Annotated in this window: 109 protein-coding genes, 2 tRNA genes and 1 pseudogene (2 of these 112 only partly in view); 56 read left to right on the top strand and 56 right to left on the bottom strand. The window is 57.2% G+C overall.

From position 1 onward, the window contains the following. The 3 genes in view from AADJ11_RS15645 to cysG are tightly spaced (each overlapping or abutting the next) and all read left to right on the top strand, a layout consistent with a single transcriptional unit that may run on beyond the window. Positions 1–1,375, top strand: partial view of a molybdopterin-dependent oxidoreductase gene (locus AADJ11_RS15645; RefSeq protein ID WP_341235443.1) — the 3' portion only. It extends 1,202 nt beyond the left edge of the window; 1,375 of the gene's 2,577 nt are visible here — the last part of the coding sequence; its start codon lies beyond the left edge, outside the window; the stop codon is at positions 1,373–1,375. After that, positions 1,372–2,307 (top strand): glycosyl transferase family protein, encoded by a 936-nt coding sequence (locus AADJ11_RS15640; protein ID WP_341235442.1) that lies wholly within the window; start codon positions 1,372–1,374, stop codon positions 2,305–2,307. The genes AADJ11_RS15645 and AADJ11_RS15640 overlap by 4 nt, the downstream gene beginning before the upstream one ends. Next, the gene (gene cysG, locus AADJ11_RS15635; RefSeq protein WP_341235441.1) at positions 2,304–3,728 is read left to right on the top strand and encodes a siroheme synthase CysG; all 1,425 of its coding nucleotides are present in this window, start codon (positions 2,304–2,306) and stop codon (positions 3,726–3,728) included. Before AADJ11_RS15640 ends, cysG begins: the two co-directional genes overlap by 4 nt. On the opposite strand, the gene AADJ11_RS15630 is transcribed toward cysG, so the two are convergent. The 4 genes from AADJ11_RS15630 to AADJ11_RS15615 are packed head-to-tail and all read right to left on the bottom strand — an operon-like array spanning position 3,725 to position 7,250. Beyond that, positions 3,725–4,477: an ATP-binding cassette domain-containing protein gene (locus AADJ11_RS15630; RefSeq protein WP_341235440.1), complete on the bottom strand. Its 753-nt coding sequence runs from the start codon at positions 4,475–4,477 to the stop codon at positions 3,725–3,727. The genes cysG and AADJ11_RS15630 overlap by 4 nt on opposite strands. Continuing rightward, on the bottom strand, positions 4,474–5,433 hold the full coding sequence (locus AADJ11_RS15625; protein WP_341235439.1) for an iron chelate uptake ABC transporter family permease subunit: 960 nt from the start codon (positions 5,431–5,433) through the stop codon (positions 4,474–4,476). Before AADJ11_RS15625 ends, AADJ11_RS15630 begins: the two co-directional genes overlap by 4 nt. Further along, on the bottom strand, positions 5,408–6,355 hold the full coding sequence (locus AADJ11_RS15620; RefSeq protein WP_341235530.1) for an iron chelate uptake ABC transporter family permease subunit: 948 nt from the start codon (positions 6,353–6,355) through the stop codon (positions 5,408–5,410). Before AADJ11_RS15620 ends, AADJ11_RS15625 begins: the two co-directional genes overlap by 26 nt. A gap of 4 nt (positions 6,356–6,359) precedes the next feature. Next, positions 6,360–7,250: a siderophore ABC transporter substrate-binding protein gene (locus AADJ11_RS15615; RefSeq protein ID WP_341235438.1), complete on the bottom strand. Its 891-nt coding sequence runs from the start codon at positions 7,248–7,250 to the stop codon at positions 6,360–6,362. 92 nt (positions 7,251–7,342) lie between these two features. Between AADJ11_RS15615 and AADJ11_RS15610 the strand changes: the two genes are divergently transcribed. Further along, positions 7,343–7,630: a DUF2218 domain-containing protein gene (locus AADJ11_RS15610; protein WP_341235437.1), complete on the top strand. Its 288-nt coding sequence runs from the start codon at positions 7,343–7,345 to the stop codon at positions 7,628–7,630. Positions 7,631–7,721: 91 nt separating this feature from the next. Here AADJ11_RS15610 and AADJ11_RS15605 read toward each other — a convergent pair whose 3' ends face one another. The 9 genes from AADJ11_RS15605 to AADJ11_RS15565 all read right to left on the bottom strand — a co-directional run bounded on the left by AADJ11_RS15605 (position 7,722) and on the right by AADJ11_RS15565 (position 18,503). Continuing rightward, the gene (locus AADJ11_RS15605) at positions 7,722–9,704 is read right to left on the bottom strand and encodes a TonB-dependent receptor (protein WP_341235436.1); all 1,983 of its coding nucleotides are present in this window, start codon (positions 9,702–9,704) and stop codon (positions 7,722–7,724) included. 266 nt (positions 9,705–9,970) lie between these two features. Then, positions 9,971–11,701: a thiamine pyrophosphate-requiring protein gene (locus AADJ11_RS15600; RefSeq protein ID WP_341235435.1), complete on the bottom strand. Its 1,731-nt coding sequence runs from the start codon at positions 11,699–11,701 to the stop codon at positions 9,971–9,973. A gap of 30 nt (positions 11,702–11,731) precedes the next feature. After that, entirely contained in the window at positions 11,732–12,499 is a 768-nt protein-coding gene (locus tag AADJ11_RS15595; protein WP_341235434.1) for an SDR family oxidoreductase, read from the bottom strand. Positions 12,500–12,510: 11 nt separating this feature from the next. Next, positions 12,511–13,962 carry an aldehyde dehydrogenase gene (locus AADJ11_RS15590; protein ID WP_341235433.1) on the bottom strand — a complete coding sequence of 484 codons (1,452 nt, stop codon included), beginning with the start codon at positions 13,960–13,962 and terminating at the stop codon, positions 12,511–12,513. 11 nt (positions 13,963–13,973) lie between these two features. After that, positions 13,974–14,684: an ABC transporter ATP-binding protein gene (locus AADJ11_RS15585; protein ID WP_341235432.1), complete on the bottom strand. Its 711-nt coding sequence runs from the start codon at positions 14,682–14,684 to the stop codon at positions 13,974–13,976. Then, on the bottom strand, positions 14,677–15,405 hold the full coding sequence (locus tag AADJ11_RS15580) for an ABC transporter ATP-binding protein (RefSeq protein WP_341235431.1): 729 nt from the start codon (positions 15,403–15,405) through the stop codon (positions 14,677–14,679). Before AADJ11_RS15580 ends, AADJ11_RS15585 begins: the two co-directional genes overlap by 8 nt. Beyond that, a complete protein-coding gene (locus tag AADJ11_RS15575; protein WP_341235430.1) occupies positions 15,402–16,316 on the bottom strand; it encodes a branched-chain amino acid ABC transporter permease in 915 nt (304 codons plus the stop codon). The genes AADJ11_RS15580 and AADJ11_RS15575 overlap by 4 nt, the downstream gene beginning before the upstream one ends. Before the next feature lie 2 nt (positions 16,317–16,318). After that, positions 16,319–17,182 (bottom strand): branched-chain amino acid ABC transporter permease, encoded by an 864-nt coding sequence (locus AADJ11_RS15570; protein WP_341235429.1) that lies wholly within the window; start codon positions 17,180–17,182, stop codon positions 16,319–16,321. An 82-nt stretch (positions 17,183–17,264) separates the two neighbouring features. After that, positions 17,265–18,503 (bottom strand): amino acid ABC transporter substrate-binding protein, encoded by a 1,239-nt coding sequence (locus AADJ11_RS15565; protein WP_341235428.1) that lies wholly within the window; start codon positions 18,501–18,503, stop codon positions 17,265–17,267. Positions 18,504–18,693: 190 nt separating this feature from the next. On the opposite strand from AADJ11_RS15565, the gene AADJ11_RS15560 reads away from it, so the two are divergent. Together AADJ11_RS15560 and AADJ11_RS15555 are read left to right on the top strand one after the other, a co-directional pair. After that, positions 18,694–19,551, top strand: coding sequence for a helix-turn-helix domain-containing protein (locus tag AADJ11_RS15560; RefSeq protein WP_341235427.1), 858 nt, complete (start codon positions 18,694–18,696; stop codon positions 19,549–19,551). 410 nt (positions 19,552–19,961) lie between these two features. Further along, complete coding sequence (locus AADJ11_RS15555) at positions 19,962–21,725, top strand: histidine kinase N-terminal 7TM domain-containing protein (RefSeq protein WP_341235426.1); 1,764 nt, start codon at positions 19,962–19,964, stop codon at positions 21,723–21,725. Positions 21,726–21,780: 55 nt separating this feature from the next. Here the strand turns inward: AADJ11_RS15555 and AADJ11_RS15550 are convergent, their stop codons facing one another. Next, the gene (locus tag AADJ11_RS15550) at positions 21,781–22,677 is read right to left on the bottom strand and encodes a LysR family transcriptional regulator (protein ID WP_341235425.1); all 897 of its coding nucleotides are present in this window, start codon (positions 22,675–22,677) and stop codon (positions 21,781–21,783) included. 126 nt (positions 22,678–22,803) lie between these two features. On the opposite strand from AADJ11_RS15550, the gene AADJ11_RS15545 reads away from it, so the two are divergent. Both AADJ11_RS15545 and AADJ11_RS15540 read left to right on the top strand, forming a co-directional pair. Beyond that, a complete protein-coding gene (locus AADJ11_RS15545) occupies positions 22,804–23,232 on the top strand; it encodes a DoxX family protein (RefSeq protein ID WP_341235424.1) in 429 nt (142 codons plus the stop codon). A 78-nt stretch (positions 23,233–23,310) separates the two neighbouring features. Further along, entirely contained in the window at positions 23,311–24,195 is an 885-nt protein-coding gene (locus AADJ11_RS15540) for a VOC family protein (protein WP_341235423.1), read from the top strand. A gap of 347 nt (positions 24,196–24,542) precedes the next feature. On the opposite strand, the pseudogene AADJ11_RS15535 reads toward AADJ11_RS15540, so the two are convergent. The 14 genes and pseudogenes from AADJ11_RS15535 to AADJ11_RS15470 form a co-directional block, all read right to left on the bottom strand. Further along, a pseudogene (locus tag AADJ11_RS15535) lies at positions 24,543–25,710 on the bottom strand (IS3 family transposase). A gap of 372 nt (positions 25,711–26,082) precedes the next feature. Next, a complete protein-coding gene (locus AADJ11_RS15530; protein WP_341235422.1) occupies positions 26,083–26,643 on the bottom strand; it encodes a GrpB family protein in 561 nt (186 codons plus the stop codon). 127 nt (positions 26,644–26,770) lie between these two features. Further along, on the bottom strand, positions 26,771–28,129 hold the full coding sequence (locus tag AADJ11_RS15525) for a HAMP domain-containing sensor histidine kinase (protein WP_341235421.1): 1,359 nt from the start codon (positions 28,127–28,129) through the stop codon (positions 26,771–26,773). Continuing rightward, positions 28,126–28,782 carry a response regulator transcription factor gene (locus tag AADJ11_RS15520; protein ID WP_341235420.1) on the bottom strand — a complete coding sequence of 219 codons (657 nt, stop codon included), beginning with the start codon at positions 28,780–28,782 and terminating at the stop codon, positions 28,126–28,128. Before AADJ11_RS15520 ends, AADJ11_RS15525 begins: the two co-directional genes overlap by 4 nt. Positions 28,783–28,895: 113 nt before the next feature. Then, positions 28,896–29,297, bottom strand: coding sequence for a diacylglycerol kinase (locus tag AADJ11_RS15515; RefSeq protein ID WP_341235419.1), 402 nt, complete (start codon positions 29,295–29,297; stop codon positions 28,896–28,898). After that, positions 29,294–30,958, bottom strand: a complete 1,665-nt coding sequence (locus AADJ11_RS15510; RefSeq protein ID WP_341235418.1) for a phosphoethanolamine--lipid A transferase — start codon at positions 30,956–30,958, stop codon at positions 29,294–29,296. Before AADJ11_RS15510 ends, AADJ11_RS15515 begins: the two co-directional genes overlap by 4 nt. 47 nt (positions 30,959–31,005) lie before the next feature. Continuing rightward, the gene (locus tag AADJ11_RS15505; RefSeq protein WP_341235417.1) at positions 31,006–31,242 is read right to left on the bottom strand and encodes a hypothetical protein; all 237 of its coding nucleotides are present in this window, start codon (positions 31,240–31,242) and stop codon (positions 31,006–31,008) included. Positions 31,243–31,469: 227 nt separating this feature from the next. Then, a complete protein-coding gene (locus AADJ11_RS15500; RefSeq protein ID WP_341235416.1) occupies positions 31,470–32,861 on the bottom strand; it encodes an FAD-linked oxidase C-terminal domain-containing protein in 1,392 nt (463 codons plus the stop codon). A gap of 71 nt (positions 32,862–32,932) precedes the next feature. Then, on the bottom strand, positions 32,933–33,460 hold the full coding sequence (locus AADJ11_RS15495; RefSeq protein ID WP_341235415.1) for a TRAP transporter small permease subunit: 528 nt from the start codon (positions 33,458–33,460) through the stop codon (positions 32,933–32,935). Between the two features lie 60 nt (positions 33,461–33,520). Then, positions 33,521–34,495 carry a TRAP transporter substrate-binding protein gene (locus AADJ11_RS15490; protein WP_341235414.1) on the bottom strand — a complete coding sequence of 325 codons (975 nt, stop codon included), beginning with the start codon at positions 34,493–34,495 and terminating at the stop codon, positions 33,521–33,523. A gap of 23 nt (positions 34,496–34,518) precedes the next feature. Next, positions 34,519–35,802, bottom strand: coding sequence for a TRAP transporter large permease (locus AADJ11_RS15485; protein WP_341235413.1), 1,284 nt, complete (start codon positions 35,800–35,802; stop codon positions 34,519–34,521). Positions 35,803–35,806: 4 nt separating this feature from the next. Continuing rightward, positions 35,807–37,336, bottom strand: a complete 1,530-nt coding sequence (locus tag AADJ11_RS15480) for an amidase (RefSeq protein WP_341235412.1) — start codon at positions 37,334–37,336, stop codon at positions 35,807–35,809. Positions 37,337–37,457: 121 nt separating this feature from the next. Further along, entirely contained in the window at positions 37,458–38,405 is a 948-nt protein-coding gene (locus tag AADJ11_RS15475; RefSeq protein ID WP_341235529.1) for a LysR substrate-binding domain-containing protein, read from the bottom strand. A 153-nt stretch (positions 38,406–38,558) separates the two neighbouring features. Further along, positions 38,559–39,467 (bottom strand): LysR family transcriptional regulator, encoded by a 909-nt coding sequence (locus tag AADJ11_RS15470; RefSeq protein ID WP_341235411.1) that lies wholly within the window; start codon positions 39,465–39,467, stop codon positions 38,559–38,561. 96 nt (positions 39,468–39,563) lie between these two features. On the opposite strand from AADJ11_RS15470, the gene AADJ11_RS15465 reads away from it, so the two are divergent. Both AADJ11_RS15465 and AADJ11_RS15460 read left to right on the top strand, forming a co-directional pair. Beyond that, entirely contained in the window at positions 39,564–40,205 is a 642-nt protein-coding gene (locus AADJ11_RS15465; protein ID WP_341235410.1) for a DsbA family protein, read from the top strand. A 26-nt stretch (positions 40,206–40,231) separates the two neighbouring features. After that, the gene (locus AADJ11_RS15460; protein ID WP_341235409.1) at positions 40,232–41,125 is read left to right on the top strand and encodes an MBL fold metallo-hydrolase; all 894 of its coding nucleotides are present in this window, start codon (positions 40,232–40,234) and stop codon (positions 41,123–41,125) included. 1,142 nt (positions 41,126–42,267) lie between these two features. Here the strand turns inward: AADJ11_RS15460 and AADJ11_RS15455 are convergent. Both AADJ11_RS15455 and AADJ11_RS15450 read right to left on the bottom strand, forming a co-directional pair. Further along, a tRNA-Asn gene (locus AADJ11_RS15455) sits at positions 42,268–42,342 on the bottom strand. Positions 42,343–42,423: 81 nt separating this feature from the next. Continuing rightward, positions 42,424–43,335: an MBL fold metallo-hydrolase gene (locus tag AADJ11_RS15450; protein ID WP_341235408.1), complete on the bottom strand. Its 912-nt coding sequence runs from the start codon at positions 43,333–43,335 to the stop codon at positions 42,424–42,426. Positions 43,336–43,380: 45 nt separating this feature from the next. Here AADJ11_RS15450 and AADJ11_RS15445 point away from each other — a divergent pair, with 45 nt between their 5' ends. After that, positions 43,381–44,703, top strand: coding sequence for an ATP-binding protein (locus AADJ11_RS15445; RefSeq protein ID WP_341235407.1), 1,323 nt, complete (start codon positions 43,381–43,383; stop codon positions 44,701–44,703). A gap of 504 nt (positions 44,704–45,207) precedes the next feature. After that, complete coding sequence (locus tag AADJ11_RS15440) at positions 45,208–47,253, top strand: ATP-binding protein (RefSeq protein WP_341235406.1); 2,046 nt, start codon at positions 45,208–45,210, stop codon at positions 47,251–47,253. Positions 47,254–47,299: 46 nt separating this feature from the next. Here AADJ11_RS15440 and AADJ11_RS15435 read toward each other — a convergent pair whose 3' ends face one another. Genes AADJ11_RS15435 through AADJ11_RS15410 form a run of 6 tightly spaced genes read right to left on the bottom strand, consistent with a single transcriptional unit; the run spans position 47,300 to position 51,326 of the window. Then, positions 47,300–47,812, bottom strand: coding sequence for a DUF3299 domain-containing protein (locus tag AADJ11_RS15435; RefSeq protein ID WP_341235405.1), 513 nt, complete (start codon positions 47,810–47,812; stop codon positions 47,300–47,302). Further along, positions 47,806–48,306, bottom strand: a complete 501-nt coding sequence (locus AADJ11_RS15430; protein ID WP_341235404.1) for a DUF3299 domain-containing protein — start codon at positions 48,304–48,306, stop codon at positions 47,806–47,808. The genes AADJ11_RS15435 and AADJ11_RS15430 overlap by 7 nt, the downstream gene beginning before the upstream one ends. Positions 48,307–48,328: 22 nt before the next feature. After that, positions 48,329–49,579, bottom strand: a complete 1,251-nt coding sequence (locus tag AADJ11_RS15425) for an ABC transporter permease (RefSeq protein WP_341235403.1) — start codon at positions 49,577–49,579, stop codon at positions 48,329–48,331. After that, the gene (locus tag AADJ11_RS15420; protein ID WP_341235402.1) at positions 49,576–50,271 is read right to left on the bottom strand and encodes an ABC transporter ATP-binding protein; all 696 of its coding nucleotides are present in this window, start codon (positions 50,269–50,271) and stop codon (positions 49,576–49,578) included. Before AADJ11_RS15420 ends, AADJ11_RS15425 begins: the two co-directional genes overlap by 4 nt. A 5-nt stretch (positions 50,272–50,276) precedes the next feature. Then, positions 50,277–50,912, bottom strand: coding sequence for a DUF2796 domain-containing protein (locus AADJ11_RS15415; protein ID WP_341235401.1), 636 nt, complete (start codon positions 50,910–50,912; stop codon positions 50,277–50,279). A gap of 27 nt (positions 50,913–50,939) precedes the next feature. Further along, positions 50,940–51,326, bottom strand: coding sequence for a Fur family transcriptional regulator (locus AADJ11_RS15410; RefSeq protein WP_341235400.1), 387 nt, complete (start codon positions 51,324–51,326; stop codon positions 50,940–50,942). A gap of 149 nt (positions 51,327–51,475) precedes the next feature. Between AADJ11_RS15410 and AADJ11_RS15405 the strand changes: the two genes are divergently transcribed. Further along, entirely contained in the window at positions 51,476–52,141 is a 666-nt protein-coding gene (locus AADJ11_RS15405; protein WP_341235399.1) for an HAD family phosphatase, read from the top strand. Between the two features lie 89 nt (positions 52,142–52,230). On the opposite strand, the gene AADJ11_RS15400 is transcribed toward AADJ11_RS15405, so the two are convergent. The 4 genes from AADJ11_RS15400 to AADJ11_RS15385 all read right to left on the bottom strand — a co-directional run bounded on the left by AADJ11_RS15400 (position 52,231) and on the right by AADJ11_RS15385 (position 56,302). Then, positions 52,231–52,944: a DNA helicase gene (locus AADJ11_RS15400; protein ID WP_341235398.1), complete on the bottom strand. Its 714-nt coding sequence runs from the start codon at positions 52,942–52,944 to the stop codon at positions 52,231–52,233. Between the two features lie 181 nt (positions 52,945–53,125). Then, on the bottom strand, positions 53,126–54,334 hold the full coding sequence (locus tag AADJ11_RS15395; RefSeq protein WP_341235397.1) for an ABC transporter permease: 1,209 nt from the start codon (positions 54,332–54,334) through the stop codon (positions 53,126–53,128). Further along, positions 54,331–55,047 carry an ABC transporter ATP-binding protein gene (locus AADJ11_RS15390; RefSeq protein WP_341235396.1) on the bottom strand — a complete coding sequence of 239 codons (717 nt, stop codon included), beginning with the start codon at positions 55,045–55,047 and terminating at the stop codon, positions 54,331–54,333. The genes AADJ11_RS15395 and AADJ11_RS15390 overlap by 4 nt, the downstream gene beginning before the upstream one ends. A gap of 1 nt (position 55,048) precedes the next feature. After that, complete coding sequence (locus tag AADJ11_RS15385; RefSeq protein ID WP_341235395.1) at positions 55,049–56,302, bottom strand: efflux RND transporter periplasmic adaptor subunit; 1,254 nt, start codon at positions 56,300–56,302, stop codon at positions 55,049–55,051. Between the two features lie 308 nt (positions 56,303–56,610). On the opposite strand from AADJ11_RS15385, the gene AADJ11_RS15380 reads away from it, so the two are divergent. From AADJ11_RS15380 to AADJ11_RS15260, 25 genes are all read left to right on the top strand, one after another. Beyond that, the gene (locus AADJ11_RS15380) at positions 56,611–57,825 is read left to right on the top strand and encodes a Hint domain-containing protein (RefSeq protein WP_341235394.1); all 1,215 of its coding nucleotides are present in this window, start codon (positions 56,611–56,613) and stop codon (positions 57,823–57,825) included. Positions 57,826–58,012: 187 nt separating this feature from the next. Beyond that, on the top strand, positions 58,013–58,591 hold the full coding sequence (locus AADJ11_RS15375; RefSeq protein WP_341235393.1) for a hypothetical protein: 579 nt from the start codon (positions 58,013–58,015) through the stop codon (positions 58,589–58,591). 26 nt (positions 58,592–58,617) lie between these two features. After that, positions 58,618–61,152, top strand: a complete 2,535-nt coding sequence (locus AADJ11_RS15370) for a methyl-accepting chemotaxis protein (RefSeq protein WP_341235392.1) — start codon at positions 58,618–58,620, stop codon at positions 61,150–61,152. Positions 61,153–61,198: 46 nt separating this feature from the next. Then, a complete protein-coding gene (locus tag AADJ11_RS15365) occupies positions 61,199–61,756 on the top strand; it encodes a chemotaxis protein CheD (RefSeq protein WP_341235391.1) in 558 nt (185 codons plus the stop codon). Positions 61,757–61,760: 4 nt separating this feature from the next. Next, on the top strand, positions 61,761–62,036 hold the full coding sequence (locus tag AADJ11_RS15360) for a hypothetical protein (protein ID WP_341235390.1): 276 nt from the start codon (positions 61,761–61,763) through the stop codon (positions 62,034–62,036). After that, positions 62,033–62,401: a response regulator gene (locus AADJ11_RS15355; protein ID WP_341235389.1), complete on the top strand. Its 369-nt coding sequence runs from the start codon at positions 62,033–62,035 to the stop codon at positions 62,399–62,401. Before AADJ11_RS15360 ends, AADJ11_RS15355 begins: the two co-directional genes overlap by 4 nt. 2 nt (positions 62,402–62,403) lie before the next feature. Next, the gene (locus AADJ11_RS15350; RefSeq protein ID WP_341235388.1) at positions 62,404–64,509 is read left to right on the top strand and encodes a chemotaxis protein CheA; all 2,106 of its coding nucleotides are present in this window, start codon (positions 62,404–62,406) and stop codon (positions 64,507–64,509) included. Positions 64,510–64,532: 23 nt separating this feature from the next. After that, a complete protein-coding gene (locus AADJ11_RS15345; protein WP_341235387.1) occupies positions 64,533–64,979 on the top strand; it encodes a chemotaxis protein CheW in 447 nt (148 codons plus the stop codon). After that, positions 64,976–65,887 (top strand): protein-glutamate O-methyltransferase, encoded by a 912-nt coding sequence (locus AADJ11_RS15340; protein WP_341235386.1) that lies wholly within the window; start codon positions 64,976–64,978, stop codon positions 65,885–65,887. The genes AADJ11_RS15345 and AADJ11_RS15340 overlap by 4 nt, the downstream gene beginning before the upstream one ends. Then, the gene (locus AADJ11_RS15335; protein ID WP_341235385.1) at positions 65,874–66,260 is read left to right on the top strand and encodes a response regulator; all 387 of its coding nucleotides are present in this window, start codon (positions 65,874–65,876) and stop codon (positions 66,258–66,260) included. Before AADJ11_RS15340 ends, AADJ11_RS15335 begins: the two co-directional genes overlap by 14 nt. 8 nt (positions 66,261–66,268) lie before the next feature. Next, positions 66,269–66,607, top strand: coding sequence for a hypothetical protein (locus tag AADJ11_RS15330; RefSeq protein WP_341235384.1), 339 nt, complete (start codon positions 66,269–66,271; stop codon positions 66,605–66,607). Between the two features lie 169 nt (positions 66,608–66,776). Beyond that, a complete protein-coding gene (locus tag AADJ11_RS15325; protein WP_341235383.1) occupies positions 66,777–67,169 on the top strand; it encodes a hypothetical protein in 393 nt (130 codons plus the stop codon). A gap of 35 nt (positions 67,170–67,204) precedes the next feature. Further along, positions 67,205–68,860 carry a methyl-accepting chemotaxis protein gene (locus AADJ11_RS15320; protein WP_341235382.1) on the top strand — a complete coding sequence of 552 codons (1,656 nt, stop codon included), beginning with the start codon at positions 67,205–67,207 and terminating at the stop codon, positions 68,858–68,860. A gap of 482 nt (positions 68,861–69,342) precedes the next feature. Next, the gene (locus AADJ11_RS15315) at positions 69,343–70,380 is read left to right on the top strand and encodes a LacI family DNA-binding transcriptional regulator (RefSeq protein WP_341235381.1); all 1,038 of its coding nucleotides are present in this window, start codon (positions 69,343–69,345) and stop codon (positions 70,378–70,380) included. 112 nt (positions 70,381–70,492) lie between these two features. After that, entirely contained in the window at positions 70,493–71,812 is a 1,320-nt protein-coding gene (locus AADJ11_RS15310) for a sugar ABC transporter substrate-binding protein (RefSeq protein ID WP_341235380.1), read from the top strand. A gap of 152 nt (positions 71,813–71,964) precedes the next feature. Next, the gene (locus AADJ11_RS15305; RefSeq protein ID WP_341235379.1) at positions 71,965–72,831 is read left to right on the top strand and encodes a sugar ABC transporter permease; all 867 of its coding nucleotides are present in this window, start codon (positions 71,965–71,967) and stop codon (positions 72,829–72,831) included. A gap of 16 nt (positions 72,832–72,847) precedes the next feature. After that, positions 72,848–73,678, top strand: a complete 831-nt coding sequence (locus tag AADJ11_RS15300; protein WP_341235378.1) for a carbohydrate ABC transporter permease — start codon at positions 72,848–72,850, stop codon at positions 73,676–73,678. 88 nt (positions 73,679–73,766) lie between these two features. Beyond that, a complete protein-coding gene (locus AADJ11_RS15295) occupies positions 73,767–74,771 on the top strand; it encodes an ABC transporter ATP-binding protein (protein ID WP_341235377.1) in 1,005 nt (334 codons plus the stop codon). Further along, positions 74,768–75,541 carry an L-iditol 2-dehydrogenase gene (locus tag AADJ11_RS15290; protein WP_341235376.1) on the top strand — a complete coding sequence of 258 codons (774 nt, stop codon included), beginning with the start codon at positions 74,768–74,770 and terminating at the stop codon, positions 75,539–75,541. Before AADJ11_RS15295 ends, AADJ11_RS15290 begins: the two co-directional genes overlap by 4 nt. Positions 75,542–75,577: 36 nt before the next feature. Then, the gene (locus AADJ11_RS15285) at positions 75,578–77,047 is read left to right on the top strand and encodes a mannitol dehydrogenase family protein (RefSeq protein ID WP_341235375.1); all 1,470 of its coding nucleotides are present in this window, start codon (positions 75,578–75,580) and stop codon (positions 77,045–77,047) included. A gap of 203 nt (positions 77,048–77,250) precedes the next feature. Further along, positions 77,251–78,267: a BMP family protein gene (locus AADJ11_RS15280; protein ID WP_341235374.1), complete on the top strand. Its 1,017-nt coding sequence runs from the start codon at positions 77,251–77,253 to the stop codon at positions 78,265–78,267. A gap of 4 nt (positions 78,268–78,271) precedes the next feature. Beyond that, complete coding sequence (locus AADJ11_RS15275) at positions 78,272–79,813, top strand: ABC transporter ATP-binding protein (RefSeq protein ID WP_341235373.1); 1,542 nt, start codon at positions 78,272–78,274, stop codon at positions 79,811–79,813. Continuing rightward, positions 79,803–80,852: an ABC transporter permease gene (locus AADJ11_RS15270; protein WP_341235372.1), complete on the top strand. Its 1,050-nt coding sequence runs from the start codon at positions 79,803–79,805 to the stop codon at positions 80,850–80,852. The genes AADJ11_RS15275 and AADJ11_RS15270 overlap by 11 nt, the downstream gene beginning before the upstream one ends. Then, a complete protein-coding gene (locus AADJ11_RS15265; protein ID WP_341235371.1) occupies positions 80,852–81,796 on the top strand; it encodes an ABC transporter permease in 945 nt (314 codons plus the stop codon). Before AADJ11_RS15270 ends, AADJ11_RS15265 begins: the two co-directional genes overlap by 1 nt. Further along, a complete protein-coding gene (locus AADJ11_RS15260; RefSeq protein WP_341235370.1) occupies positions 81,796–83,076 on the top strand; it encodes an amidohydrolase family protein in 1,281 nt (426 codons plus the stop codon). Before AADJ11_RS15265 ends, AADJ11_RS15260 begins: the two co-directional genes overlap by 1 nt. A gap of 21 nt (positions 83,077–83,097) precedes the next feature. Here the strand turns inward: AADJ11_RS15260 and AADJ11_RS15255 are convergent, their stop codons facing one another. From AADJ11_RS15255 to AADJ11_RS15245, 3 genes are all read right to left on the bottom strand, one after another. Then, complete coding sequence (locus AADJ11_RS15255) at positions 83,098–83,799, bottom strand: endonuclease/exonuclease/phosphatase family protein (protein ID WP_341235369.1); 702 nt, start codon at positions 83,797–83,799, stop codon at positions 83,098–83,100. Then, entirely contained in the window at positions 83,796–85,157 is a 1,362-nt protein-coding gene (locus tag AADJ11_RS15250; RefSeq protein ID WP_341235368.1) for a phospholipase D-like domain-containing protein, read from the bottom strand. The genes AADJ11_RS15255 and AADJ11_RS15250 overlap by 4 nt, the downstream gene beginning before the upstream one ends. A 100-nt stretch (positions 85,158–85,257) precedes the next feature. Continuing rightward, entirely contained in the window at positions 85,258–86,796 is a 1,539-nt protein-coding gene (locus AADJ11_RS15245) for a trimethylamine methyltransferase family protein (RefSeq protein WP_341235367.1), read from the bottom strand. A gap of 396 nt (positions 86,797–87,192) precedes the next feature. On the opposite strand from AADJ11_RS15245, the gene AADJ11_RS15240 reads away from it, so the two are divergent. Continuing rightward, positions 87,193–87,786 (top strand): outer membrane beta-barrel protein, encoded by a 594-nt coding sequence (locus AADJ11_RS15240; protein WP_341235366.1) that lies wholly within the window; start codon positions 87,193–87,195, stop codon positions 87,784–87,786. Positions 87,787–87,924: 138 nt separating this feature from the next. Here AADJ11_RS15240 and AADJ11_RS15235 read toward each other — a convergent pair whose 3' ends face one another. Then, positions 87,925–89,097 carry a pyridoxal phosphate-dependent aminotransferase gene (locus AADJ11_RS15235; RefSeq protein ID WP_341235365.1) on the bottom strand — a complete coding sequence of 391 codons (1,173 nt, stop codon included), beginning with the start codon at positions 89,095–89,097 and terminating at the stop codon, positions 87,925–87,927. 228 nt (positions 89,098–89,325) lie between these two features. Between AADJ11_RS15235 and cysS the strand changes: the two genes are divergently transcribed. The 4 genes from cysS (at position 89,326) to AADJ11_RS15215 (ending at position 94,298) form a co-directional block, all read left to right on the top strand. Continuing rightward, positions 89,326–90,804 carry a cysteine--tRNA ligase gene (cysS, locus tag AADJ11_RS15230; protein ID WP_341235364.1) on the top strand — a complete coding sequence of 493 codons (1,479 nt, stop codon included), beginning with the start codon at positions 89,326–89,328 and terminating at the stop codon, positions 90,802–90,804. A 124-nt stretch (positions 90,805–90,928) separates the two neighbouring features. Then, complete coding sequence (gene cimA, locus AADJ11_RS15225) at positions 90,929–92,545, top strand: citramalate synthase (RefSeq protein WP_341235363.1); 1,617 nt, start codon at positions 90,929–90,931, stop codon at positions 92,543–92,545. Positions 92,546–92,557: 12 nt separating this feature from the next. Next, complete coding sequence (locus AADJ11_RS15220; RefSeq protein ID WP_341235362.1) at positions 92,558–93,541, top strand: alpha/beta fold hydrolase; 984 nt, start codon at positions 92,558–92,560, stop codon at positions 93,539–93,541. Then, positions 93,531–94,298, top strand: coding sequence for a squalene/phytoene synthase family protein (locus AADJ11_RS15215; protein ID WP_341235361.1), 768 nt, complete (start codon positions 93,531–93,533; stop codon positions 94,296–94,298). The genes AADJ11_RS15220 and AADJ11_RS15215 overlap by 11 nt, the downstream gene beginning before the upstream one ends. A 1-nt stretch (position 94,299) precedes the next feature. On the opposite strand, the gene AADJ11_RS15210 is transcribed toward AADJ11_RS15215, so the two are convergent. After that, positions 94,300–95,523 carry an MFS transporter gene (locus AADJ11_RS15210; RefSeq protein ID WP_341235360.1) on the bottom strand — a complete coding sequence of 408 codons (1,224 nt, stop codon included), beginning with the start codon at positions 95,521–95,523 and terminating at the stop codon, positions 94,300–94,302. 42 nt (positions 95,524–95,565) lie between these two features. Here AADJ11_RS15210 and AADJ11_RS15205 point away from each other — a divergent pair, with 42 nt between their 5' ends. Genes AADJ11_RS15205 through AADJ11_RS15195 form a run of 3 tightly spaced genes read left to right on the top strand, consistent with a single transcriptional unit; the run spans position 95,566 to position 97,639 of the window. After that, a complete protein-coding gene (locus AADJ11_RS15205) occupies positions 95,566–96,336 on the top strand; it encodes a precorrin-6A/cobalt-precorrin-6A reductase (RefSeq protein WP_341235359.1) in 771 nt (256 codons plus the stop codon). An 8-nt stretch (positions 96,337–96,344) separates the two neighbouring features. Then, the gene (locus AADJ11_RS15200) at positions 96,345–96,977 is read left to right on the top strand and encodes a DNA-3-methyladenine glycosylase 2 family protein (RefSeq protein WP_341235528.1); all 633 of its coding nucleotides are present in this window, start codon (positions 96,345–96,347) and stop codon (positions 96,975–96,977) included. Then, positions 96,974–97,639 (top strand): alpha/beta fold hydrolase, encoded by a 666-nt coding sequence (locus AADJ11_RS15195; protein ID WP_341235358.1) that lies wholly within the window; start codon positions 96,974–96,976, stop codon positions 97,637–97,639. The genes AADJ11_RS15200 and AADJ11_RS15195 overlap by 4 nt, the downstream gene beginning before the upstream one ends. Here AADJ11_RS15195 and AADJ11_RS15190 read toward each other — a convergent pair. Beyond that, positions 97,636–97,848, bottom strand: coding sequence for a DUF6434 domain-containing protein (locus tag AADJ11_RS15190; protein WP_341235357.1), 213 nt, complete (start codon positions 97,846–97,848; stop codon positions 97,636–97,638). The genes AADJ11_RS15195 and AADJ11_RS15190 overlap by 4 nt on opposite strands. A gap of 210 nt (positions 97,849–98,058) precedes the next feature. Here AADJ11_RS15190 and AADJ11_RS15185 point away from each other — a divergent pair, with 210 nt between their 5' ends. Further along, positions 98,059–98,643, top strand: coding sequence for an HNH endonuclease (locus tag AADJ11_RS15185; RefSeq protein WP_093915216.1), 585 nt, complete (start codon positions 98,059–98,061; stop codon positions 98,641–98,643). 90 nt (positions 98,644–98,733) lie between these two features. Here AADJ11_RS15185 and xth read toward each other — a convergent pair whose 3' ends face one another. After that, positions 98,734–99,543, bottom strand: coding sequence for an exodeoxyribonuclease III (gene xth / locus AADJ11_RS15180; protein ID WP_341235356.1), 810 nt, complete (start codon positions 99,541–99,543; stop codon positions 98,734–98,736). A gap of 364 nt (positions 99,544–99,907) precedes the next feature. Here xth and AADJ11_RS15175 point away from each other — a divergent pair, with 364 nt between their 5' ends. Then, positions 99,908–100,195 carry a hypothetical protein gene (locus AADJ11_RS15175; protein ID WP_341235355.1) on the top strand — a complete coding sequence of 96 codons (288 nt, stop codon included), beginning with the start codon at positions 99,908–99,910 and terminating at the stop codon, positions 100,193–100,195. Positions 100,196–100,256: 61 nt separating this feature from the next. Continuing rightward, on the top strand, positions 100,257–101,330 hold the full coding sequence (locus AADJ11_RS15170) for a hypothetical protein (RefSeq protein ID WP_341235354.1): 1,074 nt from the start codon (positions 100,257–100,259) through the stop codon (positions 101,328–101,330). A 52-nt stretch (positions 101,331–101,382) separates the two neighbouring features. Here AADJ11_RS15170 and AADJ11_RS15165 read toward each other — a convergent pair whose 3' ends face one another. After that, entirely contained in the window at positions 101,383–101,706 is a 324-nt protein-coding gene (locus AADJ11_RS15165) for an iron-sulfur cluster assembly accessory protein (protein ID WP_341235353.1), read from the bottom strand. An 84-nt stretch (positions 101,707–101,790) separates the two neighbouring features. On the opposite strand from AADJ11_RS15165, the gene AADJ11_RS15160 reads away from it, so the two are divergent. The 7 genes from AADJ11_RS15160 to AADJ11_RS15130 all read left to right on the top strand — a co-directional run bounded on the left by AADJ11_RS15160 (position 101,791) and on the right by AADJ11_RS15130 (position 108,556). Next, positions 101,791–102,930: a deoxyguanosinetriphosphate triphosphohydrolase gene (locus AADJ11_RS15160; protein ID WP_341235352.1), complete on the top strand. Its 1,140-nt coding sequence runs from the start codon at positions 101,791–101,793 to the stop codon at positions 102,928–102,930. A 62-nt stretch (positions 102,931–102,992) separates the two neighbouring features. Further along, entirely contained in the window at positions 102,993–104,735 is a 1,743-nt protein-coding gene (gene argS, locus AADJ11_RS15155) for an arginine--tRNA ligase (protein ID WP_341235351.1), read from the top strand. A 75-nt stretch (positions 104,736–104,810) separates the two neighbouring features. Then, positions 104,811–105,797: an SPOR domain-containing protein gene (locus AADJ11_RS15150; RefSeq protein WP_341235350.1), complete on the top strand. Its 987-nt coding sequence runs from the start codon at positions 104,811–104,813 to the stop codon at positions 105,795–105,797. Then, complete coding sequence (nagZ, locus tag AADJ11_RS15145) at positions 105,797–106,801, top strand: beta-N-acetylhexosaminidase (RefSeq protein ID WP_341235349.1); 1,005 nt, start codon at positions 105,797–105,799, stop codon at positions 106,799–106,801. Before AADJ11_RS15150 ends, nagZ begins: the two co-directional genes overlap by 1 nt. Continuing rightward, entirely contained in the window at positions 106,794–107,588 is a 795-nt protein-coding gene (locus AADJ11_RS15140; protein ID WP_341235348.1) for a ScpA family protein, read from the top strand. The genes nagZ and AADJ11_RS15140 overlap by 8 nt, the downstream gene beginning before the upstream one ends. Further along, positions 107,581–108,240, top strand: coding sequence for an SMC-Scp complex subunit ScpB (scpB, locus tag AADJ11_RS15135; protein ID WP_341235527.1), 660 nt, complete (start codon positions 107,581–107,583; stop codon positions 108,238–108,240). Before AADJ11_RS15140 ends, scpB begins: the two co-directional genes overlap by 8 nt. A gap of 85 nt (positions 108,241–108,325) precedes the next feature. After that, complete coding sequence (locus tag AADJ11_RS15130; RefSeq protein ID WP_341235347.1) at positions 108,326–108,556, top strand: hypothetical protein; 231 nt, start codon at positions 108,326–108,328, stop codon at positions 108,554–108,556. Positions 108,557–108,638: 82 nt separating this feature from the next. Here the strand turns inward: AADJ11_RS15130 and AADJ11_RS15125 are convergent, their stop codons facing one another. The 8 genes from AADJ11_RS15125 to AADJ11_RS15090 all read right to left on the bottom strand — a co-directional run. Then, on the bottom strand, positions 108,639–109,718 hold the full coding sequence (locus tag AADJ11_RS15125; protein WP_341235346.1) for a 2'-deoxycytidine 5'-triphosphate deaminase: 1,080 nt from the start codon (positions 109,716–109,718) through the stop codon (positions 108,639–108,641). Between the two features lie 64 nt (positions 109,719–109,782). After that, positions 109,783–109,859 (bottom strand) — tRNA-Pro (locus tag AADJ11_RS15120). A 68-nt stretch (positions 109,860–109,927) separates the two neighbouring features. Further along, positions 109,928–110,776, bottom strand: a complete 849-nt coding sequence (locus AADJ11_RS15115) for a MerR family transcriptional regulator (protein ID WP_341235345.1) — start codon at positions 110,774–110,776, stop codon at positions 109,928–109,930. A gap of 4 nt (positions 110,777–110,780) precedes the next feature. After that, positions 110,781–111,083 carry an integration host factor subunit alpha gene (gene ihfA, locus AADJ11_RS15110; protein WP_005853794.1) on the bottom strand — a complete coding sequence of 101 codons (303 nt, stop codon included), beginning with the start codon at positions 111,081–111,083 and terminating at the stop codon, positions 110,781–110,783. 97 nt (positions 111,084–111,180) lie between these two features. Continuing rightward, positions 111,181–112,152 carry a beta-ketoacyl-ACP synthase III gene (locus AADJ11_RS15105; protein ID WP_341235344.1) on the bottom strand — a complete coding sequence of 324 codons (972 nt, stop codon included), beginning with the start codon at positions 112,150–112,152 and terminating at the stop codon, positions 111,181–111,183. After that, the gene (gene plsX, locus AADJ11_RS15100; RefSeq protein WP_341235343.1) at positions 112,149–113,225 is read right to left on the bottom strand and encodes a phosphate acyltransferase PlsX; all 1,077 of its coding nucleotides are present in this window, start codon (positions 113,223–113,225) and stop codon (positions 112,149–112,151) included. Before plsX ends, AADJ11_RS15105 begins: the two co-directional genes overlap by 4 nt. Positions 113,226–113,267: 42 nt before the next feature. Beyond that, the gene (rpmF, locus tag AADJ11_RS15095) at positions 113,268–113,474 is read right to left on the bottom strand and encodes a 50S ribosomal protein L32 (RefSeq protein ID WP_341235342.1); all 207 of its coding nucleotides are present in this window, start codon (positions 113,472–113,474) and stop codon (positions 113,268–113,270) included. Positions 113,475–113,672: 198 nt separating this feature from the next. Further along, on the bottom strand, positions 113,673–114,204 hold the 3' portion of the coding sequence (locus AADJ11_RS15090; RefSeq protein ID WP_341235341.1) for a DUF177 domain-containing protein. 20 nt of this gene lie beyond the right edge of the window; the window shows 532 of its 552 coding nt (coding positions 21–552); the start codon falls outside the window, past its right edge; the stop codon is at positions 113,673–113,675.

The raw sequence follows: 114,204 nt of genomic DNA, 5'->3' as shown, positions 1-114,204 counted from the left end.
GGCGATCAAGAACGTGCCCTTTGTAGCCGTCTCGGACATTATGGCGCGGACGGACACCGGCGATTTGGCCGATGTGCTGCTGCCTGCATCGGGATGGGGTGAAAAGGACGGTACGGTCACCAACTCGGAGCGGCGTATCTCGCGTCAACGCGCCTTTCTGCCTGCACCCGCCGAAGCGCGCCCCGATTGGCGCATCATCAGCGATGTGGCCGCACGCATGGGTTTTGCCGACGCCTTTGCCTACGACACCCCCGCAGATATCTTTGCCGAATACATCGCGCTGGACGCCACCACGCGTCCGTTCGCTCGCGATCTGGATCTGAGCATTTTTGCCGATGCCGATTATGCGAAACTGATCCCGACCCAATGGCCACGCAACGATACACGGTTCTTTGCCGACGGGCAGTTTTACCACGCGGATGGCAAGGCGCGGATGTTGCCGGTTCAAGCACCGGTGGCGCAGCAGACAGGCCTGACCCTGAACACGGGCCGTAACCGCGACCAGTGGCACACGATGACGCGCACCGGAAAATCACCGAAACTGGGCGCGCATTTGGCAGAGCCGTATCTTGAAATACATCCCCTTGATGCTGCAGAGATCGGCACCGCCCATGGTGATCTGATTGAGGTGCACAACGCGCAAGGCCGCAACATCCTGCGGGCGCTGGTCACCGACCGTGTTGCAAAGGGACAGCTTTTTGCACCGATGCACTGGACCCGTCAGACGGCCCGCGGCGCGACGGTCAATGCCCTTGTGGCACCCGTGACCGACCCGTTTTCCGGCCAGCCTGCGCTGAAGCGGGGCGATGTTTCTGTTCAACCGTTTAAGGCAAAATGGTACGGGTTTCTGGCGTGTTTGCACCAGCCCGAGGCCCAGACACCCTATGCCGCGATTGCGCGGACGGCGACCGGTTGGCAGGTCGAGATGGCAGGCACTGACGCCCCAGACAGCTGGACCAAGATGCTGGGCGGCATGATCCATTCACCCAACGCGGAAACATCTGTTTTTGAAGACCGCGCGGATGGCACCATCCGTGTCGCGTTGCACCGCGAGGGCGTGATACAGGCCGTGTTTTTTGCTGCACGGACACCGGTGATCCTGTCACGCTCTGCCGCGATTTCGCATGTGGGGACAGTCACGCCGCCGCTCGAGGCGCTGGCCGGACGGATGCGCCAAGATCAACCCGATCCGGGCGTCGTGGTTTGTGCGTGTTTCAACGTGGGGCGGAACACGTTGCAGGCGGCGATTGATGCCGGCGCATTTTCCGTTCAAGCACTGGGCGAGGTCACATGCGCCGGCACCAACTGCGGTTCCTGCAAACCTGAACTGGCCGATCTTATTGCTCAAAACACAGTTCCGGTGGCCGCAGAATGACCCTCGCACCCTTTGTCAGGATCGTCGCACAGGGCAAGGGCCGCGCCCGCGCCCTGACGCTGGATGAGGCACAAGAAGCGATGAGCGTGATCCTTGAAGGGCGTGCCGCGCCCGAGGCCGTCGGGGGGCTCCTTATGGTGCTGCGCTTGCGGGGCGAGGAACCACAAGAGATTGCAGGTTTTACGGCGGCTTTACGCGCGCATGTCTCGGGCGCGTTGCCTGTCGCTGATCTGGATTGGCCCAGCTATGCTGCCGGTCGCAGCCGTGGCGCGCCGCTGTACCTGCTTGCGGCACGTCTGGTGGCACAAAGCGGTGTGCGGGTCTCCATGCACGGGCATAACGCCTATCAGAATAGTACGATGACCCCGCAAGACATACGCGCGCTGGCAGGGCCGCAGGTTCGCTATGATCCGTTGGCTGATCTATGTCCCGAAGCATTTGCCTTGCTGGGTTTGCGGGCTGATCTGGGGCTTCGGTCCTGTATCAACACGGTGCTGCGGATGTGGAACCCGTCCCGCGCAAAAGCCACCGTTCAGGGGGTTTTCCATCCCTCATACCGCAGCCTGCAGGCGCAGGCGGCTGAGATGTTGGGGCAGCAAACCCTGAGCATCATTAAGGGCGGCGGTGGCGAATTCGAGCGGCATCCCTCCAAGGATATCGTCTGTTTCGGGCTGCGTTCGGGTCAGCATATCCAGCACAATGCGCCCGCGCTGCTGTCGGAAACCCGTCGTTTGCACGAAGAGAATGCAACGGTTGATCCCATGGCGCTTTGGCGGGGCGAAACGCGTGATCCTTTCGCCGAAGCGACGGTAACGGGTACTGCGGCACTTGCCCTGTGGACGCTCGACCCCGACGCAACATTGGCGCAGGCCCAAGCCACGGCGGATGCGCTGTGGTCGAACCGCGCCGCATATGAAGGATGCCTCGCATGAAAACCTTTCCCATGTTTATCAAGATGGCGGGCCGTCGGGTCGTGATTGTCGGCGGCGGCGAACAGGCCGCGCAAAAGACGCGCCTGATGCTCAAGACCGACGCGCAGATCGTTGTGCTGAGCGACATGCTTGACGACGAGTTGGCAGCATTGGCCGCCTCTGGCCGGATCACGCAACAGCGCGGGGCCATCAGCGCCAGCGATTTTGAACAGACAGCATTGGTTTTCATCGCGACCGGATGCCCGGGGGCGGACAGCGCATTGCACGGCGTGGCCAAGGCGGCGGGGGCGACCGTGAACGTCGTTGACCAGCCCGCCTTATGCGATGCGATCACCCCGTCCATCGTGGACCGTGACCCCGTTGTGGTCGCCATCGGAACAGAGGGCACGGCCCCGGTTTTGGCCCGTCAGATCAAGACGCAGGTCGAACAGATGTTGGAGCCTAATCTGGGTGATCTTGCTGCCCTTGCCGGACGGCTGCGCGCCAGTGCTGCGCAGCATCTTGCGCCGCGCTTGCGTCGTGACCTGTGGCGTTGGGTCTTTGGCGATGCGCCGCGCCGCAAATACACAAGCGGCGGCGTGCGTGAGGCCGCGCAGATGATCAAGCAGGCCATCGCCACCGGTGATTTTGAACATGACACCGGCGGAAGCGTCGCGTTGGTTGGCGCTGGCCCCGGTGCCAAAGACCTGATTACCCTGCGCGGGGTCCAACGCCTGCAAGAGGCCGACGTGATCTATTACGACCGCTTGGTTGATCCCGAGATCCTTGAGCTGGCCCGAAGAGATGCGCAACGCGTCTACGTCGGAAAGCGGCCCGGATGCCACAGCTGGCCGCAAGAGAAAATTACCCAAACGATGTTGGCCGCCGCCAAAAGCGGGGCGCGCGTGGTTCGGTTGAAATGCGGCGATCCGGGGGTTTTTGCCCGCAGCTTGGAAGAGATCGACGCCTTGCGTGACGCCGATATCCCGTTTGAAATCGTCCCCGGTGTGACCGCGGCTTGCGGTGCCGCAGCGGCCGTGGGCCAAACGTTGACGGAGAGAGAGGCGATTGACACGCTGATCCTGACAACGGGGCATTTTACAGACGGGTCGGCGATACCCAACGCGGTGAAAAACCTTAGCCCCGGCAGTTGTGTCGCACTTTACATGGCAGTCGCCGCCGCGCCGCAGATCAGCACATATCTGTCGGCACGGCACGCAGCAGACCAGATCAGCGTTACCATCGTCGCAAATGCACAAACCGATGCGCAGATCGTCGCCACATGCGATATCGCGTCACTGCCTGCGACGCTTGCGCAGCACGGCATAAAAAACACGGCGACGCTGCTGCTGAAACTGCGCAAAAATACGGTGCCGGTAAAATCTGCTGTGGTGCCTCATACGGCTAAGGCCGCGGCGTTCAGCGTGGTTGGTCGCGCTTAAACTTCGACGAGCACCTTGCCGCCGATGCGATGCACCACGGGATCGGTGTCAAAGACCTCCTTCAGCAGCTCCGCGTTCAGGATATCGCCGGGTGTACCGGTGGCCGCGATGCGCCCTTCCTTCATCGCGACGATTTGATCGGCATATGCGGCGGCATAGTTGATGTCGTGCAGCACGATGACGATGGTGCGCCCGTGTTGCGCGGCGAGGTCCCGTAGCACGGCCATCAGCGCACGGGACGCCGCGATGTCGAGGTTGTTCAACGGCTCATCCAGCAGGATATAATCGGTGTCTTGGGCAAAGGTCATGGCGACTTGCGCGCGCTGGCGCTGCCCGCCAGACAGCGTATCAAGCCGCCGCTCGGCGAGGTCTTGCAATCCAAAAGCCTCAATCGCAGCGCTGACCTTTTCGCGGTCTTGGGCCGTAGGGCGGCCCTTGTGGTAGGGGTAGCGGCCAAAGCTGACCAGCTCGCGCACCGTCAGCAGGGGCGCGGCGTCGCTTGATTGGGGCAGGATGGCAAGCTTGCGCGCCAATACGTCATTCGCACAGGCACCGATGCGCAGGTCGTCCACCGTGATCTGTCCCTGCTGGATCGGGATCAGCCGCGAAATAAGCGCCAGCAGGGTCGATTTTCCGGCCCCGTTCGGCCCGATCAGCGCGGTCACGCCACCAGCGTTCAGGGTCAGGTTGATGTCACGCAGGGTAGGGGTGCCGTCCCTGTCATGGTTCAAACCGGTAATGGTGATCATCGCGGTTTCCTCCGCAAAAGAAGGGTCAGAAAAACAAGGCCGCCAAGGACATCGACGACCACGATCAGGGGCGTGCTAAGCTGCAAGAGATGCTCCAACAGCAATTGCCCGCCGACCAGAGTAATGGCCGAGACAAGAGCCGCCGAGGGCAGCAGCACCGCATGGGACACCGTCGGCGTGATCTGGCGCGCCACGCTGACGACCAGCAACCCCAGAAAGGCCAGTGGCCCGACCAAAGCGGTGGAGACCGAAACCAGAACCGATACGATGACCAGAATGGTGAACATGCCCCGGCGCGGGTCTTCGCCAAGGTTGGTGGCAGCCTCGGGGCCAAGGGACAGCACGTCGAGCTTGTGGCGCATACGCCAAGCCGTAATAAGGGCCACCACGGTCAGCGCCGCCGCCAAGGTCAGCAACCCGATGTCGATCCGCGAAAACCGCGCAAAGGACGCAGATTGCACCACGACATAGTCATTGGGATCGATCAGCCGTTGCAGAAAACTGGTGATCGACCGGAAAAGGCCGGCAAATATGATCCCGGTCAGGATCATCCGGAACAGGTCGCTTCCACCACGGCTGAGCAGCGTGCCGAAAAGCGCCAGCGCCGCCGCCATCGTCAGCACGGTGTTGAGGACGAATTGCCCAAGCTCTGGCAGGCGCACGAAATCCTGCGCGCCCAGCATAAACACCAGCACCGTGAGGATCAGCAGATACAGCGCATCAAAGCCCATAACGGCAGGTGTCAGGATGTGGTTGCGTGTGATCGTCTGGAACAGCACCGTGGCCGTTGACACCGACAGGGCGACCAACAGCAGCGCGGCAAGCTTGTTGGCGCGGAACGCCAGCACAAAGCCCCAGTTGCCCCGTGACCCCAGCAACAGATACCCCGCCACACAAAGGGCCAGCACCGTTGCAAGTAGGAAGAGCCGCTTATGAAACATGGCGTTTCGGGGCATAAAGCAGCCAAAGGAACAGGCAGGCACCGATCACACCAAAGATGGTGCCGACCGGAATTTCGTAAGGATAACGCAGGATGCGCCCAAGGATGTCACTGGCCAGCACCAGCACCGCGCCTGTCATCGCCGTAAGCGGTAGCGTCCGGCGCAGGTTATCACCCGACAACTGCGCGACGATGTTGGGCACGACCAAGCCGACAAAGGGGATCATGCCAACGGTTACCACCGTCAGTGCCGTCACGATGGACACGGCCAGCAGGCCCAGCAACATGGTCTGGCCGTGGTTCAGCCCGAGATTGATACTGGCCGTGCGGCCCATGCCAATAATCGCGAATTGATCCGCCGCGAAATAGGTCAGCGCCGCGACAAGGGCCACGAGCCAGAGCAGTTCATAACGCCCCTGTAGCACGCCTGAAAATTCGCCGTTCATCCAGATGTCGACATATTGCAGCAGGTCGGCCTGATAGGCGACGAAGGTGACGCAGGCCCCGATGATCCCGCCATAGATCAGGCCGACAAGGGCCACGAGCAATGGTTGCGTCGGCGGCAGACGGTGCACGATGGCCAGAAAACCCGCGCCGGCAATCAGCGCAGTGAGCGAGGCCAGCGTCATCTGCACCAAGATCGACGCGCCCGGCGCGAAAAGTGTCACCAGCAGAATGCCAAGCGCCGCGCCCTGTCCGGTGCCAGCGGTCATCGGTTCAACAAAACGGTTGCGCACCAGCATCTGCATAATCGCCCCGCTCACGGCCAAGGCCCCGCCCGAAATCACCACCGCAATGGTCCGTGGCGCGCGGCTGATGGCAATCAGCTCTAACGCACCGGGGTCAGACCACAGCGCGGCAAAGGAGATGTCGATCACCCCGACAAAAAGCGAGGTGATCGACAGCAGCACAAGCGCCAGACCAAGTGCGATTGCCATCATTCTACTGGTCTGCCAACGCGGCGAGGATTTCGTCGAGGGTCAGGGTCATCGACTGTATGCCACCCCCGGCGATATAGATCGGTGCCGCGCTGAGATGGACCACCTGGCCGGTTTTCCACGCGGTCGTTTCATGCACCAATGCGTTGTCCAGCGTGGCTTGGGCACCTTCGCTTTCCTGTCCGATTGCCGCCATGCGGTCGATCACGAAAAGAATGTCGGGGTCGGCCTGCCGGATGAATTCAAAGCTGATCGCCTCGCCGTGGGTGGTGGTTTCCACGCGTTCCACCGCTTCGGGCAGGTCCAGCGCCGCGTGCAGCCAGCCAAACCGACCGCCGGCACCATAGGCGCTGATCTTGGGGCCATTGGTCATCACGATCAACGCGCGGCCCTTGGTTGAAAGGGCGGATTTCGTCTGGGCAAGCTTGGCGCGAAAGGCCTGCGTTAGCGCGTCGGCTTCGGCCTCTTTTTCAAAGATCGTGCCATAGGCGGCCAATCGGGCCAGCCCGTCCTCGACGGTATCAGCCCAGATGGTCATATCCAGCGTCGGTGCGATCCGCGCCAGATCCGCCAGATGTTCCGAACTGCGCCCACCGGCGATGATCAGATCGGGTGCCATGGCGAACAGGGCTTCGAAATCCGGCTCAAACAGCGATCCGACCGGTTCGGTGGGGGCGGCAGCGTCTTCGAGATATGAGAGATAAACCGGACGTACCAACCCCTGCGGGCGCACACCCAACGCATCAAGGCTGTCAAAAGCTGCCAGATCGAACACAGCGATTTTTTGTGGCGATACGGGCACCTCGGCGGGGCCTGAAAAGCTTTGCACCGTGACGGTTTGCGCGTTGGCGGGAAGGGCAAAGAGAAGGGCCAGTAGGCTGATTATCCTAAGCATACAGGGTGTCCTTGTGTGACAGATGAGGCGGGTTTACGAACGGAGCAGGCGCGGTTAGGCATTGGGGGCAATTTACAACTGGAGTGCGCAAGATGCCAACAACCACAGGACATTACCGGACTGAAAACGGGTCGAAATATCTGCAACAGCTGTGCAAACATTTCGGGCACAAGGTCGAGACCTCGTTCGATGCGGAAAAGGGCTGGGTCGCGTTCGTGATGGGCACCGCGCATATGACCGCCGACACCGACGGGCTGACGGTCACCTGCACCGTGAAAGACCCCGAGGAAGTCGCCATTGTTCATAATGTGATTGACCGGCATCTGGAAAAATTCGCCTTTCGCGAAACAGACAAAAACATGACGTGGACGACCGAATAAAGGACCGTCCCCAAGAACAGTAGAACCCGGCGCATCTTGCGACGCGCCGGGTTCGAGCCGGAGTTGCCTCCGGCCCTTTTTTACTGAGTGATCAGAAAACCAACTCGGCGCTTAGGCGGATGGAACGACCCGGCTCGTACAGTGACTCGACGGTGCCGAATTCCTGCCCGTAGGTGGCGCGGCTCACATATGCCTCGTTAAAGATATTGTTCACCTCTGCCCGCAGGGTCAGGTTTTCCCGTTGTTTGGGGGAATATTCCATAAAGGCATTGGCAACTGCATAGCCGTCAATCTCGGGCCCTTGGGTGCCGGTATCGGAATCGTAGGTGTTGTCGTAATCAAACGCCACCTGTACGTCGCCGCCCAACAGCAGACCGTTGTTCAGACGGTGTGCAACTTGGAAGGTCAGGAAATCACCCAAAGGCATGGTCAGGTAGTTGCCCGTGTAGGAATCCGACGGGCGTCCGTTGATTTCTGTATCGACCCGCGCAAATCCGGCGCGAAAGAAACCATCCTCCCATGCGGTGCCGAGACCCAGTTCAAAACCACGCGACTGCACGTCCACCGACAACGCAGGCCCGTTACGCCATTGGGCCGCGCGGGCATCGTCGATATCGGTGGCAAAGATCTTGCCGTCGATGATCCAAGAACCGATCGTGTAGTTGGCAGCAATGTAGGTGCTGTCGGCGGTGGTTGGTGTGATCCCTTCGGCAGGATAGGTCCAGTTGGCGTTGAGAATGTAATTCTCGGCCAGTTCCAAACCACCCCAGACGTGGGAATAGCCCGCGCTGACTGTGAATTGATCCGTGACGTCAAATTCACCGGAAATGTTGCCCGACAGGCCGGATTCCGATTGCTTGGAGCCGTTTGTGCCTTCGAAGTCTTGGAAATCAGCACGACCCCCAAAGGAAAGGCGCGACCGGTCGCTCGGTTCCATCCGGGCTTGGGCAAAGAGACCGATGTTGCGCAGCTTTTCCACCGTAGGGGTGACAGGTGCTGTGCTTGCCAGTACGCGGTATTCAAGATCGCCTTCGTCGTCATAGAAGTCGAGACCGGCGTTAAGCTCGCCCCAACCCAGTTTAAAGCGGTTTGAAATCTCGCCGTTCAGGCTTTTCGTTTGGCCGCGCGTGGTCGTGTTTGTCGAAAGATTGCTTTCGTCATTGAACAATTCCGTAGCGCTATAGGCGATCCGGATCGTCGGGTCCCACATGGCTGTGGGTGTCGTGTCGCTATAGCTAAGCACCACGTTTGTACGGTCCAGCTCATAGGGGCGTTCTGCCGGAAGGGGCCGCCCTGCGGTGATGAGCCCGATATTGGCGCGGTAGGGGCGGGTTTCATCGTCGATGACGCGCTCATAAGAAAACTCGACCCGCTCGCCGGCTTCCGTCTCATAGGCGACCTTGCCAAGCCCACTGACAAGGCCCGTGCCGGACCCGCGGATATCTGTGCCATTGCCGTCTTCGCGCAGGCCACCATCGGCAGCCTTGAGGAAACCAAGATATTCGAAATTGCCGTTGCGCCCGAACATCGTGATGTTGTTCGAGAAGATGTCGCCGTTGCTGTCATATTCGAACTTGTACATCCCACCGGATGTCTGACCCGGCTCAAGAAGATCGGAAGCATCCTTCGTCTCATAGGCCAAAGCACCACCAAGAGCGCCCGGTCCGGCATCCGCAGGTGCCACGCCGGGGTCGATGCGGATCGCCTTGAGCAGGGCGGGGTCGATCAACGTGGTTGTGTTGTGGTGGAAAACTTTGTTGTTCTGACGCGCGCCGTCGATGGAAATCGCAAGGTTGTTTTCTTCGATCCCGTTTACATAGACTTTTTGGGACATGGGGATTGAGCTGCCGACGGCGATGGTCGGTTCGGCGACGAAAAGCTCGGACAGGTCGGCAGGGTTGCTAAGCGCAATGCCTTCGCTGGTGACCGAGATCGCATCCTCTTCAAGTCCGGGCACTGTCGGCATCGACAAAACGATTGTCCCCAAAAATGCCCCGTCTTCGTTACTCTGAGCAAGGCCGGCTGCGGGCACCAGACCCATAGCCAGACAAGCAAACGCATGTGTTTTGTTCATCCCAATTCCCCTAGGAAAGTCTTTCGTTAACAAGCCACGGGGGATCGTCCCATCGCCGCTTGGCAGATTCCTTATAGATTTAGTAAGGAATATCAAGAGGTGGGTAATACATTTGTTTGAATTGGTAATTCATCTAATAAAATATGGGGTTATAGTGCAAAGTTGATGCAGTAAGACTTGCAACCTAAAGGGTATTTGGGCGAATTTATACTCGGCTTTTAGAGCGCCCTAGCGTTGGGCCAACGAGGCCTGCGAATCCTTTAGGTTTAATGCGGTGCCGTGCGCGCAATGGCGATGTTCAGCAGCACTTGCCGACGCTCGTTTATGGCCACCGAAACCGCACGATCAAGGGCGGCAGGCAGGTCTGCGCCATCGGTCACAGTCTCGGTATAGGCGCGGCTGGCACTGGCCGTTTGGGTGAAATCCGGGCTGGGGCGCAGCGACGTCAGCGGCACCTCATTGGCGGCGCGCGCGGCACCGTCGGGATAAAGCCCCTCGACCGAATGGCGCACGGCCCCCCATTCCTCGTTATTGAGCACCAGAATGATGACAGGCAGCTCATGGGCCTCGGCCACCAGATGGCAGGCCGTGGGGTTGGCAAACATATAGCTGCCATCCCCCATGGTGGCGAAAATCAGACGGTCCGGGTCGGCCATCTGCGCGCCAATCGCGGCAGGCAAACCCCAGCCAAGGCCGCCGGAATGCGGCTCTTGAAAATAGCTGTCTGGCTGTTCCAGATCAAGCGGCGACAGCGGGCAGCCCAGTTCGTGAAAAACGGTGGCGCGGCGTCCGTTTGCGGTTTGCGACTTGATCACCTGCCCAAGGCAATGGCTGACCCAGTCTTTGCTCATCGGCGCGGCACAGCCTGCTTTTGCGTGGTCCACCACCTGCGTCCGTGTCTTGTCGGACGCTGCTGTGATGCGATCACGGCGCGCGCTTATCTTGGCGTCGTCAGGTGTTAGAACGGCCATCTTATGCGCCAGCCCTTTGATCACCGTCTTGACCGGTCCGGCCAAGGTCAGCGCCGCAGGGAAATTGCGCACCGGCGTGCGCGAAAACAGCGGGTCTGGCCCGGCTTGGATCATGGTCACATCATCGCGCAGGGTGACCTTGTCCGGGAACCACGGGGCAAGGGCATCCAGCACCAAAACAACGTCGGCTTGCTCTAACCACGGGGTAGGGTCCGCGCCGACCTGCATCGGGTGCGACAGCGGGATCGCCAATTGGTTTGACCAGTAATGCGACAGGGGCAGGGCGTATTGATAGCAAAGCGCCTGAAGGGCCGCGAAACCAGCCGCGCCCCCTGCGCCACGCTGCGCGATGATCAGCGGGTTTTCGGCCTTCATCAGCGCACAGGCCGCCCGCGCCAAACTGTCGGGATCGGGGGCCGTAATTACAGGTGCCATGCGTGATGGCGCGTCCAGCCCCGCATTGGGGCAGGGGTCGCACAGAACCTCGCGTGGGAGGCTGAGGTAAACGGGGCCTTTCGGTGTCGAATTGGCGATGGCCCAGGCGCGGTCCATCAGCTCTGAAATCTGGTCGGCAAAGCGCAGTTCGTAATTCCATTTGGTCGTTTCGCGGATCAGCGATTCCTGATCGAACATTTCCTGTCCCCAGCCAATGGGCACCGTGCGCGCGCCAAAGCGGGAATGTTCGGTCACGGGCGTGCGGCCCGACATGAGGATCATCGGCACCTGATCGCACCACGCGTTGATCGAGGCCGTGGCCCCGTTCGCCAGACCCACATTGGTGTGGAGCAAAACCGCCTGTGGCCGGCCTGTGATTTGCCAATAGCCATGCGCCATCGACACCGCCGCATGTTCATGGGGGACCGTCACGGGTACCGGCAGGTCGATGCCTGCGCGGCGCGCTTCGACCAGCCCTTCGATGATGGGCGGGAAATCCGTGCCGGAATTGGTGAAAACATAGTCGACGCCAAGCGCCTTGAGCTTGCCAAAGATCGCGCCGCCCGCCGTGATGGAGCCAAGTTCGCTCATCTGTTTATCCCTTCATCCATCCGTACATAATCACACCGACATGCCGCCATCCGCCATCAACAAATGACCCGTAGTAAATCCCGACTGCGCCGAGGCGAGATAGAGCACGGAGGCCGCGATTTCCTGCGCCGTGCCGTGACGCCCCATGGGGATCATTTCATTAAAGAACTCGGTCCCGTCGCGGCCGATCTCTGCACCCAGCCCGTCTTCGACCCGCTGCTGAAAATCGTTTCCAATCGGGCCGGGGGCAATCGCATTCACCCGGATACCGCGCGGGGCGAGGTCTTTTGACAGAACCCGCATCAACCCCGTTAACGCATGTTTCGCGGTGATATAGGCATAGACGCCCGGATCACCGCGTGTGGCAGCGACGCTAGACGTGAACACGATGCTGCTGCCTTTGGCCATATGCGGCACTGCGTATTTCGACATCAAAAACGCGCCCCGCACATGCACGGCAAGCACGCTGTCAAAAACCTCGGTCGGGTAGTCGTCAATCGGTGCCACCGTGCCAAAGTTGCCCGCGTTGGAGAACAGCACGTCAATGCCGCCGAAATGTTCGACCGTGCGCGCGATTGCCGCGCGCACTTGGGTTTCGTCCGACACATCTGCGGCAAGGCACAACACCTCAGCAGGGACAGCGCCAAAGGCGGCCTGCGCCACGGTTTCCAACGCTGGCAGATCAAGGTCGATCAACGCCAGACGCGCGCCTTGTTCGTGCAACAGCCGGGCCGCGGCCATCCCCAAAGATCCTGCGCCACCTGTGATGACGCAGACCTTCCCCTCAAGATTGAACATCGGATGTAGCATCAGATCGGGTAATGCGGTTGGCCGTCTTGGATCGTGATCCAGCGCAGCGTGGTGAATTCTTCGATCGCGGCAACCCCGCCAAAGCGGCCGTAACCGGAATCTTTTACCCCGCCAAAGGGCATCTGTGCCTCGTCATGCACGGTCGGCCCGTTGATGTGGCAAATGCCGCTTTCGATCCGCCTGGCCACATTCATCGCGCGCACGGTATCGCGGCCAAAGATGCTTGCCGACAGGCCGTATTCGGTGTCGTTGGCCACGCGCACGGCCTCGTCAATGCTGCTGACCCGGACGACGGACGCGGTGGGGCCAAAGCTTTCTTCGGTGTAAATCCGCATCGATGGCGTGACACCGTCGATCAACGTTGCCTCCATCAGCACGCCCTCGGCATGGCCGCCAGCGACGATTTTCGCGCCTTTTTCTTCGGCGTCCCGTACCAATGACATCACCCGGTTCACGGCACCAATATCGACCACACAGCCCAATGCGGTATTGCCTTCACGCGGGTCGCCGACGGTCAAGCTGCGCACCTTCGCGGCGAGCTTCTCAACAAAGGCGTCGGCGATGGCTTCGTGCACCACCAGCCGTTCAGTGGACATGCAAATCTGCCCTTGGTTCATATAGGCACCAAAGGCGGCGGCGGCGACGGCGGCATCCAGATCGGCGTCATCCAAGACGATCATCGGGGCCTTGCCGCCCAGCTCTAGCAGGGCGGGTTTCAGGTTCTCGGCGGCGAGCTTGGCAATGATCCGGCCAACGCGGGTGGAGCCGGTGAAATTCACGCGGCGCACGGCGGAATGGGCGATCAACGCTTCGACAATCTGGCTGGCATCTTCTGGCGCGTTGGACAACACATTCAGCACACCCTTGGGAAAGCCTGCTTCCTGTATCGCCTCGACGATCAGCGCATGGGTGCGCGGCGACAGTTCGGACGATTTCATCACGACGGTATTGCCACAGGCCAGCGGCATCGCGATGGACCGTACGCCAAGGATCACAGGCGCATTCCATGGTGCCATCGACAGAACCACACCGGCGGGCTGGCGGATTGCCATGGCCAGCGAACCGGGTCGGTTCGACGGGATGACCTCGCCTTTGATCATGGTGGTCATCGACGCGGCCTCGCGCAGCATGCCTGCCGACAGCATCACGTTGAAACCGGCCCAAGCCGCTGTGGCACCCAATTCGTCCGCCATCGCCTTGGCAATGTCGCCCCCCCGCGCTTCGAGGTTATCTGCGGCGGCCAGCAGCAGGCGACGCCGCTCTGCGGGGCCGGTGTTGGACCATTCGGGAAAGGCACGTGCGGCGGCATCGGCGGCGCGGTTGGCATCCTCGACGGTGGCGGCTGCGGCCTCGGTTGCCACCTCGCCGGTTAAGGGGTTGTTACGGGTAAAGGTGCGGCCACCTGTGGCTTTTACTTTTTCACCCTCGATCAAAAGGTCCAAAACGCTCATGTTGTTCTCCATTATATATCGCCGCCCAAAAAGGCGTGTCTGACAGCCGCGTCGTTCATTAGTTCATCCGAAGTGCCAGAGCCGGTGATGCGCCCCGCCTCTAGCAGATAGCCGCGATCCGCGTGACGCAGGCTGATTTTCACATTTTGCTCGACGATCAAAAGACCGACGCCGGTTTCGCGCACCCGTGCGAGGGCCTTGAACATATCCCCCACAATGATCGGGGCGAGGCCGAGGCTCGGTTCGTCCAGCAATAGAAAGTCCGGTTTCGACATCATCGCGCGGCCGATGGCAACCATCTGCTGTTCGCCACCCGACATGGTGTGAACGAATTGCCCGCGCCGTTCTTTCAACCGTGGAAAGATGTCAAAGACCTGCGCAATCGTGTCTTCCTCAAAGGCGCGTGCACGGGGCGGCGTCGCGCCAAGGCGCAGGTTTTCTTCGACCGTCATACGGCCCACCACGCCGCGCCCTTCGGGGACCAGCGCGATGCCTTTGTTCGTCACCTGATGGGCGGGCACACCGGTCAGCGTCTCGCCGTCAAGCGTGACTGATCCAGACGCGACGGGCACCATGCCTGCCACCGCTTTCAGCATTGTCGATTTACCGGCACCATTGGCCCCAAGCACAACGACGACCTCGCCTTTGGAGACGGAAAAGCTGACGTTATCGACGGCCAGATGTTTGCCGTAGCGGACGGTCATATTCTTAAGCTCAAGCATGGTCGTCCCCCAGATAGGCTTTGATCACGGCGGGGTCTTGCAGCACTTGCGCACTTGGCCCTTCGGCAATCACCTCGCCCGCGCTCATCACGATGCAGCGCGAACAAAGCGCGCGCACCGCTTCCATAATATGTTCAACCAGCAAGATGGTCATGCCTTGGCCTTGCAAATGCTGCACCAGATCGATGCCGATGCGCAGCTCGGACGGGTTTAACCCCGCAAGCCATTCATCGAGCAACAGCAGATCAGGTTCAGAGGCGAGCGCGCGCGCCATCTCCATCCGTTTTTGGTCAATGTAGGTTAGGTTGCTGACCTTTTCGTCGCCACGTCCGGCCAGCCCGACAAAGGCCAGCTTTTCTTCGACAAGGTCGCGCGCCTCGCGGCCCCAGTGACGCTTTTTGCCATAAGCCAGCGACAGCAGCACATTTTCAGCCACGTTCAGGGTGGGCAGGGGACGCACAAGCTGGAATGTCCGCGCGACGCCTTGTTTGGCCACCTTATGTGGTTTCATCTTGGTGATGTCGGTGCCGTTTATGCGCACGGTTCCACCGTCGCAGGGCAACGCGCCCGAGATCATGTTCATCACCGTGGTCTTGCCGGACCCGTTCGGCCCCAAAAGGCCAACCACCTCGCCGGGGCTTAGATCAAATGACACGTTATTGACCGCAACCAGCCCGCCAAAGCGTTTGTGCAGGTTCTTGATTTCAAGCTGCGCGCTCATGTCCGGTTTCCTTTCCGCAAATCATCGATTTTGGCCAAAACGCCGTTCGGCATGACAAAAACGATGAGAATGAACAACAGCCCAAGGATGATCGAGAAGTGATCGGGAAAGCGGCCAGAAAGCCATTCAAAGAGCAGAAACAAAGGCACAGCGCCCACCAGTGGCCCCCAAAGCCGCATCGCGCCCCCTAACAATGCCATGATCAGCGTCATGAAGCTGACCGTTGGGTTAAAGACAATTGACGGCTCGATATAGGTCCAGCGGGGTGCCTGAATGGCACCAACAAGGGTGATGATGGTTGAGGAGATCACGAAGAGGAACAGCTTGATCCGCGTGACGTCGACACCCGCATGGGCGGCCACAGTTTCGTCATCGCCAAGCGCCTTGAGCGCTAGCCCGATGCGCGAACGTCCGATGCCCCACGAGATCAGGAACGTCACCGCCGCCAAGGCAAGCAGCTGCCAATAGATATGGCGGCCCTCGAACGGCAAGAACACGTAACGGCCCATAGTGTAGGTGATGTTGACCTCCCACCAGCTGACGGTTTGGCGCACCAGTTCGGCAAGGCCAAAGGTGAAGATCACGAAATAGACGCCCGCAAGGCGCAAGGTCGACAGACCCACGACCAAGGCCATGATCATGCCGATGCCTGCCGCGCATACCAGCACCAGCGGGTAGGGCATGACCTCGTTCAGGACGGCAACCGTATAGGCACCGACCCCGAAAAAGGCGACCGTGGCCAGCGACACATAGCGCGTAGGGCCCGAGAACAGCGCCCAAGCGGTGGCCAGCGTCACGTAGCCGGTCATGCCAAGCAACACGCCCGTCCAGTAGTCAGGCAGGAAAAACGGCGCTGAGGCAAGCACGGCAAGCACAGCAGCCGCCAAGATAAATGCAGAAGAAGTTTTCATCTTTATGCCTTTCCAAACAGGCCATTGGGCCGCACCAAAAGGAGCAAAAGAAACACGGTATAGACCGCTGCCAAGGTCAGACCGGGATCGACATAGGCGGCGACAAAGGTCTCAACCAGACCCAAGAGCAGCCCTGCAGCGATTGCGCCGGGAATGCTGCCCTTGCCGCCCAGAATGACGACGATCAGTGCTTTCATGGTGAAAACCACACCTGCCGTTGCGGTGAAGGTCTGGAACATTGATACGACAACGCCCCCCGTGGCCGCCATCGTGCCGCCGATTGCAAAGGCGGTGCGTGCGGCGCGGTCGGTGTCGATGCCAAACAGTGGTGCGCTTTTGGGGGCCAGTGCCACGGCGCGCAGGATCATGCCCCAGCGGGTGCGGTACAAGACCACGACCAGCGCGGCACCGATCAAAAGGCTTAGGACGAGGGCTAGCAATCTGTTGCCTGCCACCACCGTGCCCAGCACGTTAACCGGTGTGTTCAGAAAGCTGTAGCTGAAGTAGCCGCCTCCAAAGATCATCAAAAGAATACCTTGGATCACGAACAACAGACCAAAGGTCAAAAGGATGCTGTCCACCTCGAGGGCCCCTTCGTCAGGGGCGCGGGCGACCAGCGGTTTCATCATCACGCGGTAGATGCCAAGGCTCAGCGCATAGCTGGCTGGCAAGACGATCAAGAGCGCCGCGATGGGGTTGATCCCGAAGGTCGAGAATAGAACGTAGGTAGCGAAACAGGCAGCAATGATCGTATCCCCGAAGCTGAGGTTCATGATCCTTGCGATCCCGTACTGCATGGTCAGCCCCATCGCGACAAGCGCATAGGTGCCACCGAGCACGAGCCCGTTGATGACGTGTTCAAGCATGAGTTGTCCAGTTTTGTTTGAAAGCCAGGCGGCGAGACATCCCGCCGCCTTCAGCTTAGTTTTTGTCAGCTAAGACCGGGGTTTATTCCCAGTCGGGCTTGGGCAGTTTGACCGCAGCCGTGCCGTTGCCGCCGTCTTTGGACACTGCAACGAACTGGCCGTCCTGCCATTGACCAACCCAGTTGATCGCACGCAGTTGGTTGTTCTCAAGGCGCGTTTGCGCACCCAGCACGGTCGAGAAGGTTCCTGTCGAAATCTCTTCGGCCACGGCGGCTTTGTCCAAGCCTACACGTTCAATCGCCTGTTCCAAAATCTGAAGCGATGCGTAGATCAGCACGGAACCCCAGTAATCAGGTGCGCGGCCAACGACTTCTTGGTGTTTGTTGCGATACTCCGCGTTCAGCTTGTTGTTCGGGTCGATACCGCCAAGGCTCATGGTGCCTTCGACAGATCCACCGGCGATCTTTGGATAGATCGGGAAACCTGCGCCCACACCCAGATAGAACACAGGCGGGTTAAAGCTGGCCACTTTGGCCTGCTTTGTCAGGGCAAAGGTGTGCGGCGGATAGGTAAAGGCCACAAAGGTGTCCGCCTCGGAATTGGATGCTTCGCCGACGATTGTGGCGAAATCCGATGTCTGAGGGGGGAAGGTTTTGTCATAAGCGATGTCAAAACCCGCCGCTTCAAAGCTGGGGCGCGCGGCCTTGACCAGATCGATGCCGAAACCATCAGCGACAGAGATCATGGCGATCTTGTCATTGATGCGCCCGGCCTCGCGTTCGGCCACTAGGATGTCGGTAAAGGCCGATACGTAATCGGCGCTGCCGCCCATGAACCAAAAGCTGGTATCCCAACGTTTGACAAAATCAGACGCTTTGTCGGTCACGGCTGCACCGGCAAGATGCGGATAGCCGAATTTGGCCATCAAAGGTGCGACGGCAAGGTTAAAGCCTGTGCCCCAAGGCGGCAGAATGAAATCCACCTTGTCTTGTGTCGCCAAACGCTCAACCGCGCGCACGACTTCTTCGGCGGATGACCGGTCGTCATAGGCGACCACTTCGATCGGCAACTGGCTGCCATCTGGCATTTTAAGACCACCAGCCGCGTTCACTTCTGCGATCCACAGCTCGTAGTTGGGCGTGACCGTCATGTCCGCGCCGCCCGCGTTGGGGCCTGACTTCGAAATGGCGTAACCGATGGTAACCTTGTCGCGGTCTTGCGCGACGGCACTGGTCGCGCCTGCTGTAATGGCAAGTGCCGCAACGGCACATGTGGTAAGGTGGCGGGCCGCGCGAACGGCCCCCTCAAACGAACTCTTCATGGTATTCCTCCCAATATGTCACGGGGTTTTTACAGTCTGATCGACCGTCCTCCCCCCCGATTCCGCGCTTCTCCCACGCGGTGCGTGTGGCAAGGGTAGGCGCAGTGAGGGCCAAGGATAATAGACAATTTGAGGGAACAATGGTACTTTTGACGGGAAAATACCCGCCCGATCTAGGAAGTCATCGATTTTGGAACGTCAAACCATCCAAGCAGAGCGCATCAAAAGCGCCCTGACCAATACGGAATTCGCCACGTCGGGCGGGCGCGCGACCTTTATGTTGCTGGTCTCGGGGCAGGGGGTGTTTGTATCGGATGAGATCGAGCGTGACGTGATCGGCCCCTGCATCATTTGGGCCCCAACGGGGTGGTCCACGCGCATCACGCTGGCGGCAGGCACAAGGGGGTTTCTGATCCGTATTCCCGAACGCATTCTGGGCCGCGCCTTGCCGACCGATTTAATCTCGGCCCATGTGCGTCAAGTGGTCAGCCGCCGTATTTTCCTGTCAGAGCTGCCCAAGCCGATGATGGAATCCCTTGTGGGGCTGTTTAATAAGGTCGAAACCGAAACCCACGATATGGAGCCGGGGGCCGAGACGGTATTACTGCATTGCGTGTCGCTGCTGCTGATCGAAATCTGGCGCGCTGCCGCGCCGCCGCTTCAGGCCACAGCGCCGCCGCCGCACCGCATTTCGGATAACTTCTTCAATCTGGTAGAGCTTCATTTGCAAAACCACTGGACGGTTGGCGAATATGCGTCGCGTATCGGTGTCTCGCGCGACCGGTTGAATGAAGCAGTGCGCCGCGCCATTGGCATCCCCCCGCATCAGCATATTCAACGTAGATTGGTCGAGGAAGCCAAGGCGCTGTTGGTGACGACCAATCTTCAGGTGGCTGAAATCGGCTATAAGCTGGGTTTTGACGACGCCGCCTATTTCACGCGATTTTTCCGCCGTCATGAAAAGCTCGCGCCAAGCCAGTTCAGACGCACCTTTACGCCGATCTGGCGGTCGCGGTCGGAAGAGGTGTCATTTGCGGAATGGCCATGAGACGAAATGGTTGGATTTCAATATCTTTCACAGCGCCGTGACACCCATTTTAGCGTCTAGCTTTGCCACCTCTGAAAGGGGCCGCTGGCCAGCTATGGAAGCGCAATTATGAGAACTTTACCAAAGGCAAATGACACAATTGCGCCATAGTTAAGAATGGGTTAGGCTCCGCCGAACATATATATTTGACTAACAACTTTAAATAGAAATTTTTAACACCTCCAACTTGGCTAATCGCACTGACCTATGTTAACGAAGGTTGGTAGGGCGATTACTTGAAACGGTTTCTACACAAGCGGGTCGCTATCGTCTTGCTTAGGTCAAAGTTTGACCATAACCGCGTGATTTTTATCGCCTGAAAAGTTGAGGTTTAGGCAAAAACGATGATGACATGCTTTGATGGAATACTAATGAACCCGATTTTCTTGGGGGTTCTTGGTGTCGGTGCCGTGGCTGCATTTGTCATGGTGTGGATGTTAAAATTCCAAAGATTTAGCGCAAAGCCTTATTATGCAATGGCTTTTGTCGCTTTGATCTGGACGCTGGTCGTTGTCGGTGCCGAAGCTGCCTCTGACGATTTTGAATGTCAGTTCCAACTGGCCGTATTGGCGTGGTTAGGCAATGCGACCGTTCCGGTTGCCTGGTGTTTCTTTGTTTTTGGCTATGTCGATAACGCGGCTTGGATCAGAAAACCCCAGTATTATTTGGTCCCCCTCGTCGTCACAATCTCTGTCTTTACCTTTGCTGCGACAAACCAGTGGCATCACCTTGTCTATGATGAAGCGACACGGATGTTGCCGGGGCAGGATCACGTTACTTATGTCCACGGGCCGGGTTTTTACGCGATCATTGCGACGATGTATTCCTTCGTGCTTGCAACCCTGTGGTGTCTTTTGCGGGGGTTTTTCCGGTCGGAATACTCCGCTTGGCCGCTGCTGGGCACATTGGTCGCGGTGACGCTGACGCCGCTGGCGACAAATGTGGCTTATATCACGTTGGGCTTCACAATTTTCGGCCTCGATCCCACAGCCTTTATGTTCATCTTTGCCGTCATCGCCTTTAGCTCATTGCTTGTGATGAACAAAACGCTGGATATGGCCACCGTGGGGCCGTCGATCCTGTTTGACACGATGACCGAACCTGTCGTTTTGGTCGATAGAACCTACAACATTGTTCAGATGAACACGGCGGCGAAACGCAGCGGATTGCATGACGGGGCAGGGCAACTGCTGAACGACGTGCTAAAGAACATCGAACGTTCGAATGTCTCGGCAGAAGTCGAAAACCTTCAGATCGGCGAACGCTTCTATGAGCCAAGAATTCAGGAAGTCGCGAGCCCGCTTGATCCCACCAGTGGCATCCTTGGCTGGAGCGTTACTTTCGTCGACATCACCGACCGTATGGCCATCAGCGCGGCGCTAGAGAAGGCCCTGGAAGCGGCGGATGAGGCAAATGAGGGTAAGGACGAGTTTATTTCGGTGGTCAGTCACGAGATGCGAACGCCGCTGACCTCGCTTACCGGGGGCTTGGCGCTGGCGCTAAGCGACCGTTTCGGCGATGTGTCCGCCCCTATGAAATCCCTGCTTGAGATCGCCCACCGCAATGGCGTGCGGCTGTCGCGGTTGGTGGATAATATCCTGCTGGCGCAAAAGATCGACATCGGCGCCTTGCCCTTGGATGAAAAACACGTGGACCTTGCCGATCTGCTGGACGAGAGCCTTGAGGAAAACAAGATGTTCGCATCAACGCGCGGCGTGCGCTTTGTCACCGCGAAGAATGACGATTCAGCCGTCATTGTCGGGGACGCTTTTGCCTTGCGCCAGATCGTCGATAACCTCGTTTCCAACGCCATCAAATTCTCCAAGGAGAATGGCGTGGTTGAAGGCGCGTTGAGGATCGAGAACGGGCGCGCCAGGTTGTCGATCAAGGATTCAGGCCGCGGTATCCCCGACGGCATGGAAAGCCAGGTTTTCGGCCATTTCGAACAGGTCAAAAATGGCGGGCAATCGTCGACGCAAGGGTCGGGGCTTGGTCTGCATATTTCAAAGAAACTTGCGCAGCAGATGTCGGGGGATGTTTTTTATGACAGCGAGGTCGGTGTGGGGTCGACCTTCCATGTTGAATTTCAGCTGGTGGACGAAGCCGATGTCGAACCTGCGCAATTGGCGGGCTGAAACGGCATGGGTGCCCGAAGCACTGTCCTGAAATAGAGGTCCAAAAGCGCCCGTTTTACCGCCAAGCGGACGCCAACCCGTCAGGGCCAGCCAGAAAATCCAGAAAGCTGCGCATTTTGGCCGGCATATAGCTGCGATCGGCATAGATAGCGTGCATTTGCAGCGTGGGCCAGTCGATCTGTGGCAGCACCACCTCTAGTCGTCCGGCCTCAAGGTCCGTGCGGGTCAACCAGTCGGGTAACATGGCAAAGCCCATGCCGGCAGTGGCGCAAAGATGGAGCAGGCTTTCATTGCCGCTGACCATCATGGGTGCCATTTTCACATCCATGCCGTTTTCACCGCCAAAACGCAGACGTCCGTCCGCCGCGACCTGAGAATAGGCCAAAAGGGGTGCGTCCGTCAGGTCCTCCGGTGTTTGCGGGCGGGTGAACTGATCCAGAAAATCGGGCGATGCGACCAGTTTGAATGTAATTCCGGTCAGCTTGCGCGCGATAAGCCCCTCATCCAGTTTAAACGCAACCCGCAGCGCCAAATCGATACCTTCTTCTACCATGTTGGTCTTGCGACCGCTGAGGTCCAAATCAAGGATCACATGGGGGTTCGCCCTATGATAGGCGGCCAGCACCGCTGCAAAGGCGGGGGTACACATCCATATGGGGATCGAAATGCGCAGCCTGCCTTGGGGGGATAGGGTGTCTGTCGTTAGCTGTGCTTCGGCTTCGTCCAACCCTTCTAGCATGGGGCGGACGGTCAACAGGTACTTTGCCCCGGCTTCGGTCAGGCTGACATTGCGGCTGTTGCGGTTCAGCAACCGCGCACCCACCCGCGCCTCGATATGCTGCACATGTTTGCTGGTCATGGCGGGCGATAGCCCCAGCCGGTCGGCCGCGACGGAAAAGCTTTTGTGCTCTGCGACTTCGGCCAGCACGCGCAGGCTCAGAAGGGTGTCCATGATTATCAACCCACAGTTAATGGTTCATCAAATAATACACCAATGATTATCTGAAAGAAAACGTTTAGTTATGCGACCATCAACACATGTACCGCCGCTTGGGCGGCTTTAGGAAAGTAGAAAGATATGGCTTCGATTGATGCAAAGATGACAGCGCCCAGCAAAGGCTGGAACATCGGCCTTTGGGTTGCGCAGGCGGCCCTGGCCGCGATGTTCTTGATGGCCGGGTTTATGAAACTGACCACAGCACCGGCTGAATTGGTTGCAATGGGGATGCTTTGGGCCGAAAACACGCCTGTGGCCCTGATCCGCTTTATCGGTCTGGCCGAAGTATTGGGCGCGATTGGCCTTATCCTGCCAGCCGCCACACGCATTATGCCGCGCCTTACCAAACTGGCGGCGCTTGGCTTGGCCGTGATCATGGTCTTCGCCTTTGGCCTGCACAGCGTCCGCGGCGAATTCGAAGTGTTGCCGATGAACGTGATCCTGTTCGCGCTTGCCGTTCTCGTGATCTGGGGCCGTACCAACAAAGCCCCCATCACACCGCGCGGCTGATTGATCCCGCGCTGCGCCCCGGCATGTTTCGTCGGGGCGCGGCACCACAAAAGCGCCCTTTATCCGAGATTTCCCCAAATGACAGACCTATCCAACAGCCCGACCACGGTGCCTGACCCACAAGCCGACCGCCTGTCGTGGGGGGTTATCGAGCTTCAAGTGACCGATATTGATCGTGCGGCCTGGTTCTGGACAACTGCCTTGGGGTTGATTGAACGCGATCACGCCGCACCCGGCATCGCCTTGGGCACGCGCAAGCAGACGCTGTTCATTCTGCATTCCGGGGCGGAAAAGCCTGTCGCACCTTCCTATACCGGCATGTATCACGTCGCCATTGGCGTCCGCAGCCAGCTTGATTTTTCCCGAATTCTGGCCCGTTTGCTCCACATGAACATACAGGTTGGCCCGACCGATCACTTGATGGCGAAATCGCTATATCTGACCGATCCCGACGGGCTTGAGATTGAAATTACCCTAGAAACGCCCGAGCGGTTTGGCAGTTTTGGGGACATGTCCAAGGGGTTGATCCTATATGATGTGGATGGCCGTCCGCACAGCGGGCGTGGCCCTCTGGATGTGGGGGCCGAACTGGACCCTGCAAAGAGCGCTGATCTGATGGCCCCATTGCCGGATGACACATATATTGCGCATTTGCATTTCAAGGTGCCCAGCATCGAGCCCGCGTTGAAGTGGTTCGAAACCCTCGGGTTCGAGCGGCACCTGACGCTGGAGGGCTGGGGCTTTGCCGATATGGGCGCGGGCAAGCCAAACTCGCACCGCTTGGCCATGAACATCTGGGCCGGTCCGTACCGCCCCGCAGCGCCCAAGAACATGGCGCGATTGGTCCACTACGAGCTGATCGCGCACGATCCGGGCCTTCTGGCTCGCGTCCAGAAAAATGGCGCTGACGCGTTGGAGGGGCAAGATCCGACCGGCGTGTACTATACTCTCCGCGCGGCGTAGGGCTGAAAAGAAACGGTTTTTATCCCCCGTTGGCATCGCGACGGCCTGCTTGGTTTATTTGGGGGGATAGGCTACTTTATAACTATACCTAGTTATAATACTGGCTCGGTAAATGGGTCGAAATTGTTGGATTACCAATTACAAGCATCTCTTAAAGGACCGATGGAAGAAGCTAAGCCGCTTATAACGAAGTTAGCTTCAACAGGTGACCCACTATATGGGGTCGCTCTAACATATAGAGGTGGTCGCGGAATTTCGGACCAGTTGTGTATGAGCTTGTTGTATTCTCCATGCATCGAATAAGAAATATGGACCGGTCGCGCTTTTGTGCCGCCCCAAGTGCTCGTTTAAGCCACCTTTCGTTCGAAGGCGACGGGGCTTTTCCAGCCGAGTGCTGAGTGCCTTCTGCGTGGATTGTAGAAGCCGTTTATGTATTCGAAGATTGCCATCTCAGCCTTCCTGCGGGTTTCCCTCGTATCGCGCCAGATCAGTTTCGCCTTAATGCTTTTGACGAACGTCTCAACCGTCGCACTATCGTAGCAATTACCTTTGGCTGACATCAATACCTTGAACCCGTGCTGGCGCAGGAGCTTCTGGTAGTCGTGTGAACAATATTGCGACCCACGATCCGTATGATGAATGCTGCCTTTGGGTGGTTGCCGGAACGTGATGGCCATCGTCAATGCCCGGATCGCGAGGTCCCGCTTCATGCGGTTACTCACTGCCCAGCCGATGACGCGCCTAGAATGCAGATCCAAGATCACGGCCAGATACAACCAGCCCTCGCGCGTACAGACATAGCTGATATCACCCGCCCATTTCAGGTTTGGCCCGTCTGCTGTGAAGTTCCGATCCAACAGATTGGGCGCGATGTTGAACTTGTGATAGCTATCGGTTGTGACCTTGTGTTTGCGGGTTCTACTGACTGATATGCCGTTCTGGCGCATCAACCGGTCGACACGGCGGTGACCGATATCCAGGCCGATCTCTTTCAACTCCTCAGTTATACGCGGCCTGCCATAACTGCCAAGGCTAAGACGAGATTGCTCTTTGATGTGTGCCAACGTGACCAAATCAGATCGCTGCCTACGGCTGGCAGGACGGCTGCGGAACGCCCGCAATCCGCGTGAGTTAACGTCCATCACCTTGCAAAGACGAGCCGTATCGAACGCCCCCACATGTTCTACAATGAACCTAAACCTCATGGCTTTTGCCCCGCGAAGAACTGCGTTGCTTTTTTCAAGATCTCCCTCTCCTCCTTGATAATACGCCCTCTCACACATGCAAGCATGTGCTGTCAGGTAATAGTATCTCGCGTCGAAGCCGGTCATTCTCTTGGGCGAGGCTCAAATCCTCTTTCGAAACCACATCCGTATCTCGGTGTGCTGTGATCCATTTGTTCAGCGTCGACATGCCAACACCCAGATCATCAGCCACCTGCTTACGCGTAAGCCCACTGGTCAGCGCGATGCGCACCGTATCTTTGCGAAATTCGTCCGTCCGTTTCAGTCCCATAGTTCATCTCCTTTGTTGCAGTAAATGCTATCAAAGGAGCGGCATCAAACCGCGACAGGTCCACCTGGGTCCTATGCGAAATGCGTCCAAACCTGTCGTTTGGTGAAACTGACACATCTGTAAGTCAGTCCGAGCGATGTAAATCTACCCGCCACAGATTCTGCGAACGCAGCGAATAGCTAGTTTGACGGGCCGCACTGCGGCATGGTCGAGGGTAGGTCAATGTCGGCAATGGGCCGTTCGAGTTGATCGACACCACCGGCGGAAAACGGTTTTTCGCCAAGCTGTGTTTGGAGGTCTGCTTTGCGGGCTTAGCTGCCGCTGGTGAGTCGATGTGGAATGTCTGCTGTTATGAGTCTGAGTGTCGTAAGGTTAATCCGATGGGGGGTGGCTCCATTTCGTTGAGCGCGCCCAGTCTACGGCTCCAGCCATGAGGAGGTCGAATACCGGATCCTTGACATCGTAGTAGGCATCCGCGTTGTTTGGAAAGTGTCGCGCGAGCTGTTGCTTTATTTCGCCATATGCCGCAGCCGCAGATGGGTGCTCGCGCAGGTAATCACGGCAAAGCAGCGGGTAGCGTTGGTTAAAGCGACCCTTCTCACGGACATGTACATTCGCGAAAAAAGGTTCCTCACAACGGTAGAACTGTTTGGCCAGATCCTCAGGCGACAGCGCTTTGCCAGGTGGGCAATGATCACTTGTGGGTCTTCCGAGGCTAAATCCCGCAGCAGCCATCGAATCTATTGTTACATCCTTTAATGACAGCACGCTCACCTGCACATCGATCACGTTTTTTGCGACGAGATCAGGAACTGCTGTTGACCCAATATGGTGAATTTCGCTGTCGTCAGGCAGAGCGCTCTTTAGCAATGACTTGATTACCAAGAACCTATTGGGCCAATCAGGATTAGAAGGAAGAATTTTGATGGTCATCGGCCTTGCGCTCGCTTTGGTGAGTTCATTAAAGCGGACCTTAGTACACGTCGCAGCATCTGGTAAACTGGGCTCAAAGCCGACTTTCGCCGTATTTTATTGTTGAGAGTAACAGACATTGAAGTCGCTATACTTGGCTATTCGTACCTTCTGGCAGGTGCAAAACAGCAGCAAAACCGCGAGGACTATTTTTCTGGGGCACATAGATTTCAAGTCTACAGCCGGACTGGTTACATAGATCCTGAACAATCGACAGACCAAGTCCGTATCCGTTTGACAGCATGTCGCGCCGGATGAACCGCTGTTTGATGCGGTCGAGGTCTGCGGGAGATATCGGGTCGCAATCGTTGGAGACCGCAACATGCCCTGGTTGGCTGGCGTCCACAATTGTTGGCGAAGGGCCGGAGGCATGCTTCAGGGCGTTGTCGAATATGTTGTTCAAGATGATACCAAGCGCATCTGGATCAACGCGGGTTAAAAAGCGTCTTTCGGGGAACTTCAATTGGAGCTTGTCTGGATTGGGGCTTCGGGTGCGCATTTCAGACATAAGGAGTGTGATCACAGGATTTACGTCTGTCGTTACCGCATTTAGACCCAGCCCTGATTGCGCCCTCGACAGTTGCAGAAGGCGTTCGATAAGGCGCTCCAGCCGCTTCAGACCGGTTTGAATTTCGACAATGTTTTCGATTTGAGCGGGCTCATCGAGCTTTGCCCGAAGTCGTTGCGCCTGTGCCTGACAAATGGCAACGGGGGTTCGCAATTCGTGTGCGGCATTTGTGGCAAAGGCACGTTCTGCATTCATCGCGCGGTCAAGTCGCGCCATCAGCGCGTCGAGTGTGTCAATCGCGGGGGTGATCTCGGAAAATACATTCTCGCGATCAATCGGGGACAGGTTGTGTTCGTTCTTTTCAGCTATGTTACGGCTGAGTTCGGCAATCATGGCGACCGATCGTCGAACCGCCCAGAAGGAAGACAGACCAAAAAGCATTCCCAGCAGTGCAAAACCGGCAACGACGCCGATCACCACATCGGTTATCGCTTCGTTGCGTTCGACCATCGGCTCGGCCACCACGACGCTGCCCGTCCCAGGTTGATCTGAGCGTAGCATGATGAAGCGATGCCCGCGCGTGGTGCTAAGTCCTGGAACCAGTGACGCGGGAAGCGCGAAAGCACCGACGGTCTTTGACTGCGCATAGACCTCGCCATCCCTATCGAGATACCACATCAACGCACGCTCATCCGGCTTTCGCAGTTGGCTTTCAAAATTTAGTAAGCTGCCCACGTCGAAATCAGTGGAGTTTTGGGTGGTTTCGATAAATTCCAACAACAGGTGCGCCTTGCCGATCAGGCTGGCATCGAGCAGTTCGTCATACTCATCTTTGAAAACATGGTGGACGATCAAAACGCTGATCACCATCACGGCCAGTCCGGGCAAAAGCAATGAACCAAGCAGCGACTGAAACAAACTTTTACGGCGGAGTGTCATGAGGTCAAAGCGTATCCCATGCCGCGGTGCGTGACGATCAGGTCTTTACCCAATTTAGTGCGCAGACGGCTGATGTGTGCTTCCAGCGCATTGCTTTCAACTTCTTCACCATAGGCATAGATGGCCGCTTCAAGGCTCTCCTTCGGGACAATCTGAGACTTGCGGCGCAGAAGCGTCTCAAACACGCCCCATTCTTTGGCAGTCAGTCGCACGGGCGCCGCAGCGCGCATGATGGTGTGATCGGACAGATTGACCACCAAATCGCGTAGGTGAACGGTTTGCGCAATCTGGTTGGCGCTGCGTCGACACACGGTATGGATACGTGCCTTAACCTCGTCCAAATCGAAGGGCTTGATCACATAGTCATCGGCACCCCGGTTCAATCCGTCAATCCGGTCCGAGACTTTGTCGCGAGCCGTCAAAATGAGGATCGGCGTGCGTAGTGCCTTCGCCCGTAGTTTGCTGAGAAATACCAACCCGTCGCCATCAGGCAGGTGCAGGTCCAGAAGCACCACATCATACTCCAGCGTACGCAGCGCGGCGTCTGCCTCGTCCAGCGTACAGAACCATTCGACGATGTTCTGATCAGCTTCCAGATGCTCTTTCAGCGGACGCGCCAGAGCTTTTTCGTCCTCAATCAGCAATATGCGCATTGTGCTTCTATCCAATTACTTGACGAGCTTTGGCCAGTTCGGCCCCCGCTGACATCATCACGCTTTTTTGCATAAAGCATTCTATTTTTGTTGATCTGTTCATCGGACTTCTTTCACCCCATGCCGTAAAAGCGCAAGATCACCGCGCCTAGGAAAACGCCATTGGCGAAGAGCAAACACATCGTCGCAAGTGACCCCAGATCCTTCGCGTCACGGGCGAAAACCTCCCATTTTGGTGCCAAGTGGTCAACGATGCATTCGATCGCCGTATTCAGAGCCTCGACCGCAACGAGGCCCGAAAAAAGGATCAACAGGACAAGGAAATCTGCGACACCCGCATCCATGACGTAGAGGAGCAAACCACAGAGCGGCAGAGCCACGACGATATGCCTGAACGCAGTTTCCATCCAAAGCCGTCGGATGCCTCCGATCGAATAGCCGGCAGCGGCAAACAAATGTGCTGCCCCCGTGACCCGTGCAGGTTTCTCACGTGGGTTTGTTATGTCGGGCTTCATATCTTGGCCACCTGAATGTTTGTTTTGCAGGGTGTAAAGATATCCAGATTGGGATTGCGCTCTGCTGTGTGGATATCAAGCAATCCAAGCAAGGAGTGGAACAGATTGTCATGCGACAGCGCCTTGTCCTTCTGTTTGGCCACACAGCTTTCATCAATGCTAAAGCGGGATTGGAATGCGTCAGACATCCACAGGATCATCGGCACATGGGTCTGTGTTTCAGGTGCCATGAAATAGGGTGCCCCGTGTAAATAGAGCCCGCGTTCGCCAAGCGATTCACCGTGATCAGACACATATATTAGCGACGTGGCCAATCCCTCATTTGCGGCCAGCATGTTGATGGTGCGGGCGATCATCTGATCCGTATAGGCGATTGTGTTATCGTAGGCGTTGGTGATCTCCATCGGCGTGCATTTCTTGAACTCTGCGGTACGGCATGCGGGTTTGAAGCGTTCAAATTCTGCTGGGTAACGCTGATAATAGGTCGGCCCGTGACTGCCGATCTGGTGCAGAACCAATACCGTGTCCTTGTTGACCGATGCTATGTATTCTTTTAGCGGTTCGAGGAATATGCCATCGATACATTCACCCGTTGCACAGAATTCTGGGTTCTTGAGATTGGTCAATGTGCGTGTGTCGAACCGCGCGGCAATCGTTTTGTCGCCGGTGTTGTTGTCCCACCATTCGACGTGCAGCCCTGCATGTCCCAACACATCCAGCACGTTCTCGGTCGACGTACCCTTTTCAAAGGTATAACTATCTCGGCTGAACTTTGAAAACATGCAGGGCAGCGACACAGCTGTGGCAGTGCCGCACGAATGAGTGTTACTGAAATTGATGATAGGCAGCTTGGATAATTCTGGGTTTGTGTCGACATCATACCCGTTCAGGCTAAAATTCTGGGCCCGCGCGGTTTCACCGGCAACGACAATTGTCAGCATAGGCTTTTGCGGCGCGTCATACGCAGAACCGGCCCTTGCGTCCAAACCTGTGCTGGTAAGGACCAAGTTGGCCGAACGCGACATCATTTTGGCATATCGGATTGCGCCCACCAGCGGCGCGCCGGGCTGGTAACTGCTCATGAAATCCTTCCGTTCGCGTAGGATCGATGAATAGGATTTCAGATCTGCCATCAGCAACCCTGTCGCGAGAGAAAGGCTGAGAACACACGTCAGTATTGGCGTCAAAGCAGCCTTGACCCGTCGCTGCGGCGGAATGCGCACCCACATCACAAAGAGCGAGGGGAAAACACCGAAGACAACAACATGGGTCACGTAGCCAAGCGTTATCAGATGCTTGGATTCAGCTACGGTGGTAACCATGACATTCTGGATCATGTCGCGGTCAACTATGATACCCAGCGTATCGACATAATACGACGTCATGGCGGCCAGTATTAGCATTGAAATTAGAAATGGTTTGACCGTCCACGGAAATGCGAACAGGCTGAAGGCCCCCAGCGTCAGGCAGAACACAGCGCCCATATAACCGACAAGAGAAAGTAAGTGGCCCGAGAAGACGTCGCTGGCGATGTACCAGAACGTGCTATTGTCGACACTGAACACGAACGCGATGGCAAGAACGGTCAGTAAGACCGGTGAGATGCTTATCCGTTCGCGCAGAATGGACGATCGGAATAAATGGGGCTTAACAGAGGGCATAGCAGAGCTTTCGCAGGATTATTTGCGTGCTCATGACCAGCGTAAGCTTACGAGAAGCTTACGAGTTGACTATTTTCTTTTTGGAAGGCGCGTTTCTGATCATCGCCGAGGGTCTCGAACCGAGATAGGATTTTTTCTGCGAGCGCGAGGCCAGACGTTTCTCCCGCAGTTCCGATCAGCTCCTCATCCAACCCCGGCAGTGGGCGATTGCCAAGCCAAACGGACGCCATCGTTCTGTAGCGACGCTCAAAGATAGTTGATGGAAGATCGGCCAAAAGGGTCATGCAACACTCCCGAGTATGAAATTGCATGTGGCCGTATCAACGCGCCGAGCAAGGAACCCGACGGGGCGATCTTCCGGCAGGTATCTGCGACCAGGGGCGATGGGTTCAGCCCAAACGCACTGTCTCACGTCTTCGGCTCTGCGCGCGGGATTGGGCCAACGCCCGGTATGCCGTAGGACACGCCCTCACCATTAAGGATCGCGAAACTGTGTTGGAAAAAGGCCGAACTAAACATCAGAAACCTCGACAGTCTTGCCAGGGTTCATGATATTTGCTGGATCAACCGCGCGTTTCAGGACCGCCATAAGCGCGTAAGCCGCACCGTGCTCCTTAGCCATATAGCTCTTCTTACCGGTGCCGACGCCGTGCTCTCCCGTGACTGTGCCACCATATGACAGCGCGACATGGTTGACCTTTGCGGCCAGTGATTTTGCCGCAGCAAGGTCGTCGGGAACATTAGGGTCGAACAGGATCATGAGGTGAAAATTGCCATCCCCGACATGGCCCACAATCGGGGCAATCAATCCAGACTCTGCGACCAGTTCCTTGGACCTTGCGATACAGTCGGCCAAAGTTGAAATCGGCACACAGCAATCGGTGATGAGCCCCTCGCAGCCCTTTTTAAGGGATTTCCCAGCATAGTAAGCGTTGTGACGTGCGGTCCACAGCCGATTGCGATCTTCGGCTTTGGTTGCCCACTGAAAGCTGCCCACATCAAATTCTTCGGCAACGCTTTCAAACAGTTCAACCTGCTCCTTTACACCGGCTTGCGACCCATGAAACTCAAGGAACAGATGTGGTTTTTCTGGCAGGTTCAGATCGGGATTGAATATGTTCATCCCTTCCATTTGAGCTTCGTCCAGCAATTCTATCCTCGCCATCGGGATACCCATCTGGATCGCCATAATCACGGAATTCACCGCGTTATCGACAGTCTCGAACGAACAGGTTGCCGCGAGAATTGTGTCGGGCTGTCCGAACAGTCGGACCGTCAACTGCGTGATGATACCAAGAGTGCCTTCGGAGCCGACAAACAGATGCGTCAGATCATACCCCGCCGAGGATTTGCGCGCGCGCGAGCCGGTTTGGATGATTGTGCCATCAGGTAGCACAACTTCAAGTGCCAGAACATTCTCGCGCATGGTGCCATAGCGCACTGTATTGGTGCCGGACGCCCGCGTGGCGGCCATGCCACCAAGTGTTGCATCCGCGCCAGGGTCCACAGTGAACATCAGTCCGGTCGCGCGCAGTTCCTCGTTAAGCTTTGATCGCGACACACCGGGCTGAACGACTGCATCCAGATCGCTTTCGTGAATTTCCAAAATCTTGTTCATGCGGCTGGTATCCACGCTAATTCCGCCGTGAATTGGAATCACGTGACCTTCAAGCGAGGTGCCAATACCGAAAGGGACGACCGGAACACCGTAGCGGGAACAGATCTTCATGATCTCGCTCACCTCTTGGGTGGTCTCAGGAAAGGCTACAGCGTCGGGTAGGGCAGGTTCGGAATACGCCTCATCATGACTATGAAGTTCGAGGATGGACTCGCCAGTTGAAAGCCGCTCGCCCAACATTTCCTTCAGGGCAGAAAGTGCAAGATCGGTGTGGTCCGTAGTCATATCGGTGTCCTTGATTTCCATCAGATTTGGGCGCGTTGCGCGCGCATAGTCGCCTTCCTATCCGTGCCGGCTTAATCCAGTTGTGTATTGGAGGGCTCTGCGGTTTCATCACCAGCCCATCTGGCGAACAGGTGCAGCAAAATAATGATCATAGAGATAGGCACGGCCACGGAAATCCATACCATCGGGATCCCAAGGGTATCTGCCGTCAGACCAGATTGCCGCGCAAGGTATCCTTTTGCAAAACCACCTCTTAGTCCGATGAAGCAAAAATAGATCACGGGCAGGATAAAGGTAAGAACCGCGGCACTTTGGATGGCTTTTGAAAAGACCGCCAGACCATGCGGTGGCTTTGGAAACACGCTTTCCATCAAAACCGCATCGGATTGGGTTTTGAACGACAGCGTGGCCCCCATCAATCCGGTCCAGACCATCGCATAGCGGGCGACATCTTCTGTCCAGACAGGTGGGGATGAAAAAACATAGCGTGCAATGATTTGCACAACCACCGTTAGGAACATCAAGCATACCGCAAATACGGAAACGCGGCGCATGAGCTGATGCAGACGATCACTGATGCTGATGATGTAGTGACGCATGTTTTTTCTCTCTGGTTTTTGATTTGGGCGGGGCGCAGGTATAGCGTCCCGCCCGTTGGATTAGCGGTTCTCGTCAGACAGTTTTTTCCACAGCGCGGTGTCTTCTGCAGACATCAGATCCGTATTGTACACGGGCAAGGACGCCTCGCGGAACACTGCACGTTCTTCTGCCGTCAGGCGCTGAACTGTCACGCCCTTTTCCTCAAGCGCTGTCAGGCCTTTTTCGGCCGCTTCGCCCAACCATGCGCGCGCTGCAGCGTCTGCGGTCACAACAGCAGCATCCACAGTCGCGCGGTCTGCATCGGACAAACCATCGTACCAGTCTTTTGATGCGATGACGGCGCGCAATGGCCAAATCACATCAGCCGTGGCAAAGTTTTTGACGAAATCGGTCTGGCCAAACATCACAGGTACGAAGGGCGAATTCAGATAGCCGTCAATCACGCCGGTTTGCAGACCGGCAGGCACTTCGCCCCAAGGCACGATTGTACCGCTTGAACCCCATGCTTCGTACATCGCGATTTGCGCATCATCCAAGGCCCGCATACGCAGGCTGGACATATCGGACGGCGACCGCACGGCTTGGGTTGTGGTGATCACACCCGAAGCTGGTCCAAGCGGTGCCAGCGCCAGCAGGATCGCGTCTTGCGCAGCGAGGCTTTCGTTGACACGGGTGTAGACATCCCCAGCAGCCAAAGCCCGATCCATATGTTCAATGTTGTCGAAGACATAAGGCAGACGGATGCCGTAGATGAACGGTTCGACCTGTGCGACGGCGCGCACGTCGGACATCGAGATTTCCAGCAGGCCGGTTGAGACCTGATCGAATTTCTCGGCTTCGTTGCCGACGGAACCACGTGGCATTTCACGTGTCTCCATGCCGCCTTCGTTGAGCGCCTTGGCAAAGGCAAAAGACCAGTTGTAGGACCCTGATTGTTCGAGGTCTGGTTTACCGTCTAATGCAATTTTGACCTCTGCGGATGCAGATGTGGCCATGGCGAGCAGTGTCGCCAGTGTAAGTGCCTTGAGTTTCATTGGTTTTCCTCCCTTTGGTTTAGTTAATTCACAGAAAATCCGAACAGGCGCGGCAGCGTGAGGCTGAGTGCGGGCCAGTAGACCAGCGCCAGCAACAGCAGCACCTGAACAAGAATGAAGGGCAGCACCGCATAGGCCAGCCGCCAGTAATTGAGGTTGGTCAGCGCAGATACGACCACAAGACATTTGCCCAATGGTGGCGTGATCAGGCCGACACACAGATTGAAGCACAGCACGATGCCAAGGTGGATCGGGCTGATGCCTTGCTCCATCGCTTGGGGGGCAAACAGCGGGATCAGCAGGGTCAGGGCCACGGGGGTGTCCATGAACATGCCTGCGATCAAGAAGATACCCACAAGGAAGAACAGGTATTTCGTACCGGTCAGCCCGAAGGATTCTACCCAGTTGGCCAGCGCACTGGACCAACCTAATTGGCCTGCCAGATAGCCCAACACCGAAATCGCCGCGAGAATGATAAAGATCGTGCCAGTCATCTTTGCCGTTGCCTCGACCGCGTCAAAGATCATGCGCCAGTTCAGCCCTTTATAGAACTGGCCCGCCAGCAGCGCGAAGACGACCGCGATTGCCGATCCTTCGGTGGGCGTTGCCAATCCAAAGACAAGCGAGCCAAGGATCACAATGGGCAAACACAGGGCAGGTGCCGCGTTCAACAAGCTGGGCAAAAAGCGCGGTAGATCGTCAGAGGCACCCCCCGGATGTCCCTTGATATGCGCAATGATCGCGTTCAACACCATGAGTGATACAGCCAACACCAGACCAGGTATGACCCCCGCGATAAACAGTGCCGCAACCGAGGCACCGGTCAGGCCGCCATAAATGATCATAATGATCGATGGCGGAATGATCGGTCCGATCATTGAAGAGGCCGCTGTGATCGCGCCTGCGTAATAAGGGTCGTAGCCGCGTGCTTTCATCTCTGGCACGAATGTGCGCGACAACGCTGCGCTGTCCGCGATGGCCGACCCCGAGATGCCCGCAAAGAATACGCTGGTCAGGATGTTCACATGGCCCAATCCACCGCGAAACCGGCCGACAATGGACATGGCAAAATCGATCAGGCTGCGGGTGACGCCCGCGCGGCTCATGATCTCGGCGGTCAGGATGAACAGCGGCATCGCCATAAAGGCGAAGACATCAAGCTGGGCAAAGATACGCTGCGGCAGGATGGATAGAAACTGCGTTTTATCGACTGCGACAAAGGTAAGAACGGATACCGCACCCATGAGATAGGCAAAGGCAGTACCGCTAATCAGCAAGAGAATGAAGATGATCGGAATAAAGTACATAGTGCTAAACTGCCGTTCCGAGGGGGGCCGTCTTGGATTGAACATCTCGGTCCATGATCGGCGGGTGTGTTACGATTGAACGTAAGTCTATGTCTGACGGTGAGAGGCTTGTCATATCAGGGCAGGGCCGCGCCATATCCGGGGTGCCTGAAAAGAGTGTTTCCAGCGATTTGGCCGCAGCCAGCAACGCTTCGTCGCTACGGACAGCGCCCAGAACCTGAAGTCCGAAGGGCATGCCATGGGTATCGCGACCGCAGGGCAGGGTGATCGATGGGCCGCCTGCCAGTGATCCGCGATAGGTCAGGGCCAACCAACGGTAATAGATATCCATGCTCTGCCCCTCGATCTCGGTTGCATGCCCTTGGGTCCAAGGGAACGGGGATACCGGTGCGGTGGGAAGAAGGATAACGTCGAAGTCCTGCATCAGCGCGTTGAAGCGACGCAGAATGCGCGTTTGCTCGGCATGCGCCCATGCCCGATCCGCCAAAGACATGGAGCGGCCCAATTCAACATTCGTTTGAATATCCGGCCCAAAAGCTGTGGGCTCGGTTTTGGTCACCTCGCCGAAGGCGGCCAGAAAGCTTTCGGCGCGCAGGATGTCAAAGCATCGGTCCATATTTCCGAGATCGAGATCAACCGGGCGGCAGTCTCGAACGTGGGGTGCAATCTTCTCGATCCGATCGCGGAATGTTTCCCGAATAGCCGGGTCTACTGGTGCGCCCCCGAAATCCTCACTGTAACCGACCCGCAAGGTGCTAAGGTCGACGTCTGGCAAGGTCGTAAATCTGGCCTCCGTGTAGCGTGCTGATAGTGGATCGTCAGGGTGGTACCCATGTGATGTGCTCAAGATCAATGTCAGATCATCCACGGTACGGGTCATCGGGCCAAGAACCGAAACACCTGACCACCCCAGCGGTCGGGTCGGATGCGCAATCACGTCTACCGATGGGCGAAATCCAACGATCCCGCAGAGCGCCGCAGGCAATCTGAGCGAGCCACCAGTGTCTGACCCAGTGCATACAGGTAAGAGATTTGCCGCCAGCGCGGCCGCAGATCCGCCAGAAGAGCCGCCGGCGATCAGGTCGGCGTCAAACGGATTGGCCGTGGCACCCCAAACCGGATTACGGCTGTTACCGCCAGCGCCACACTCAGGAACGTTTGTTTTTGCCAGAATGATCGCTCCGGCGTCACGCAGCCGCGCAACCATCGGAAAATCACTTGTTGGCACATAGCTCCGCATGCGTGGGCTACCATGGCTCGTCAGCAATCCTTCGGTATCTTGAAGATCCTTGACGCCAATGGGCAGCCCATCAAGCGGCCCCTTGGGGGTTCCAGCGTTCCACCGGCTGGATGCCTGCGCCGCCTCAAAGATCGCACGTTCCGTATCGATTGCTGTCAGGGCATTTATCTTGGGATTCACCTGCGAAATGCGCTCAAGACACACCGCCAGGTAATCCGTCGGCGTTAGCCTGCGATCCGCAAATCGTCTGAGGACATCGCGCGCCGAGAGGGCCATCAATCCGGCCACACTCATCCCCGCACCGATGACATATCTCGCATACTCAACTTAGTCACTTTGTCCCTCCCAAGAAAATGACTGAAGTTATGATAATACGGGGCCGACAGGAAAAATAATGAAAGATTGATCTATAACGTTAACCAAAAGGAATGGTTTTTAGATCCTCAGTTGTTTTCCGTAAGCATTTAAGAAAAAACGACAACGCATGATTGGCCTCTTCTTGGCCGCTTCGCCAGAAGCATCGGACCTCGGACAGAAATCCACGCGTGTCCAGCGGAAGCGTAACAATGTCCCCGCGTGCCGCATGGGACTGGGCAAGGCGTTGCGGCATCAGCCCCAGTGCGGGAATTGCGTCCAACAGTGCGAGATTTAGCATCAAAGAGAGAGAGGCAATCGTGTTTGCCGGTGGTGCCAGTCCGCTTTCGGCAAAGAGTGCATCGACCGCCCGCCGAGCAACCGAATTTGCCTGCGGCATAATCCAAGGGAAATCGACGACTTCGCTCCACTCAATGTCGGGTTGCCTTGCCAGCGGGTGATTGCGGCCTGCAACGACGACAATCGGTTCCGCAAACAGCTTTAGCTGTTCAATGCCAGAGAGCTCTCGGGGCTGCCAGATTCTGGCGATCAGCAAATCTAACGCGCCACCTTGCAACTCTGGAAGAAGTTCTACGAAATGCCCCTCTTTGACCGAGATGCTTGCCTGCGGCGTGCTGCTTTTGAAGAGCGCAATAGTGCCGGGCAAAAGGGTAGGGGCGACCGAACTGACGACGCCAACAGTAACGGCACCCGAAATCCCGCTCGCCATGGCCTCAATATCGAAGGCTGCCCGATCAAGTTGATTGAGAGCTTGCTTGGCATGTTCTACCAGACGCCGTCCTATTGCCGTCAAGAAAAGGCGGTTCCGATCGCGGGTCACGATCGGAACGCCGACGATTTTTTCCAGCTCTGCAATCTGCTTGGAGACAGCGGGTTGAGTTACGTTAAGCTCCTCCGACACCCGCGCAACCAGTTTCAGGTCGGACAAGGCAGCGATTACGCGCAAGTGGCGAAGCGTTATGGCCTTCTGGAAATCATTATTTGAAATAGCCGTTACTCGCTGGATTGGTGACTGAACGATACACTCTTATCACAGAACGGTCGTGTAGATCTCGGTGGTCGCCGTCGCATTAAACAGTTGAGAAAAGTGGTTCGGCGACAATTCAGGACGCATCAAGTCATGCGGTCGCCGCTTGGCCACTCAACCACTGCCCCGACTCTTTTCCGCGTGCCGCAGCATTTCCGTGAATGCAGACACCTTCGCGGCGCGGAACTTTGACGCAGGAAGAACCACAAAGATGCCCCCTTCGGGTAGATGCCAATCGGGCAGCACATGGGTCAGTGCACCCGACGCCAAATGGTCACGGACCAGATAATCCGGCAGGATCGCCAGACCTGCCCCCTCCTTTACGGCGGCCAGGATCGCGGGCGCACTGTCGATTGAAAGGTCGCTTTGCAATTTGACGGAAACCGTTTCGCTGGCAGAGTTTTCGAACAGCCAATGCAGGGGGTCGGGCAGCGCCTTGTTTGTTATGAACGGCACAGCCGAAAGATCATTCGGGTGGTGGATATGATCGAACTGACCGGGGCTGTCGCTCGTGCCGACAAGAAGCTGCCTGAAACCGCCCATCTTGCGTGCCAACAGGGTCGAGTCGCGAAGCCACCCGACCCGAATGGCCAGATCCAGATCACCCGCCATAAGATCGCTATGACCATCGCCCAGATACAGCTCGACCCGGCAATCGGGGTATTCGCGTCGAAACGCGGCGACAAGCGGGGCTATGATCGCCGTGCCGTAATCATTCGGGGCGGTCATGCGCAATGTGCCCACGGGCTGTTCTGACAGTTGCGACAGTTCGCTAAAGGCTTCTTCTGCCTCGTTCAGTATCGACGTGCAGCGTGTGTAGAAAAGCTGACCTGCCTCTGTGGCGCTGACCTTGCGCGTGTTGCGCACCAATAGCGTCGCCTTGAGCTCTTGCTCCAATTGCGTCACCTGGCTGCTGACCACGGCCTTGGTCACGCCAAGGCGGTCTGCGGCATTGGTAAACGATCCGGTTTCGACCACGGCCGCGAAATAGGCCAGCCGGTTGAGGTTGTGTGATTTCGCCATAACCTCACTGTTAGCCTTTGGCATACGGACTGTCAAAATCGTTTATCTTAACGCGGGCAATAGATGCGCCTATATACATGCCCAAGGAGATACACCATGATACAGACAGTGACACTGCATTACCTTTTCGACCCGCTTTGCGGCTGGTGCTACGGTGCGTCGGGAACCATCGGCACGCTTGCAAAACATCCTGATGTTGACCTGCAGCCACAGGCCACCGGGTTGTTCGCCGGCAGCGGCGCGCGGCCAATGAAAAGCTTCGCAGCGCAGGCTTGGGCCAATGACCAGCGCATTGCCGCGCTGAGTGGTCGCCATTTCTCCGACGCCTACCGCAACAAGGTGTTGGGGGCCGAAGATGCGCTACTGGATTCCACCGTCGCGACGCTTGCTGTCACGGCTGTGGCCGACAAAGCCCCGGAACGGGTGATCGAGGTGCTCTCCGCTATTCAGACGGCGCGCTATGTCGACGGCAAGGATGTGACATCCGCTGCTGTTGTCGCAAGCTTGCTTGAAAACCTCGGTCTTGTGGACGCATCCGCGCGGGTCTTGACCCCCGACGCCGCCCTTGCAGAGCACGTGCGCGATCGCACCGCAAAGGCTCGCGACCTGATGGAGACTTACAACATGCAGGGCGTTCCCTCCCTGATTGCCGAGGTCGACGGCACCCGCCGCGGGCTGGATGCCAGCACGCTTTATTCCGGACCCGATACGGTGCTTGCCGCCCTCGGGCTGGCCTGATCCCACTTTAACGAAAGGACAATACAATGAACCGCAGAAACATGCTGAAACTCACAACCGCCGCCGGGGCAGCCGCCCTGATAGCCCCCGGCATCTCCTTTGCAGATGCGAACGGCCTGACCTGGACACATTTCCCTGCAGGCGAAAACGGCTTTTTCCGTGCGCCCGTTCTGATCCAAGGTGACACCGAGGTCGTGTTGATCGACGGCGGCTTTACCCTTCCGGACGGTCGCGCACTGGCCGAGGAAATCAAAGCAACGGGCAAGATCCTGACCACGATCTACATCAGCCAGAGCGACCCTGATTTTTACTTCAGCCTGCGCCCAATCACCGAAGCCTTTCCCGAGGCCCGCGTTATTGCAGCCAGCGAAACCGTTGCGGCCATCAATGCCAATGTGGCGAAAAAGGTCGAAACCTGGGGCCCGCAATTGGGCGAAAACGGTCCGGCGTCGGTTGATGACGTCATCATGCCGGTCGCCGACGACAGCACGACCCTGACGGTGGATGGCCATGAGATCGAGATTGTCCCAGCCGACGGGCTGGCCAACCGCCGCTACCTCTGGGTCGAGGATCTGCAAGCCGTGTTCGGTGGTGTAATGGTCTTTTCCGGCACCCATGTCTGGACTGCAGACACACCGACCAAGGAACAGCGCACGGCATGGATCGCCAATCTGGATGCCATCATAGCCCGCAACCCGCAGGTCGTCGTTCCCGGTCACATGACGCCGGACGCACCAATGGGCCTTGAAGCCGTGGAATTCACGAAGGGGTATCTTCTGGCATTGGAAGAGGAACTCGACAAGGCCAACGGCTCCAAAGACCTGATCGCTGCAATGACAGCCCGTTATCCCGATCTGGGCATGGACGTTGCATTGAACGTCGGCGCCAAGGTTTTGACCGGTGAGATGAAGTGGGGATAACCCGCGCATGGTTTCGTTCGAGGCGTGAGCCACTTGTGCACTTATGAGAAAAGAGAGCGCCCGTCATTTCAGGGCGCTCACCCTTCGTTTTGAATTAACGCTCATTGCAAATAGTCGAAAACTGCAAAGCGATGGCACCATCGCCCGCGCTACGATGTTCGACATGCCGGACTGTGTTGCATGCCATCTCAAACACCGCCTCGCGAAAGTCGCGGCGACATCGGTCGTGGCTCCAAAAGTTTAGTAGCGCCGATCACGCTCTGACACTGGGGGCGGTGGAGCGCCACTTTGCAAAGGTCGATATCTGCGCGTCGCGTCTATCGCCCAACCGCAGTCTGGAGAAACGGGCTGAAGGTCTGCTTTGGAGAAGCTGCGTCGCGGCATTGAATACATCGGCCTACGGCAGCTTTGGGCCTGAAGAGGCTGTTGGATGGTAGATCTTTTTTTGCTTATCTTTCATGGCTTACTTGACGCCCATACAGGTATGGAATGCGAACGATTTCGCTGAGCGGGCGTTGTGTAATGGTTAAGACCTCAGTTTTCCAAGCTGATGCCATTGAATAAGTGCTTGATCTGCTAAGAACATTTTTTTCCCGACTAAGTACCTTAAAAAGCATCACGTACTTAGTCTAAGTTGCGGTCTTTTTTATTTATTACTGCGCTATGAATATAGGCATATTTGACAGACCTGAATATGTCTTGATGATCTTACGGCTTTGTACTGAATGCTACCCCTACAAACAATTTGTAAATCTTGGATGTTGTGGGGGGCAGGCTCATACAGCAGGAAGGGGGTCCTCAGCCAGGCCGATTGGTTTGCATTTGCTGCCCGTAAAATTCCACGTCCAATTTCCAGTCCCGGAAAATACAAAGTGAATTGCTATGCCCATTAAGATGTGTTGGATTTGGGGGGGTGAAAAGCTGTCGTCAAAATGGAGATGAATAATCAAGAGATAATTAGGGTCAGCATTTATCAATACTAGATGAAGGCAAGTAGGGGAATCTAACTCCCGAACACGGATTTTTCATCCACCGATCTAACATTGAGAGGGTTTGGTGAGAAATTCGGTGACAAGGCAATATTTCTTGATCTGCCCCTAAATCAAAAAAGCCACCAAGCTATTGAGCTTAGTGGCTTTTTATGGCTCCGACGGTAGGGATCGAACCTACGACCAATTGATTAACAGTCAACTGCTCTACCGCTGAGCTACGTCGGAACGGTCTGGGCGATATAGCAGTGGTATTTTGTGCCGTCCAGTGGGTTTGGGCAGTTTTTTCCAGCTTTTTCACAATTGATTTCAGATCAGCTTGAATTCAGCGTCTGCAGAGAGGGTTTTTACAGGTGAAACCCGATTTTTTCCCGTAAGATCAACAAGGTGGGCCAGAACGTTGCGGGTGGCAGCCCCCAGAAGGGCGGGTGGTGTCTGGGTATAGATTTGCGCCGCGAGCGTATGTGCGGTTGCCGGGCCTGCGGACAGGGCGGTTAAAATGTCTGCCTCTCTGGATTGGCGGTGCGCGACAAGCCAGGCCAAGCGCCCCGCCGGATCGTCGATTGCGCCGCCGTGGCCGGGATAAAAGGCCCGCCAGTCGCGGTCTTGTAGCCGCGCGCAAGAGGCCATGAAATCGGTCAGGTCGCCATCAGGCGGCGACACGAGCGAGCTGGCCCAGCCCATCACATGATCGGCAGTGAAGCAGGCATCCTTCCACCCCAGGCTGATGTGGTTGCCGATGTGGCCGGGGGTGTGGATCACCTCTAACGACCAGCTGTCGCCGTGAATATGCTCACCATCCTGCACAATCTGGTCGGCGCGGAAATCTTCATCGATGCCTTCGCCGCCACCGATCTGCGCGCCTTTGGCCAGTTGGGTCATGACGGATGACCGGCCCGCTGACGCATCACCAAAGGCAAGGATCGGCGCGCCGGATGCTTGGGCCAGATCGCGGGCAAGGGGGGAGTGATCGAGATGCGTATGGGTGACGATGATATGGCTGATGTGCTGGCTGGGCCCGACCGCTGCCAGAATCGCGTCCAGATGCGTCGGCGACGCGGGGCCGGGATCAATCACCGCCAGCCCGCGCGACCCAAGCAGATAGGTGTTCGTGCCCCGATAAGTCATGGGGGAAGGGTTATCGGCCACAATTCTACGCAAACCGGGCTCTAAACCTTCGGCGATTCCTACGGGCGGGTCAAAGTCATCGGGGGGCAGCATGGTTTGGCCTTTCGTAGGGGCAGGGGTCTGGCTAAGGTCTACAACATGTTCTTTACCTGGCTCAAACGATATATGCCCCGAGGCATCTATGGGCGCGCGGCGCTGATCTTGCTCTTGCCGGTTGTGATTTTACAACTGGTGGTGACGGTGATCTTTGCGCAGCGCAACTATGAAGGGGTGACCACCCAGATGACCACCACGGTGCTGCGCGAGGTGGCGCTGGTGCTGAACGTGGTCGAAGATGCCGGATCACCAGAAGCGATTGCACCGATGGTGACTGAGCAGTTGGCCCCCTTGATGATGCGGGTGGTTCCCGTCTCAGTCGACGAGGTGCCCCGCCAGAACACCCTTTCATGGTATGACTATTCGGGCCGCGTGATGATCAAGCTGTTCAACGCCCGTTTGCCCGGTTTTCAAGCGCTTGATCTGACCGATCCGGGCGCGGTGCATTTGTTTGCCGACACAGATATGGGGCCGATCAGGATCAGCTTTGACCGGCGGCGCATTTCGGCGGCGAACCCGCATCAGCTGTTTGTCTACACCTTTACCTTTGGCTTCCTGATGACGTTGATTTCATTCGTGTATCTTCGCAATCAATTGCGCCCGATCAAACGTCTGGCCCGCGCGGCAGAGGCATTCGGCCGGGGCCGTCACATTCCCTATAACCCCGCAGGTGCGGTCGAGGTGCGCGCTGCGGGCAGCGCATTTGTCGACATGCGCGCCCGGATCGAGCGGCATATCGAGCAGCGCACATTGATGTTGTCGGGGGTGAGCCACGATTTGCGCACGCCCCTGACGCGCATGCGGCTGAGCCTGTCGATGATGGACGACGACGAGGTTGGCCCCTTGTTGCAGGACGTCGATGATATGCAGCGGATGTTGGATGAGTTCCTTGATTTTGCCAAAGGTGCCGCAGAGGGCGAGTTTGAAAAGCTGGACCCGCATGTCTTGCTGAAAGGTGCCGTGGCCGAGGCGCAACGGGCAGGGCGTAATGTGACGTTGCTTCCCCCCGAAGGGGACGGGGCGGGGACAGTGCGTTTGCGCAAGGGGGCGATCTTGCGGGCGGTGGATAATCTGATCTCGAACGCGGTGCGGTACGGTACGCGGGCCGAGGTGTCCGTGATGCTGACGGATAAGACCCTGCGTATCCGGGTCGAGGATGATGGCCCCGGCATCCCCGAGGCGCGCCGCCAAGAGGCCGTGCGCCCGTTTTCGCGGTTGGACCCGGCCCGGAACCAGAACGTAGGGGGTGTCGGTCTTGGGCTTGCGATTGCGACCGATATTGCGCGCGCACATGGCGGCGTGCTGCGTTTGGGAGTGTCAGAGAGGCTTGGTGGCCTGCGCGCTGACATTGTGATCGCACGTTAGACGGTTTTACGTAGGGTCAAGAGCGGTCTCCCTAAAATGACGCCAAATCACTGAATATGTTTTGGATTTTGGCGAACCGGATGCTATAAATCCGCCAATGGTTTGCGGATCTTCGGATGTCTCGGGCATTTTGAGATTCGTGTTATGGTTGCGGTTTCGGCCCGGTTGGCCTTTCAACGAAATGGAATTGTTGGGCGTACCGCCGGTTAACGATGCGGATTCGCACGACATCCAAGCAATACGATCTGTGGGGCGGCTAAAAATACTTATAAAACAGATTGTTAAATGAACTGAGATGCGCATTATCTGACGGGTCGAGATAGTGCAGAAAATATGCCCAGAATTTGGCAATGCCAAAATCATGGTGGGGGGGAAGGCTACGGAGGAAAGAAGACCGTCAATCAAACTGGATATGACGGCGCATATTCCATAGCCTCTACAGGGAATTCTACAAATATGATCAATAGATTCAAAAATTATTTAGCTTCAAAATCATTTCTTTTGATGGCCGTCATCGTGATCGGCAGTGTGTCGGGCATCGGCTATACCATTATTAAACTGGACCGTGACAGCCACTTGGCGACGGTAAAACGCGACGTTGAAAACGGGCTCTACGCGACGACCGAGCAGGTTCAACTTCGGTTCTTTGAAACCGTTCTGATCGCAAAGAGAATTGAAAATATACTCAGCATGTCTAGCGGGGAAGTGGATGAGCAGGTCGTCAAAGCCGTCGAGCAGTTCCAAAAAGATTCGCCAGAGATTGTCGCGGTTGCCTTGGCCCCGGGGCTTGAGGTTACCCATAGTTTTCCACTGGGTGATGATGAAACGGCAATTGGCCTGAAATACTGGCAAGTGCCCGAACAGATGGCCAGTGTCGCGCGGGCGTATCGGGGGCAAAGTGCTGTCGTGGACGGGCCGGTGTCCCTGCTTGGTGGCGGCGCGGGCTATATCCTGCGCTATCCTGTTTTCCTGCCCCGTCCGGATCGGGATGTAGATCACTTTTGGGGGATTATCTCGATCGTGGTTGAGGCCGATAGCCTGCTCAGCCCAGAACGCCATGATTTTGGCGATGCATCAAAATATCTGTTTGAACTGAACGAAATACCAGCCTCGGGTTTGCCGGTAGCCCCCAGTGGGAATGGCAGTGTGTCTTGGCGTTTTGAACCTGTCGTTGTCGAATTCAGCATGCTGGGTAACCGATGGCAGGCGATGGCGCGGCCTGCAGATGGCTGGCCGTCCTATTCGCCACAAAGCAGTTATTTGGTGGCATTCTCCCTGTTTTCAGCGGTGGTTTTGCTGGTCGTGTTGTCGGCTTATCGCAGGCTCGCGGTGAAAAAGGACGATGCGCATGCGCTGCTGGCCGAAGCAGTTGGCTGTATCAGCGAGGGGTTCATTGCCTTTGATGACAAAGAACGGCTGATGATCGTGAACCAGAAATACCTGGATTATCATAGCGATATTGCCGATCTGGTTGTGCCGGGCATGACGATGGATGAATTGGCTCGCATCTCCGCGACCCATCAGCCAACGCCGCTTAGCCACGAGGAAAGGGAGACTTGGATCAAAAACCGGATGGAAAATTTCCGCCATCCCGGTGAATCCTTTCTTCAGCAGATCGGCGATGAATTTTGGCTAAAGGTCACAGAGGCCAAGACCCCGCACGGCTATACCGTGGGTATCTGGACAGACGTCAGCGCCGAAAAACATGCGCAAGGTGTGGCCGAAGCGGCGGACCGTGAAAAGACGGATTTCTTGAACAACGTGTCCCATGAACTGCGCACCCCGTTGACGGTGATTTTCGGGCGCGCGACCTTTATGCGGAACAGTGACAGGCTACCCCAATCCAAGCAGCTGGCCAAGGCAATCAGCGCGGATGGTACGCCAAGCGCCGAAGTCACCAGCGCGATCAAAAAGTACCAAGACTTCATTTCGGAACAAGGGGCGGGGATTGCGGACTCCGCGCAGCACATGATCCGCCTTGTCGAAGATCTGCTGGACTGGACCAAGGTCGCCCGCGGCAAGTTGGAGCTGGACATGCAGCTTTTGCAGCTGGACGAATTGGCCCGCTCGGTCGTTGAGGATTTGCAGCCCAATGCCGAAGCAAAAGGGTTGGCGCTGAGTTATGAAGGCGACAGCACCGCCGAGGCGGTCGCTGACAAAGTCAGGTTGAAGCAAATCCTGTACAACCTGATCAACAACGCGATCAAATTCACCGACACGGGGACAATCCATTTGGCGATGACACGTGAAAAGGGTCAGATTGTTTTCAATGTGACAGACACAGGTCACGGTATTTCAGAAGAGAATATGGAACGGGTTTTCCAGCGTTTCCAGCAGGTTGACGGATCTATGTCACGTAAAAGCGGTGGTCTGGGCCTTGGCTTGGCGATCTCGGAACAACTGGCCGCACTGCATGGCGGTACCTTGTCGCTGACCAGTAAAATCGATCACGGCAGCACGTTCACCCTGAAAATGCCAAGCACGGATCGCAGCGAAAAGAGCGGCGAGAATGCCGAGCAAAACAGCATCACCATCGAACACGTCGCCTAAGCCAACAGGGCAATCACCGACTGCACGACCCCGGCTGGCATATGCATTAGCTGCGATAAGGCTCGATCTTGTCGGCGGATAACGCATAGCCAATTTCCGCCAACTGGGTCGAGACGGACGAGACGCCGAACATACCGATCACATTCACGGCCTCGAACAACCCTTTGTTTTCATAAGGGGTGGGGGTCGTGACAAAGACCAATTGATTGGCGGGCGGCGGTGGCACGTGCACGCAGGCCCCGACATAGGGCACGAGGATAAAGGCGGTAACCGCGGTGCCGTTATGGTCAATGGGCACGATGTATCCCGGCAAGCGCACGATCTGACCGTTCCAGTCGGTTCTGACACCCGTTGAGGCAGGCTGTTCACGCGACAGCATCATATCTTCGTCATGCGGCAGCAAGCTGCGCAGCGCATTGGGCAAGGTTGCTTGATCCTTTGGCAGCAGGGCTTCCCACTCTAGGTCGATATAATCCTGAGCCTGTGCCACGCGGGGCAACCCCATGGTTGCCGCCAGTCCGGCAAGAACGGTGCGGCGTTGCAGTAGTCGGTTCACCATTCGAAAACCTTCATGTCGTCGGCGGTCAGCGAATAGCCGGTTTGCCCGAGTTTCGTCGATTGCAACTGCGTGCGCATCGTGCCGGTCACCCAAACAGCATCCCAAAGCTGATCCCCCGGCCACGGTTTGGCGCTGTCGACCATGACCAGCTGGTTTGCAGGCGGGGGCGGCGTATGGATGCAGGCACCGACATAAGGCACAAGCATAAAACTGGTGACGCCCTTGGCGCTGATATCAAAGGGAATGATGAAACCCGGCATGGTGATATAGGCCCCGTTCAGGGCCTCGTTCAGCTTGACCGCATTGGCGTCGTATACCGGGTTCCAGGTGTCATTTATGGCGTCGATTTCGCCTTCGCCGATAATCTCGGCATAGGGCAGGCCGGGCGGGATCAGATCATCCCACATGATTTGCCGCGGAGTTGCCGCAAAACCCGCCTGGGGGGCGAGGGTCGCCCCAGACAAAAGCATCAATGCAGTTCTGCGGTTTAACATTGCATAACCCCTATGGTGAGTATCAGGTTTTGACCATCATACCATCAGCAACAGACATTCTGTAAGCCCTCAACGCGGGCAAAAGGCTCACGATTGCGCCAGCGCAGATGACGCCGATGATCACCCAAAGCTCGCGCAGCGTCGGTGCTTCAATCGGGAGCCACAACCCGAAAGACGCGTCGAGGATCGGCTGCGCTATGGTCAGCCCGACATACAAGAACACCAGACCAAGCATGGCCCCAACGGCCGCCATCACCATCGCCTCGAGCACAAGCATGCTGAGGATCGTAAAGGGCCGCGCGCCCATGGCCCGAAAGATTGCCATCTCGCGGCGACGCTCGTTCAGGCTGGAAAAAATCGTGGCCATCATCCCGATCAGCGCAGTGACGACCACCATGGCCGACACCGCAAGCAGGGCGGTTTCTGCAATGCCGACAATCCCCCACAGTTCTTGCAGGGCGACGCCGGGCAAGATGGCAAGCAATGGTTCTTGGGGATATTCATTGATGGCGCGTTGCAGCGCAAAGGTTTGCAAGGGGCTTTCCACCCCGATCAGCGCGGCGGTCACCGATTTCGGGGCCAGGTCCATCTCGCGGATCACATCGGCTGGCGTTGACCTGCCGGGCACCTGCGCGCCGCTTTGCCAGTCTACGTGGATCGCTTCGATTGCTTCCATGCTGACAATCACGGTGCGGTCAACGGGTGTGCCGGTCTTGGCCAGAATACCAGACACGCGAAACGGTTGATCCTTGTGCTGGGTAAAGGACGCCAGCCCGTGCGCCACGACGATAGGGTCCCCAATGCGATAGCCCAGTGTTGCGGCGACATCGGAACCAATGACGGTGTCAAAAAGATCATCCATGATGACACCATCTGCCACTTCCAGCGATCGGCCTTGCCGGTATTTGTAATGCTCGAAAAAGGCTTGGGTGGTGCCCATCACGCGGAACTGGCGATGGCTGTCCCCCAGCGAGATTGGCACGATCCAATCGACATCAGGGCGCGCCGCAATGTCCTGATAGCTTTCCCACGTCACATTGTTGGTGGCATTGCCAATCCGAAAGACTGAATACAGCAGCAGTTGAACCGCCCCTGATCGCGCGCCAACGATCAAATCAGTGCCCGAGATTGTATCGGCAAAGCTGGCCTTGGCCCCGGTGCGTATCTTTTCAACACCAAGGAACAGCGCCACGGACAAAGCGATGGCGAGGATGGTCATACCAACGGTCAGCGCACGCGCAAAAAGCGAGGCAATGGCGAGACGGAAGATCATGCGACCGTCCTTTCGGCATGGGCGATGTCTTCCATGTTGATCACCCGGTCAAACCGCGCGCCAAGGCGGGGATCATGACTGACCATCAACAGCGTTGTTTCATGCGCTTCGGTCTGGGCAAACAGCAGATCAAGAAAGGCTGCCTGGCTGGTGGCATCCAACGCCGAGGTTGGTTCATCGGCAATGATCAGTGGGGGCTGGCCAATCAGTGCGCGTGCCACGGCGACCCGTTGTTGCTGTCCGACGCTTAGCGCTGTGGCTTTCGTGCCCAAGACACCGTCGGGCAACCCAAGGGCGCTACAAAGCGCAGCAGCCGCAGCTGCGGGGTCATGCACGCCTTTGCGCCGGGCCGGGGCAAAGCGGAGGGGCAGCAAGATGTTATCGGCAACCGACCCAAAGGGCAGCAGGTTAAACTGCTGAAAAATCACGCCGATATGTTCGGCGCGGTATTTGTCGCGGGCCCCGCCTGACAACATGGTGATGTTGCGCCCTGCGATGTTGACCTTGCCCCGATCCGGCACAATCGTTCCGCAGATCAGCGACAACAGCGTCGATTTTCCCGACCCGCTTTCGCCCAGCAGCAACACGGATTCACCCTTTGCGATCCTAAAGTGGGGCACGGCCAGCGCAAAGCCAGCCCGCCCCGGCCAGCGATAGGAAACGTCAGAGAGTTCGAGAACCGCGTCAGACAATTTGGTTAACGCCCCAGATCAAGCAGGGGGGCTGCGCGTTCGACTTCAAAGGCCTGTGCGCCTGATCCGGTGATGATCTGTACCTCGACCTCTTGTGCGTTGGGGAAGGTTTCAAAATAGGCAAAGTTGATGGCGGTTAGCGCGTCGGGCGTGTCGCAGGTCAATCTGTAGGTGGCATGGAACGCCGTGTGACCGGCGTCATCGGCGTGATCCGCATGACCGTCGTGACCATGGTCGTCATGATCATGCTCGGCGTGCTCTTCATGATCATCGTCATCGTGATCATCATGATGCTCTTCGTCATGCTCAGGGTGCTCACCATGCCCATCTTCGCCTTCAAGCTCGGCCTTGGCCTCGACCACAGTACAGCCCGCCGCGTCAGGCATCACAAACAGATCAAGCGGCGCGCTGAGTGTGGCGAGCGCCCGCGCAATCGTCGCCAGATCGGCGTCGCTTGTTGCTGCGTATTCAAACCCGACGATATCCGCGCCCGGTGCTTCAAAAGCCATGCCGACGGTTCTGCCTTCAATCGCGATGTCCAACGTGCCGACGCCATGTTCATGGGCGTCAAGCTGGCGGGATTGTTCGGCAAGGGCGGGCAGGGCTGCGACGAGCGCGATAAGGGAGAGTGCTTGTTTCATGATCTATCCGTGTTTGAGTAAGAGAGGTCAGTCTGCGCAGGTGCCGCATTGCCCATGAATTTCAACAATATGGCGCGCGGCCCGAAAGGCGCTTTGATCCGTGAGGCGCGTGAGTGTCGGCAAAAGATCGCTTCCATCATGTTCCTCGACCGATCCGCAGTCTTCGCAGATGGCAAGGACGGGTACGCTTTCGACGTGGTTACAGCGACACGGCACAAACGCCTTGATTGATTCCAGCCGGTGCGCTTGGCCCTGATCGGTCAGGGCAGACAGCGTGCGATACACCGTAGGTGGCGCAATGTCGGGTTCACTTACTTGAAGTTGTTCAAGAATTTGATAGGCGGTCATGGGTCTGTTGGATGCATTCAGTACCGTTAGAACGTCTGATTGCCGGGTGGCTGCGCGCTTTCTCATCGGTCGACCTCCATCGTTGGGGGAATTATTATTTTATAAAGTAACAAAAATCAAGATCGGAACTGAGGGCAGGCTAAAGAGGCGGGCGGTGCCCTTGTGGTCTAGTTTCTGTCAGCTATCGTCAGCGCGAAATTACCCCCAAGGAGGCTATGGCCCGTATGTCGAAATTTGATCTGGTAATCTTTGACTGTGACGGGGTTCTTTTGGACAGTGAATTGATTTCATCCGGCGCAAATGCCGAGGCTTACACCCGTTTGGGGTATGCGATTACGCATAACGAGATTGCAGCGCGCTTTACCGGTATGCCCGACGAAGCCGTTGATGCCGAATTGATGTCCGAGATCGGTAAGCCACTTCCACCGGGGTTTCGGGACGACATAAAACGAGACGTTTTGGCGAAATACAGGACTGAACTGCAAGCGGTTGAGGGGGCGGCGACGCTGTTATCGTCGTTAAAAACGGCCAAATGCATCGCGTCGTCATCATCCCCCGCAAAGCTGGCACTGGGGTTGATCGAGACCGAGATGTTCGAGCTGGTCTATCCGAATATTTTCTCGACTAAACTGGTCGAAAGGGGAAAGCCGCACCCCGATATATTCCTATATGCCGCCCAAAAAATGGGTGCGTCGCCGTCACGTTGTATGGTGGTCGAAGACAGCGTTGCGGGCGTCACTGCTGCGAAATCAGCGGGGATGACATGCGTCGGGTTTACTGGCGGATCGCACTGCATGGATGGGCACGCAGAGCGGTTGTATGCCGCGGGGGCGGATTCGGTTGTTGATCGGCTTGATGGGGTCAATTCATTTGCTGAGTGACGGATAGATCGTCGTTCTATCAGGCGCAGCTGGCTCGGTTCACTTTGCGGGCGCTGTTGAGAACGCCCGCAACGCTGGTTCGGATCACGTTATGCGGCCTGCTCAACCTTGATTTCACCGTCATGTAGGAAGCATCTTTTGTCGAACAGCGACAGATCGACGAGATTGGGCAGCCGGATGTCATCCACGCTTGGCATGCCTTTAACCGAAAGTTCAAACCGTCGGTCGATCTGCGAGAGCAGGATGACGGTCGCACCTTGCGCGGTCGCAAACGCCTTGAGCGTACGAATTTGCGCGTCGAGCGGGGGATTGCTGCGTTTTTGGTCGAGCAGTTGCAGGTAGTCGACAAGGATCAGCGCAGGCTTCGCCATGTTGTCGACGCGGGTTATGATATGGTCGGCGCAGATATCATCGGAGGTGTCGATGGTGACGGACCGGCCGAACCCGTCGGGATCTATGCCAAGCTTGTCCAGGCGGTCCCGTATGTCCAGGACGGTGTCGCTGAGAGTGAAAAAATACGCCGCCGGGTTGGATTTTGCCGCCATGGCGACCAGCTCCAGCCCCAGCAGTGTTTTGCCGTGGCCGGGGCGTGCGGCGATCAGCGCCATGTCGCCCGCATCAAGCTGCTGCAGAATGGCCTTGGCTGGCGTGGTTTTAGCATAGGTCGCGGCTAAGTGTCCCCAGTCCTGAAACCCCTCGCGCCGTGCAACTTGGTCAAGCGCTTGGTGTAGTTTGATCTCGGTGCCGCGCGTCAGCAATTTCGCCTCACGCTTCAGTGTGTAGATGGGTGATGACAGTCTCATCTTGAACCTCCTCTTTCGAGCGGTCGACGCAATCCCCCCTTATGCGCGTGCTCGAACAGGATCAGTTCGACATCATACCGCTCTGCATGGGAAATGCTGCCCCGATGGAGGGAGGAGGCCCGAGCAAGGCCTGAATAAGATGCTACCGTGGTCGATGGAAGCGCGCAATCGGGTTTCGCTCTTATTGGTGCCGCAGCGCTTCGATCGGGTCCAGCCTTGCCGCACGCCGCGCGGGGAAATAGCCAAAGATCACCCCGACCACCGCCGAAAACAGGAACGCGCCCCCGACAACGGCGGGGTTTGGCTCGAACGGGATGGCCATCAGGTTTGAGGCAACGACAGCCAATACCAGACCAAGAATGATGCCAATCAAGCCGCCGATTACCGACAGAACGATGGCCTCGACCAGAAACTGCATCAACACTTGGCTTGATTGCGCACCGACCGCCAGCCGGATGCCAATCTCGCGGGTGCGTTCGGTGACGGACACCAGCATAATATTCATAATGCCGATGCCGCCGACCAACAGGCTGACCGCCGCCACCGCAGACAAAAGGCCGGTCAGTACGTCGGTAATACCAGACAGCATTTCGGCGATCTGCTTCATATCCATGACCGTGAAATCATCATCTTCGCCTTCGCTGATGCGCCGCCGTTCGCGCATCAACGCTTCGATCTCGCTCATGGCGCGGTCGGATGATGTGCCGTCCCGCAGCGCCACAAAAATCATCGCAACATCACTATTGCCGGAAATGCGGCGCTGAAAGGTTTTCATGGGCAGGCCAATCACATCATCCTGATCCGTGCCAAAAGACGACGCGCCTTTGGCTTCTAACAGGCCGACAACCTCGCAGGTCAGCGAGCTGAGGCGGATCGTTTCGCCGATTGGGTTGGTGTTGCCGAAAAGGTTCTGGCGCACGGTTTCACCAATGATGCAGACGGGCCGGCCCGACGTTTCCTCGGTGCTGAGAAATGCGCGTCCCATCGCCAGCGGCCAGTCAACAGCATCCAGATAGCGGTTGTCGGTGCCGACCACCTGCGTTGTGGTGCTTTCGGGGCCGTATATCGCCGTCATGGATGTTTGCGCATAGGGGGCCGCGGTGTCGACGCTGCCGATCTGGTCGACAAGGGCTTCGACGTCTTTCAGTTTGAACGCTTTGGCGACGGATTGCGTGCCGGGTCCCTGATCCATGCCGCCGGGCATAATCATCACAATATTCGTACCCAGTTTTTCGACATCCGCGGTCACCTGACTGGACGACCCTTCGCCCACTGTGACCATCGCGATGACGGCGGCGACGCCGATGACGATCCCCAGCACGGTCAATACCGACCGCATGGTGTTGCGAAAGATCGCTTGGACCGCCAGCCGTATGGTTTCCCAGATCATCGTTTGCCGCCTCCGCCGCTTGGTTTTCCGTCCCGCTCTACCTTGCCATCGACCATCCAGATCAACCGGTGGGCATATTCGGCCATGTCCTCTTCGTGGGTGACCATGATGATCGTCATCCCCTCGTTATCATTAAGATCGCAGAGCAATTCCATAATTTCGCGCGACATTTTGGTATCAAGGTTCCCCGTGGGTTCATCCGCAAGGATCACATCAGGGTTGCCGATCAGCGCGCGCGCAATGGCCACACGTTGCTGCTGACCGCCCGACAGTTCAGACGGGGTATGATGCTCGCGCCCCTTCAGGCCGACCTTGTTCAGCGCCTCCAGCGCGCGTTGTTTCCGCTCGGCGCGGGCCACGCCCTTGTAGATCAGGGGCAGTTCCACATTCTCAAGCGCTGAGGCGCGTGCCAGCAGGTTATAGCCTTGAAAGACAAAGCCCAGATAGCTGCGGCGCAGGAGGGCGCGCTGGTCGCGGCTTAGGCTGGCGACGGGCACGCCGTGAAACAGGTATTCCCCAGACGTGGGGCTGTCGAGACACCCGATCAAGTTCATCGCTGTGGATTTTCCCGACCCCGAAGGCCCCATGATCGCCACGAACTCTCCGGTGTCAATCTTGAAACTGGCACCGTCCAAGGCGCGTACTTCTGCTTCGCCCTGACCATAGATTTTGGCAACCTCACGGAATTCGATCAGCGGTGCGGTGTCGACCACGTCAGGTGCCCTCGGTCATGTCGACGATCACCCTGTCACCCTCGGCGATATCACCTGACAGGATGCGGGTCATCTGACCGTCTGTGTCACCCTTTTCGACAGGCACCTCGATGGCGACACCGTCGCGGAGCACCCAAACGGTGCGGGTCGACCCGGCCGTGTTTGCGTCATCGCGGGATGGTATAAGCAACCCCAGCAGTCCGCCGCCTTTGGCCTTGTCATCGTCACTGTCGTCCACCACCTGCGGGGGTGCAAAGCGTAGGGCGGCATTGGGCACCACAAGCGCGTTCTGGTGTTCAGCGACGATGATATCCGCCGTTGCGGTCATGCCGGGGCGCAGCATCAGCGCCGCGTTATCGATTGACAGGATCGCCTTGTAGGTGACCAACCCGTCAATTGTTTCAGAGGCATAGCGCACCATTGAGATGACCGCCGGAAATGTCTGATCGTCATAGGCGTCTACGGTGAATGTCGCCAACTCGCCCGGTGCGACACGCCCGATATCCGCTTCGGACACGTCAACCTGAAGCTCCATCTTGGTCAGATCCTCGGCGATGGTGAACAAGATCGGGGCAGAGAGCATGGCGGCCACGATCTGCCCTTCGTCCACATTGCGTTGCAGCACCAGCCCCTTGATTGGCGAGCAGATACAGGCCTTGTCCAGTTCGGCCTGTTGGGCGTCAAGCTGGGCTTTGGTCAGGTCCATATTTGCGGTGGCACGGGCCAAATCCGCCTTTGCGCGGGCCAACTGAGCCTCTGCCGCGTTCATGTTGGTGCGGGTGGTCACGCCGCGTTCGTCCAGTTTTCGGACCGTGTCGTAATTCAACTCGGCTTCCAACAGACTGGCCTTGGCGCTGGCGACCTGCGCTTCGGCCACTGCGTGGGATGCCTTTTGCACGGCCAGTTGCGCCTCAAGCTGGGTCGTGTCGAGCTGCGCCAAAAGCTGTCCTTCCGACACCGTGTCGTTGTAATCAACCAACACCTTTTTCATCGTGCCTGACAGTTCCGAGGAAATCTCGACCAGGTTTGTGGGCTCGATAGAGCCTGTCGCCGTCACCGTAACGCGTAAATCTGCCCGGCTGACCGCTTCGGTCAGATAGCTGACGGCCCGCCGCGTCGCGGCCTCGGTATTCCACCAGTATAGGCCGGCCCCAAGGACGACCACGGCCGCGATGTAGTAAGCCCAACGCGGAATTGGATGCCGGTGGCCGCCAACCCCAAGTGTCGCTTCGATTTCACTTTTCTTATCAGCCATAGCTATGCTCCGATGCGGATATGCAGGCCTTGTACCACCGCAACGCATTCCATCGGCTTGATACATGTCAAACCTGTGGATAGATCGCGCAATTTATGGTAGATACAGGGGCGGAACTTGGTCGGAAACCTATATAAACAGCTACATTAATGACACGATTGCGAATTCGATGAGGCGGTCAGGGGAGTAAAAATTGACCGAAAATTCCCGTGATTGTATCTCATTAGGGACCATTTTTAGGATGGCTAAGATATCGAAACCGCTCGTTTTTATTGTTGAATGAAAACACATACTCGAAAGGAAATTAAATGGCACGGATTTCCGAGTTTGAACAATCTGGCGGTGACCGGTTTGAGATCGCAATCAGCCCCGATGAATATGTGGACCTTCTTAGCGGTTTGCAGCTTCGTATTACGGCCTTTGATGAAAACGGCAACGAGGCGACAGACACCGTAAATGGTGGCACGCTGAGCTTTCTTTTACCGACAGATCAGTCTCAGTGGACGCAGGATGCCACCACGGGCGAATATGTCTATGTCCAGACAGTGGTCGGCGGTGGTTTCAATGACAACAACCATAATGTGCAGTATCAAGGGATTGTTCTGAGTTCGGTGAACGCATCGGGCTACGATACCGTCGAACAGGCCTTCATGATTGGTGGGTTCGGTGAAACCTACGATACAAATTTTGCCAGCACGATCAATTCCTCGTCTATTATTGAACCGGGCACCGATTTCACAGCTGTCGACCAATCAAACGTGGTCTGGACCGGTGGGGGAAACGACGATGCGACGATAAAATGGGACGCGCCGGACATAGACACACCGGTCGTGACCCGCGGATCAGATTTAGGCGACAGTGGATCAACGCCGCCGCCGTGTTTCGTCGCAGGAACGATGATTGCCTGCGAGGGCGGGGAACGCCGGGTTGAAGCCTTGAGGGTGGGGCACAGGGTACAGACCCAGCAACACGGGCTGCAAACGATCCGGTGGATCGGGCACCGGTATTTCTCGAATGATGAAATCGTCGCCGATGAAAAATTACGCCCGGTCCGTATCGCTGTCGACGCATTGGGTCCCAGAATTCCCGAACAGGATCTCCTGGTGTCGCGTCAGCACCGGATCGTGATGGAATCCACTGCCGTAGCCGAACTTGCTGATACGGACCGTGTGCTGATCGCTGCGCATCATTTGGCACAGCTCCAGCGTATATCCTGCGTTTGCCCCGCCAAGGGGGTGACATATTATCATATTCTGTTTGATCGCCACGAGGTAATATTCGCCAATGGTGTCGCCGCTGAAAGCTTTTACCTCTACAAATCGGCAGAAAGCGCTAAATGCCTGTCTGCCGACGATCTATTGGAGCTTGAGGAAAGCGGCCTGTTGAACGATCTTGTGCCGCCCGCTTGGCCAATTCCCGATAACAAGACGCAACGCGAGATCGTTAAGCAGCACGCGGCACGGGCGCGCAAGTTTGCACTGCCACTGGCAGCGCGGAATGTTCAGATGAAAGAGCTTACCTGAGCAACCAACGACAGCGTTATGACCCGCACGCGCAATGACTGGGTCAGGTCATGCTGGCCGGGAATATAAGGTTGTATTGCCTAAAATCGGCAAGAACTTGTGGTTGCGCTTAACAGCTTGCAAATACTTTTCCTCTTAAAGGGACCGGCCGGTATTTGGGCCGACACACCATTAAGAGGTCTTTCTAGTGCTGACCGTATTGCGCGCGATAACGTTGATCTTTGGCTTTGTAGGTGGGGCCGCATCTGCCGCGAATACGGCCGAAGAAAACGCAGTGGCATATGTTCTGGCGCAGATCGTTAACCTTGAAAACGAGGGGTCGATCTGGGCGGCGCTTGCGAAAAGCAACTATCGGAATATGAACTTGGATGCTCAGGAAATACGGGCCCAAGATGACCGGTGGCGCGCGGAAATCGGGGCCGGCAGGCCGGAACTTATTGGGCATATCTCGTCGGCAGCGGCGTCGGCCTATCTGCGCGCGCTGGTCGAAGGATCAGGGGGGCGCATTACCGAAATTATCGTGATGGATGCGACCGGCCTGAACGCTGCCATCAGCAATGTCACCAGCGATTATTGGCAAGGTGACGAGGCCAAATTCCTTGAGACGTTTCCACAAGGTGCCGGTGCGATCCATCAAGGTGAAATCGAATTTGATGAATCTGCAAATACCTATCAGCGGCAGATTTCGATGACTTTGGTTGACCCGATCATGCGCACCCCTGTTGGCGCAGTGACTTTCGGCATTGATGCCGCCGCCTTTCCCTAATTTTCCGAGTTTGTGAGAGCCAGAAAATGCCGATGCCAAAACGCGTGAATATTCTGCATTCAGTTGCGACAAAGTTTGCACTCGCTGCTGTGCTTTCCATTTCGATTGTGGTGCTGCCGCTGCTTGTTTTGCAGACGGCCTCACTGGGCTATCTGGCAAGTGAAACCTTGGGAACTCAAGCCGAAGATCGCGGTCAATTGCTGGCCTCGGCTTTGCCTGCGCCGGTTGCCTACCAAAGATATGCCGATATCGATGGCCTGTTCCGTCAGTTCGACGACCGCGGTGAAAGCGCCTTTATCAGCTATGTGGTTGTGGGTGCTGATGGCGCGATCGTCGCTGAATATGGTCCGAACACAGATGCAGCATTGGCTGATTTCGCCCGCAGCGCTATCGGTGCCGAAACTCATGTGGTGTCGAAAAAGACCCATCTGGCTGCTTTCCCGCTCATACATGGAAAAACCCGAAACGTCGGTGCGTTTGCAATGCGCTGGTCTGCGGACCCGCTTGCCGATTTTCTGGCGGCCACCCAGCTGAAATCTTTGATGGCCACTGGCATTATTGGCCTTATCGCGGTGGTTGCGACCTTCTTGGCGTTCCACGGCATCATCCTTAGGCCGATGTCTGCACTAACAAAAACCGTGGAGGCGTTGCGGCAGGGCGATTTCAAGACAGAGGTGGTAAGCGCCGCGCGACAAGACGAATTTGGAACGATGGGCAAGGCGGTGGAACATCTGCGCGCCGATCTTGAAGATGCGGCGGATGGGGCCCGTGAAGCAAGTTTTAAGCGTGAAGCGTTCAATAACTCCTCCGCAGCCCTGCTGCTTGCATACCAAACAGGAGAGATATTCGCCGTTAACCCGGCTTTTGAAGAGCTTTGTCAAAACCGCATCACACAGTTTCAAAACAAGTTTTCCGGCTTTGATCCGAAAGATTTGGTCGGACGTTCGTTAGAGCTTTTTCACGTTCTGTCTAGCCAGATGTTGGCGGAAATCGGGGCCGATGATGACGCGGCATTCGCGACGACGATTTCAATGGATGACGTCCGTATCTCTCTCAAGATCAAGCCGATCCGCGATAATAAGGAGAGCAAAATTGGCTTCGTTCTTGAGTGGCAAGACGTCACAGATGTCTGGAAAAGCACCGCACTGATCAACGAGATCAACGCGACCCAGCTTCGGGCCGAATTTTCACCGGAAGGGACATTACTCGACGAAAACAAGATTTTCTCGGCGACCATTGGCAGGGCCAAAGGCATGCCGGGGAATGTGACACTGGCGTCGCTTATGTCAAAGGACGCGGAAAATCTTGTAGCGAAACTTAAAAAAGGCCGGTCTTTTATCGGAAAAATGGTTTTCCGCGGCGTCGACGGCAGCGATGTCATTGTTGAGGGCAGCATTACATCGGTCATTGGCACCGATAATAAACCTTACCGTCTGTTTTTGTTGGGGCGTGACATCACCGAGGCAACACAAGCCGCAGAACAAGCCCAATGGGAACGTGCCGAGCTGAGCCATGAGCGGGCAAAGGTCGTTGATACGCTGCGCGTCGCCTTTAAACGACTGCGAGACGGTCATTTGCATGTGAACCTATCTGAACCCTTCGCGGATCGATTTGAAGAGTTGCGTCAGGACTATAACAATGCGGTGGGGCAGCTCTGCCAAGCGCTTGGCGGCATCGCCAGCCGGGCTGAGACCATTCGTAATGAATCGCAGGACATTAGCGGCACAACTGAGGTATTATCGCGCAGGACAGAAGGGACCGCCGCCACGTTGGAGCAGGCGGCCTCCGCTCTGGATGACCTGACTGCTGCCGTTCGTGGCACCGCTGAAGGTGCTCAGAAGGCTGATACCATCGTCGCAGAAGCCAAGAAAAATGCAGAAAAAAGCGGTGTCGTTGTCCTGAAAACAGTGACGGCCATGGATGAGATTTCAACCTCCTCCAAAAAAGTCGCGTCGATCGTTAAGGTCATAGATGACATCGCTTTTCAGACCAATCTGTTGGCCTTGAACGCAGGAGTCGAGGCGGCCAGAGCCGGAGATGCCGGCCGTGGCTTTGCCGTTGTCGCCTCTGAAGTTAGGGCCTTGGCCCAACGCTCTTCCGAGGCGGCAACCGAAATCAATGGTCTCATCGCGCAGTCGGTTGCCCAGGTAAAAATCGGCGTGGATTTGGTTGGCGAGACGGGCAAGTCCTTGGAAGAGATCGCAACCTCTGTACATGATATCTCAACTCAGGTTTCCGAAATCGCGATTTCTGCCAGTCAGCAATCTTTGAACCTAGAAGAAATTAACGGATCGGTCACGAAGCTTGATCAATCGACGCAGCAAAACGCGGCACGGCTGGAAGAGACAACCGCCGCAAGTGATGCCCTCAAACGGGAAGCGGCGGCGTTGGTGGAAACCATCTATCACTTCCAATTGGCGGAGCAGGTTGTCGATTTTGCCAAACCCAAAGCCAGCGCCGGAACGGCCCAGAAGCCAAAAATGGGAAAAATTGAACGTATGAAACCGCCCGTAAAACAAGCGGTTGAGAGCGCGGCCACGGGCACATGGACAGATTTTTGATGCAGATAATGATCATGTGCTTGGACATTCAGGAAAGGATCGTTCGATGGCGCTATGTCTAAGCGATCCGCCTATTTGGCCTGATCAAACCCAAGAGTTTTTTGTCGCCCAAGGTGAGTTCCAGGTTAGTGACGCACCTGATGTAGTATTGAAAACACTGCTGGGGTCCTGTGTGGCGACATGCCTTTTCGATCCTGTGGCGCGTGTTGGTGGGATGAACCACTTCCTGCTCGCGACGGGGCCGGATGGGGGCACCCATTCAGAACGATACGGGCTTTTCGCGATGGAGATATTGATCAACGGGTTGTTGAAGCTTGGGGCCAGAAAATCACGATTGCGCGCCAAAATTTTTGGCGGCGCGACAATGTCAGGAAGAATGGGCCATATCGGCGCAAAGAATTGCGAGTTTGCGATCAGCTTTCTTGAGATTGAAGGCATGCCCGTGGTCGCAAGCAGCTTGGGCGGGGGGCAGGCGCGGGCGATACGCTTTACACCGACGACAGGGCGGGTCAGCCAATTATTGGTCGATGATGACGACACCGGCGTCTTGACGCAGCACGCGCCAAATCGGTCTTTGGAAGATATTCAGTTTTTCGGGAAATGATGTGATGGCCTGTACAATAATGCTCCCCGATAGATTGCACTCTGGCAAGACAGACGACCTGATCCGGTTGCTTGCCAATCACAGCGGCCAAGACATCAAGATCGACGGTCGAAAGGTTCTGTCGGTTGGTGCGCGGGCTGCAGAAATACTCATGCGTTTTCAACAATTTTGCCTGTCGTCCGGACATAGCTTCCAAATTGAAGCCTCCGCAGATTTTAAAGAGGATTTGAGGCTTTTGGGAATGGCTGGCGCATTACTAGGAGAGGAACAACCGCTATGAGCATTAGTATTCTGGCGATTGATGATTCCCGGACGATGCGTGATCTGCTGCGCATGACCTTGGAGGACGCGGGGTTTTTCGTCACGACGGCAGAAGATGGTGCCGATGGCGTACAAAAACTGGCTGACGCAAACCCTGATGTGATCATCACGGACATAAATATGCCGGTTATGGATGGGTTTGGGTTTATTGAAACCGTCCGTGGGTCTGGGCGGAATAAATCCGTGCCCATTCTTGTCCTAAGCACGGAAAACAGCCCCGAGCTCAAGGACCGGGCACGCAGCGTTGGCGCGACGGGTTGGATCGTAAAGCCCTTTAACGACACCCGTTTGGTTTCGGCGATCCGTCGCGTTGCAAGGTTGTGAACATGTCCTCCCTTACTGAACTACGCCAAATATTTTTCCAAGAATGTGAGGAACAACTTGAGGATCTGACCGATGGTTTGAACGCGTTAGAGGCGGTCGCCGACGGGTCAAACCCCGACCCCGATGAGGTCAATAGCATGTTTCGCGCGGTACACTCGATTAAGGGGGGGGCCGCGTCATTCTCCCTTGATGCGATTGCACAGTTTGCCCACGCGTATGAATCAATTTTAGATGAATTGCGGGGTGGGCAGCTATTAATATCTTGTGAAGTGATACCGGTTTTTTACCGCGCAGCAGATTATCTGGCGGACTTGATCGCGCTAGGTGCGGCGGGATCAGAACCTGATCCGGATGCGCTTGCACTTCAGATGTCCGAGGTGAAAGCCCTATCCCAGACCGCGCTGGTGCCAGAGCCTGAGGATGATTTTCTCGCCGCTTTTGTACCGCTCGCGATGGAGGGTGACGGGTCTTTGCCCGCCGATATTGAGTTGGAAGGCCCCGCTTTCGATATCACATTCGCGCCGACGGCCGCGTTATATGCAAACGGGCATGAGCCCGCCCATCTGTTTCGTGAGCTTGAAACGCTGGGCCGGCTGAAAGCGCGCGTGGAGCTAAGCGGCCATGGGCCGTGGGATGACCGCGAGCCGGCGATAACATGGCGGTTGAGCCTTTCCACGGATCGGTCCGAGCGTGAAATTCGCGAGATATTTGAGTTTGCGGAGCCATATGCCGAGCTTCAAATTTCAACCAATACCGGCACGGAGGCTGTTATTCTGCCGCCCTTGATGGAAGCTGAAGCTGATGTCGAAGGGGCCGAGATTGATGATACGTCGATCAAGGCTAAAACCGACAGCCTAGCCGCAGGTCCGGCAGAGCAGGCACGTAAACCGCGCGCGTCGCATAAATCGACGGTTCGCGTCGATTTGGGCCAAGTTGATGAGCTGATCAATCTGGTTGGGGAGCTGGTGATAACCCAATCGGTGATGACCCAATCGCTTTTGGAACACAGCGGTGTGGTCAGCAGAAAGGTGACGGCGACGCTGGATGATTTCAAATCCCTCACAAGAACCATTCAGGAGGGGATCATGGCAATTCGCGCGCAATCGGTGAAGCCATTGTTCCAGCGGATGGCTCGTATTGTACGCGAAACGGCGCAAATCGCGGGCAAAGAGGTGCGGTTCGCGGCGGAGGGAGAGGATACCGAGGTAGATCGCATAATGATTGAACGCTTGGTTGATCCTTTGACGCACATATTAAGAAACGCGGTGGATCATGGCGTTGAAACGGGACCACAGCGGATCCAATCTGGAAAAGACGAAGCCGGATGCATTACGCTATCGGCGGCGCATCGGTCCGGTCGCGTGGTGATCGAAGTCTCCGACGACGGTGCAGGCGTACAGCGGGACAAGGTTTTGGCCTCGGCCATCGCCAAGGGGCTTGTGTCCCCGACCGCCCAGTTAAGTGATGGTGAAATAGACCGGCTGCTTTTCATGCCGGGGTTTTCGACTGCGGACGAGGTAACAAATCTGTCCGGGCGTGGCGTCGGGATGGATGTGGTGAACAGTGAAATCCGCCGTCTTGGCGGCCGGGTTGCGATCATTTCACACCCAGGAAAAGGGACGACCATTTCCATAAGCTTGCCGCTTACACTCGCGGTTCTGGACGGGATGATCGTTGAAGTTGGCGAAGAAACTTTGGTGGTGCCCATTTCGGCGATCCTTGAAACCATTCGCCCCGATGCATCGCAAATACATCAGATCGGCCCGTCCTCCCGTATGGTGGCGGTCCGCGATATGATGGTTCCTATCATCGAGCTGGGGCAAGTCTTTGGATATCAAAGCGGATCCGCCCCCCACAACGGACATATTTTGTTTATTGTCGAGGATGAGAAAGGAACGCTTTTCGCGCTTGCCGTCGATCAAATCCGGGATCAGCGGCAAGTCGTTATTAAAAGCCTTGAATCGAACTATGGTCACGTGCCTTTCGTCGCGGCGGCAACAATATTAGGGGACGGTCAAATCGCCCTCATCGTCGATTTAGACGAAATCACCCACCGAGTATCCAACACAACATCGACTTCTGTGAAGCACAAGAGGGCATACGCATGAGTTTTGAAGAGCGAAGAAAATCCATGAAGAAGATTGAATTCATTACGTTTTCAATCGGCGAGCAAGATTTCTGCATGGACATCATCCTGGTGAAAGAGATCCGCGGCTGGAGTAAGGTCACAACGCTGCCGCATTCTCCGGCGGATGTGTTGGGGGTGATGAATTTGCGCGGCGCTGTTGTGCCCATTGTCGATCTGTCGGCGCGTTTGGGGCTGGGCCGATACGACGCAACTGATCGTGACGTGATCATCATTACGCTTATCGGGGACCAGACTGTCGGGTTCGTTGTGACCGCCGTGTCCGATATTGTGGAGCTGTCGCATGACAACATTCAGCCGATGCCAAATATCGGTGAGGGCACCGAAAACAGGTTCGTAAAAGGGATTGTCACATCTGACGACAAAACCCTGCGCGTTTTGGATATCAACAACATAGGGGACTCTATGGCCCAAGCGTGTGAAATTGCATGACGAGCAAAGACACCTCCATAGCCATTGGTCGCGGTGAAATACTGTTGTCGACCACCGCATTTAACGGCATCCGCGCGCTTCTCAAAAGCAAAACGGGGATCCATCTCGAGGAAAGCTCAAACAGTTTGATCCTGTCACGGCTTTCGTCCCGCGTGCGCCGTCAGAAATTGCCGGATTTTGATGCTTATCTTGCGCATGTTTGCACCCCAGGTGGCGCGCAAGAACTGGTTCAGATGATCAATGCACTGACGACCAACACCACGCGGTTTTTTCGTGAGCCCGGCCATTTTGAACTGCTCAAAGCCGAAGTGCTGCCGAAACTGATCGAAAAGGCGAAACGAGGAGAGCGCATAAGGCTGTGGTCGGCGGCATGTGCAAGCGGTGAAGAGGCATATAGCATTGCCGCGCTTGTTCTCGACATTTTTCCTGATGCGCTGGATTTCGACATCCGCATTTTGGGAACGGATATCGATACGCATATGTTGCAGCATGCGAAGACCGGTATTTACCCTAAAAGGTCAATGAATGGGGTGTCCGAGCCCTATATCGGTACACTATTCGAGGCTGATCGGGGCGACGGAAAGCTTCATATCCGCCAATCGTTAAAAGACATGACAACATTCCGGTACTTAAACTTTGTAGAACCGTGGCCGGTGCGCGGCCCATTTCACGTAATTTTCTGTCGAAATGTCGCAATTTATATGGACCCTGAAACGCAGTCGCGAATTTGGCGGGGCTTGGAAAACGTTTTGGATCAAGAGGGTGCGCTTTTTATCGGTCACTCCGAACGCATTGGTGCTGATTTGGCCCTTCAACTTGAGCTGTTCGGCCCGACGTCTTTTCGCCGACCGTTAAGCTTTTTAGGGCAGAACATGAGCAAAAAGGAGCGCGGCGATGTCACTACGTGAAACTGTAAAAATACTCGTCGCTGACGATACAAGCGTAAGCCGTGGCCTTATTTGCAATGCTTTGTACGAGATCGGTTTTACAAATGTAGATGTTTGTAATTCGGGCGATGCTGCCTTTGTCAAAGCGACGCGAGAGGGGTTTCATCTGGTGATTTCGGACCAGAATATGCCGGGTATGTCGGGACTGGAGCTATTGGCGAACCTGCGGTCGCAGAAGAACACCGCGCGGATCGGTTTTGTATTGATAAGCGGCGCTATGAACCGGGAAACTCTTGTCGCGGCCCAAAAATGGGGGCTGAATAACTTCCTGACCAAGCCGTTTGATACGCCCAAAATGAAGGCCTGCCTTGAAACCGTGATTGGCCGCCTGTGACTTCGGTGATGTTGACATGGGCAGAGCTTTTTCAGGGTCTTGAGTGTGAGTTAAACAATGTTGAACAAATGGCGCGCCGGGTCGATGAAACAATCGTGACAGTGTTAAAGCTCGGTGAAAAACTGTCAGATGATCAAGCTACAGTGCTGCAAGAAATGGATGTTCTCATCCAGACGGTGGAAGACCTCAGAAATTTTTCAGCACATCTGAAAACCGAGATGGTTACCTGTCAAAGCATTGAAATTGAGCCTGCTTTAGAGGTTTTACGCCTTGGTCGCGTTCGGGATAATTTAAGTCAGGTTAAGCACGACGAAACATCGGATCATGGGCAAGTTACCATTTTCTGAACATCACTCTCCACACTTTCTAAACTCTTTTGGGCAATGCTGACGTTCATGCGGGTTGCCCATCTGCGTTGACGAATGCGCAGGCGACAGGCCTCAACATAAGCCGGTCCAATCGCCGTCTACATCTCGATGAACGGGGGCAGGTTCGAAAAATGGAGTCTGTGAATAAGTGACTGGTTTAGCTGAAATCCGGCGAACAACAGGCGGCAGGACAGTAGGTCCGCTCTTTGCATGTGCGCCATGGGTTCTGGCGGCGTTGTGTCTGGTGGCACTTGTCGGGCCGTTGACATCTATTCTATCGAACGCGGGGCGGCTTGATCGGCAGGACCTGTATATCGTCTTGTCATTTGGTGTCTCTGATCGCTTTCTAGACCAACTTGATCTGGCAGGTGGCAGGGAAGTGGGGCCGGTTCGCCCCTTGTTCAGTCAGTTTGTCACGGTCGCGCCGGCAGGGCATGCCCGATTGATGATGGCGGGTTATCGTCTACTCCCAGCGGGCCTATTGGCCGATATTTGTGGCGTTTCAGGTGACGTATCGTTGCCGATGGTACGGAACTCGTGAAAATGGAAATTAATTCACTCAGGGCGTCAGTGAAAATGGTCTTTGCGCTTGCGATCGCCTTGGTCCCTTGCGTCCTGATCGCCGCGTTTATGGTGGGGGGCAACTACATTTGGGCTGTCTCTGTCTCACTTTGTTTTTTGGTGTTCGGTGCCTTGATGGCGCGCGGCCAGCGATTGTTGACAACCATTGGGGCCGCACTTGCCCTAATGGGGCAAGCCATTGCTTTGAATGGGGCTTTTCAGGGACATGCGTGGCAGATTGATAGCCATATGCTGTATTTTGCGCTGCTTGCCTCATTGGTCATTTTGCGCAGTATACCTGCTTTGCTTTTCGCGGCAGCAATCATCGCCCTTCACCACGCATCGCTTTCCGTATTGATGCCTTCCCTGATTTATCCCACCGGCGGGCTATGGGAAAATATCGAGCGGACCTTGCTTCACGCTGGAATTGTCGTTTTGGAAACGGTGGCGCTCGTGATCACTGTCTTACAGCTGGTAAGTCTGGAGCGCGCGACGCAATTGAAGACGAATGAACTGCTTGAGAGCTTGGCAGTTTCTGATGCCGCGCGCAAAGAGGCGCAGCTTTCTCAAAAGCAAGCCGAAGAAGCCAAGCAAGACGCGCAGCAGGCACAGGAACGGGCTGAAGCGACTGTGCTTCAACTCGAGGCCGCAGAGGTGACCCGGCAGTCAGCTGAGATTGAAAAGCATAAGATTCAGAAAAATCACGACGAACGAGACAAGGCAAAATCGCAAGAGCAGGCCTTGGTCGTTGAGGCATTGCGCATCGCGCTGAGGCGGTTAGGGACAGGGGATCTGACCGCGCGTATCTCTCGGTCTCTGCCAAAGGAATACGACGAACTGAGAGATGGTTTTAATGCCGCTGTCCGCTCGCTCGAGGAAATGGTGTCTGAGGTTGCGACGCGGTCGATGCAGATGGATGCGGAGATTCATGAAATCTCTATGTCGACCAACGATTTGGCCCTTCAGACTGAACAGCAGGCCATGACGCTTGGCAGTACGTCTTTGGCATTGGGGGCATTAACGCGGATTGTCAAAGAAAACGCCGATAGCGTTGATGAGGTGAACGGTTCGTCGCAAAGCGCCCAATTGAGCGCGAAACAAAGCGGCGAAATTGTATCTGATGCGTCCGTTGCCATGCAGTTGGTCATGGGCGAAGCGCAGGAAATCGCCAAGATCGTCGAGGTTATTGATGCCATATCATTTCAGACCAATCTTCTTGCGCTAAATGCGGGGGTCGAGGCGGCGCGGGCAGGCGATGCTGGCCGGGGCTTTGCCGTTGTCGCATCAGAAGTGCGCGCGCTGGCCCAACGTTCCGCAGAAAGCGCGACGGATATCAGGACAATAATTAGCCGTTCAGAAGAGCAGGTTGCAAGGGGATCAAACAAAATCTCGGACAGCGTGTCGGCGCTTGAGAAAGTGGTGGCCGCTGTGCAGGGGATAACAGAGAGAATGGAGCTCATCGCGGGCAGCACGCAACAACAAAGCGTGGAGATATCATCAGTCAATGCGTCGGTTGGTGATCTGGGCGCTGCGACACAGCGAAATGCTGCGCAGTTCGAGCAGACAAATGCCGCCTGCCTCAGTCTTGCTCAAAACGCCAGTACCCTGCGGGAACTGACGGAGCGTTTCAAAACTGCCAAGACCGAGATGGAGAACTGGAAAGTAGCTTAGGAATCGGCGGGCGTATTATCTGGTGCCGTTGAGAACTTTCTAATTGTTGATGCCTATTCGCCCCCGGCGAAGATGGGTTCCAAGACGCGCGATACCTGCGGTAGTCGCGTAAATATGGAAGTGCGATCTGCGGATCGCCTTGCGCTTGCCGAGTATCCTTAGAGTTGCGTTCCGTTAACTCCGGATCACCGGTTTTGTCTGCTCGTTACGTGACAGGGCAGGTGGGAAATGGTATCGCTCAGCTGTGAAATGTGCCCCAACCAAAGCGGGACGCACCGTGCCTTGGTGCCCAGATACCGAAGTCACTGGCCATCCACTGGACATACCAATTGCACAAGGGACGCCGCGTACTCGCAGAACATTGATTTGAGGATTGTAGATCAGCAGTCAATATTTTCCGCGCGTTAAAATCTGGGTGGCGACATTCGCTTTTCTTTACCCTAGTGTTCGGTTGAGCGCAGGTAAGACAAGGAAAAGCAGCGATGGCAAAACCCGAGATTCACACGATGGAAGAGCTGTCAGCTGCGATTGGCGTTTCGCGGCCAACCTTGTCGCGGTATTTTCAGGATCCGACCAAGGTTAGCAAATCCTCGGTTGAGCGGATCCGCCGCGGGTTGGAGCAGGTTGAATATATTCCGAATTTCTTTGCGACGCGGATGAATAGGAAAACGACCGGGATGATTGGCGTCATCATTCCCTACCTAAATGACCTGTTTTTCACACGTTTGCTTGAATCGATTGAGCGCGCGGCCATGCGGGCGGGGTACACTGTTATTACGCAGTGCTCGCATTCCGACCCCGAGATCGAAGCCCGCGCTGCCGAGACGTTTTTATCGATGAACGTGGATGGGGCCGTTGTGGCACCTCTTGGAAACCACAGCGATCTTAATGTGTATGAAAGGCTGAATTCGCGGCTGCCTTTTGTATTGATGGATTCGCGACCCGCGCGGCTGTCCGGTGTGGATTTTGTTGGCACGGATCATGTTCAAAGCACTGGCCTTATTACCGAATATCTTACGCGCGTGGGTGGCCCGCCGGTATTTTTGGCGATGCCGCGGGTGAACTTTAACGCCCTTGAGCGCGAGATGGCGTATACATCCAAAATGCAAGAATTGGGGCTTGAGCCGACCATCATCGGCATGGAGTCCCTGAACGCTGAGGGGCATTTTGAGGCGCATGGCCTTGCCGTACTCGATCACTATTTTTCCAAGGGGGATTTCATAAACGCGTCGATCCTATGCGCCAATGACCGTGTGGCGATTGGTGCATTGCGGGCTGCAGCACAGCATGGGCTTGAGCCTGGGACCCTGCGCCGCGGTGGTTTGCGAATCGCTGGTCACGACGATTACCCGCTTTCGGAGTTCATGATTCCGACATTAACGACCGTCGCGCAGAACGTTCAGGCGATCGGGCAGGCGGCTGTGGACCGATTGATAGAAAAGTTGCGCGTGGAAAAACCTCAGTCCAATCAAACGGTTCAACTTATGGACGGTGTTTTAAAGGTGCGCCAATCCGCTTAACACTGTTTCGATTGCTGCGTTGCAGCGTCTAAACCTGAAATATTAAGTTGACGAAATGTAAATTTGCTCCCTATTCTTAACACGTGTAAAAAACGTCTTTGGGAGGACAACCATGAAACTCAAGCATCTTTTGCTGACCTCTGCGGTCGGCTTTGGCCTGTCTGCTGGCATTGCCGCCGCAGATGCGCACGGCACGACCATTACAATCGCAACAGTTAACAACGGCGACATGATCCGCATGCAGGGTCTGACCGAAGACTTTAACGCCAAGCACCCCGACATCACAGTCGAGTGGGTCACGCTGGAAGAAAACGTATTGCGTCAAAATCTGACGACAGACATTTCTACTGGTGGTGGTGCGTATGACGTCATGACCATCGGCACATACGAAGTGCCAATCTGGGCCAATAACGGTTGGCTGGTGTCCTTGAACGAAGGCATGGCCGACGATTACAACAAAGACGACCTGTTGCCTGCCATCGCTGGCGGTCTGACCGTGGACGGAGAGCTTTATGCATCGCCGTTTTATGGTGAATCCTCGATGGTCATGTATCGCACAGACCTGATGGAAAAAGCCGGCCTTGAAATGCCCGACGCGCCAACATGGACATTCATCCGTGAAGCGGCCGCCGCCATGACCGACCGCGCCAACGACATCAACGGCATCTGCGCACGCGGCAAAGCGGGCTGGGGCGAGAACGGTGCCTTCCTGACCGCGATGTCCAACTCCTTCGGGGCGCGCTGGTTCGATGAAGACTGGAACGCACAGTTTGACAGCCCAGAATGGGCCGAAACGCTGAACTTCTATCTGGACATGATGAATGAATCCGGCCCAGCGGGTGCAGCAAACAACGGTTTCAACGAAAACCTGACGCTGTTCCAACAAGGCAAGTGCGGCATGTGGATCGACGCAACTGTTGCGGCATCCTTTGTAACTGGCGCAGATTCCACCGTTGCGGATAAGGTTGGTTTCGCACTGGCACCTGACAACGGTCTGGGCAAGCGCGGCAACTGGCTCTGGGCATGGTCCTTGGCGATCCCGTCCTCCTCGGAAAAGCAAGACGCCGCCAAGACATTCATCTCTTGGGCAACTGGCCCGGCCTATGCTGAACTGGTTGCGGGTAACGAAGGTTGGGCCAATGTGCCTCCCGGCACACGTACATCCTTGTACGAAAACGCCGACTACCTTGCCGCTGCACCCTTTGCGCAGATGACATTGGAAAGCATCCTGTCCGCGGACCCAACGAACCCAACTGTTAAGCCCGTGCCATATACAGGCGTACAGTTTGTTGCGATCCCCGAATTTGCAGGCATCGCCAACCAAGTGGGTCAGCAGTTCTCGGATGCTCTTGCGGGCAACCAAACAGCTGAGCAAGCCCTTGCAAACGCACAAGAACTGACCACAGAAGAAATGGAAGCAGCAGGCTACTAAGCCGCAGTATCCAAGGGGCGGCGCGTTCGGCGCGCCGCCTGCCTATCTCGAACAGCACTTAACCAACGTCTGGCTTTTTCGTGAGGTCCATGTGACCTTTCGCAAGCGCCACCCCCATTTGTTCTTCATACCTAACCGTCAGGAGCTTTGTTATGGCGACAGCACATTCAAAATCCGCAGCCCGTTTCATGATCGCGCCCGCTGTTTTTGTCTTGCTGGTGTGGATGCTGATCCCGCTGTGCATGACGCTCTACTTCTCGTTTGCGGATTATCGCCCGATGCGCGGCGTGTTCGACGCGTGGATCGGGTTTGACAATTACGTGCGCTTTTTCAGCTCAAGCTCATTTATCAAATCGTTGATGACGACGCTTTGGATGGTGGGCAGCATCTTGCTGATTACGATCACCGGCGGGGTTATGATGGCGCTGCTGTTGGACAAGCCGATGTTCGGGCAGGGGATCGTGCGCATTCTGGTGATCGCGCCGTTCTTTGTCATGCCCACGGTGTCGGCGCTGGTTTGGAAGAACATGTTCTTTAACGTCGACAACGGTCTGTTTTCCTACGGCTACAAGTTCTTTGGCCTGCAACCCTATGATTTCCTGAGCCAATCACCGCTGTTTTCGATCATCGTGATTGTTGCGTGGCAATGGTTGCCCTTTGCGACCCTGATTTTGCTGACGGCTGTACAGTCGCTGGACAGCGAACAGCTTGAAGCCGCCGAGATGGATGGTGCCCCAGCAGTTGCGCGGTTTAGGTTTATCATTCTGCCGCACCTGAGCCGCGCGATCACGGTTGTGATCTTGATCCAAACGATCTTTCTGTTGTCGATCTTTGCTGAAATTTTCGTCACCACCAATGGTGCCTTCGGGACCCGCACATTGACCTATCTGGTCTATCAGCGGGTGCTAGAGAGCCAGAACATCGGGCTTGGGTCCGCTGGTGGTATCGTCGCTGTCATCCTGGCCAACATCGTCGCGATCTTCCTGATGCGGATCGTTGGCAAGAACCTCGATAACTGAGGAAAAGGAGAGCCCCATGGCCCGTGCCATTACAACTCAGAAAAAGGTCATGTGGACCGCGCTTGCGTGGGCATTTGGTCTGATGATGTTCTTTCCGATCCTCTGGACATTCATGACATCGTTCAAAACCGAAGCCGCGGCAATTTCCGATCCGCCGGTGTGGTTGTTTTTTGATTGGACGCTTGAGAACTATGCCGCTGTTCAGGAGCGGTCGAACTATCCCAAGGCGTTGATGAATTCGATCATCATTGCAGTCGGGTCGACCTTGCTGGGTATCTTGATCGCTGTGCCTGCCGCTTGGGCGATGGCCTTTGTGCCCGGTCGCAAGACCAAAGATATCCTGCTTTGGATGCTCTCGACCAAAATGCTGCCTGCCGTTGGTGTTCTGTATCCGCTGGTGTTGCTGGCCAAATGGCTGGGCGTCATGGACAGCCGGATTTTGCTGATCGTCGTGCTGATGTTGATCAACCTGCCGATCATTGTCTGGATGCTGTACACCTATTTCCGCGAAATCCCGGGCGAGATCCTTGAGGCCGCTCGGATGGACGGTGCTGGCCTGCGGTCCGAGATCATCTATGTACTGACGCCAATGGCCTTGCCGGGCATCGCATCGACCATATTGCTGAACATCATACTGGCGTGGAACGAGGCGTTCTGGACCATTCTGCTGACAACCGTGAACGCAGCCCCTTTGACCGCCTTTATCGCCAGCTTTTCTGCCCCCGAAGGGTTGTTTTATGCCAAGCTCTCGGCCGCTTCGATGATGGCCATCGCGCCCATTCTGATCATGGGCTGGTTCAGCCAAAAGCAGCTTGTGCGCGGTCTTACTTTCGGTGCGGTCAAGTGATGTTACCACGCCATCCATTCAAATCCACGTCGGTCTGCGACCGGCTTGGGGTCTGTTCCAGACCCCGCTTAACGGGAGAACTTTCATAATGGGCAAGATATCCCTGAACCAAGTCACCAAAAGCTTTGGCGATGTGCAAGTCATCCCACCGCTTGATCTTGATATTAACGAAGGTGAGTTTGTGGTTTTCGTCGGGCCGTCAGGCTGCGGTAAATCCACCTTGCTGCGCCTGATTGCGGGTCTGGAAGACACCACATCCGGCCATATCAGCATTAATGACCAAGACGCGACCACCTTGCCCCCGGCCAAGCGCGGCCTTGCGATGGTGTTCCAGTCTTATGCGCTGTATCCGCATATGTCGGTGCGCAAGAACATCGCCTTTCCGATGCGTATGGCGGGTGTGGACGAGGCAACGCAAAAGGCCAAAATCGACGCGGCTGCGGCGGCGTTGAACCTGACCGATTACCTTGACCGCAAGCCCGGCCAATTGTCCGGTGGGCAGCGTCAGCGTGTGGCCATTGGCCGTGCCATCGTGCGCGAACCGGCGGCGTTCTTGTTCGACGAACCACTGTCGAACCTCGATGCCGCCCTGCGCGTCGGTATGCGGCTCGAGATTATGGAGCTTCATAAAAAGTTAGAAACCACAATGATCTATGTGACCCACGATCAGGTTGAAGCCATGACAATGGCCGATAAAATCGTCGTGCTGCAGGCCGGGGTGATTGAACAGGTTGGATCGCCGCTTGAGCTTTATCACAGCCCGCGCAACAAATTCGTTGCGGGCTTTATCGGCTCGCCCAAGATGAACCAGATCGAAGGGCCAGAGGCCGCAAAACATGACGCGACCACCATTGGCATCCGCCCCGAACACCTGACCGTTTCCAAAACCGAAGGCGCTTGGAAAGGCCGGGTTGGCGTGGCCGAACACCTTGGCTCTGACACCTTTATCCACGTGCATGACACTGGGTTGATGGACATGATGACCGTCCGCATCACCGGCGATATCGAAGCGCGCCACGGCGACACCATCTATCTGACGCCGATGGAGGATCAGATGCACCGTTTTGACGCCCAAGGTTTGCGCATCGGATGAAACGTCTGTCGGGGAAATCGGCCCTGATCACCGGGGCAGCGCGCGGCATTGGCCGTGGCTTTGCAGCGGCTTTTGTCGCTGAAGGGGCCACGGTGGCGATCGCCGATATCAATCTTGAGGCAGCGCAGGCAGCGGCAGCTGAACTGGGCGATGCTGCCTATGCCGTACAGATCGACGTGACTGATCAGGCCAGCATTGATGCGGCGGTGGCATCGGTGGTGTCGCAGGCGGGCAAGCTGGATATTCTGGTGAATAACGCCGCACTTTTCGACGCGGCTGAGACCGTCAACATCACCCGCGACAGCTTTGACAGGCTTTATGCGGTGAATGTGGCGGGCACGCTGTTCACCATGCAGGCCGCCGCCGCGCAGATGATCAAACAGGGGCACGGCGGCAAAATCATTAACATGGCCTCCCAAGCGGGCCGCAGAGGTGAGCCGCTGGTGCTGGTTTACTGCTCGACCAAGGCCGCCGTGATCTCGATGACGCAATCGGCGGGGTTGGATTTGATCCGCCACGGCATCAACGTTAATGCCATCGCACCCGGCGTTGTTGATGGTGCGCATTGGGATCATGTCGATGCGATGTTTGCCAAGCTGGAAAACAAGAAACCCGGTCAGAAAAAGGCCGAAGTCGCAGCAGGGGTGCCTGCGGGCCGCTTTGCTGTTCCCGCGGATTTGACGGGCATGGCGGTCTTCCTCGCGTCGCCCGACGCCGATTACATCGTGTCCCAAACTTATAACGTCGACGGTGGCCAGTGGATGAGCTAAGCGCGTCCGGCATTACCCCCTTAACCGGAGAATTTGATGGCTAAGCCGTTGACTCTAGATACTATTAAAGACCTACCCGCAGACATCCGCGTGCCATCTTATGCGCGTGCAAACCTGTCGCCGGGCATTGTTCATATCGGTCTTGGCAACTTTCACCGGGGCCATCAGGCGTGGTATCTGCACCGGCTTATGGACATGGGGCTGGCCCATGACTGGGCGATCATCGGGGCCGGGGTCCGCGCCGCTGACACTGCGCAGCGCGAACGCCTGAAGGCGCAGGATTACCTGTCTACGCTGATCAAGCTGGACCCAAACGGCAAATCGGCGGAAATCACCGGCTCAATGATCGGGTTCGTTCCGGTCGAGGATGATAACGCGGCGCTGATTGCCCAGATGGCCGACCCGGCGATCCGTATTGTGGCGCTGACCGTGACCGAAGGTGGCTATTATCAAAACGGGGCAGGCGGGTTTGACGCGGCCCATGCTGATATCGTGCATGACGCGGCCCATCCTGCGACGCCCAAAACCGCCTTTGGTGCGATGATCGCTGCGTTGAAGCTGCGCCGTGATGCCGGGCATGGTCCGTTTACCTGCCAATCCTGCGACAACCTGCAAGGCAATGGCGCGATCCTGCGCCGGACCGTGGTGGGGTTGGCAAAACTGTCTGACCCTGATCTGGCCGCTTGGATCGACACGAACTGCACCTTTCCCAATGCGATGGTCGATTGCATCGTGCCCGCAACGGGGCCTGCCGAACTGGCGCTTGCCCGTGAATTTGGCGTGGTTGATATGGCCCCCGTCACCCATGAAAACTTTCGCCAATGGGTGATCGAAGATGATTTTTGCGCCGGTCGCCCCGATTGGGATCTTGCCGGTGCTACCTTTACCGATGATGTGCACGCGTTCGAGGCGATGAAACTGCGTTTGTTGAACGCGGGCCACCAGATCATCGCGAACCCCGGTGAAATCCTGAACATCGAAACCATTTCGGAATGTATGGCGCATCCGACCATTCGCGCCTTTCTGCGCAAGGTCAGCTTGACTGAAAGCGCACCCCATGTGGATGCGGTGCCGGGGATGAGCGCGGAGGCCTATATCGATCTGATCGACACAAGGTTCAGCAATCCTGAAATCCGTGACACCGTACGCCGCGTGGCCTTTGACGGGGCGTCGCGTCATCCTGGGTTTGTGCTGCCCATCATACGCGATGCGCTTGCGGCGGGGGCAGCCATCGAAGGGCTGGCCCTGGTCGAGGCGCTTTGGGCGCGGATGTGCGAGGGGACGCGCGAGGACGGCAGTGTAATCGCCCCCAACGATCCCTATTGGGACGAGCTGCAGGCCGTCGCAGAGGCGGCCAAAACCAACCCGCAAGCGTGGTTGGATCAGGCGCGGATCTATAGCGGTCTGGGCCAATCCGAGGTCTTTGCCACGGCCTTTGACCGGTGGCTCAGGGTGATCTGGGCAGAGGGCGCGACCGCCGCCATGCAACGCTATATCGACAGCTGATTTAAGGCTGGCCATCGGTTGGGCAGGGTCCGCCCCCCAGTTCAATATGCGTTTGCTTGTTTATTGTGCAGGTGGCTTTGCCGATAAAACCATAGCGTGTTGCGCGGTGGTTTGTCTTGACCGTTTGGTAAAATACTCCTTGACCGGTCCATTGCTTCCAAAGCAGGCTTTGAGCAATCAAACACCAATGGGGAAGTATTACGATGGCAAAACTGAATTCTCGGATCGGTCGGCGCGGCTTTTTGGCGACAACCGCTGCGGCCGCTGTGCTGGCTGGAACATTTGGCGCGCCGGCTTTTGCAGCCGGGCCGATCAAGGTCGCTGGCATCTATACGGTGCCTGTTGAACAGCAATGGGTCAGCCGCATTCACAAGGCGGCGATGGCGGCCGAAACCCGCGGCGATATCGAATATGTCTATTCGGAAAATGTCAGCAACACCGACTATGCTCGGGTTCTGCGTGAATATGCTGAGGCGGGCAATACGCTGATCATCGGCGAGGTTTTCGGCGCAGAACAAGAGGCCCGCGAGGTCGCCGCCGATTACCCTGAGATCGCGTTTTTGATGGGATCAAGCTTTAAGGAAGACGCGGCGCTGCCCAATTTTTCAGTCTTCGATAACTACATTCAAGACGCATCCTATCTATCTGGTATCATTGCAGGTTCCATGTCTGAAAGCGGCAATATCGGCATGGTGGGTGGCTTCCCAATTCCCGAGGTGAACCGCCTCATGCACGCCTTTATGGCGGGTGCCAAGGAAATGAACCCTGACATCAAATTCCAGGTCAGCTTTATCGGGTCGTGGTTTGATCCACCCAAGGCCAAGGAAACCGCATTCGCGATGATCGAAAACGGTGCGGACATGCTTTATGCCGAACGTTTCGGTGTGTCGGACGCGGCCAAGGAAAAGGGCGTGCTGGCAATTGGCAACGTGATCGATACGCAGGCGGAATACCCTGAAACCGTCGTCGCCTCGGCGATCTGGAACTTTGAACCGACCTTGGACAAGGCAATTGCCGAAGTACAGGCTGGCACGTTCATGGCGGCGGATTACGGCGTCTATTCCTTTATGAAGGAAGGCGGCACCGTGTTGGCCCCGCTGGGCACGTTCGACGGTAAAGTCCCGCAAGCGGCACTGGATCTGGTCAAAAAACGCCAAGCTGAAATCATGTCGGGTGATTTTGTGGTCGAGATCAACGACGCAGAACCGACATCGTCGTAACCGCATGACCGGCAAGGCAGAGATCGTTCTGCGCCTTGACGCCATCACCAAATGCTTTGGCAAACTGGTCGCGAATGACGCGATCAGTTTGTCTTTGCATCGGGGGGAGGTCGTGGCGCTGCTTGGTGAAAACGGCGCGGGTAAAACCACGCTGATGAACATCCTTTTTGGCGGCTACACGGCCGATAGCGGGTCGGTTCAGGTGTTTGGTCAAACTCTGCCACCGGGTAATTCACGCGCCGCGTTGGATGCTGGCGTGGGCATGGTACATCAGCATTTCACCTTGGCGGATAATCTGACCGTTCTTGAAAACATCGCACTCGGCGGGCAGTCGTTGAAAGCGCTTCGTCTAAAAAAGCAGGAAACCCATAATAAAATCAAACGACTGTCGGATGAGTTTAATCTAAAAGTTGACCCGTCGGCGCGTGTTGGTAGCCTAACAGTTGGTGAACGCCAGCGGGTTGAGATCCTTAAGGCGCTGTATCGTGATGTGAAAATTCTGATCTTGGATGAACCCACCGCCGTTCTAACCCCTCAAGAGGCAGATGATTTGTTCGCAACCCTTCGTTTGGGGATAAAAAACGGACTATCGATCATCTTTATTTCCCATAAGTTACATGAGGTTATGGCGATATCTGACCGTGTGGCCGTGCTGCGCCACGGCAAACTCGTCGCCGAAACCCGGACTGCTGATACAGATAAAACTGCCCTATCGGCATTGATGATGGGATCAGCGGCAAAAGCGCCGGATATCACCGCAGCTACGCCCGGTAAGGTGTTGCTTTCATTAAATGATGTATCCACACCCGATATTGCGAATAGCCCCGGCCTGAAATCGGTTTCGCTTGAGCTGAAGGCAGGGCAAATCGTCGGTCTGGCTGGCGTGTCTGGCAATGGGCAAGCGGCCTTGGCCGATGTGGTTGGCGGGATGCGGATGCCGTCCCAAGGGGCGTTGGTGTTGAACGGCAAGACACTGACCCAGTGGTCGCCGCGTACAGCAGTTCAAAATGGCATCGCACGCATTCCCGAAGATCGCCATAAAACCGGTACCATCGCTGATTTTGACCTGACCGAGAACGCGATACTTGAAGGCTACGCATCCGCGCCGTTCAGCAAGGGTGGATGGATTTATTGGGCCAAAGCCAAGGGTTTTGCCACTGATATCATTGAAAAATACGACGTGCGCTGCCCCGGTCCGGACACCCGTATCAGGTTGCTATCGGGCGGGAATATGCAAAAGCTGATCCTTGGCCGGGTACTAGAGGCCGATCCGCAGATTGTACTGGCCAACCAGCCCGTGCGCGGCCTTGATATCGGCGCAGTAAACTATGTGCACAGCCAGCTTTTGGCGGCGCGGGATCGCGGCGCGGCGGTGTTGCTGATCTCGGAAGATTTGGATGAAATCATGAGCTTATCGGATGTTATTCACGTGATTGCGGGCGGGCGTCTTTCGCCCGGCTTTGATCGCGGCACCATGACCCCGGCAGAGCTGGGTATTTGGATGGCAGGTCAAGGTTTTGACGCGCAGGTGCCTCATGCGTCTTGAACCCATCGCGAACCCGTCTTTGGCGCGCAGCATTACGCCGCCAGCAATCGCTATCATCGCAACGGTGGTCATCGCGTCGCTGCTGGCGATGGTCGCGGGGGCGAACCCGTTTTCAGTGCTGGGGCTTATCCTGAAAGGCGCGTTCGGATCGCAATTCGCCCTGCTTGAGACGTTGAACCGCGCCACGCCGCTGATCTTTACCGGCTTGGCCATTGCGGTCGCGTTCAAGGCCAAGTTCTGGAACATCGGGGCCGAGGCGCAGTTATATGCCGGTGCGTTGATGACTGTGGTTTTGGGCACGGGCGCGCTGCCTTGGCCCAGCCTTGCCTTGATCCCGGCGCTGGCGATCGGCGCGGTGCTGGCCGGGGCGATTGTGCTGCTGGTGCCTGCGATCCTTAAAACCCGTTTCGGCGTGGACGAGGTCGTCACGACCTTGCTGTTCAACTTTATCTTTCTGTTGTTCATTTCGATGCTGTTGGAAGGGCCGCTGAAAGACCCGATGGGCATGGGCTGGCCCAAGTCCGCGCGCCTGATCCCCGAGGCACGTTTACCACGGATTGTTGAAGGGCTGCGGCTGCATTGGGGATTTGCGCTGGCAATACTCTGTGCCTGTGCGGTGTGGGTGATCCAGACGCGCAGCACCTTGGGGTATGAAATGCGCGCCGTGGGTCTGAACCGCGACGCAGCTGCGTTCGCGGGCATTCCGGTGAATGCGGTGCTGGTGAAAACGGCGCTGCTGTCGGGTGGGCTAGCCGCATTGGCGGGGTTTTCCGAAGTGGCGGGGCTCAAGGGGAGCCTGACGCTCGATCTGTCGCCGGGGTTCGGCTATACGGGCATTATCGTGGCCATGCTGGCGTTGCTAAATCCGCTGGGTGTCATCGTGTCTGCGCTGTTCGTCGCGGGGATTTTCGTGGGCGCTGACAGCATGAGCCGTGCGGCAGGTGTGCCGACCTATCTGGCGGATATGATGCTGGCCACGGCGCTGCTGTTGATGGTGCTAGCGATCATGCTGACCCGGTTCAGGGTGGTGCGCGACTGATGGAAATTCTTGATATCCTGATCTCGGCCAGTTTCTGGGCCGCTGCTATCCGCATCGCAACGCCGCTGATTTTGGCCACGATGGGCGAACTGATCTGTGAACGCGCAGGTGTGCTGAACCTTGGCATCGAAGGGATCATGGTCGCGGGGGCCTTTGCGGGGTGGATGGCGGTGTATTCGGGGACGGGCCTATGGGTCGGCGTGGCCGTGGCGATGGTGGTTGGCATGGGCTTTGGCCTGTTGCACAGCGTGCTGACGGTGCCGTTTGGGCTGTCGCAGCACGTGGTGGGGCTGGGCGTGACGTTGCTGGCCACGTCCTCGACCTATTATGCCTACCGCTTGGCGCTGCCGCAGGTGACCAGCCCGCCCAAGATCGACGCGTTCCAGCCGTATGAAATCCTGCTGCTGTCAGACATCCCGCTGCTGGGCCAAGCGTTGTTTTCGCAAACGCCGTTCACCTATCTGGCCTTTGTCCTCGTCGCGGCGACCAGCGTGATGCTGTATCGCACGCCTTTGGGCCTTGCGGTGCGTGCAGCAGGCGAAAGCCCGGCGGCGGTGGCGGCGCAGGGGCTGTCCGTGACGGCGATCCGCATGGGGGCGGTAATCGTGGGCAGCGGGTTTATGGCGATGGGCGGCGCGTTTCTGACCATGTCCGCCTTTGACAGCTTTTTCTTCGAGATGGTGAACGGGCGTGGCTGGATTTGCATCGCTTTGGTGGTGTTCGGATCATGGATGCCGGGCAAGGCGTTGCTGGGGGCGGTCTTGTTCGCCGCCTTTGACGCGTTGCAAATCCGCGTGCAGCAAACCAGCTTTGGCGCGGATATCCCCTATCAAATCTTCCTCATGGCGCCGTATATCTTGTCCATCATCGCTTTGGTGCTGGTGTCGCGCCGCGCCCAAGTGCCCGCCGCCTTGATGGTGCCGTTCAACAAAGGAGAACGCTGATGTTTGATCTGATCGTAAAGGGCGGCACGCTGCCGGACGGGCGTGTGACGGATATTGGCATCGCGGGTGGCAAGATCACCGCGATGGACCAGTTGGGTGACGCGCAGGCAGGCGAAGTGATTGATGCCTCTGGCGATCTGGTCAGCCCGCCCTTTGTCGATCCGCATTTTCATATGGACGCGACACTCAGCTACGGCATCCCGCGCATCAATGCTTCGGGTACGCTGCTTGAGGGGATCGGCCTTTGGGGTGAGTTAAAGCAAGTGATGACCCAGGACGAGGTGGTTGCCCGCGCGCTGACCTACTGCGATTGGGCGGCGTCCATGGGGCTGCTGGCGATCCGGTCCCATGTGGATACCTGCGATGACAGGTTGCTGGGGGTAGAGGCGTTGCTGCAGGTGCGCGAGCACGTCAAGGACTACATCGACCTGCAACTGGTCGCCTTTCCGCAAGACGGGTTCTACCGTGATCCAACCGCCCGCGATAACACGATACGCGCGCTTGAAATGGGCGTAGACGTGGTGGGCGGCATCCCGCATTTTGAACGCACCATGGCAGACGGGGCCGCATCTGTGCGTGACCTGTGCGAGATCGCCGAGGCACGCGGCCTGATGGTCGATATGCATTGCGACGAAACCGATGACCCGATGTCGCGGCATATTGAGACGCTGGCGTATCAAACGACGCGCCTCGGGTTGCAGGGGCGCGTGGCGGGGTCGCATCTGACCTCGATGCATTCGATGGACAATTACTATGTGTCCAAGCTGCTGCCCCTGATCGCAGAGGCGCAGATCAGCGCGATACCGAACCCGCTGATCAACATCGTGCTGCAAGGGCGGCATGATACTTATCCCAAACGCCGTGGGCTGACACGGGTCAAGGAAATGCTGGCCATGGGGATCAACGTAGGCTGGGGGCAGGATTGCGTGTTGGACCCGTGGTATTCGCTGGGGACGGGCGACATGCTGGATGTGGCATTCATGGGCCTGCACGTGGCGCAGATGACCAGCCCTGACGAGATGCGTAAATGTTTTGATATGGTGACCACGGCCAATGCGCGCACCATGGGGTTAGAGGATTACGGCTTGCACGTGGGGGCCAAGGCATCATTGGTGGTGCTGGATGCCGGCGACCCGATCGAGGCGCTGCGCCTGCGCGCGAACCGTCTGTGCGTGATCGCTAAGGGCAAGGTGATCGCACGGGGGCCACGGTCGGATACAGCGCTGACGCTACCGGGCCGTCCGGGCAGCGTGGTGCGACGGCATAGAACGCTGGAGTGACGGCGCTAGCTTGATATGGCGCTAGTTTGACCGTGTGAAATCCAGCCAGATCGGCAGGTGATCAGATCCGCGTTGTGCATCGTGCGTTTCAATGACGCCGCCGCCGACCACGGTCAGGTCATCATCTATCGCGATCCGGTCTAGCGCGGCCACAGGCATGCGCGCGTGAAAGCTTTTGCCCGGCGCGTGGATGGTAAAGTGATGCGCCAAACGGCCAAGGCCCACGGTTTGCGACCATTCGTTCATATCGCCCGCGATCAGCGTCGGGCGGCGGTCGCGTTCGTCCAGATGCGTGATCAGCGCGGTCAGTTGTGCGCGACGGGCCCACCGCATCAATCCCAGATGGGTGGCAATAATGCGCAGCTCGACGCCCGCGATGTCGGCATCGACCACCATTGCGCCGCGCGGTTCGGCACCGGGCAGATTGATGTGCTGTACGTCCTGTATATCCGCGCGCGGCGTCAGCAAAACTGCGTTGCCATGCCAGCCAATGCTGACGGGGCTGGGCACGGGCACGGGGATCAGACCGGTTTCAACTGTCAGCATGTCCATGGGCAGGGCCGAGGGGCGCTGCCCCATGCGCATGTCGGCCTCTTGCAACACGACAATTTCAGCGTCCAGATCACGGATAATACGCATGATCCGTTCAGGGTCGCGCTGACGGTCCGTGCCTTTGGCCTTGCGCATATTATAGCTGGCGATGCGAAGCGTGGGTTGGGTCACAAGATGGGCGCTCCGATGCGAAAGACCCCTTCGGCCAGACGGCGCGGCAGGTGGGGGTGGGGGCTGTTGGTGTGGCAATCTTTTTGCCGGGCGATAAACCAGTCGGCAACCTGCGTGACCGATCCGGCATCATATAGAAATATCATCGCCTCAAAGTTCAAGAGCATACTGCGCACGTCGAAATTGGCGGTACCCACGACGGCGACATCATCAATGACCGACGCTTTGGCGTGGATCATGCGGGGGGTGAAGTAATATACCTTTGCCCCTGCGGCCTCGGCGTCGCGCAGATATCCGCCACGGGCAAAGTCAGCGATATGCTGGTTGGATTTCTGCGGCACGATAATACGCACATCAACGCCGCGCAGGGCGGCGATCCTGATCGCGTTGGCCAATGGTTCGGTGGGCACAAAATAAGGCGTCGCGATCCAGATGCGTTTATGGGCCAGATGCAGCGCGCGGATCAGCCCGTCGTGCAGCGGGTCTTCGACGATATCGGGGCCGGAGGGGATGAGCTGCAGCGTTGAATTGCCCGCGGTGTCGGGGGCCTTGGTGATCGCTTCGACGTCTTTGCCGCTCGCGACCTCCCAATCGGAGCGGTAAACATCGCAAAAGGCCTGAACGCTCATGCCTTCAATGGTGATGGCCAGATCAACCCAGTGGTCATCGGCGGGTGCGTCGGTCATGTAGTGGCAGCCGATGTTCATCCCGCCCGAAAACACGCGCGCATTATCGGCAATGATGATTTTGCGGTGGTTGCGCAGGTTCAGGTGGCCGGTGCCGGGCAATTGCAGGAACGGAGAGAAATACAGCACATCCCCGCCAGCCTTTTTAAGCGCATCAAGTGCTTTGTGTGGCCCGCGCATGGTGCCAAAGCGGTCCATCAACAGGCGCACCTTTACGCCAGCCTTGGCCTTGTTGGTCAGGGCGTGGACAAAGCGCGCCCCGGTATCGTCATCGGCGACAATATAGAACAGACAATCGATGCTGTGCTGCGCGCTTTCAATCGTTTGAATGACCGCCTCGAACGCGGCCTGCGGGGTTTCGAGCAGCTTGAAATGCTGCGCCTCAAGGGCGGGGGGCATTTCGAAATTCTGAAAGGTGTGATCAAGATCATGCACCGGGGTCTGGTGGTGTTCACGCCGCGTGAAACGGATCGGCGCATAGCGTTTGCCCTGTTTGCGGAAACCCAATCCGACAAATACTGGCACAGCCACATAGGGCAGCAAGACAAGGAACAGGATCCATGCAGCAGTGGATTGCGGGCTGCGGCGTTGTTGCAGCAAGACAAAGGCCACCATCAGCGTCAGCAGGGTGACGCCGACCACTTCGATATGGGCGATGATGAAGTTGATCATGGATGTCTCCGCCAAAGGTCCGGGCGCGGGGGCCACATGGCAGCCCCCGCTTCCCCAGACTTAGCAGAGCATCCGTTGAAGTCACGGAGAGAGTTGCACCTTAGGCGGGCAGGTGGATGTTGAACCTTTCGCGGATCATTCGGTCTGTCTGCGGATCAAACCGCGCGGTGGCACGTTGCGCTAGGATTTCCTCTTTGCGGGCGGTGGCGCGTGCCAGCAGGTCGGGCCTGCCCAGTTCGGCCCATTCCTTGGGGGATGTGCGGTCAGCCAGCGTGGGGTAGATATATTCGGTCTGCATCAGGCTCAAGGTCTGGTCAGACCCCAGGTAATGCCCCGGCCCGCCGATACAGGTGGCGCGGATGACCTCAAGGCTGACGCTGTCTTCGGTCACCTCGATCCCGCGGACACAGCGCAGGGCCTGACCGATCAGATCGTCGCCCAATATCAGCGATTCAAGGCAGTACCCCAAGAGCGACGCATGCATGCCCGCAGCCTCGTAAACCATGTTCAGGCCTGACATGCCCGCCATCACATTTGACATCGCCTGTTCCCAACCGGCTTGCATGTCGGGCAGCTTGGCATCTGCAATGCCAGCCGCGGCACCACCGGGCAGATCGTAATAGCGGTGCATCTGCGCGCATCCGGCAGTAAGCAGCGCTTGTTCGCCAGACCCGCCGGACATTGCGCCGGTGCGCAGGTCGCTGACAAAGGGCCATGTGCCAAAGATTGCAGGATGCCCCGGTTTCACGGCGTTGACATAGACAAGACCGGCCAGACATTCGGCAACGGCCTGTACGATGGCACCGGCAATGGGGGCAGGGGCGGTGGCTCCTGCTTGACCCGCCGACAGAAGCAAGATCGGCATGCCGCCTTCGATCAACGCCTCCATCACCAGACAGCTTTCAGTGGCGAATTTCATCGGGGGGACGACAAAGCAGTTCGAATTGGACACGAAAGGCCGCTCGCGCCATTTGTCTTCGCCGCCTGCAATCATGTGCAGCAGCTCCAGCCCGTGTGGCACGAACGAAGGCTCGGTAAAGGAAACGCCCACATGTTTGGTCGTGCCCGCACAGCAGGCGTAGATCGAGTTCAAATCCATCTCGAGGTTGTCAGGAATGTCGCGGCACACCATGGGACGTTGCACGAAATGTAAATTGTCGAGCTGGTCGGCAATCCGAGCGGCATCATGCAGGTCTTGCACACCGCATTCGCGGTAGGTGCGCCCGTCAACGTCAACCAGATGCACGGCTGCCCCGGCGGTACCGTAATGGACCCGCGTGCCAGACAGCTCCAGATCATGTTTGGGGTCACGGGCGTGTAAGGTGACAGAGCGATTGGCACGGGCAATCGTGTCTTCGATCAAGGCCCGCGGAAAGCGGAGCCTGCCATCATCGCCCAAGATCGCCCCGGCACCCGTCATATAAGCAACGCCAGAGGGGGGCGCGTCTGCAAGGCCGATTTGTTCCAGCGCGTCCAAGGCGGCATGGTGGATGCGTTCTATTGCAGCGGGGGACAGAGGATTAAAGGTACCGCCGGACATGCCCGCGCGGACGGGGCGCAGATGATCGGCAAGGGGGGCGGCGCGGGCCGCACGGCGTGCAGCGCGACCACCAGAGCGGTGAGGTGTTTGTATGGTCATATGGGTTTCCAGCAAGTGAGGGGAAAAGGGGTGGCGGTTGCTAGCCCCTTGCTGGCGCGCCCCGTGCGGCGCGGCCCCGTTCAGCCCCGATGGTGCGGATGATACAGACGATGATGCAATGCTCTGTTTTCATGCAGCTTCCCTCCGAATGGTTCCAATGCTGCGCAGATAAATTTGGGCCATCTGTCTTGTTTGCGACGCCTATCCTGTTTGCGACCCAATGTTTGCTGGGCGAGGGCGGCAAATCACCGCCGATACGGTGGCGCAAATCAGCAACAAATGACCGATCACCAACCCGTTACTGGGATCAGGTGAACCCAATCCCTAGATGCAGCGTTGTGTAACCGAGGCGGGATGACCCGCTGAGTAATTACGAGAGATCAAGGAGTTATGATCATGAAACGTTCAATGAAATACACAACGCTCGCCGCAGCAGCTACTTTCGCGATGGGCGGTTCCGCCTTTGCAGGCAGCTTGGAAGATCCAATCGTTGAGCCGGTGATGACTGCGCCTGTTGTTGTGGCTGATATGGGCGGCAACTGGACAGGTTTCTATACTGGTCTGCAACTGGGTTACGCTGACGCAGACGGCCAAGGCGCACTGGACGGTGACAACGGTTCCTACGGTTTCCACGCCGGGTACGACTATGACTTTGGCAAGTTCGTTCTGGGTGGTGAACTTGACTATGACAAAACCGACATCGATCTGGGTGGTGCGGCGACAATCGACTCCGTTGCGCGTGCCAAAATCAAAGGCGGGTATGACCTGGGCAACACATTGGTCTATGCGACCGGTGGTTATGCATTGGCTGACACATCCGGCGGCGACGAAGACGGTGCGTTCTACGGTATCGGCATGAGCTATAAAGTGTCCGAGCAGTACACCGTTGGTGCCGAGCTTCTTGAGCACCGCTTTACCGATCTGGGTGGTACAGCTGGTAACGATCTGGACGCCACAACCTTCACCGTGCGCGGTTCCTACCGCTTCTAAGCGAAACGTCTAAATAAAACTGGCGGTGTGCCGTTCGGAGGCGTCTGGAAAAGGCGCCTCCGGCGGGGATATTTAAAAGCCAGAGAAAAGGGACCGGGGTATACTCTCCGGTCCCTTTTTCGTTGCCGTCTATGGTTGTTACTGTGCGCGGCTTTCCGCGAAGGCGCACAGTGTTTTTAGGGCCTGCGCGAATGCGGTGTCTTCGATGGTCATGGCGACCCTGATATGGCCGGCGGCTGCGGTGCCAAAGCTTTCGCCGGGCATGACGGCGATATGATGCGCGTCCAGCAGTGCATAGGCAAAGTCTTCGCCAGACATGCCGGTGCTGCGTATATCTAGCATCAGATACATTGCGCCGTCCGCAGGCACCAAGCTTACGGCGTTTTGCTGGGCGATGATGTCTTGCGCCAGCATCCGACGACGCTGGAACGGGGCGGCAATTTCAGTTTCGAATGCTGGGCCTTGGTTCAACGCGAATTCGGCAGCGTCTTGGATATAGCCGGGGACACCGTAAGTCGTGTGGGTCGCTAGGTTGGTCAGATGTTCAACCGCGTCCTCTGGCCCGAGGATCCAGCCGCAGCGCGATCCGGTCATTGCGTGGCTTTTTGACATTGATCCGATGACAAGGGTCCGCTCCGCCATATCCGGCAGCGCGCGGGGCGACAGATGGGTGCCGTTCCACACTTGAGTATCATAGACCTCGTCCGAGATCAGCCACAGTTCATTGTCCTTACAGACCTGTGCAATCGCGTCGAGCGTCGGGCGGGTATAGACCACACCCGTGGGGTTGTTGGGTGAATTGATGAGCAGCGATTTTGCCCCCGGTGCGGCAGCAGCGATTTCGTCGCCTTGGGGTTGGAAGGCGTCCCTAGCATGCGCTGGGATCGCCTTGGGAATGGCGCTGACCCCGCGGATGGTGCCGGGATAGGTCGCATAATAGGGATCAATGAATAGAGCCGTGTCACCGGGGTTGGTCGCCGCAGCGTGGGCGGCAAACAGCGCGGACTGACCACCGGGGGTAATCACCACGTTGTCGCGGGTTGTTTTCACGCCTGTGCGGTTTTGCACGCGCTGGGCGACGGTATCGCGCAGGGTCGTAGTGCCCGAAATCGCGGCATAGCCGGTGTGCCCGGCAAGGGCGGCGCGGTGCATGTCTTGCAGGATCGGGGCCGCCGTGCGGATATCATGTTCGCCAATCGTCAGCTCGGTCACCGGGGTACCGTCGGCAATCATTTGACGCGCCCGCAGGAAAACACCCCAACCGTCTGAACCGCCGCCCAAAATGCCGGTAAGCCGTTTAGATATCTGCATGGTTTGTCTCCCTTTGTGATGTGCTGGCGCAGGGGCGCAGAGGCGGGGCAAATTGTCAATCAGCCTTGACCTTGGGGGCGGCCCCGCGCTAGGCAAGTGCCATGAATATGAACACACCAATTATTTGCTGTATTTCCTGCTGAGACTTTCCAGCGGGCCTGTTCATAGCGTTTTCTTTTCAAACCAAATGTGCCATGCCCGCGCCATACTTGCGTAAGGACGCGCCATATGACGACGATCAAGCTGCACAACACGAAAACCCGCAAACGCGAGGACTTCGTTCCCATCGATCCTGCAAACGTGCGGATGTATGTCTGCGGGCCCACTGTCTATGACCGCGCGCATCTGGGCAACGCGCGGCCTGTGATCGTGTTTGACGTGCTCTACCGGTTGCTGCGCTATGTGTACGGGCCGGACCACGTGACCTATGTGCGCAATTTTACGGATGTGGATGACAAGATCAACGCGCGTGCCGCTGAAAGTGGCCGGTCGATTGGAGAGATCACCGCCGAGACGACGCAGTGGTTTCTGGACGATATGGCGGACGTTGGCGCGCTTGCACCGAACGAGATGCCGCGCGCGACGGCCTATATCCCGCAGATGGTTAAGATGATCGAGGAGCTGATCGCCAAGGGCCATGCCTATCCTGCCGAGGGGCATGTGCTGTTCCGTGTGCGCAGTTACGAAAAATATGGGGCGCTGTCGGGGCGTTCGGTCGATGATATGATCGCGGGCGCGCGGGTCGAAGTGGCCCCCTACAAAGAAGATCCGATGGATTTCGTGCTGTGGAAACCGTCGGATGATGCAACGCCGGGTTGGGGCAGCCCGTGGGGCCGTGGCCGTCCGGGGTGGCATATCGAATGCTCGGCCATGGCGGATGAATTGCTTTGGAAAAAACCGTTGGCCGAGGATCGCCTGTCGGATGAGGCAAAAAAGCACCCCCATGTGTTCGATATTCATGGTGGCGGCTTGGATTTGCAATTCCCGCACCACGAGGACGAGATCGCGCAGAGCTGCTGCGCAAATGGCACCGACGAGATGGCACGGTATTGGCTGCATAACGAGATGTTGCAGGTCGAGGGCAAGAAGATGTCCAAGTCCTTGGGCAACTTCTTTACCGTGCGTGATTTGCTGGATCAGGGCGTTCCGGGCGAGGTGATCCGGTTCGTGATGCTGAGTACGCATTACCGCAAGCCGATGGACTGGACTGAGAAGAAGCGCGAAGAGGCGGAGAAGACTTTAAAAAAATGGACAGGCATTTTTCTGAGCGCCGGAATGGTTAATAAGCGTTTTCCAAATGACAGTGTTGATAGTCAATTAATAGCTGCCCTAAGTGATGATCTAAATACTCCACTTGCGATTGCTCGGCTGCATGAGATGTACGCTCTTGCAAAAAAAGATGAGGAACATTTGGGGGTTTTCTACGCTTCTTTACAATTTTTGGGAATTAGTGAGAAAACAAATCTCGCGGCTTCAGCGCATTTTGATGATGCAATGGCGAAAACAGAGTTTCCAACCTTTCGTGAACTTGAGCTACGTTTGATAGCGGCGAGGGATCAGGCGATGATTTCCAAAGATTTTGGCGATGTTGATCGGTTAAAGAAGTGCCTTGTTGACGCTGGTGTGGAAGTCCAAATGAGTAAAATCAGTGTCACGTTAAAAAAGACCCCACGTTTCGACCCAGCCAAATTAGAGGCCCTCAAATGATGTGCCTCACAACACAGACCTGTTTCCGGCCGCGGGGGGGGCTTGTCCCCGCCCGGGGGGGCGGCCGGGGACAGGTCGTGCAAGAGGCACGACCTAAGATGGGGACAAACGCGAGGGCATTCTTATGACCCGCGAACGCCTCTACCTCTACGACACCACCCTCCGCGACGGGCAGCAAACTCAAGGGGTGCAATTCTCGACCGCCGAGAAGATCACCATCGCCAACGCCCTAGACACGCTTGGTGTGGATTATATCGAAGGCGGATGGCCGGGGGCGAACCCCACCGACTCTGCATTTTTCGACGATGCGCCCCGCACCCGCGCCAAGATGACGGCGTTCGGTATGACCAAACGCGCGGGCTTCTCGGCCGAGAATGACGACGTGCTGGCCGCCGTAATGAATGCGGGCACGGATACCGTTTGCCTTGTGGGCAAAACCCATGATTTTCATGTGACCGCCGCCCTTGGCATCGAGCTGTCTGAAAACACCGAAAACATATCCAAATCAATCGCCTATCTGGTCGCCCAAGGCCGCGAGGCACTGTTTGATGCGGAACACTTCTTTGACGGGTACCGCGCCAACACCGACTATGCTCTGACAGCGATCAAGGCGGCCTATGACGCAGGTGCGCGCTGGATCGTGCTGTGCGACACCAATGGCGGCACCCTGCCAGCCGAGGTGGCGCGCATCACGTCCGAGGTGATCGCGGCGGGCATCCCCGGCACGCATCTGGGCATCCATACGCATAATGACACCGAAAACGCGGTGGCCTGTTCGCTGGCCGCAGTGGATGCAGGCGCGCGGCAAATTCAGGGCACGTTGAACGGGCTTGGTGAACGCTGTGGCAATGCGAACCTCACCACACTGATCCCGATTTTGCTGCTGAAAGAACCCTATGCCAGCGCCTATGACACCGGCATCAGCCTGCCCGCGCTTGAGGGGCTGACCCAGATCAGCCGCAGTCTGGATGAAATACTGAACCGTGTGCCGATGAAGCAAGCGGCGTTTGTCGGGTCGTCGGCCTTTGCCCACAAGGCGGGGCTGCACGCATCTGCGATTTTGAAAGACCCCACCACATATGAGCATATCCAGCCCGAGCTGGTCGGCAATGCCCGGATCATTCCAATGTCCAATCAGGCGGGGCAATCCAATCTGCGCCGCCGTTTGGAAAGCGCAGGGCTGACGGTTGCCAAGGGCGATCCGGCGCTTGGGTTGATCCTGGATCAGGTCAAGGCGCGCGAGGCGGATGGCTATAGCTATGACACCGCGCAGGCGAGCTTTGAGCTGCTGGCGCGGCAGGCCTTGGGGCAGATGCCGGATCTTTTCGAGGTCAAGCGCTACCGCGTGACGGTCGAGCGGCGCAAGAACAAGTATAACCAAATGGTGAGCCTGTCCGAGGCCGTGGTGGTCGTGAAGGTCGATGGTGAAAAGCGCCTGTCGGTCAGCGAAAGCATGGATGCCGAGGGCTGCGATCGCGGCCCGGTGAACGCGTTGTCCAAGGCGCTGGTCAAGGATTTGGGCCAATATTCTGCCCTGCTAGAAGACATGCATCTGGTCGATTTCAAGGTGCGCATCACCCAAGGCGGCACCGAAGCGGTGACCCGTGTCATCATCGACAGTGAAGACGGGCAGGGGCGGCGTTGGTCCACTGTCGGGGTTTCGGCAAACATAGTGGATGCGTCGTTTGAGGCGCTGTTGGATGCGATCCGTTGGAAGCTTATCCGCGATAGCAAAGCATAAAGGGCAATGAAAATGCTGCTTAAGATTGCTCTGACGGTTGTGCTGAGCGTGGCGATCACGCTGGGTGTCGCCGTTGTTCTGGTTTTGACCGATCCGCCCAAACCTGTGGCCGAGCGTAAGGTGTTGGATTTCGAAGCATATCTGTCGCAAGACGCCGCCATGCCGGTGATCCCACCGTTGCTAAGCACCCCCATGCGCGACGGCTATGGGTTGAAATATCGGCGGTTTGACGGACCAGTGGGCGCGCCGCTGCTGGTGCTTGTACACGGGTCTGGCTGGCACGGGCTGCAATTCGTGGAGATGGCCGAAAAGCTCAGCGAGAAGGCCACGGTTCTTGCCCCCGATCTGCGTGGTCACGGAACAGCACCGGGGCGGCGTGGGGACATCGATTATATCGCGCAGCTTGAGGATGATTTGATCGACCTGATCACCGCCGAACATATGCCGGGCCAAAAGATCGTGATGGGCGGGCATTCCTCTGGCGGCGGGCTGGTTACGCGGTTTGCGGGCAGCGAATACGGGCCGCTGTTGGATGGTGCGGTGCTGCTGGCCCCGTTCCTCAAGCATAACGCGCCGACAACGCAGCAAAACTCTGGCGGGTGGGAAACCGTGCAACTGCGCCGGATGATCGGGTTGTCGATCCTGAACGCCTTCCACATCACGGCGTTGAACGATAAAACAGTGATCCAATTCGCAATGCCCCAGCAGGTGTTGGACGGCCCCTTGGGCGATACTGCGACTACCGCCTATAGCTATCGTTTGAACGCGGGCTTTGCGCCGCGCGGCGATTATTTGGGTGATGTGGCGGCGTTGCCAAAGTTTTTGGTGGCGGCCGGTGCCGATGACAGCGCGTTTTTCGCAGATAAATACGAGGGGACGATGGCCCCGGTGAACGACAATGGCACCTATGTGATAGTGCCGGACTACGGTCATTTGGCCATCGTTGACGCCCCAGAAACAGCTCAGGCGATACTGGATTTCTTGGATGGAATTTAACGATGATCTGACCGCCTGCGCTGCGATTGTTGAACGCGCGGACCCGTTGCGGTTTCGCACGGCCATGGCGGCACCCCTTGCGGCGCGGCGGGTTCTGTTTCCGCTTTATGCGTTCAACATCGAAGTGGCGCGCGCGCCATGGGTGACGCAAGAGGCGATGATCGCGGAAATGCGCCTGCAATGGTGGCGCGATGTGTGTGATGAAATTGCTCAATCCGGTGCCGTGCGCCGGCACGAGGTTGCGACGCCCTTGGGTGCCGTCATCGCGCCCGATCACGCGCAGCATCTTGATACGCTGGTTGGCGCGCGCAGGTGGGATATCTACCGCGATGCGTTCGAGGACGAGGCGCATTTTGACGCATATATTGATCAGACGGCGGGTAGCTTGATGTGGGTTGCGGCCTCCAGCTTGGGCGCGGCGGATGAAGCTGTCGTGCGCGATGCAGGCTATGGCGCGGGCGTGGCCGCATGGTTACAGGCGATCCCGCAACTGGTGGAACAGGGGCGTATCCCCTTACTTGATGGCACCGATGCAGGCGTATCAGCATTGGCCCGCAAGGCACTGACGCGGCTGGAAAAAGCCCGCCAATCGCGTGGCAAAGTATCGGCGGCCGCGCGGCCCGCGCTGTTTAGCATCGGGGCAAGCGCAGAGGTGCTTAAGGCCGCGATTGATACGCCGTCGCGCGTCGGGTCTGGCAGCTTGCCGCCGCTGGATCGGTTTGCGCTGTCGTGGCGCGCCCTCAGCGGGCGTTGGTAGGTTACGCCTGTTCAGGTTTCTGGCGCAACACCAGCCAGATCAACGCACCACCGGCCAGCACCAGAAACGGGATCATCGCGATGTTCACGGCGGCCCAGCCTTCGACCGGGCTGCCGCCTGAACAGTTCATCAGCCCGCCACTGGCCAGCGATGCAAAGGTGACGCCGCCGAACACCAGCAGATCGTTCAGCCCCTGCATGCGCCCGCGTTCATGTGGTTCATGCGCGCCAGCCAACATCGAGGTGGCCCCGATAAAGCCAAAGTTCCAGCCGATCCCCAGCAAGATCAACGCGATGTAGAAATTGCCCAGTTCAACCCCTTGCAAGGCGACCATGCCCGCAACCGCCAGAATTGCGATGCCAAGGCCAAGGATTTTCTCGACCCCGAAACGTGCGATCAGATGCCCGGTAAAGAACGACGGCGCATACATCGCCAGTACGTGGCCGGTCACGATATGCGACGCATCCACGATGTCATAGCCACAGCCCACAACCGCCAACGGTGTGGATGTCATGACCAGATTCATCAGCGCATAAGACACCATGCCGCAAACCACAGCGACGGCGATCCGGGGCGTCTTGAGCAGCTCCATCCGCGAGCGGCCCTTGGGCGCGTCGACAGCGGGGACAGGCGGCTTGGGGATTTGCAAAAAGGCGAAAAGCGCCATGCCCGCAGCATTCAGCGCAATCGCGGCAACATACACCGGCAGAAACCGGATGACAGTCGCGTCAGGGTTGGAGGCCGTCAGTATGCCCACCAATTGCGGACCGATCACCGCCGATAGCAGCCCGCCCGCCATCACATAGGAAATCGCCTTGGGCCGGTAATCATCAGAGGCGGTATCAGTTGCCGCAAAGCGGAAAAAACCCTGCGATGACATGTAGATACCCGTTAGGTAACTGCCCAGCAGAAAGACCAGAAAGCTTTCAATGGTCAGGGCATAGGCACAAAGTGCGGCACCAGCCATCCCGCCAAACGCCCCCACCACGAAACCCGCGCGCCGCCCGAACCGTTGCATGACGCCCGATAGCCAAGGCGCGGTCGTCATGGACCCGAACACGATCATCGAGATCGGCAAAGTGGCCAAGCACAGATTGGGCGAAAGCTGCTGCCCCGCCAATCCACCAACTACGAAATACATCGGCATCTGGCTGCCAAGGAAAGCCTGCGCGATGACCAGAACGGTCACATTGCGCTTGGCGCGGGTGTCATCAATCATTGTCATGCCAACGGGGTAAACTCAGGTTTTGGGATCGGCAAGCCCCTTGTGTCTGCGCGCTGGCTGGGCGACGGTTGGCGGATGGATCAGGCTTCTCAAATATTGTTAATCGCGGGCAGCGCCGAGGCGCATGATATCGCAACCCAAATCGCGCAGAATGGGCAAGGAATGCAGGCGATCCTGCGTGCGCCCGAACGCAGCTTTGGCCCCTTGGCCGTGCCCTCGCAAATCTGGGCACCCGCGTCTGTGGGGGATATGAAGTTTTTTCTGGCACAGCAGCGCATCACTGCGATTTGCGATGCGGGCCATGGGTTTGATAGCGATGTGTCTGATATTGCAGCGGCCGCCGCCGCGGAAATGGGCCTCGCCTATGCGCGGGTGCTGCGGCCGGTTTGGCCGATCGATCCTCCCGTTTTGCGCGCCGCATCTGCCCGGGCCGCAGCTGATATGATTTTGCCGGGCGCACGGGTCTTTGCCGCGACGGGCAGGGGATCTGTGCCCGAATTCGCACCGTTCAAGGGGGCCAAGCTGTTCCTGCGCCAAAACGGTCCCAAGATGCGCAGCGCCTTGCCTGATTTCGTGGAACCCGTGTTTGGAAGGCCACCCTTTACCAGCGCGCAGGAAATGGCACTGTTTCGGGAATTGGACATCGACACGCTGATTTGCCGGAACGTGGGCGGTGCCCCCAGCCGGCCCAAACTGGATGCCGCACGCGAAATGGGCCTGCGCAGCATTGTGATCGACAGACCAGCCCCGCCAGCGGGCGCGCATGTGCTGACATCTGCCAAGGACGCGCTGGACTGGCTGGATACCCTATGAGCACCGATATGAGCGTCGGTCGGATCATCACCTGCGACGCGGATGTCGCCGAGGGGGCGGCGTGGCTGGCCGACACACAGCCCCGTTTTGCCAACGCGTTGCAGGCCACCGGCCCGTTGCCGCTGCGATTACGTGCCGACGGGTTCGACGCCTTGATCGGGGCGATTATCAGCCAGCAGGTGTCCGTCGCCTCCGCCAACGCAATGCGCGCCAAGATGGATGCGCAGGGCCTGACCCACGAGGCGGCGATTATCGCAGCTGGCGAGGACGGCTTGCGCGCGGCAGGCCTTAGCCGTCAAAAAATCCGTTATGCTTTGGCGCTGGCGCAGGCGGGGATCGACTATGACGCCCTGCGTGATGCGCCCAATAACGATGTGATCAATACCCTGACCGCGATCCCCGGTGTTGGCACTTGGACGGCGCAAATCTATGCGATGTTTTCGCTGGGCCGCGCCGATGTCTTTGCCGAGGGCGATCTGGCCTTGCAAGAGGCCGCAAAAACGCTTTTTGATCTGCCAGAGCGGCCAAAGTCGAAACAGCTTGCACAGATGGCCGAGGATTGGTCGCCATGGCGATCGGTTGCAGCCCGCGCGCTGTTTTCGTACTACCGCGTTGTAAAACAAAGGGAAGGGATCACATGACACGTGTCTTAAATGCAGAACGCCGCGAACCGATATCGGGGGAAACGCGGTCTGCCGTCGTGTTCTTGCACGGCTATGGGGCCAATGGTGCCGACCTGTTGGGCTTGGCTGATCCCTTGGGCGAACATCTGCCCGACACGCTGTTTATTGCCCCCGACGCGCCAGAGGCCTGCGCCGGTGCCCCGATGGGGTTTCAGTGGTTTCCAATCCCGTGGATCGATAATTCATCCGAGGAAGAATCCGAACGCGGCATGATGCAGGCGGTCCAAGACCTCAATTCATTCCTCGACGCGCTGATGGTGGACGAAGATTTGCTGCCCGAACAGGTGGTGCTCTTTGGCTTTAGCCAAGGCACGATGATGGCGCTGCACGTGGCCCCGCGCCGCGAAGACGCTGTGGCAGGCGTTGTGGCGTTTTCGGGTCGTTTGCTCAGCCCGGATAGCCTCAAGGACGATGCGGTTGTGCGCCCGCCGGTTCTGTTGATCCATGGCGATGCAGATGACGTGGTGCCGCCGCAATCGCTGCCCGAAGCGGCCCAAGCCTTGCAAGACGCCGGTTGGACGGACGTGTTCGCCCATATCATGAAAGGCACCGGTCACGGCATTGCCCCCGACGGGTTAAGCGTGGCACTGGCCTTCATGCGCGATAAACTGGGGCTCTAAACGCCCCCTTGGCGGCGTGTCCATTCATCGGCCACGTCGCCCATTGTTTTCGGCACACCGCTCCGGATCCACGCCATAAACGGGCGGTCGAACTTGAACGCGTCGCCGCACTGATTGCGTAGAAACCGCCTCACATTCTGGGTCGATTTATAATTGCCATCCAGCGGCGTCGCGCGGCTGATCTCATCCGCATGCCAGTCAAACTTCATATCCTCGCGCTCCTGTGTCGACGGTATTTTGATCATTATATCCGTTATACGGCCATTCTTCATATGCCTGTTACTTAACCATCATACCGTTTCTGCGACATCTTGTGTTTATTTGCGACTTGTCAGGCGCAAAACACGAGATATAGTTTTAACCATCGGCGGGGCTGTTCCCGCCGGACCGGACGCGGAACGGCAAAGGGTTTAAGTTACATGGACGGCGATTTCAGAACAGAATTTACGCGCAGCCCGGCAGGGTTGAAACACAAACCAGCCTTGGTGCTGAATGCGGATTACAGGCCATTGTCCTACTATCCGTTGTCGCTGTGGCCCTGGCAGGACGCGATCAAGGCGAAATGGCTGGACCGGGTGGATATCGTCGCCGAGTACGATGAATACGTGCACAGCCCCTCGATGGAGATACGCATCCCCTCGGTGGTCGTCCTCAAAGATTATGTAAAACCTCAAAAGCGCGTGGCCTTCACGCGCTTTAATTTATTTCTGAGGGACGAATTCTGCTGCCAATATTGCGGCGCGCGGGGTGATCTGACCTTTGACCACGTGGTGCCGCGCGCATCGGGTGGTATCACAAGCTGGCAAAACGTGGTGGCAGCCTGCAGCCCGTGCAATCTGCGCAAAGGATCCAAAGCGCTGCACCAAACCGGTTTTCAACTGCGCAAACCGCCCCGCCAACCCGATGCAGAGGAATTGCGCAACATGGGGCGCAAGTTCCCGCCAAACCACCTGCATGAAAGCTGGATGGATTTTCTCTATTGGGATGCCGAACTTCAGGCCTGATCCTTACATTCTCTGGCTTTTAAATATCCCGGGGGTCGGGGGGCTGGCCCCCCGCCGCTTGCTTCAAAAATAGCGGGTTAAAAATAGCGGCTAGATATCCAGATCAACCCAGACCGGCACGTGGTCCGACGGCTTTTCCCGCGCGCGTATATCCTTGTCTATCTGGCACTCTCGCAAACAATCGGCGACGGCGGGGCTCAGCAGGAAATGGTCGATGCGGATGCCGTTATTGCGGTTCCACGCCCCTGCCTGATAATCCCAAAAGCTGTAATGCCCCGGCCCTTGGGTGCGGGCGCGAAATGCATCCGTCAGCCCAAGCGCGATGAGGTGCCGCCACGCGGTACGCGATTCCAGACGAAACAAGGCATCCTCGCGCCAGGCGTCCGGCTTGGCGGCATCTTCGGCTTGGGGGATGATATTGTAATCGCCGGTCATCAAAAACGGGGTTTCTTCGGCCAGCAGGGCTTTGGCGCGGTCTTGCAACCGCTGCATCCACGCCAGCTTATACGCGTATTTTCCGCCAGCGACGGGGGCCCCTGTGCTGTCCAACTCCACCGGGTTGCCGTTGGGCAGGTACAACCCGCAAATCCGGACCGCCTGCTTGTCGCCCATAACCGTCGCCTCGATATAGCGGGCTTGCTCGTCTGTGTCGTCACCGGGCAGGCCGCGGGTCACGTCTTCGAGGGGGAGTTTCGACAGGATCGCGACCCCGTTGAATGATTTTTGCCCAAGGGTTTCGACATTATATCCACGGTCTTCAAAAAGTTCGCGAGGGAAGTTTTCGTCGATCGATTTGATCTCTTGCAACACCACCACGTCCGGCTGGGCCTCGTCTAGCCATTGCGGCAATGCGTCGATGCGGGCTTTGATACCGTTGATGTTGAACGTTGCGATTTTCATGATTGCCCCCAAGCCGGTGATTGGGTCCAGCTATCGCGTATCCGGCGCAATGGGGCAAGTGCAACGCGCGTCAAAACCTAAGGCCGTTTAGGGCGATTCGGGCGTAAAAATCTGCATGACCGGTTGCCGTTCAACCTAAGATGGAAGTGGCGGTATGTGGATAATATATGTGGATAAGCTGTGGAGTTCTGCGTGTTTCAGCGAGAATTCGAATTCCTGAACACCCGAAATAATGTGGATAATTGTGGTAAATTTCTCCCTTAGGAAGAATTAACGCGTGAGTAACTACTTTGCCGATTAGTTGGTAAACGATTGCTGCCTCCGGTTGCAGTCGAAGAAACCTTAACCTCAAAGAGGACTAAAAATGACCGCATTTGCCTATGTCGATGAAACACAATCCGCCGCAGCCCCAACAGGGATGGCCTCCATGCATGCCGGACAGGGAACAGAGCTGTTTACCACCGGATCCAGCGCGGGGCCCGTCCAGATGATGACCGGCGGCGGCACAGAATTGTTCACCACCGGATCAAGCGCAGGACCCGTTCAAATGATGACAGGCGGCGGTACGGAGTTGTTCACCACAAGCTGCGGCCCTGCTGGTACCGAAATGACTTCTGGCCACTTGGTCGAGTTGTTTACAACAAGCTGCTGAGCCCACGTGAAAACCTGTTCTGCGCCCTGAACGCGGCGCAGAACGTTACCGGAGACTGTCGATGTCAAATGTTCTTTCTTTCACGCCGCGCACCAAAGCCAGCGCCGCCGGGTTTGACGCCCTAAGCGCAATGTTCGCAGACCAGCGCTGCGCACGGGGGGATGTGTTTTGGTTAAAAGAGAATGCTGAATGGCTGGGTATTTTGGCAAGCATGTCGGCAGATGTTTCCAGCGGTGCCCTTGAACCTTATGCGGCGTTTTATGAAACGATCGGCCGTCAGCTTGAATTTTTCCCGCAATATTACCGGTTTTACCTGTCGATTTGTCTTGATCTTGAGGATCTGGGCGCGGGCGGAACACAGGGGGAGGCGCTGTGCCACTGGGTGGCGGCGCAGGGGTTGGTCGAGGCGGAATTGTCGGATTTGCAACGCGGCGAGGCCGCGCGACTATTGTCGCGGCGCGGCGTGCGGACCAAATGCCACGCGGAGGCGCTTGGCGATAGGTTGCAACGCTTTATCGCCCGGCCGCAAACCTTTGCCTTGCCCAATAAAAAGGCGGCCTACGAGCTGGCCCATATCATCTTTTATCTCAGCGATTATGGCCGCCGTGATCCGGCCTTGGCACCCGAGACATTGATCAGTCTCGAATACGCGGGGTTGCTGGCCTATCTGGACCAAGATATTGATTTATTATCGGAAATCTGCGTCGCGCTGCGTTTTTCAGGTACGGTGCCCAGCCCGATTTGGGAGCGTTTGGTGGCGCAAACCCATGCCACCTGCACCATCAATGGCGGGGCACCGGGGGCGTTAGATGCTTATCATGGGTATCTTGTCACCGGCTGGTTGGCGCATTTGACGGACCGACCCGCCTTTGATCATGCGGTGCCCGCGGGACAAGTCACCATTCAGGGTGCAATGATCGGCCAAGGGGCGTTACGCGGTTTGTCAGAAAGCCTGTTCGAGTTGGGGCCAAAGCGATTGCCGGATTGGCCACGCATGCGCCGTAGCCTTTTGCCTGATCTCAGCGGGGTCGAGCAATCGGTGATCGCACAGGCGGAGCAGTCCAGCGAGAAGTTTGAGGCGTTTTTCCAAGGCTTTGCGCGCGCGGGGGCGGGGGAAATGACCTCATTTGCATGAGGCCAGCCTCCGGCGGGAGTTTTTTTGGCAAAATGAAACCGAAGGCAGCGTGCTACATCGAGAAGGACGTGCCGCAGCCGCAGGCGCTGGTCGCGTTGGGGTTTTCGATTACGAAACGCGCGCCGATCAGTTCTTCGGAAAAATCGATTATCGCATTGGCCAAGAAGGGCAGGGAGATGCTGTCGACCACGACTTTTTGCCCCGAACCTTCAAGGACCATGTCGTCGTCTTTGGGGGCATCCAGGATGATCTCGTACTGAAAGCCAGAGCAGCCGCCGCCTTCGACTGCGACGCGCAGGGCTTTGCCATCAGCCGCGGCACCGATTTCGGCAAGGCGGTCAAAAGCACGTGAGGTAACTTTGGGTGGCAGGTTCATTTTCGGGCTCCGGTGTGATCGGTTTCCATCTGTCGTTGCTTACAATATAGAAAGCCACAGGACAGGCCACAAGGACCACTGATCATGCGCGCTTCTTTTGCCTCTGATCCGGCAGCGACCCGGGGACGGTTGATGCCGGAGGAGGAGAGTACCTTTCGGTCTTGCTTTCAGCGGGATCGTGACCGGATTATCCATGCCAGCGCGTTTCGCAGGCTCAAGCACAAGACGCAGGTGTTTATTGAGCATGAGGGCGATTATTATCGGACACGGCTGACCCATTCGATTGAGGTCGCCCAAGTGGCGCGTACGATTTCGGGGGCGTTGGGCTTGAATGCCGAGCTGACCGAAGCCGTCGCCTTGGCCCATGACTTGGGCCATCCGCCGTTTGGTCACACAGGCGAAGACGCATTGCAGACGTTGATGCTGCCCTTTGGCGGGTTTGATCATAACGCGCAGGCGATCCGCATCGTGACCCATCTTGAGCGGCATTATGCGGAATTCGACGGGCTGAACCTGACGTGGGAGACCTTGGAAGGCATTGCCAAGCATAACGGTCCGGTGACGGGCCCGCTGCCTTGGGCGCTTGAAGCATATGGCAGCCAGCATGATCTGGAACTGGACACCTATGCGAGTGCCGAGGCGCAGGTGGCCGCGATTGCCGATGATGTGGCCTATAACCACCACGATTTGCATGACGGGCTGCGCGCCGAGCTGTTTTCGACCGACGAGCTGGCCAAGCTGCCCATTCTTGAACGCAACTTTGCCGAAGTGGACCGTTTGTACCCCGGTCTGAACTATTACCGCCGCCGTCACGAGGCGCTGCGCCGGTTCTTTGGCGTGTTGGTCGAGGACGTGATTACCGTTGCACGGGCCCGTTTGGAGGAGATGCAGCCGCAATCCGCCACCGATATTCGCATGGCGGGCCGCACCTTGATCCAGTTTTCGGACCCTGTGTTTCAAGACCTCAAGGTGATCCGCGCGTTTTTGTTTGACCGTATGTACCGCGCGCCGTCGGTTGTGATCATGCGCAAGCAGGTGACCGAAGTCGTCAATGATCTGTTTCCACATTTCTGCGCCCATCCCGAAGAATTGCCGAAACAATGGCGCAAGGATGTTGAGGACGCGCAAGACGAAACGGCGCTGGCGCGGATCGTCAGCGATTATATCTCGGGGATGACCGACCGCTTTGCGCTTCAGGAACATGAACGGCTGATCAAGGGCTAAGCGCTCTTGATGTTTGGCGGTTTTTCAGGCGATACACAGGGCCAAGCCGAAGGAATGCCCCAATGAACCTATTTGCCGATATCCGCACCCATGTGCTGTCCACGCTTGATACGCTTGTTGCCGATGGGTTTCTGCCCGCTGGCCTAAGCTTTGACGCCATTGCAGTGGAACCACCACGCGATGCGGCCCATGGCGATATGGCCACCAATGCCGCGATGGTACTGGCCAAACCGGCAGGCATGAAACCCCGCGATATTGCCGAGAAACTGGCCGAAAAACTGGCCGAAGACCCGCGGATTACATCCGTCGAAGTTGCGGGGCCGGGGTTCTTGAACCTACGGCTTGCGCCGTCTGTCTGGCAGGGCGTTGTGGGCGCGGTTCTGGCCGAGGGCACCGATTTCGGTCGCGGTGATCTGGGGCAGGGCAAGCGGGTGAACGTCGAATATGTATCGGCCAACCCAACCGGGCCGCTGCACGTGGGCCACACCCGTGGTGCGGTTTTTGGCGATGCGTTGGCGTCCCTGCTGGATTTCGCAGGCTTTGACGTCACGCGCGAATACTACATTAACGACGGTGGCGCGCAGGTCGATGTGCTCGCGCGGTCCGTGTATCTGCGGTATCTTGAGGCCCATGGCCAAGAGGTTGCCTTTCCCGATGGCACCTATCCCGGCGACTATCTGATTGCGGTCGGTGAGGCGCTGAAAGCCAAGGTTGGCGACGCATATATCGGCAAGGACGAAGACGTCTGGCTGGAAGACGTGCGCAGCTTTGCAACCGAGGCGATGATGGACCTGATCCGGGCCGATCTGGCGTCTTTGGGCGTCAAGATGGACGTGTTCTTTTCCGAAAAGTCGCTGTACGGCACCGGTCTGATCGAAGCGGCGATCGAGGATCTGAAATCCAAGGGCCTGATTTACGAAGGTGTGCTTGAGCCGCCAAAGGGCAAGCTGCCCGAGGATTGGGAGCCGCGCGAGCAAACCCTGTTCAAATCCACCGCGCATGGGGACGACGTGGACCGGCCGGTGATGAAATCCGATGGCGGCTGGACCTATTTTGCCCCCGACATCGCGTATCACTATGACAAGGTGCAGCGCGGTTTTGACATGTTGATTGACGTGTTCGGGGCCGACCATGGCGGTTACGTCAAGCGGATGAAAGCGGCAGTTTCCGCGCTGTCCGGTGGCACGGTGCCGCTGGATATCAAGCTGACCCAACTGGTTAAGCTGTTCAAAGACGGCAAAGAATTCAAGATGTCCAAGCGGGCAGGGACGTTTGTTACCCTGCGCGATGTGGTCGATCAGGTCGGCCCTGATGTGACCCGCTTTGTGATGCTGACGCGCAAGAACGACGCGATGCTGGATTTCGACTTTGCCAAGGTGCTTGAGCAATCCCGCGAAAACCCCGTGTTCTATGTTCAATACGCCCATGCGCGGGTGAATTCGGTTCTGCGCAAAGCAACTGAGGCAGGCGTGGCGACGGATATGGTCACCTTGCAAGCTGCTGATTTGTCGCTGTTGGACCACGAGGCAGAGCTGAAACTGGCAGGCAAGCTGGCAGAATGGCCGCGTCTTGTTGAAACGGCGGCGCGCAGCAATGAACCGCACCGGATCGCGTTCTATCTGTACGAATTGGCTGGCGATTTCCACGGGTTGTGGAACCGCGGCAATGACGTGCCATCGCTGCGCTTTTTGCAGGATGATGCGGCTGTGTCTCAGGCAAAAATCGCGCTGGCAAAGTCCGCAGCGATTGTAATTGCGTCAGGTCTTGGTATTCTTGGGGTGACCCCGGCAGAAGAGATGCGTTAAACGCACGCCTGCCGGACAGGCAAATTCAAACTACAGACCCGCGCCGATTAACGAGTGGCGGGCAGTGAGGCAGAGATGGCAGATTACACGTCTTCCCACCAAGGTGGGGAATACTATGCAGATTCTGATATGTATGATGTGGGCCCTCAGCGGTCTAACCCATTGGCAAGCATAACCAATATTGCGGGCGCGGCTTTGTCTGCGGTGCTTGTTATTGGTATCGGCGTTTGGGGCTATAAACTGCTTGTGCGCGATGTAAGCGGTATTCCGATTGTGCGTGCGGCCCAAGGTGACATGCGGGTGCGCCCCGAAAATCCCGGTGGTCAATTGGCGCAAAATCAGGGGCTATCGGTCAATGCTGTTGCCTCTGAAGGGACAGCAGATCAGGTGGCAGAGCGTGTTATTCTGGCCCCCAGACCCCTTGATCTGGAGGCTGAAGACCAGCCGGTGTTGGCATCAATGGTTGCACCTGTGCCACAGGCGACTGCGCCGGTTGCTTCGGCGGCTGACGTGAATGCGGCCCTGAACAGCGGCAATGTCGATGATCTGGTCGCCCAACTGACCGACGGGATGGAGCCGATGGATACGGGCGAGGTCGCGCCGATCAAGGCCAGCGCTTCTATTGACCCCGCATCGCTGGATATGGCTGTTTCCAACGCAATTGCGGTCGCCATGGTGGCAGAGCCGGGGGTAAAGGCATCGCTGCGTCCCAAAACGCGCCCCGCCGTGCGCGCGGTGGTGACCCAAGCCGCGTTTGATACCAGTGCATCCGCGACAGAGGTTAAAGAGCTTTCAGCCGACAGCCTGCCCACGGGGACGCGTTTGGTACAGCTTGGTGCCTTTGACACGCCCGAGATTGCGCGCAGCCAATGGGACAAATTGAACGGGCGTTTCGGCGCGTATCTTGAGGGTAAATCCCGCATCGTTCAAGAAGCCAGCAGTGGCGGGCGCACGTTCTACCGCCTGCGCGCGCATGGGTTCATAGACATTGCCGACGCACGCCGCTTTTGTTCGGCCCTTGTGGCGGAAAACGCTGATTGTATCCCTGTCGTGACCCGCTAATGCGGTTTGGCGCGACGATACTGGATGCGACCGGGCTGCGCCTGACAGCGCAGGAAAAGGCGCTGTTTCGCGCCGTAAAACCCTTTGGTTTTATCCTGTTCGCCCGCAATATCGATACGCCTGATCAGGTTCGCGCCTTGTGCGATGAAATGCGCGAGGCGGCGGGCCATGACGCGGTGATCACCGTCGATCAGGAAGGTGGGCGTGTACAACGTCTGCGTGGCCCTATCTGGCGCGACTGGACGCCGCCGCTTGATTTTGTGCAGGCCGCTGGTGCCAATGCGGCGCAAGCGATGTACATCCGGTATCGCCTGATCGCACAGGAGTTGCATGACGTGGGCATCGACAGCAATTGCGCCCCGATGGTGGATGTTGCGGGCTCGCAAACTCATGAATTCTTACGTAACCGGTGCTATGGCACCGACGCGGCACAGGTGGCCGCGTTGGGCCGTGCTGCCGCTGACGGGATGCTGGCGGGGGGCGTGTTGCCGGTGGTCAAACACATGCCGGGGCATGGGCGCGCGACCATGGACAGCCATTTCGATCTGCCCTTGGTCGGGGCCGCACATGCGGACTTGGCCACCTGTGATTTTGCGCCCTTCAAGGCGCTGAATGACCTGCCGATGGGGATGACGGCGCATCTGGTCTATGACGCGATTGATCCGCGCCCTGCCACGCTGTCGCCGGTGATGATGCAGCTGATCCGCGACGAGATCGGGTTTGATAACCTGATTATGACCGATGACATCTCGATGAAGGCGCTTCAGGGCGGCGTTGATCAGATCAGCCGCGATGCTTTGGAGGCGGGTTGTGATGTGATTTTGTACTGCAACGCATCCCTTGAAGACCGCAGTTTGGTGGCAGATGCGGCGGGGGAAATGACCGATGCCGCGCAAACCCGGGCTGAACGCGCGCTTTCGATGCGCGTAGCCCCTGACGAGATTGACATTTCCGCCCTGACTGCGAAGCTTGACGCGCTTTTGGGCGAGGAATTGCATGGCTGAAAACCTTTTTGAGGAAGACCAGACAACGGTCGCCGAAAGGCTGGCCGCCGAAGCGTTGATTATTGATGTGGACGGGTTCGAGGGGCCATTGGACCTTTTGCTGACCCTAAGCCGCACCCAAAAAGTCGATCTGCGCAAAATCTCGGTCCTGCAACTGGCGCGGCAATATCTGCTGTTTGTGGAAAAGGCCAAGGCGCTGCGGTTGGAATTGGCCGCTGATTATCTGGTGATGGCCGCATGGCTGGCATTTCTGAAGTCCCGTTTGCTGTTGCCGCCCGACCCGACCGAGGAAGGCCCCACAGGCGAGGAACTAGCCGCCCATCTGGCGTTTCAGTTGGAACGTTTGCAGGCGATGCGCGATGCGGCTGCACGGCTGATGGCGCGCGATCAACTGGGCCGAGATTTCTTTGCCCGCGGTCAAACCCACGAGGTCAAGCGCACGCGCCGCGTCACCTATAGCGCGACGTTGCTGGATTTGATGCAAGGCTATGCGCGGATACGGACCCGCGATGAATTTCGCCCCTTTGTGATGGACCGCGACAAGGTTTTCACGATGGAACAGGCGCTTGAACGGATGCGGGGGTTGATCGGCTTTGCGGGGGACTGGGGCGATCTGACCAGCTATTTGCCAGAAGGGTGGGGCGATGATCCGGTCATGCGCCGTTCGGCCACGGCATCGACCTTTGCCGCGTCGCTTGAGCTGGTGAAAGAGGGCCATCTTGAGATCCGCCAATCCGAAAGCTTTGCCCCGATTGAATTGCGAAAAAGAGAGGGACGTGGTGACTGAACCCGTTGAACATCAAGAAGAAAGCCTGTTCGAGGCACCACCCGTCGCAGAGCAAGAGCGTATGCTTGAGGCCATTCTTTTTGCCACTGCCGAACCCGTAACGCTACGCGAGATTGAATCGCGCATGCCCCACGGCTGTGACGCGGCCGAGGCGATGGTACATCTGCGGAAACGCTATGAAGGGCGGGGCGTGCAAGTGGCAAAGATCGGCGATGCCTATGCAATGCGTACCGCTGCCGACTTGGGCTATCTGATGCAAAAAGAAACGGTTGAGGTGCGTAAACTGTCACGCGCCGCGATCGAGACCTTGGCCATCATCGCCTATCACCAGCCCGCAACCCGCGCCGAGATTGAAGAGATCCGCGGCGTTTCCGTGTCGCGGGGCACCTTGGATCAGTTGCTTGAACTTGATTGGATCCGCTTTGGCCGGCGCAAAATGACACCGGGGCGGCCCGTTACCTTTGTCGTGACCCAAGGGTTCTTGGCGCATTTCGGGCTGGAAAGCCCCCGCGATCTGCCCGGCCTGAAAGAACTGCGTTCTGCCGGTTTGTTGGAAAGCCGCCCAGCCTTTGGCGGGCTGCCACTGATGGCGGGAGAAGAGGACGACGTTGACGAAGACGTGGAAGGCCAAAGCGAGCTTTTTGAAGATTAAAGCTGTGGGGAACCTGAAAAATAACCAAAACTCTGCTATATTAGGAGCAAGAGTTAATTTTCGCGCGAAATAACGAGGTCGAACCATGAACCAGATTGTGAATATGATTATGCGCCGCGTTATGGGTCAGCTGATCAACCGGGGTGTGAACCTTGGGTTTAATCAGGCGTCTAAAATCGGCAAGGGCAAAAAGGGCGCGGGCAGTCAGCCTGCCGTGTCACCCGAGGAAGATGCCCGCCGCAACCGCGCAGCACGCGAGCAGGGTAAGCAATCGCGCCAGATGTTGAAAACCATGCGGCGTTTGGGGCGTTTTTAAGCGTCGTCGTCGCGTGTTGTAGGGGGCTCTGCCCCCCGCCCTATGGGCGTCCCCCGGGATATTTTTAAGCCAGAGAAGCGGTTTAGCCGGGCGCTGCGAAATGTTTGCTGAGTTTGAGGCCTTGGCCTTGGTAGTTTGAGGCAATGCCTGCGCCATAGAGTTGCGTAGGGACCTGTGCCATCTTTTCATAGACCAAGCGGCCCACGACTTGGCCATGTTCAAGCACAAAGGGGGCCTCGTGGCAGCGGACCTCAAGGACGCCGCGTGATCCGGCACCGCCAGATTTATCATGACCGAAACCGGGGTCAAAGAAACCCGCGTAATGCACGCGAAATTCACCGACCATCGCAAGGTAAGGGGCCATTTCTGCGGCGTATTCGGGCGGGATTGTTACGGCTTCGCGGCTGACGAGGATATAGAACGCGCCGGGGTCTAGGATGATCTGGCCGTTGTCGCTGTGCACTTCTTCCCAATAGTCGGCGGGGGCGTAGTGACCGATTTTATCCAGATCAATGACGCCTGTATGCGGTTTCGCGCGGTAGCCGACCAAGGTGGTGCCGGGCAGACGTAGATCGACGGAGAAGCCCAAGCCATCGTCAATGACCGGATCGCCATCAACCAGCGGGGTTGTCGCATGCAGGGCGCGCAGGGCGTCGTCGTTCAGCGTGGCGTCGCCGGTAGAAAAGCGGATCTGGTTCAGGCGCATGCCGGGGCGCACCAACACCGAAAACGAGCGTGGGCAGATTTCAGCGTAAAGCGGACCTGCGTAGCCGGGGCTGACGCGGTCGAATTCGGTGCCGCCATCGGTGATGGTACGGGTCAGCAGGTCTAGTCGTCCGGTCGAGCTTTTGGCATTGGCGACGGCGGAGATATCATCGGGCAGCGCGAGCCCTTCCATCAGCGGGACAACGTAAACGCAGCCCTTTTCCAGAACGGCCCCGTCGGTGAGGTCAACGCGGTGCATCTCAAACTCGCTCAGCCGGTCGGCAACTTTGGCACCATGCCCTGCAAGAAAAGAAGCGCGTACGCGGTAGGCCACCGTGCCAAGGCGCAGATCAAGGCTGGCGGGTTGGATTTGGGCGGGGTCAACCGGCACATCGCCAGTGATCTGGCCCGCGTTGATCATGTCGCTGATTTGCTGGTTTGGGATAACACCGCCCATAGCAGGACCTTTCAAATGCAAACACCCGCACCGTTACAGGCGCGGGCGTTTGTTTTATGTCGGTTGGTCGGGCTAGCAGGACTCGAACCTGCGACCTTCCGTCCCCCAGACGGACGCGCTACCAGGCTGCGCCATAGCCCGACATGTGGCGGTAAATACCTGATAATCGCGGGTGCGCAAGGGGGAATTACCGCAAAGCGCATGGCGTTTCAGTCTTTTGTTGCTGGACTGTGGTCCGAGACCCCAGACACCATGGAATCGCGCAGTGCCGCAAGTTGGGACAACACCGGCGCGATGTCTGCGGCGGCAGCGGGCGTGATTTTGCGGAGGCGGAGCGCAGATGACAGCGTCGCCGCGGTGGCGGGAATGTCTGTTTCCGGCGGGATGGTAACGTCGACAACGCGTGGTTTGGTCACGTTTGGCGCAGGCGGTGCATCTGCCGTTTGGCTGGGCGCGGGTTGAGGCGTATCAGCTACCGCAGGTGCGGTGCCGGAGGCCGCGTCTAAATCTGCCTTGGCGCTGCTTATCGTTTCTTTTTCAACAGGTTGTTGGTCGTCTTTAATGTTTTCATCGGGTGCCTCAGACGTCTCAGCAGGTTCAGACACCGGGGCTGCGTCTTGCGTGGGTGTTGGTGCCGACTGTGCTGGTTCTGGCGCAGGATCCACGGGACGCGCGCTTTCAAAGGGGAGCACGACGCTTTCTGGTTTGACCGGCTCGGCAGGCAATGCGGCCATATCTACCGTATCGGTGGCATCGTCATTGACGTCAGCTTGGCCAAGCTCGTCGAGCGGTGCCGACAGGGCCGCGACGTAGTTCATGCCTTCTTCGCGCAGCACTTTCTGGACGCCTTTGATCGTCAGGCCATCCTCATGCAGCATGCGTTTGATACCGCCAAGCAGCAGCATGTCAGCAGGGCGATAGTAACGCCGGCCGCCAGCCCGTTTTATCGGTTTGATTTGGGTGAATTTGCTTTCCCAGAAACGCAGAACATGGGCTTGGATGCCCAGCCAATCAGCGACTTCTGAGATGGTACGGAATGCGTCCGGAGACTTGGGCATCAGATCAACGCTTGTTCCCGTCGGCGACCCGGTCCTTCATCAAATGGGAGGGGCGGAATGTCAGAACGCGGCGCGGGTTAATCGGAACTTCCTCGCCTGTTTTTGGATTACGGCCAACACGCGCAGATTTGTCGCGCACAGAAAATGTACCGAAAGAGGAGATTTTAACCTGTTCGCCTTTGACCAAGGCGTCAGACATATGTTCAAGAACGGCCTCTACAAGTTGGGCGCTTTCATTGCGGGATAGCCCCACTTCGCGAAAGACAGCTTCGCTCAAATCCATGCGGGTCAACGTTTTGTCGGCCATTCCATATCCCTTGTATTTTTTTCAGCATAGGCAGGGAAGTTTTCACCTGTCAACAACTATGGGCCGTAAGGCCCTGTTTGCGCGGCGAAAAGCGAGTTTACCAGCGCAGAACGACCGCGCCCCATGCCAGCCCGCCGCCGATTGCTTCGGTCACGATCAGGTCGCCTTGCTTGATCTGACCGCGCTGTTTGCCGACAGATAATGCCAGCGGAATGGACGCCGCCGAGGTGTTGCCGTGGTCCTGTACGGTTACGACAACCTGATCCATCGACAGGTTCAATTTCTTTGCAGTGCCTTGAATAATACGGATATTTGCCTGATGGGGCACGACCCAGTCGATATCTTCCGATGTCACATCGGCACGTTCCATTGCGGTCGTTGCCGTCGCGGCGAGCTTTTCAACCGCATGGCGAAAAACCTGATTGCCTTGCATGCGCAAGTAGCCGGTTGTGCCCGTGCTGATGCCGCCGTCGACGTAAAGCAGGTCACGATAGCGACCGTCGGAATTTAGATCCGTCGACAGGATACCGCGATCGGCAGGGGTGCCGGTGCCTTCTTGGGCCTCAAGCAGCAGCGCGCCTGCGCCGTCGCCGAACAAAACGCTGGTACTGCGGTCGGTCCAGTCCATGATTTTCGAGAATGTCTCGGACCCGATGACGAGCACGCGTTTGGCTTGGCCTGACAGAATCAGCGCATTGGCGTTGGCGAGGGCGTAGATAAAGCCGGCACAAACAGCCTGCACATCAAAGGCAAAGCCGCTTTCCATGCCCAGTTCGGCCTGCACCATGGTCGCAGCAGAGGGGAATGTCAGATCGGCAGTCGATGTCGCAAGAATGATAGCGTCTACATCTGCGGGGGTTTTTCCGGCCTCTTCCAGCGCAATGCGCGCAGCGGCCGTGGCCATGGTCGAGGTGGTTTCGCCTTCGCTTACGAAATGGCGGCGCTCGATGCCCGAGCGGGACCTGATCCATTCGTCATCGGTGTCAATTTTGCCTTCGAATTCAACGTTTTCGACGACTCGTTTGGGCAAATAGTGCCCGGCACCAATAACAACAGCTCGGATGGTCATTCTTCGATCTCTTTCACCGGTGGTGCGGTGGCAACCCGTGCCGCAAGCCGGTTGGTAAATTCACTTTCCGCCAGACGTGCGGCCAGTTTGATGGCCGATGATACGCCCGTCGCATCGGCAGCGCCATGAGATTTTACAACGGTGCCATTCAGCCCCAGAAACACGCCACCGTTCACACGGCGCGGGTCAAACCGTTTTCTGACGCGGGCCAGCGACCCATAGGCAAACAGGGCTGAAATGCGCGACCAGATTGAATGCTGAAAGGCTTCGCGCAGACCGTTGCCGATCAATGTCGCAGTGCCTTCGCCGGTTTTGATCGCCACGTTGCCGGTAAACCCGTCGGTGACAATAACGTCAGCGACGTCGCCCGACAGATCGCTGCCTTCGACGAAACCGACGAAATCGAACTCGGCCTCATCGGCGGCATCACGAATCAGCTCATAGGCTTCTTTCAGCTCGGTACGGCCTTTGTGTTCTTCGGTGCCGACATTCAAAAGCCCAATGCGGGGACGTTCGATGCCCATACCGTTGCGGGCATATGATTTGCCCATCAACGCAAAGCGCAGCAGGTCATCGGCATCGGCACGGATATCAGCACCGACATCCAGCATGACGTTGAAGCCTTGGGGGCCAGTCGAGGGATAGAGAACAGCAATCGCAGGGCGATTGACGCCAGCCATTTTTTTCAGACGGATCATCGAAATGGCCATCAACGCGCCGGTGTTACCGCAGCTTACGGCAACCGATGCTTCGCCCGTGCGCACAGATTCGATGGCAGACCACATGGAAGTGTCCTTGCCATTGCGCAGCACATTGCTGGGCTTGTCGCCCATGGTCACAACGCCGGTGGCATTGCGCACAGTACAACGGCCCGCCAATTCGGGACGCTTGGCCACCAAGGGTTCCAGCGTCTCCGCTGGCCCGTGCAGGACAAAGCTGATGTCAGGATTCTTGGCCGCAGACTCAGAGCACCCGGCAACAACGATTGCCGGGCCCTGATCGCCCCCCATTGCATCAACTGAAATAAGGGTACGCTGAGCGTTCGCTTTAGGCTGATCGGACGAAACCGTCATCTGGTGCGAAGCCTTTTATTATCTGCGGTTAACGATGACAGCTTACGCCGCGTCTTCGTCTAGGTCGATCTCTTCGTTCTGAGCGATGACTTCGTTGTCATCATAGTGACCGCAAGCCGCACAAATGTGGTGTGGGCGTTTCAGTTCACCGCAGTTTGCACATTCGTTTGGGTTCGCTGCAGTGAGCGAGTCGTGCGCGCGACGGTTGTTGCGACGCGATTTGGAAACTTTATTCTGTTGGACAGCCATGTCTGGTGCCTTTGCCTTCGGGGTCGTTCAGCGGCATATAGCCAAAGACGACCGTGTTTCAGATCAACTCCCGGTTTGGGCGTGACGTGCGTTTAGGCCTAAGCCTATCCGATGTCCAACCTTAATTGGGGTGAAGGGCGCAAAATACTGCGAAACCTTGCCGATGCAACCCCGTTTTGCACCGATTTCCTTGTATACCTACCCTTTCGGGTCTTCCAGCTTTTCGCGCAGCTGTGCCAGCCCGGCAAACGGGCGCGCATCTTCGTCGGTCATTGGGGCCACGCCGGGTTCGGCATAGACAGCCTGACCCAGCTCTGCACCGTCTGCACGGGGGTATTCGGGCACTTCAAGGGCCAAGGCCTCGATCATCACGGCGGCGGGGTCGATCCAAGCTGCAAGCCGTTCGGAGCGATCGTCGTCTGGCATTTCCGCTTCGGCTTCGTCAGGCTCTTGATAATCGTTAACGAAAAACCGCGTGATATTTACGTCAATGCGAGTCGTCACCGGTTCAAGCGTCACCACACATGGCTGCACCACGGTGGCCCCTAGGCGGGCATTCAGCTGCCAATCCGATTTACCGGAGGCGGATAATTTCCCCTCGAAAGATAATTTACGCAATGCGCTTAACCCCAGTTCGTCGGCAATCTGCCGCAGGGTGTCTGCGTCGGGGCGCAAGGAAAAAGGGGTGTCAGCGTTTTGGGGCAGATCTGCAACGCGCAATGCAGTCGAT

Source organism: uncultured Sulfitobacter sp. (assembly GCF_964021855.1).
Taxonomy (GTDB): Bacteria; Pseudomonadota; Alphaproteobacteria; order Rhodobacterales; family Rhodobacteraceae; genus Sulfitobacter.
Note: the sequence above shows the minus strand (reverse complement) of the source record. Positions and strands in the feature narration are given on the sequence as shown.

Bases quoted from the DNA above. Each gene is read 5' to 3' on its own strand.
- AADJ11_RS15400 (WP_341235398.1), bottom strand. From the start codon at position 52,944: ATGAGACTGTCATCACCCATCTACACACTGAAGCGTGAGGCGAAATTG.
- AADJ11_RS15480 (WP_341235412.1), bottom strand. From the start codon at position 37,336: ATGAGTGTGGCCGGATTGATGGCCCTCTCGGCGCGCGATGTCCTCAGA.
- AADJ11_RS15165 (WP_341235353.1), bottom strand. From the start codon at position 101,706: ATGAACCTGCCACCCAAAGTTACCTCACGTGCTTTTGACCGCCTTGCC.
- AADJ11_RS15605 (WP_341235436.1), bottom strand. From the start codon at position 9,704: ATGAACAAAACACATGCGTTTGCTTGTCTGGCTATGGGTCTGGTGCCC.
- AADJ11_RS15195 (WP_341235358.1), top strand. From the start codon at position 96,974: ATGACACGTGTCTTAAATGCAGAACGCCGCGAACCGATATCGGGGGAA.
- AADJ11_RS15295 (WP_341235377.1), top strand. From the start codon at position 73,767: ATGGGCAAGATATCCCTGAACCAAGTCACCAAAAGCTTTGGCGATGTG.
- AADJ11_RS15365 (WP_341235391.1), top strand. From the start codon at position 61,199: ATGGCGCTATGTCTAAGCGATCCGCCTATTTGGCCTGATCAAACCCAA.
- AADJ11_RS15510 (WP_341235418.1), bottom strand. From the start codon at position 30,958: ATGCCCTCTGTTAAGCCCCATTTATTCCGATCGTCCATTCTGCGCGAA.
- AADJ11_RS15440 (WP_341235406.1), top strand. From the start codon at position 45,208: ATGGCCGTCATCGTGATCGGCAGTGTGTCGGGCATCGGCTATACCATT.
- cysG (WP_341235441.1), top strand. From the start codon at position 2,304: ATGAAAACCTTTCCCATGTTTATCAAGATGGCGGGCCGTCGGGTCGTG.
- AADJ11_RS15590 (WP_341235433.1), bottom strand. From the start codon at position 13,962: ATGAGCGTTTTGGACCTTTTGATCGAGGGTGAAAAAGTAAAAGCCACA.
- AADJ11_RS15265 (WP_341235371.1), top strand. From the start codon at position 80,852: ATGGAAATTCTTGATATCCTGATCTCGGCCAGTTTCTGGGCCGCTGCT.
- AADJ11_RS15380 (WP_341235394.1), top strand. From the start codon at position 56,611: ATGGCACGGATTTCCGAGTTTGAACAATCTGGCGGTGACCGGTTTGAG.
- AADJ11_RS15450 (WP_341235408.1), bottom strand. From the start codon at position 43,335: ATGCTGCCCCCCGATGACTTTGACCCGCCCGTAGGAATCGCCGAAGGT.
- AADJ11_RS15285 (WP_341235375.1), top strand. From the start codon at position 75,578: ATGGCTAAGCCGTTGACTCTAGATACTATTAAAGACCTACCCGCAGAC.
- AADJ11_RS15280 (WP_341235374.1), top strand. From the start codon at position 77,251: ATGGCAAAACTGAATTCTCGGATCGGTCGGCGCGGCTTTTTGGCGACA.
- AADJ11_RS15370 (WP_341235392.1), top strand. From the start codon at position 58,618: ATGCCGATGCCAAAACGCGTGAATATTCTGCATTCAGTTGCGACAAAG.
- AADJ11_RS15565 (WP_341235428.1), bottom strand. From the start codon at position 18,503: ATGAAGAGTTCGTTTGAGGGGGCCGTTCGCGCGGCCCGCCACCTTACC.
- AADJ11_RS15350 (WP_341235388.1), top strand. From the start codon at position 62,404: ATGTCCTCCCTTACTGAACTACGCCAAATATTTTTCCAAGAATGTGAG.
- AADJ11_RS15520 (WP_341235420.1), bottom strand. From the start codon at position 28,782: ATGCGCATATTGCTGATTGAGGACGAAAAAGCTCTGGCGCGTCCGCTG.
- AADJ11_RS15300 (WP_341235378.1), top strand. From the start codon at position 72,848: ATGGCCCGTGCCATTACAACTCAGAAAAAGGTCATGTGGACCGCGCTT.
- AADJ11_RS15495 (WP_341235415.1), bottom strand. From the start codon at position 33,460: ATGCGTCACTACATCATCAGCATCAGTGATCGTCTGCATCAGCTCATG.
- AADJ11_RS15395 (WP_341235397.1), bottom strand. From the start codon at position 54,334: ATGATCTGGGAAACCATACGGCTGGCGGTCCAAGCGATCTTTCGCAAC.
- AADJ11_RS15505 (WP_341235417.1), bottom strand. From the start codon at position 31,242: ATGACCCTTTTGGCCGATCTTCCATCAACTATCTTTGAGCGTCGCTAC.
- AADJ11_RS15260 (WP_341235370.1), top strand. From the start codon at position 81,796: ATGTTTGATCTGATCGTAAAGGGCGGCACGCTGCCGGACGGGCGTGTG.
- AADJ11_RS15405 (WP_341235399.1), top strand. From the start codon at position 51,476: ATGGCCCGTATGTCGAAATTTGATCTGGTAATCTTTGACTGTGACGGG.
- ihfA (WP_005853794.1), bottom strand. From the start codon at position 111,083: ATGGCCGACAAAACGTTGACCCGCATGGATTTGAGCGAAGCTGTCTTT.
- AADJ11_RS15215 (WP_341235361.1), top strand. From the start codon at position 93,531: ATGGAATTTAACGATGATCTGACCGCCTGCGCTGCGATTGTTGAACGC.
- AADJ11_RS15410 (WP_341235400.1), bottom strand. From the start codon at position 51,326: ATGAGAAAGCGCGCAGCCACCCGGCAATCAGACGTTCTAACGGTACTG.
- xth (WP_341235356.1), bottom strand. From the start codon at position 99,543: ATGAAAATCGCAACGTTCAACATCAACGGTATCAAAGCCCGCATCGAC.
- AADJ11_RS15575 (WP_341235430.1), bottom strand. From the start codon at position 16,316: ATGAAAACTTCTTCTGCATTTATCTTGGCGGCTGCTGTGCTTGCCGTG.
- AADJ11_RS15130 (WP_341235347.1), top strand. From the start codon at position 108,326: ATGAACCAGATTGTGAATATGATTATGCGCCGCGTTATGGGTCAGCTG.
- AADJ11_RS15360 (WP_341235390.1), top strand. From the start codon at position 61,761: ATGGCCTGTACAATAATGCTCCCCGATAGATTGCACTCTGGCAAGACA.
- AADJ11_RS15585 (WP_341235432.1), bottom strand. From the start codon at position 14,684: ATGCTTGAGCTTAAGAATATGACCGTCCGCTACGGCAAACATCTGGCC.
- AADJ11_RS15340 (WP_341235386.1), top strand. From the start codon at position 64,976: ATGACGAGCAAAGACACCTCCATAGCCATTGGTCGCGGTGAAATACTG.
- AADJ11_RS15570 (WP_341235429.1), bottom strand. From the start codon at position 17,182: ATGCTTGAACACGTCATCAACGGGCTCGTGCTCGGTGGCACCTATGCG.
- AADJ11_RS15335 (WP_341235385.1), top strand. From the start codon at position 65,874: ATGTCACTACGTGAAACTGTAAAAATACTCGTCGCTGACGATACAAGC.
- AADJ11_RS15105 (WP_341235344.1), bottom strand. From the start codon at position 112,152: ATGACCATCCGAGCTGTTGTTATTGGTGCCGGGCACTATTTGCCCAAA.
- AADJ11_RS15220 (WP_341235362.1), top strand. From the start codon at position 92,558: ATGCTGCTTAAGATTGCTCTGACGGTTGTGCTGAGCGTGGCGATCACG.
- AADJ11_RS15330 (WP_341235384.1), top strand. From the start codon at position 66,269: ATGTTGACATGGGCAGAGCTTTTTCAGGGTCTTGAGTGTGAGTTAAAC.
- AADJ11_RS15385 (WP_341235395.1), bottom strand. From the start codon at position 56,302: ATGGCTGATAAGAAAAGTGAAATCGAAGCGACACTTGGGGTTGGCGGC.
- AADJ11_RS15435 (WP_341235405.1), bottom strand. From the start codon at position 47,812: ATGGTGAACCGACTACTGCAACGCCGCACCGTTCTTGCCGGACTGGCG.
- AADJ11_RS15210 (WP_341235360.1), bottom strand. From the start codon at position 95,523: ATGACAATGATTGATGACACCCGCGCCAAGCGCAATGTGACCGTTCTG.
- AADJ11_RS15540 (WP_341235423.1), top strand. From the start codon at position 23,311: ATGACAGACCTATCCAACAGCCCGACCACGGTGCCTGACCCACAAGCC.
- AADJ11_RS15290 (WP_341235376.1), top strand. From the start codon at position 74,768: ATGAAACGTCTGTCGGGGAAATCGGCCCTGATCACCGGGGCAGCGCGC.
- AADJ11_RS15530 (WP_341235422.1), bottom strand. From the start codon at position 26,643: ATGACCATCAAAATTCTTCCTTCTAATCCTGATTGGCCCAATAGGTTC.
- AADJ11_RS15160 (WP_341235352.1), top strand. From the start codon at position 101,791: ATGCGCGCTTCTTTTGCCTCTGATCCGGCAGCGACCCGGGGACGGTTG.
- AADJ11_RS15200 (WP_341235528.1), top strand. From the start codon at position 96,345: ATGAGCGTCGGTCGGATCATCACCTGCGACGCGGATGTCGCCGAGGGG.
- AADJ11_RS15525 (WP_341235421.1), bottom strand. From the start codon at position 28,129: ATGACACTCCGCCGTAAAAGTTTGTTTCAGTCGCTGCTTGGTTCATTG.
- AADJ11_RS15485 (WP_341235413.1), bottom strand. From the start codon at position 35,802: ATGTACTTTATTCCGATCATCTTCATTCTCTTGCTGATTAGCGGTACT.
- AADJ11_RS15150 (WP_341235350.1), top strand. From the start codon at position 104,811: ATGGCAGATTACACGTCTTCCCACCAAGGTGGGGAATACTATGCAGAT.
- argS (WP_341235351.1), top strand. From the start codon at position 102,993: ATGAACCTATTTGCCGATATCCGCACCCATGTGCTGTCCACGCTTGAT.
- AADJ11_RS15490 (WP_341235414.1), bottom strand. From the start codon at position 34,495: ATGAAACTCAAGGCACTTACACTGGCGACACTGCTCGCCATGGCCACA.
- AADJ11_RS15460 (WP_341235409.1), top strand. From the start codon at position 40,232: ATGAACCGCAGAAACATGCTGAAACTCACAACCGCCGCCGGGGCAGCC.
- AADJ11_RS15515 (WP_341235419.1), bottom strand. From the start codon at position 29,297: ATGAAGCCCGACATAACAAACCCACGTGAGAAACCTGCACGGGTCACG.
- AADJ11_RS15620 (WP_341235530.1), bottom strand. From the start codon at position 6,355: ATGGCAATCGCACTTGGTCTGGCGCTTGTGCTGCTGTCGATCACCTCG.
- AADJ11_RS15270 (WP_341235372.1), top strand. From the start codon at position 79,803: ATGCGTCTTGAACCCATCGCGAACCCGTCTTTGGCGCGCAGCATTACG.
- AADJ11_RS15320 (WP_341235382.1), top strand. From the start codon at position 67,205: ATGGTCTTTGCGCTTGCGATCGCCTTGGTCCCTTGCGTCCTGATCGCC.
- AADJ11_RS15190 (WP_341235357.1), bottom strand. From the start codon at position 97,848: ATGAAGTTTGACTGGCATGCGGATGAGATCAGCCGCGCGACGCCGCTG.
- AADJ11_RS15550 (WP_341235425.1), bottom strand. From the start codon at position 22,677: ATGGACACCCTTCTGAGCCTGCGCGTGCTGGCCGAAGTCGCAGAGCAC.
- rpmF (WP_341235342.1), bottom strand. From the start codon at position 113,474: ATGGCTGTCCAACAGAATAAAGTTTCCAAATCGCGTCGCAACAACCGT.
- AADJ11_RS15465 (WP_341235410.1), top strand. From the start codon at position 39,564: ATGATACAGACAGTGACACTGCATTACCTTTTCGACCCGCTTTGCGGC.
- AADJ11_RS15310 (WP_341235380.1), top strand. From the start codon at position 70,493: ATGAAACTCAAGCATCTTTTGCTGACCTCTGCGGTCGGCTTTGGCCTG.
- AADJ11_RS15600 (WP_341235435.1), bottom strand. From the start codon at position 11,701: ATGAGCGAACTTGGCTCCATCACGGCGGGCGGCGCGATCTTTGGCAAG.
- AADJ11_RS15445 (WP_341235407.1), top strand. From the start codon at position 43,381: ATGTTCTTTACCTGGCTCAAACGATATATGCCCCGAGGCATCTATGGG.
- AADJ11_RS15545 (WP_341235424.1), top strand. From the start codon at position 22,804: ATGGCTTCGATTGATGCAAAGATGACAGCGCCCAGCAAAGGCTGGAAC.
- AADJ11_RS15640 (WP_341235442.1), top strand. From the start codon at position 1,372: ATGACCCTCGCACCCTTTGTCAGGATCGTCGCACAGGGCAAGGGCCGC.
- cimA (WP_341235363.1), top strand. From the start codon at position 90,929: ATGACCCGCGAACGCCTCTACCTCTACGACACCACCCTCCGCGACGGG.
- AADJ11_RS15275 (WP_341235373.1), top strand. From the start codon at position 78,272: ATGACCGGCAAGGCAGAGATCGTTCTGCGCCTTGACGCCATCACCAAA.
- AADJ11_RS15580 (WP_341235431.1), bottom strand. From the start codon at position 15,405: ATGAGCGCGCAGCTTGAAATCAAGAACCTGCACAAACGCTTTGGCGGG.
- AADJ11_RS15170 (WP_341235354.1), top strand. From the start codon at position 100,257: ATGTCAAATGTTCTTTCTTTCACGCCGCGCACCAAAGCCAGCGCCGCC.
- AADJ11_RS15415 (WP_341235401.1), bottom strand. From the start codon at position 50,912: ATGAAACAAGCACTCTCCCTTATCGCGCTCGTCGCAGCCCTGCCCGCC.
- AADJ11_RS15345 (WP_341235387.1), top strand. From the start codon at position 64,533: ATGAAGAAGATTGAATTCATTACGTTTTCAATCGGCGAGCAAGATTTC.
- AADJ11_RS15185 (WP_093915216.1), top strand. From the start codon at position 98,059: ATGGACGGCGATTTCAGAACAGAATTTACGCGCAGCCCGGCAGGGTTG.
- AADJ11_RS15315 (WP_341235381.1), top strand. From the start codon at position 69,343: ATGGCAAAACCCGAGATTCACACGATGGAAGAGCTGTCAGCTGCGATT.
- cysS (WP_341235364.1), top strand. From the start codon at position 89,326: ATGACGACGATCAAGCTGCACAACACGAAAACCCGCAAACGCGAGGAC.
- AADJ11_RS15355 (WP_341235389.1), top strand. From the start codon at position 62,033: ATGAGCATTAGTATTCTGGCGATTGATGATTCCCGGACGATGCGTGAT.
- AADJ11_RS15140 (WP_341235348.1), top strand. From the start codon at position 106,794: ATGGCTGAAAACCTTTTTGAGGAAGACCAGACAACGGTCGCCGAAAGG.
- AADJ11_RS15125 (WP_341235346.1), bottom strand. From the start codon at position 109,718: ATGGGCGGTGTTATCCCAAACCAGCAAATCAGCGACATGATCAACGCG.
- AADJ11_RS15235 (WP_341235365.1), bottom strand. From the start codon at position 89,097: ATGCAGATATCTAAACGGCTTACCGGCATTTTGGGCGGCGGTTCAGAC.
- AADJ11_RS15305 (WP_341235379.1), top strand. From the start codon at position 71,965: ATGGCGACAGCACATTCAAAATCCGCAGCCCGTTTCATGATCGCGCCC.
- nagZ (WP_341235349.1), top strand. From the start codon at position 105,797: ATGCGGTTTGGCGCGACGATACTGGATGCGACCGGGCTGCGCCTGACA.
- AADJ11_RS15245 (WP_341235367.1), bottom strand. From the start codon at position 86,796: ATGACCATACAAACACCTCACCGCTCTGGTGGTCGCGCTGCACGCCGT.
- AADJ11_RS15595 (WP_341235434.1), bottom strand. From the start codon at position 12,499: ATGTTCAATCTTGAGGGGAAGGTCTGCGTCATCACAGGTGGCGCAGGA.
- AADJ11_RS15115 (WP_341235345.1), bottom strand. From the start codon at position 110,776: ATGCCCAAGTCTCCGGACGCATTCCGTACCATCTCAGAAGTCGCTGAT.
- AADJ11_RS15615 (WP_341235438.1), bottom strand. From the start codon at position 7,250: ATGCTTAGGATAATCAGCCTACTGGCCCTTCTCTTTGCCCTTCCCGCC.
- AADJ11_RS15430 (WP_341235404.1), bottom strand. From the start codon at position 48,306: ATGTTAAACCGCAGAACTGCATTGATGCTTTTGTCTGGGGCGACCCTC.
- AADJ11_RS15500 (WP_341235416.1), bottom strand. From the start codon at position 32,861: ATGACTACGGACCACACCGATCTTGCACTTTCTGCCCTGAAGGAAATG.
- AADJ11_RS15610 (WP_341235437.1), top strand. From the start codon at position 7,343: ATGCCAACAACCACAGGACATTACCGGACTGAAAACGGGTCGAAATAT.
- AADJ11_RS15555 (WP_341235426.1), top strand. From the start codon at position 19,962: ATGAACCCGATTTTCTTGGGGGTTCTTGGTGTCGGTGCCGTGGCTGCA.
- AADJ11_RS15625 (WP_341235439.1), bottom strand. From the start codon at position 5,433: ATGCCCCGAAACGCCATGTTTCATAAGCGGCTCTTCCTACTTGCAACG.
- AADJ11_RS15425 (WP_341235403.1), bottom strand. From the start codon at position 49,579: ATGATCTTCCGTCTCGCCATTGCCTCGCTTTTTGCGCGTGCGCTGACC.
- AADJ11_RS15630 (WP_341235440.1), bottom strand. From the start codon at position 4,477: ATGATCACCATTACCGGTTTGAACCATGACAGGGACGGCACCCCTACC.
- AADJ11_RS15470 (WP_341235411.1), bottom strand. From the start codon at position 39,467: ATGGCGAAATCACACAACCTCAACCGGCTGGCCTATTTCGCGGCCGTG.
- AADJ11_RS15250 (WP_341235368.1), bottom strand. From the start codon at position 85,157: ATGATCAACTTCATCATCGCCCATATCGAAGTGGTCGGCGTCACCCTG.
- AADJ11_RS15240 (WP_341235366.1), top strand. From the start codon at position 87,193: ATGAAACGTTCAATGAAATACACAACGCTCGCCGCAGCAGCTACTTTC.
- AADJ11_RS15175 (WP_341235355.1), top strand. From the start codon at position 99,908: ATGACCGCATTTGCCTATGTCGATGAAACACAATCCGCCGCAGCCCCA.
- plsX (WP_341235343.1), bottom strand. From the start codon at position 113,225: ATGACGGTTTCGTCCGATCAGCCTAAAGCGAACGCTCAGCGTACCCTT.